Here is an 86003-nt window from a genome sequence, read left to right as displayed (position 1 = left end):
ACATCCTCATTCCGCGCTCAAGATGGCTTCCCCTCGGCAGTTCATCAGGGCTAAATCAAACTAGCCGATCTGTCCGGTGAAACGGGGGCACTCCAGAGGGGCAGTAAAAATCATTCTTTGTAATCCAGCTATCGCCGCCACCCTCAGAGAAATCTACACCGGCAGATGAACACCTGAATGCTGACCGTTCAATGTTAGAGACGCCATAGCCAATGTTTCTTACACCTCTCGCCGTACCTATGACGCCAATACGGCGGATTTCAACATTCATGCACCATTCAAGAAGTATAGCGGTATCAACAAGATCGCTTCCATCAAGAACAATACCGCTCACTTGTGACCACATTGGAGCTTGCGTACTAATGGTATCGTTATATGTAAATCTTAGAAGTTCACCACCAACAAACCCCGGTGCCGCCTTTATCTTGTGTCTGGCAGAACCGAAAATATCGATAGCTCTATAATCCTTAAAGTGAACATCTGAAGATAAAATATCTTCGGGTACTGTCTTCGTTGGCTTGATGATAATAGGTTCGGTTATGTAAAGTGTTTCTGTTGATACTGGTATACTTCCACCATTCTCAACAGCGTAGTTAACCGCCCTTTGTAGAGCAAGAGTGCTGTCACTTGGCGTCGTAATAACGTTGAATTTCTTAACATCAGACTGCCAACCTGTTAATTCCCACCAAGCGCCATCCGCCGACTGTACTTTACCGGCATGCGACGGCTCAGACGCAACGCGCTTATAAAGAGCGCCGCCGCCGTCCCCCGCTGCATAATATCCAGCAGTGCGAATATAATTAACCGGTGCCGGAATATTCGAGGCTTCTACGGAGGCAACTGAGTCAAAGTTAGAGAGAAGGCCGCCCGCAGCAGACTCGGCCAACGCCGCCGCATCTTCTGCGCGGCTCGCTGCCGCTTCAGCAGCATCCTGTATCGCCTCGGCATCACCATAAGAAAGCATCCTGAGTTCGCTGCCAGTATCCACACACAGAACGGCCATGCCGGGCTTGAGATAACCCGCAGGCACTGGCTCATTCGTGTTGGTTACGAGCTTCCGATTGATCGCACCGGAAATGGTGACAGGTCCCGTGTTTTCCTGCGTCACGTTCAGGATATAAAGCACCTGATAGACGGCGGTCGGAATCTCTACCGAAGCCGAAACCACAATATTGTTTTCGGTGCCCTCATTGGCATTATTGAGCTTGATAACGCGATTATCCGGGAATGGACCTGCGACGAGCGCATTGAGACTGTCACGGATATCTTTCTTTTCCGGATGATGTGGCCCCGAGGCTGGAAGCCCATTGATAACAAAGTCGCGGAAAATCTCGTCAAACGGACGAACGGCCATGTGTATACTCCATAGCAAAACGCCCCGCCAAGGCAGGGTGTGAATGGTCAAATTGTTTGGTTGGTTAAGGCGAGGTCACGACCGTACTTGGCGAGTAGTCTCCTAAACGGCCCTTTTCGGTACGGTATGCCAATTGGAATTCATATTCGGTTTCAGCTAAAAGCACCGGCGTGGAAAAGCTTTCAGCGTCATTTGCAAGCGGACCTGCAACCGTCCATTCTGTTTCCGCTGTTCGCCTCCAGCGCACCATATAGCTGAGCAAAAGATTGCCAGTCGGCGGAAAGCTCAACTCTGCCGTTGCACCACTGAACAATACGGTTGGCGCGTCTGGCACCGGAAGGTCATCATCAACGTCCGTATGATCAGAAACCGGTGCTGTGCCTTCTTGCGAAGGATCCCACTGATAGGCGTCTTGCGGCATGGACTGAACTTGGATAGTCGCGCCCTGCAATATGCCGCCCTCACCGAGGATGAACTTGAAGTCCAGCACTTCAAACACACTGTTGATGCCGAACAGCGGATATTGAATGCGGATCAACCGCTCGCCAAAAGCCGCCAGCCCCATCAGGTTGGTATTGAAAGTCCCGACCCAGCTTGGATTAGCGCGAAACCATTCAAGCTTCATCAAGCGCCGTGCCTGAGAGTGGGATGGAGCCATATTGAACTGAACGTCTTTAGCTTCCTCACCACGTTCAGACACGGCATCTTCATCGGCCCAAGGGTCAGCATCGGTTGATTGATAATCCTGACTGGGGTCAAGGAAGGTTGCCCGTATCGTGTTGGCCGAAGTCATGACATCGCGACCGCGCCCAACTTCCGAAAAGCCTGTAATTGCTTCGCCGGTTAGAACAACACTTGGTTCAGACCACGCACCTATATCAAGCGTGAGTCCGCCATCAGGCGTTGGCACCAAGCGCCCATCACAGCAAGCTAACATGCGCCCTAATACGTCTGCCGGGCGCTCATTCAATTGATACGAGCCCCAGAGGCGATAGCGCGGTTCTGCGCCACCAGCTGCGAGTGCTACAGCTTCATTGGAGCGATTGTAAGCTTCCACCCAACCGGCATGCGCCAAAGGCGTGGTGAACAGGCTCTCAGGAAGGCGCATACCATCAGCATGCGTCATGTAATCCCGAATGACGGCCGCCGCCCGATCATTCCATTCAATTGCACCGGTAACAGGGTTTTTAACCCGCGATGTTCTGGCAACAACACGGTAGTTGGTGTTGATACCGTTGGGAAACAGACTCAGGTAATATTCCTGCCCGACTGCATATTGACAGGCAAGCAGAGACGCCACGCCATCGCCTCGATGCTCAGCAGTCCATTGCGGGAATGCGCTGACAATTTCGTCATAAGCAACTTCCGTGGGATTGCCGACACGCGTTTCCACACGCAACAACGACTTACCCGTTGTCCCCTGCCTAAACTTGCTCGGCGGCACCGGTTTACCATCGGGCAAAAGATCAAGCCTAATATCATCAATCCAGATTTCCTCGATTGCATCAAACGGCCCCTGCCCTAGTGCGAGGATTTTATAAAAGTTTCCACTCTTAGTTTCGGCAAAAGCCCATGTGCCGGATGTTTTGACACGGCCATAATGGCGCACGCGCGGTGCAGTGGGTTGGCGAACTTGCTGTTGCACATCTTCCGGCTTTGGCTGAGAGGGCCGGAACAAAGACGAAGCCAGATAAGAAAGCCCTAGTGATAGCGCCAAACCGCCCAAAGTCGTTGAAGCAAACATGGTGATGGCAGCAAGTCCGGTCTGAAGCGCGGCACCCACAGCGCCAGCACCGGCAATGGAAGCAATCAACCCTGATAACGCTACTGGCATTCAATTCTCCATGCTTTCCAGACAGCGTTCAGCGGTGCACCAATCAAGCCAGTCTCATCATGGGCAAACCAAACAGCACCGGCGTGAATTGCCATGCAGAGCTGATTGCGATGCAAGATCAGGCCAACATCACCGGTGCGGGGTTTGTCGGTTTTTTCAATACCGACCGCACGCATGGCGCGATTAACCAGCACGGCAAGGCCACCTCGATCGGACAAGATCGATTGCGCTTCATCTTGGCTTCGATAAGAGCGCTCAACCCAAGCCAGCGGCGACACACCCGTCACATGCCTGATCCAGCGATCCGCTGTGGAGACGCAATCAGTCTCACCCCACGCAAAAGGCTTTTGAGCCTCGGTGGCGATAAATCTTTCTAGCGTCATATTGACTCTTTTGCTGATTGAAATTCACATCGCTAAAAAAGGGAGAACGGACGAATGTCGGATAACGGATGGGACCACCCGCAAACAATTACATTCGGCGCGAATGCGATGTTTAATTATCGGCTTTGTGTTGGACTGATCGAAAGTGGCGCTCTTACACAGCAACAAGCTGCGACCATTATGCTTGCAGCCGCAAACGACGTGCGAAGCGGTACAGAAGACGGAGTGAGCGCTGACTTTGGTGAAAAAATAGCATCAAGATACGAAGTTTTCGCTGGCTGGCTTCTGGGAAAGCAAACAAATTTCTGATTTCTTCTTCTGTCGGGCGATATGGTGCGGAATTCTTCATGTCTTTTTCCCATTCAATAGTCTGGGTACTTGAAGCTTTTGAACAGCAGCGAGCCGACGAACTGAAAGAACTTATCGCCGTTTGATCTCGCTTGTTGGTCACGGTCGGTATAACGGCCATAGGCAGGACGAGACCGGTTGAAGAAAGCATTTTCCGCCGTCATCGTTATGGATTGGATCCCGCCTTCCGTGCCTTGCATTTCGGTGCGACTGATGCGCGGTGGCTGCATAAAGCCCCACCAGATCGGTGCCGGATTACCAAGCGGCTGCCATTCATCATCAAACAGTTGAAGAGAAATCACCACAATCCGCTGATCGACCTCATTATTGGCATCGAGCGCCATGGCGAGAAAGTTCAGCGTTGCATCGGGCAATCCGCTCATTTGAAAGGTGACGTTTTGAGCTGCCGTGGTTGAACTCATGCCAATGCCATCAATCGAACCATAGCCATACATCGGCTCGTAGCGATTGCCGCCGGTCTCTAAAGCGGTATTACCGTTCCAGACCCGCATCGTCTCGCTGGCAAAGCGAAACTCCACCAGCATATCGACACGCACCCGACGTTTAGAAAACTCTGCAAGCTGTGCGGGATTAAAAAATGCCATCTGATTGACTCTCAAAATACAAGTCGCCACAATTCTAAATAGGCTAAGGGGGGGCGATATGGGCGAGCTATTAAACCGAAGATTTCAATACGAATTGCTCAGAAAACTCGCTGCTGGATACCCGCAGAAAGTGTCTTTGAAGGAAATTTCAAAGCTTCCTCTAAATCACATTGCTGTAAATTTGGCATACTTGGAGCAGCATGATCTTATTAGAGTTGTCTGGTCCAATACCATGTCAAACGGCAAACATCCGGTCGCGGCTGAAATCAACGCCCGCGGATTGGATTTCTTAGCGGATGATGGTGGACTTTCAGCCATACTAGGAGTTGTTACCGTAAAGCTCCACGACGACACTATTCGCGAACTACTTATTAGGCGGGTTAACGATGCAGACGGCGACCAATCTTTGAAGCGCTCTCTGATCGCCAAGATTAAGGATTTACCCTCAGAAGCGTTAGGGAAATTAGCGATGGAAGGGCTAGAGCAATCACTCGCTAAGTTCCCAGATCTTCTAATATTCCTCCAAAATTCACTGCTTTAACATTGCGATCGTTTCTTCCACTTCAGACGCCGTTATGGGCGATGCGGAACGAAAAGATCTGATGTGCTCAACAATTTCTCGGAATGTCATATGAAGCGGCAGAACCAGATACCAACTCCCGTCTGAAGCTTGGATTGGACCTCCCGGTGCCTGTCCTTTCGGAATTGCGATATAATCAAACTTGTTTTCAAAGGTCATGTCCGGCACCTCAGTATAAGCAGTAAATAGGCAACGGATGCGTCTCATCTGCTAGTTCAACGCTACACATCCTCGATAAAGTTGACGGTCGGGAAGCTCCAGCGGCCATAATCGAGCGGCAGATCCATCTCACTATCTGATGCCAGACGCATACGGCACACCGGTTGATCAAATTCAAGTTCCGCTCCTGCCACTACAGCTTCGCGTGCTGGTGGACGAAATGTAATCGTTGCGGTGTTCTCACCTGTCATCTGCAATGTGCGAATACGGTAAAGACGGCCACCGATAGAAAAGTGTTGTCCGGGCTGAATGTCGTGGGCGGTGATAATGGCAATGTTTGCGGTTGTGCCGCGCAAAGGAATATTGCTGAGAAGAGCAACGTTAATCACACGGCTACGATATTCACCCCTATCGGAAAACGGGCTTTGATCACTGTGCGGCACGGTTTTATAAGCCGCTTCCCATTCAGGCGCGTAAGGCTGATAAAAATTAGTGATCGGGAGCAGAAACGGGTTTAATCTTCCTTCTGCCCATTCACTCAGGCTGCGCCAAGTAAGAACCCTCTGCCTGTCTGTGACTGGAATTCCAGCATAAGTCGCTTTCCATATCCCTGCATCTGAGGACACTACTTGCCCGACACCGGACACACTTGTTGGTCCTGCTAAGGATCGTGGTGCAAGATTTATCGCAAACTCACGCGGAGACAGCACATTGATCGGCCATAAAGGGATATCTGCCATCGATTACATATCCCTCGCCTGAGCATTCGCAATCATATTGGGCAAGCCCTGGTTGACCTGATTGACAGCAATGCGGGCACCGGTCTGAGCCGCTTGTGCACCCATAGAGGTAATCTCCCCTTTGATCACGCCGTTATCGTCAATGAACGAGCCTGCAATCGTTAGTTCGACCTTCTGAACAGTATCGCCGATCTGGCTCATAGGAATAACCTGTGAAGGACCCTTGATGATCTCAGGACCAGCTTCACCTGCAATGCCCCATTTTCCAGCCCCAAGATGCCCTCCATTTGCAAAGAAGCCTCCGAAGCTGCCGAACAGGGAACCGAGGAAGCCACCTCCACCTGACAATCCGCCCGTTAGAGCTTTGAAAGCGTTATTCGCCATCAGGGAAGCCAGTTCTTTCAGGACTTCGCTGATAGCCTGTTTCACGCTTTTAGAGCCATCGATCACACCCTTAAACGCGCTGCCAATGGCGGACCCAACGGATTGACCCGTATCACCCAAGGACTCCATCGAAGATGAAACGCCGTTCACCGCTTGTTGAGCTGGCTGCACCATGTTTGTCTCAAGAAGGCCCATCCATTCGCCAATCTCGACAACCATGTCGGGAATGTAGGAATTCCCCACAACAGCGTCATAAAGATTGTAGAAGGAATTTTTGACCTTATCGACCCGCGCCGTGACACCATCCCAAACAGCGTTGAGCTTTCCACTCACCCATTCCGTGACACCGCTAACCATCGCCTGCACGGCCCGGATTGCCATATCTTTCATCTCTACGACTTTGTTGATGAAAGCATCGATCTTAGCGTGAGCTTGTTCACCGAGAGAGATCAAAAACCTATCTACTGCCTCGATTGAATTCTTTATCGCTGGCCAGAATGCGATAAGCCCAGCGGTCAGTGCGGCAATGGCAGCTACCACAAGTAGGACCGGTGAAGAGATTGCTGCCACCGCAGTCACCAACAGTCCCAGAGAGATCACAACTGGCCCCATTGCTGCAGCAAGACCCGCAATAATTGTTCCCCATTTCAACAATTCCGGGCTCGACTTGGAAACCTCCTGCACCCATTTAGTGATGGCGTTAACTGCCTGAGTGGCCCACTCGATTAGTCCGCTATCGGCAATAGCAAGCTGCAAGCCTTCAAATGCAGAGGTTAGTTCGCGCATAGCGCCGTTGAAGCCTTGCATCTGAACTGCTGCGATCTCACTGGCTTTACCGGCACTGTTGTCCAATTCGCCGGTCAATGTTCTTACCGCATCAGATCCTTGCGTAACCAATGCTGCCATAGCAGGCCCCGCACGCTGGCCAAACAATTCCATGAACAATCCTGCATTCTGTGCATGTGGCTCAAGTTGCTGAATTATATCGGCAAGAGGCAAAAGTTTGCCGGACGTATCAGTGAACGACAATCCGGCTTCTTCCATGGCTGTGCTCATGGCCTTTGTGGGAGCCAACACCCGGGATATGGCCCCACGCAGCGATGTACCAGCCATTGAGCCTTGAATACCAGCATTACCCATAAGGGATAAAGCTGCCGCAGCTTCGTTAAATTCCACACCGGCTGCACTTGCTACCGGTCCGGCATACTTCATCGCCTCTGCTAAGCCACGCAGATCGGTATTGGCGCTTGTAAATGCCTTTACGAGAACATCAGTCGTTTCGGACAATTGTTCGACAGGGCGATTATAGCCGGCAAGAATATTGGTAACGATATCTGCAGCACTCGCCATATCCAGCTGCGCTGCGGCTGCAAGTTGCAGTGTTTCCGGCATGGCTGCCAGTATTTCATTTGTTTTCATCCCCGCCATGGCTAGGAAGCTCATTGCGTCTGCGGCTTCCGAAGATGAAAACTGAGTTGCTGCGCCGAGCTCTTTCGCAAGGTCACGTAAGGCTACAAATTCATCGCCAGTTGCGCCAGAAACAGCCGCAACTTGGTTCATCGCTTTTTCAAAGTCACCGGCGACCTTGAGCGTGAGCACCCCAAAACCAGCAAGCGGTGCAGTGACGTAGGTTGACATTTGCCGGCCTACCGACTGCATCTGCTTTCCCGCGCTCTTAAGACTACCCTGCAGATTGCGCAATCCGTCCGTGAACTGAGCACTATCAATACCCAGATTAACACGAAGTGCGCCAATGACAGCAGATGCCATTATTCTCTCCTGCCTTTACGCCTGGACAGCCAAGACCGGGTGACGGCCTCGATTTGTTCAGGCGTCATCCGTTTGCCAGTGGGCCTTTTATCTTCTTGAAGAAGTTCACGAAGTTTTGGCATTTTCTTGGCGCGAGATAGCGCTGCAATATGCCATGTGGCCCACGCCCTGCTATTATGCTCGCGCATTAATTTTAACGCTGCCCCATCAAGAATGATGTTTATCTCTCGATAGGTTAGCTTCCAGAACAGCGAAGGCTCTTGTCCAGCTGCAACCCATGCTTTAAGCACGTCGAGCGGGTTTAAGCCTTCGCCTTCCGAGGGCGTGCGGTGCCTTTGGCTTCCTCCTGCGGAAACGCTAAGCGAAAGGCTTGTCCGATTGCTTCCATGCACGCAGGGATGCCTGCCGTGCTGGCAATATCGCCGGCTCCTTTAAGATCAATTTCCGAGTGATGATCCCGCAAAGCGCCCCAGACTAGTGCCCGTACAGTAGATATTCGAACATCTTCTGCGTCGTTCATAGTCGCAGCGATTTTCGCGACGGGAAGATTGAGAAGATCCTCCAATTCACAGAGGGCATTAACCGAGAATGAAAGCGTATAAGCCTGATCGCCAACTTGTAAGGCGACTGATCCGCGATAGTGATTAGCCATTATGGTTCAGTCCCCCAAACCTCTGCGCCAGAGACAGCAACGGTGATGGTCGCGGTCATGCGGTCATCGATAGGTATTGCTTTAGAAAAACCGAGCAATGAGGCGTCAAAGGTAACGGTCACATCATTTGGGAAAATGATCATGTGACTGCGAGTTTCGCCGCTCTCAAATAGGTCGCGAAGGAATTCATCAGTTTCGTCACCAGGAACCCAGTTGATTTCAAATGACGCTTCGCCATTATCAATCAAGCCAGAAATGTACTCCCGACGCCGATTGGGTGAGAGCATATGCGTAGCATCAATTCGATCTGCGGTAGCTTCACCGGGTGTCACATTGATGACTTCGCCCACCTCGAACCAGTCAGCCGGTTCAGCGCTCGTGTCCATGATACGATAACGAGTACCATATCCGATCATTGCATCCGTCATTGTAATGCTCCTATTCGGGCGTGTGATTAATCATGATGTCGATAGAGATGCGGTAGAGATTGTTGACGGGCCGATCCGCGCTTTGGCCTGCATCGCCTGACGCTAAATCGCGAACGCTTTCAACGAATATACCTTGGAAACGAATTCCGTTGATCTCGCCGCGATACCCAGAAAGGATGGTGCCAACCTGCTGGGATGCCGCAAAAACATCCGGCCATTTATCGCCATAGATATCGATTTGTACCCGGCTTTGTACAAACCCATCCACTCCACTCATTACGTAAGAAGGTTGAACCGACACGCGGTTGAGAATGAGATAAGGAAGAGTTTCTCCCTGTGGCGCTGTCACAAAGTAGCGTCGCCCCCCTGCGACGGGCGCAAGCAGGCTGAGCAAAGCGGTTTCCATTGGGATTAACCTTTCGCTGCTTGCCGAGCGGCTTTACGAGCCAGCCGTTTTGCAGCTTTATCAATTTCCATCCAGAGTGAATTCGCAATGCGGTCCAAAGTGGGTCGCTTTTCTGCATCCCAAGCCGGACGCATGAAGGGGTGTGGTGGATGCCCGTCGCTTCCAAACTCTCGGAGGTGGCCTTGCGGGTGCGTCCCTGGACCAACAAACATCTCCACCGATGCTCGGTCGGAGTTGAACATCCGCCGATGTATGCCAGCTTGTCTTCTGCTTAGCCTTGTTGAGACATCAATGCTTTCGCGTAGATGGCCTTCATCCCACGGTGCTTTTGCTCGGGCGGCTCGAGCCATAGGTTCCGCGGCCTCGCGAATGACCCGTCGTAGAACATTTTTGCCGGTCGCTCTAGGAAGCTCGCCAAGGGCCTGATCCAGTTCTTTTAACCCTTCGATCTTAATCGTGACCTTAGCCATCAGCGATCCTGTCCGTGTCCATGCTGGTTGTAATCTCAAGAAAGCGGCGGCGACCGCCTTTGGTTTCTTTGATGCCAAGAATGTTGTGATTGCGGCCTTCGTGAAGCAATTCATCACTGGGCAGGATGCCAGCCGTTTGCTTAGAGTAGCGGACGATAAAGCGTGTCATGCGATAGCCGCCGACACTTCCAGCTGCCATGCGCTCACCGTCCGAAACATCCTCGCGGCTCGCCCAGACTGTAAATTCAATATCTGGCCCGACAATCGGCAGGTTCCATTCATCGCGGCCAATTTCAACGCCTTTGCGCCGGATGGTGATGCGACGGTCTAAGCTCTGCGCAACAGTCATTAAACGTCCATCCGCCTATATTTTTGAAGCAGCGCATTTTCGGCACGCTCTAGATGCTGAAGGTTTGCTTGTGCGGCTTCGTCCATCATCATTTGAACGCGCAGTTTGATTGCCGATTTAATATCTTCTGGAACAGGATCATAACCAGCCCAATAGGTTACCGAGACAGCACCGCTTTCGTGCAGGTCTGTAGGCAGTTGATAACCTGCATCAAAACGGATGGTCGCCCGTCCCGCACTATCAACACGCAAAGCATAAGAACTGGGTGGAACCGTGGAAACTTGCCCTGCTGGATTGCGCCAAGTAACCGAAATTGCTTTCGAGAGGACGGGTCCTACAGGCAAACATAACTCCCGTTCAAAACGATCATAATCCTGTCGCCATTCCTGCTCCAAAATGGAAATACCAAGAATACCGCCCCAGCCTTCATAATAGGCTACCGCCGCCTTGATCTGGCTTTCGATTTCCGTCTCAAGCTCAACCTCTTCAATGCGCAGCGCAAGCATCACCTCTTCGATTGACACAGGCAGTTTGGTTGATGGCGCAACGAGGATAGGACGGTGCATCAAGGCTGCTCGCTCTTGTTCTTTGGTGCTGACTTTTTCGCCTTGTTCTTCGGCTGGCCTTCGGATTTTTCTTCCAACACAGCATTTGCCACCAAATGAGCAACATCAGCCGGTGTGGCTTCTCTCTCGTCACCGGGAAGGTATAATTTATCACCAAAATGCTGGCGCAGAACGTTATAGGTTTTCATGGAAGGCTCCTTCGGTTCATAAGAAGGGCGAGCCAAGCCCGCCCCTCGTGATAAGCCGAAGTTTAATCACCACCACCCGGTGCTGCCGGATTAATGGAACCGGTTACAAAGGCCTCAGGGCGATAGACAGCGAGGGCAAGGCGTTCTTCCGCGAGAATGGTCACAAGGTTGCGGATAAAGTCATCGTTGACATATCCAACTTCTACGCGTGCATCCCAACGATCGAAGATCTGCGCACCAAGCTTAAAGGCACCGGTGAGGAACGAACCTGCCGTCATCGCTTGCGTCGACACTACTGGGAGACCCCACATGGTAGGCTGGGCTGTCCCCTGCGGATTACCGATAATATAACGGCCTTCGCTATCTTTCGTCAGCTCAATGCCTGCCCAATCAATCGGATTGAGAACATGCCCTGTCGCTGGATACTCTGCGAGTGCTGCCTGAAGCATGGCGATGCGCAAGGTATCGATCGCTGTCATTGGCGTTGGCGTTACCGTGCCAGCTGGTACAGCAAACGCAGTCGCCTGAGGGAGAATACCGTGCAGGTTTTGACCAGTGCCATCGCCATTCAGCAATTGATTTTCTTCGTAATAAGCAAGGCCATAAATCAAACGCTGATCGATGATCGAGCGCAATTGACCAAAGTCATCAAGAATCTGGCGCGAAGCCTTCATCCAATGGGCAATGACCTTGGCAGAAGTCTGCACCAAGTCGAATTTAATATCCGATGAAGGCTTGAGCCCACCTTCAGCAACCCCGGCTGCATTGTTTGTAAAGCCAGTTTCGCGGACATATTCCAGCGAGTTGCCGTCCATACGACCCTGCGTAAGAAGATCGCGCACTGTAAGACGGCGTTGCGGCAGTTCAAGTACGCCCGGAAGGCGTGTAACTGGAACCCCAGCACCTGCGGAGCCGTCAGCATTTGTGGTCGCTGAAGTGATGGTTGCCTTAAAGCGCACATCGGCCTTACCTTTGGAAGGGCTATTCTCAAGCCACGCCTTTACGCCTTCATCCTCGATGAACTGCTGGCCAAATGATTTCTGCTCTTCAGGATCAGAGCCAGATGCACGAGCAAGCTTCTGCTCCATCTCTGCAACCTGCTCGGTAAGGCCATTCATTTTGATAAGAGCTTCATCAGTCTGCTCTTTCACAGACTTCGATAAATCCTCACCAGCCTTGGCCTTGCCGAGTGCATCCTCCGCAATAGCCTTAACGGCATCGACAGCCTTCTGATGTTCGGATTTAATTTCAGCAGCGAGCTCAGCCACTGACTTGTTTTCAGTGCTCATAATGTTTCTCCATGAGGGATAAAATAGGTTGAGATTAGCCGCGTAGTGCTTGAAGAAATGCGGCTGTGTCGTTCGCCTTTTCGCCCTCAGAATCACTCCGAATGGCCTTCGCATAACCTTGCGAGGCGATCGCAATGGCCATGCTTTTCGGGACCCCTGACTCTCTCAAGATGTCCTCAAATTCTTTGATTGGCATGGGATCGCCATCGCGCAGGCGGCGGGCGAATTCATCCATGCGTTCTGATTTCACGCTCTCAATGCGTGCCCGGCGATTTGCCGGGAATGTCACCGGGGAAATTTCATAGAGGTCGAGCTTCTTGAGGAGGCGGATGTTGCCATCCGGCTCGGCTTCCATCTCACGATAACCAATCGAAAGACCACCAATTGCCTTATTTTTAGCCAGCGCATGGACTTCGCGCGCACGCTGGATTTCTAATAGGAAACGTCCCTTACCCCATAGACCTTTGGCATCCTCGGCAAGATCTTCCCAAACCCCGATAGGTTCGCGGCTGTCATGGTTCCAAAGCATAAGCACGTTGGTACCTTCACGCTTATGGCGCGCTAAGCTTTCCACAAAAGCACCCGGCATAACTTTCTCGCCGTAGCTATCAACATTTCCAAACACAGAACCGTAGCCCTCAAAGGTGCCGTCTTCCGACACGTCTTTAACGTGCAGGGCAAAATCTTTGGTTTTCATGGTGCCTATTCCTCGGCTGTTGGTGCCCGTAGCGCTTCTTGCCCCGCATCAGAAATGGGGACATTCTGCATCTGCATTCTTGGTAGATCGCCACCATCAACTGGCGGCAGGTTCTCAAGCGCGCGAACCTCGTTGATAGTCATGGCACCAATGGCAGTCATTTGCTGATAGAAACGCGCCCTGCCCGCGCTATCTGCCCTGAGGAGCCCCTCAAGGTTGAACTCAATGGTGACACCGCCCGCTCTGTCTTCCGCTGTCAGCAGCTGCTTCTCACAAGCTTGCTCAATGCGCTTGAGCCGACGACGCAGGGTAAACTTCTGGAACCCTAGCGTCTGCTGCTCCAAGCCAGTGCCCCAGCTGGTCGTTTTCTCTGTATGACCAATCATAAACGGTGGAACGCCGAAGAAGCGACAAATCTCTTCAACCGAAAAGCCGCGAGACTCGAGCATCTGTGCGTCTTCCGGATTGATGGATAGCGTCTCCAGCTTCGCGCCACCCTCGGAGATGTATGGGCGACCCGAATTCATCGCGCCAGCATACTTCTCCATAAGAACAGTTTCAGCGAGTTTCCGCTGCTCAGGAGTGAGCCACTTCTCAAAAACAAGCTGGAACGATGGACGTAGGCCGTTCCTGAATGTGCCGCCGGCCGAGCGGTCAATGGCGCGAGCCAGGCTGAATGTGTTCCGACCGAAATGCAGCGTGGACATGCCCCCGAGGGGATTGCCGCCAAAGCCCCGAATATGAAGCATTGTCCGGTCGGTCTCGACATAGGACTTGCCATCCTCGGACCATCGATATTCAAGAGTTCCGTTGGATAAACGTCGAACCGACACAAGCGCTGGATTAACCGGATGAAGGCCGCGAACCTGTCCCGCACTGCGCTCTACGCGAGCATAGGCATTGCCCCATAACTCAATGGCAGCGCAGGCATATTCCCAGAAGTCTACGGACGTTTGATCGTAGTTCGGGCTGTCGTGCAGGACACGGTAGAGCGGATGATCTTTCGCAACCACGCGCTCGCCATCCCGGTCTCGCTGATAAACCATGAGCGGTAAACTGGCGATAGTGCCGGAAAGGAGGTTCACACACGCCCATACAGCCGAAAGGCCGAGCACTGACTCACTCGTTACGATCTCACCAGCATCGCCGCGCATTTCGTCCGTGTGCCAGCCATCCGGCTCGCGAACAGTCAGGTTCCGCAAAACCGTAGTCGCGGCTTTATAGGCCATGCGTTGCAATAGGTTCACTATACACCTGCCAGGCTCTTGAAGTAATCATCCATCCCGGCATCCTCGTTTTCCTGATAAGTGCCAGCAACCGCACGCGCCATGGCTAGAGCGACCATACCATCAATGCGACCCGTGGCTTTTGCTTTATCCAGTTTTCGATTACCTGCGGGATCAGCGGTCACCACAGCGTTAGCCGCACACATTGTCAGAACCGGATGGTTTCCATGCGCAATGCGGCCATCCAGCAAATCGCTTTCCAAATCTCTGAGGGCTGGGGACATGGACTGGTAGCCCTGCCCCATCTGCTCAAAGATGGCGTTATCGCCTTCAAGCTGGTCTTCCGTAAAACCTGCTTTGAGTAACCATGGTTTTAAATGTCGCCAGTTCCATCGGTCGAAGGCAATCTTACGAACATCCATATGCTGGCAGTCTTCAAAAAGCGTTGCCGCTACAAACTCGTAATCAACAGTGCGCCCGGGCGTGGTTCGTAAAAAACCATCCTTGTGCCAAATATCATAAGGGACACGGTCATTGCGCGACTTCTCAACCAGCCCCTCTCCGGGCAACCAAAACGTTGGCTTGACGTGCCAGAGGCCGTCAACCCACGAGACATAAACCTTCGCCGTCAGATCATTGACGCTCGATAGGTCAAGCCCGCCATAGACAGGACCATCGAAGCGCTTGGCTACGGGATCGCCGCAAGCTGCCCATATCGAGCGAGATACAAAGGGCGAGTGCATCTCAACGCGACGGTTGAGAACAAGGTTTTCAAACTCAGGCTGACGAGACGGCATCCGTCTTGCATCCTCAGCCATTGCCAGCACTTCCGTCTGGTTCATGAATATATCAAAAGCGGGGTTAGCCGCCCTGATAGCTTCAACTGAGAACGGGTCCAAGTCTTCCGGTGCCGTCTGCATCCGCAACACTGTGCGCTTGTCTGCGCCAGTCTTGGCGTCATCTATAAGCACCGACAGCAAGTCGCTTTCCTTCGGCGCTTGTGTCGAAATAATAACTGACAGTGGATCGTCTTGCGCCGCCGTTGCAGTCTCAAGAGCCTCGTACAATTCTGAACGTGGACCGCGCACCTGGCCCAGTTCGTCATGCGCAACGAAACGGGGGGATAAGCCGAACGCGGTTGATGCTTCCGCCGACAACGCCCGATAGAGCGTCCCTAGTTCGGCACAATAAAGCTGCTTGGCAGTGTCACGGACAGTAACGACTGACGACAGGTCCGGCGACAGGCGCACCATCTTCGCAGCCAGAGCGAATAGAACGCCCGCCTGCTCTCGAGACTGCGCGGCACTGAATAGCTGCGAGTTAGGCTTGGCTTCCGGTCCGCATAAAAACAGCAACATGAGCATTGCTGTTTCAACGGTCTTGGCATTCTTGCGGCCTCTCGTGATGATCGCCCGACGCGTACCGTGCGGGTTATCGAAGATAGCGCGGAAGTCATCCTTCATGAACTCGGCCATCTTTAGCGGCTGGCCGACGAACCGTCCTTCGGGTATGCGGATAAAGCGCTCACACCAAGCGATATTCCGCTCAGCACGGGTTAGCTTTCCCAAGGTTTCCTCATGCCTTTCGTACCCTTATTGGCCCGGTGTGTGGAAGTAGCTTGCTGCGATATGCGCATCCGGGTAGCGAGCGACGAAATTGCCCGGCTCTCACGCTCAGCCATTTTGTAAAGCTTATCGAGAGTGCCAACATCGATCTCAGGCGCGTTTTCCGCATCATTCACCAATTGCGATATGCGACGCGACTTCACTACATGCCTGCAATAGTCTGCGAGCATTGCATGCGTCTCACGAGGAAACCAATCAGCGGGAAGCCGATTAACCACCGCCCACCATTCTTCCGCTTGCTCATCCGTTAAATCATAAGGTGCGTCGGGGCGCTCGATAGTCTCAATAGAGCCAGGAGCGTGCGCGATTTCTAGCGCCGCTGCAGACTTCCTGCCGCGCTTTGCCATTATCCACCAATCCTGAATGAAAAAAGTTTTCTGTTACGGTTTATAGTTTTTGTTGACCGCCATCGGTCTAGAAGCGGAGGGGTCTAGCCTTCTTGGCCGCCCCCCGTCATGCTTCACCCAAACAGCAGAGTTTGCCCTAGAGGCTTGCCCGCTTTGGCGATGTTGCACTGCCGACATGCGCACTGAACATTGGTGTATGAGTGTTCGCCGCCTTGAGATATTGGCAGTATGTGATCCACTTCGGGTGCGTTCGGCTCATACGTACCTCTAAGGCGACGTGGTGTTTTAATTCCACATAGTTGGCATCGCCACTTGTCGCGCTCTAGTACCGTGAGCGGGTTCACCAGATCGACTGTCACGCCGCGAAGACGCAGCTTCCTAGCCTTCCTATAGGCTCGAAGCATGCCACTCGCTTTCATCTTCTCTCGGTTGCGCCGCCTTGTTTCAGCAGACGCTACCTGCTTGCAGGAGTCACACCGCTGCTTGCCCTTCCCGATTGGTACTTCATTGCATGTTCGGCATAGCCTGACCGGAGTGGGCTTCTCAGCAGGACGCCGCACACGCACCCTGTAGACTGCGCGCTTCGTTACCCGCGCTACGGCGGCTCTCCACTCTACTGAGCACTCGACGCAGCAGAAGGTCGTGCGGCCTGCTCGTTTAGGCTGGAACTCGACTTCACACCAACGGCACACATGGGTCTTATGACAGGCAGGGATGCCGTCAGGCCACCGGGGCTCAATGCCAGATCGCTGCCGGTAGTGCTTATCCCTGCACGATACCGAACAGAACCGACCGTTCTTCCACCCTTTTGAAACTTTGATTTGCGCAGCACATTGCCGGCATGTTATTTGCCTGATAGCCATTCGACGCTCCAATCGTCGTTTCTGGTCAGGGCTGCCGAGGTGCTTCCAACACCAGAGCGGCCCGTTTATTTTCTATCACACCTCAACCTAAAAGTGAATCGCTAGGCAGGCCACCCGTCGACGCCGATGTCGGGTCGAGGTGTTCCGCCCTTCTCGATGGCCTGCTTGTCCCGGTCATGGCATGGCTTGCACAATGGCTGCCAATTGCTGCGAGACCAGAACAGCTTCATATCACCCTTATGCGGAATGATATGGTCTACTACGGTGGCGACTGTGGTGATGCCTCTGTCTGTGCACATGACGCAAAGCACGTTGTCAGGATGGCTGAGGAAGTCTTCCCGCGCCTTCTGCCACTTATAGCCATATCCACGCTGAGTGCTGGACTTACGGCTATCCTTCATTGATCACCATCAATGTTGAACAGGCTTTCCGCCTTCTCAGCAATACTCTTCGCTTTGGACACCGCATAAGGCTCGTGCCTGTCAGTAAGCTCACCACCGAGTGTCACAATGTCTGCTGCGAGAGCTACCGGCATGGTCGCGGTGTCAACAGCGATATGAGCCACCTTACATAATCCACGGAACACCTGCCCTCTCCAATAAAAATAAGAAATTACGCCAAAAGAAAATGCTTCTTGCTTTAACACGAGAAGCTGTTCTATTCCGATCGTGAATTCATACTGAACTAATCAAGCTGAAACGATAAGAGCCGCAGACCTCACCTTTAAGCCCTTGAGTTTATGAATTGCCGTCATGATTAACTATCAACGAATTGCAATAAAAACGTTTGCTACTACTATTTTAGCGATAGCTTTATCACTTCTAATATCAAGTATTCTAGTTCCGCCTCTAGGAGGAAAGCTCGCCGGAGCCGGGTTGATCATGACAATTGTCTGTCCGTTGGCTGTTGCTGCTCCGGTGTCTGCTCTCCATCATTTGAGTTCAGAACGATTACGTATCGCTAAGCAGGAATTAATTTCCGCACATGAAGAATTAAAAAAAACTCATAGTGAGCTACTAAAGAACTTGCGCCGAGACTACTTAACCGAGACGCTAAATAGGCAGGCCTTCTTCGAGCGGCTTTCTGAAGCCAGCGACAGCGGCGAAGCCGGTGGGCTGCTGTTTATCGATCTCGACCATTTCAAAGCAATTAATGACACACATGGACATGCAACCGGCGACTATGCTTTGCGTAAAGTTGGTCTCTTACTGTCAAACTTAACCAAGAACACCGGCTTTGTCGGCAGATTAGGCGGAGAGGAATTTAGCGTATTTATTTCTACGCCCGATCCAAAACAGATCGCCCAGTTTGCAGAAACTGTCAGGCAAAAAATCAACTCGTTAAGGGTCATCGCGCCAAATAATCTGAAAATACACATTTCTGCGAGTATCGGCATCAGTATCTGTCAGCCTGGCTTCAACCTAAATGACGCATTACTGGAAGCAGATGAGAAAATGTACATCGCTAAAGACAAAGGCCGAAACTTAATTGTTTCATAAGTCCTCGAAGCTAACAATCCGCAAGCCTGTTCGCCTGTCGCGATGTTATCCCTCATGGCTCGCGCTACCCTTATAGGTGGGGCGGTACTGCATGAGGGAGGATATGTGCGCTAGTCGGACCCTTTTGGGCGAGGCTCTCACAACGTCTTTACGCCACCATTAACCGACTACGGCTATCTTCGCTGGCCGTCAGCTACTTGCGAGTAACGGCCACGAACGAACCGCAACCTTCACGGCTTTCACCGCCTCGCATTCCGTTGAAGTGTTGCCTCAAAGAAAAAGCCGCCCTGCGAACAAGGCGGCTCTGGATTAAATCAGTCTCTATTTAGAATTTGTAAGCGACACCAAGACGAATATCGTGGGTCTTGAACTTGTTGCGGGCCTCGAAGCTGAAATCTTCATTCCCAACTCTGAAATCTTTGTGACCGTAATCGGTGTAACGGTATTCCAAGCGCACGATGACATTATCCGTTGCAGCGTAATCCACACCCGCGCCAGCAGTCCAACCGGTGAGTGTCTTGCTCTGAGAAACACCAATGCTTTCCACACCGTCAGAGATCGACGCTGAATTCTTCACGCTACCGAACGCAACACCACCCGCGATGTATGGCATCCAGCGGTCCATTGCGACACCCATGCGTGCACGCACAGCACCTGACCAACGAAGCTTACTGTTTACATTTGCAGTAATGTCAAAATCTGGATCGGTTTCACTGTAACCTGCCTCAAGGTCATTATAGGTGACATCACCGTCCACACCGAGAACAAAGTTGTTACCCATGTCAAAGTTATAGCCGGCATAAAGGCCACCGAGGAAGCCGTCTGGCTTTACCCGAAGGGTATCTACTTCATCGCTAAATGTGGAACGCCCCCAGCCGTATCCCACTTGTCCGCCGATGTACGCACCGGTCCATGAGAACACTGGAGCGGCCTCGACGATTGGAGCAGGTTCTTGATAAACGATTGCGTCGGCAGCATTTGCACCTGCGACGCCAACAAAGAAGGCTGTAGAAGCGAGAAGAAGAGCTTTAGTATTCATTGTGTTCTCCAGACTAATGAAATAATTGAACACACATTATTAAATCTGAAAGAAATGTCTGTAGTTATTCAGCAACACCTATCCGAATAGCGTCAATTTTGAAATCTACCGCAAGCAATAGTTAATCAATAATAAAAATGCGGCCCGTAAGCCGCTAAGCCGCCTTCTGCCTCTCAGCACACCTTTGTCGGCGTCTTTCATTCCGTGCCTGAGCCCAATCGAAGTTCCGATCTTCCTCACTGCTAGATTTTCCCGCCTGCTGCACGATACAGTTCTTTTTCTCTTTCAGTCTTTGGCTCAAACTTTTGAATCGGTCGCGCTGGAACTGAACTCGCCCTTGCGTCATCGGCTATCGCCATCGGAATTAAGACAGGGGAGGCAAGGACTAATCCTGTGGCCAATCCAGCATTACAGTGTGCTGACTGTCGGCCCCCCAACATGTTGCAGTTACCGCAACCCGTAAGAATAAATCCAACAACGAATAGGAAGAAAGCCCGTAACAACATGCTTCTGATGCTTTCAGTGTCGGAGCATCCTGTCAACAATGAAAAAGCGGCCCGTAAGCCGCTGCAATCTGGGCGCAACTCTGCACCTTAAACGAATCATGCCAATCCCATGCACACATGTCAAGGATTTATTAAAAAAGCGCCCCGTAGGGCGCTCTGTTAAACGGTAGTAATCAGGATCATTCCGGCATCGTGCTTGATATCGACTCTGGCGCTGCCGCCGTGGACCTCTTTCATTAGTTCAGCAAGTCGATCAGCTACCACTTTGATTTCCGCTACCTTGATTTGTGCATCAAGTATTGCTTTGTTGAATGGAGGGGCTTTTAACATTATGCGCCCTCCTTTTTCACTAAGCTGCGGAGAACGTTGAGGATTTTCATTTTATCCTCAGCGCTCAGCGATGCAAAAAGTTGGGCGGGTGTCATTGGGTCGCCTCCTTCTGATCGAGTTTGGCGATGAAGGCCCACTTTTCGGTTTCGGTAAGAGTCCGCCACTTGGCGAGGAACTTGGCTATATCGAGGGGCATTATGCGGCCCTCGCCGCTTGAGGGAATGCCTTCGCAAGAACGGTTAACCCTCTCGGAGTGACGCGAACCTGCGTTCCGATCCACTCTGTTCCGTCCGGCTTAGGCCCAGTACTCACTTTATGCTCCAGATAACCAGCATTGATTTTGGACTGATACGCCAAATCTTCTTTTGATCCCGGTCGACGGTAGGTCCAGCCGTTGGTTCTCATCCAACGGCAAAGCATATGAGGGGCAATGCCGAGATGCTTTGCTGCTTCCGTCCGGTTCATGCTGCCGTGCGCTTCCGCGATTTGTTCAAGAGCGTCAACCGCTGGCTGCATTTCCTCAACACGACTTTCAAGCGCGATTACTTTTTCAACATTCTCCAGAAGAAGATGACGAAGTGTATTCGGATCATTGAGCGCCTGTGTCGGATTTGTCGCGATACCTTCCAGCTCACGAAGGCGAGCAAGTACCTTCCGCCTGAGCTGCGCGCTATATCCGAGCAGCAAAACTTCGGTCAATTCGCGGTCAAGGCGATACTCGGATTGCTTCCGGTTCATGCTGTCGAGATAGATGTGCTCAAATTTGAGCGCATCTTCCCCAAGGTCAACCAGCATCTTTTCAATATCGCGCTTTACGTTCCGATGCTGCTTGTCGGTCAATTCCGCAATCTCGCGGCTGGACATTGTCACGGACGTGTTATTTGTGATATTTGTTATCTCGGTCATCTTGGTACCTCAAATACCGAGTTGATGATTACGCGGACGCGCAAACGTCTGCGTGGTTTCCACATCGGCGGGGTTGAGCTTCCTACGGCATTGAACCCCGCCGATGTTTTGGCCTTAGCTGTTCGCATGAGATACAGCCTCCAGCCCTTTTCTTATGAGAACCCTGATCGCTTCGGCGCGGCTCCGCATTCCCGCAGGCACGCCCCATTCGTCAAGAGCCTTCAATTCATCTGACGACATTAGAAACACAATCCGTTCGTTAGACTGTTTTTGTCGCCTTGCTTCTTTGTACGCTGATGGCAAATCACCCTCCGTTAACATTGCAATGTCAATTTGAATGACAATTGTTTTGTTGTCAAGACCATGTCAACCATAATGACAAAGCAATTGGTGATATCTATGTCTAAAGATAAAGAAGCAACACTTCGGCGCGTTTACGTACTGCCCCAGGAACTTGTGGATCGCATTGTTCAGTTTCAGAAGGAGAAGGGTTATCCATCAGAAGTTGAAGCCGTTCGTAAACTGCTTGACGAGGCTCTTCTGTATCGGGACAGTCCAGATACCATTATAAAAAGGTTCACGTCCCGGTTAACCACATTAAAGATGCCTTCCGAGGTCTCGAAGGATGTTTTGGTCGGCCATCCATTGGTGACTAAAATTTCATTCCTATCAAATGCGGTTCAATTTAAAGTATCTAGCGGAGAGGAGTACCGCATATATGACACTGGTAAAGTGCAATATTATAATTCATTTGCAGAAACATGGACGGATTACGACGACTTTCCATTTTAAGAGGGAAATTTAAGCCAAATGACCCTGATCCACAACGAGCGAATTAAACTGCTGGCGACATACCTAAACGGCATCGGTATTGCCGTATTTGCTGTCGGCGGATTAGCCCCTATTTTTTCGGCATTATATAATAGCTCCGGGCCGTCACTGTTTCTCATCCTGATGAGTTCGATTTGCGTTCTGGCATCCGGTGGCTTACATTATATGGCAAGCACGATCCTCAAGAGGATGAAACCATGACCACGTTAGAAATGATTTCCCTACTTATCATGCCAGTCGGCGGCTTGCTGATCGGCGCTTGGGCGCTTTATTTCGCAAAGCATATGGAATAACCCATGACCACCGCTGAATTTTGGTGGTTTATCGGTGGCCCGTTAACTGTCCTAGCATACGCCGGCATTCTTTATTTCCTCCATATCTGGCTTGATAAGCACGGCTGGTAAACACTCTGCTTCGGCGGGGTGCTCTATGCCGTCCACCCCCTGAGCTTGGCATTTGAATACCCCCAATGCACAGCTAATACCTCCAAGCACCCCCGGAGGCTGTCTGCGGCATGGTCACGGCGGCGGCGCTCCTTCCCTGCAACGTCTTCCAGAGACATACCCATGCCTGCAATCTTGCAAACGAGCTCATACCCAAGGACGCCGAGTAGCGATGAGCATTTCTTGAGTTCTTGCCCTGCCCGCATCTGCTTATCAGTCATCGCCTCTGGGTTTTTACCTCCGTCTACAGGCTCTCTGGAATAATCAATAGCGCGCGCGCCTGAGCCGCCTAGCGCCTCCCAGAGCGAACAGAATGTCTTCGCTGCCCGAACCTGCGCAACTGACAGATGACCGCGCGCCGCCATGCTTGTGATGGCGCTTTCTTTTACATTGTGTGATGCCTTGATAAATCTAGGGTTCGTCCTGCTGACGTTATGCGCACGGCTGTAAAATGGATTTTCAACGTCAATGAAAACAACGTCTTCCTTGGGCTGCCAGGTCTTCGCCTTCTTCTCGTTCCGCCGCTCGGTTTTGGATTTCGCCGCCATGTGTTCCTCGTCGCCTAATTACGATGCCGTTTGCGAATTGCTCTAAAAGGCTCCAAGCCCTGCGCAACTCTAATCTCGTCCGCCAAAGTGATAAGCTTTGCCATACCCATTCGCTTTGGTCTGCCGCGGCCTTGACGAACATTCACCATCCCCATTGGGGAGCCTGACACTGTGTAGCCGTACTCAGCGAGGAAGGTAGACACGCGGTGAAAGCTGGAAGAATCCCCTTGCTCAAACCGACGCACGCCATGCAGGGAAATAAACTCTTGGATCATTTGTTGTTCCTGCATTACGCAATCCTCCGCGATTGATCGTCCCAGCGGAAACCGTGTTTATCCTTGCCGTCTGTGGTTTGCAGTAAGCTGGATGGAACACTGCACCCCGCGTCTCCCGGCATTGGTCCCCATACAGCGGAAAACCAACTACGGTTCCGGCGAGCGTAGCTCAGCCGCTTTTGCCATTCTGCTTCGAGCGTTTCAGGGGCCATGTCCTCGTCAGGGGTGACTACTCGCACCGGCTTGGCCAGCCCCTCTCCTGCCTGAATTCGGCGATTGTAGGCGTCCTTGATGGCGTCGGCGAAATAAGCCCAACCACGTGCTGGACGCTGCATGGTCGCTACTCTGGCCCTGATGGTTGGAAGAATATCGGTTTCCAAATCCACGCCGTTCGAGATCAAGCCAATAATCGCACTGAGATCAAAAACACCGTGAGGGTGGATCTTATCTCCAGCTGCTTCGACAAGTTTGCTTTGAAGGATCGACAGGTCGTCGGCTGGCTTGCCTGCCCCCGCGCGCGGCTGCTGATGGTTATCTAATGGTTCTACTAATAGGTTACTCGGAGTTTCCTGCCGGTGAGATTGGAAGGAACTGCCGGTGAGATTGTTGTTATTCTCCGGGGAAATTGCTGCCGGTGAGCTTTCGAGGTCCAAAACGATCAAGTCAGACGTGCGATATCCATCTTCGCGACGACGCTCTTCCCGCTTCACAATGCCCATTTTCTCAAACTTATCGAGCCATTCCCGCACCGTCCGAGGCGAGCATTCACACTCAGCTGCAAGCTTCTCCTGTCCCGGAAAACACTTACCTTCATCGTCTGCATAATTTGCGAGCATCAACAGTATGGCCTTGCCTGTGGCATTGCCGACTTTCTGCTTTACAGCCCACGTCATTGCTTGGAAGCTCATTAGTAGTACCTTTCCATGTTGCGGACAGCCGAGCAGGCAACATCAACAAACAGGTCAATTGAAGTGACTGGCCCGTTGCGCTGTTTGGCTATGGCGAACTCAAGTTTATTCTCGCAGTCGAGAAGCTTAGCGGCGATGTCAGCCTGCTTTGACGGGTCGTCCGTCTTTTCACGCAGGAGGTAATAGGCCTCTCGGTAAAGAAAGATGATCGTGTCAGCGTCCTGCTCAATTGCGCCACTATCACGAAGCGATGACAGCTGAGGGCGCTTGTCTGCCTGGCTTTCCAAGCCACGGTTAAGCTGAGATAAGAGAACAACAGCAATTCCATACTCTCGGGCCATGGATTTAAGCCCTGCTGTCATCTCGGCAATTTCATTGGTACGGTTGCCCGAATAGCGGTTAGATGCTCTGATCAGCCCCAGATGATCAATCATAAGCATTTCCAAAGGGGTGCCAGCTTCTTCCATCTTCAACATCATGCTTTCGAGCTTGATGCGAATATCGGTCATTGAGAGGCCGGACTGCTCTTCAATCAGCAGGGGCAGATCATCGAGCCTGCTTGACGCAGCTTGCAGACTGTCGAGATCAGACAATGACGCATTGCCAGTGATCAAATCTTGATACGGAACTTTGACGTCCCAATCATAGGCATAATCAGTGGCAGCGCGTGCCGCCAGCTTGTCAGCATCCATTTCAAGGGAGATGAAGCCCACGCCGTGCCCCGCCTGTGCGACTTTAAGACAGGTGGAAAGACCAACAGTCGTTTTTCCCATAGAAGGACGGCCACCGATCAAGGTAAGGTCGCGCTTGTGAATTCCGCCCGTTGCGCGATTAACGTCAACAAGGCCCCATGTGAGGCCGGTAAGCCCAGAGCCGCGTTCCTGAGCTTCTCTGGCGGCAGCGAATGCATTCTGTGTGGCGTCCTTAATAGAAAGCTGCGACTTCCGCCGAGGACCGCGCCGAACATCGGCGAGGATATCATCGAATGCCAGCCCGCAAGATTTAACCAGTTCGATAGGGCTTGATGCTGGATCATTCGCTGCTTCCAAAAGTATGGCAGCCTCTTTGGCGATTTGTGCCTTTGCCCACTGATCAACTATGCGTTTTGCGGTATTCTCTAATGACGGGGGACCGAATACAGCGTTGGTTGCCATATTCGCCATGTAGGACATGAGCGTGGAGCCAGTTTTAGTCTTAAAGTCTTCCTGAAAATCCTCGCCAATCAGCTTGATCACTACATTGGCTTTGGTGGAATTCATACGCTCAAAAGCAGTCTTAATGGCAGCGAAAATCTCTGCGTGAGAAGGTTCAAGAAAGTGATAAGGTTCGAGAATTGACTGCACACGGCGAAAATCCGTCCCCATCAACAGCGTGCCGAGAACTTCCTGCTCAATCTCAATGACGAACTCAGTTTTAGTGGGAATAGCATTCATCGTGGCGCCCTCAGCTTCTTAATGATTGCGTTCACGGGGTCTGCGATATGCTGCCATTCTCCAAGATCATCATTGGCAGCAACAGATTGCGCCCAAGCGATAGCGTCGTCGGAGCTACGAAGGATATAAACTGGCCCACCATTCCATTGAGCGGCAAAGGTCTGCTGATTTGGGTTTAAGGATTTGGCGTAACCCTTCGATCCGCTTTTGACTTCGACCAGATAGGAAACGCCACGAAAGCCAGCGAGAAGATCAACAGGCGTATCCATTCGGATGACCGAAAAGCCGCAACGTTGAAGTGCCATGACAATTTCCGGCTCTACGGCATCTCGTTTGGCTGCGTATCTCATGCCGCCTCGCTTTCTGCCTGTCTGGCAATTGCACGGCGATAATCGACAGCAATTTCCTCAAGCACATTCACGTCTTGCTGGCGGTTGTCGATCTCATGATCAGGGCGCTTGTTGCGACCCGACGAGAATTGACTAATCCACAACTGCTTTTCGCGGATGATCTTCTCGACCCGATCTAGCTTTTGCTGGTAGGTGATCATCACATCACACTCCATGCAAAATAGAGGCTGATCAGCGAGATAAGAGATGCGGCGACAAGAACGGCACCGGCTGCGATTATGAAGGTCTCTAACCAGTTCATTCGTCATCTCCTGACCTTGGCTCGATGAAGAGACGCCGATGCTTCCTTCTCTTGACGAACCTTCGCCAAAAGCTGCGAAGCCTCGCCGACCAAATCCTCCATATCAGCATCACTGCTCACCGCTCTTTCGAGTTCTAATTCGTGTTGAAGTTGCGCAATCTGGCGCTCGCAGAAATCCAGATAAGCTGAACGGACGCGACTAAAGACTGACGCTTCCACAGTCTTTGAGCGGCCAATGCGCAGATTGTTTAAAGTCCAATAAGACAAGCCATATCGACGGCTAAGGCGCTTGAGAGCACGGCTATGATCGCCCCACCCTCTTGCTTCTTTCTCCGTCATGTCTCGGACATACTGTCCGGCTCTATCCACTAGTTCGCAGCTACTCATAACTTTGCGCTCCGAAGCCAATTGATGTTCCATTGACTGAAATTCTTTGCACCCCATGCCAAAAATCCTTCGCTAGGTTTCAGGTCGTAGGGAACGATCTGAAACGAAACGAACGCAGGAGATTGGGATTGGAGCATGTAGGGAACGCGGTCTGGAGAGTTCTGCAAAACGCTCGCAAAGCCGCGAAAGCCCGAGAGAATAAAACGGATGACGGCAAGCAGAGACCTGCCGTGTTCAAGGTTGCAGACGGGAAAGCCCCAGCCCTGCCACCGGCATCCGTTACCAGTGCGAACCGCACCAGATTGAAGATTTGAGAATTGGACAGCGACAAAGTTCCTCATCGCCGCATGTCCTGTCCAAAGGAGGAAGCCGAGACGTTGGGAGGGGTTGCGTCTCGGCTTTCTTCATCTGCCGCTTGGGAGGAGGCTAACGGGGCAGATGAAGGGGAAAGGGATTTCTGCATCATGCGCTCCAGAGGAGACAAAGGCAGACTATTACCGCGCTTCATAGCAAGCGGCTCTAAACCGTGCTTTTCGAGGTAGTTGCGAGCATGCTTTGCCCAAACCTTTCGACCCCAACTGGTGACACGAAACTCGTATGGACGTGCTTGCCTCAACGCCCTCTTGCGAGTTTTGAGATCGGCGTCGGACGGGAGGCTCTTGTGAACCTCGGCAATCACAGAAGATGCAACGTATTGCCAGTTCATGCCGCCCTCGCATTCTTGCGCTGGCGCTTAGAGATGCGCTTTGATCTCTCCACTCGCATGAACGCACGAATTTCTGCTTGCGTTTCAGGCCAAACTCTTCGCCCCATACGCAGTCTTTCGACGAGGCGCCCGTTCCGAACGGCTTCAAACCCGAACGTGTACGCACTCATGCCCGTTTCAGACAGAAATTCTTCGATGTCGTTTAAAAGTTTCGTGCTCATAAATGCACAATGCCACGCTAAAGCGTGTCAGTCAAGACACGCTATAACGTCCAACACGCAAAAGCGTACACATGCTATATAAAACACATGGATAACAAGTGGTTCGAAAGATTCGTTGAGCTTATCGAGGCAGATGGACGTGGCATGAAGGCCATCAGCCTAGCGGCCAAGTGCGGCGAGAATTATGTTCAGCAGATGGTCAAGAACGGCAAGCGCCCGACCGTGGATAAATTTATGGCCATTCTTGAGGTTCTTGGAAGCGCCAGTGCTGTATACGTACTGACGGGTTTCAAGTTATCCGGTGCCGACCTTGAAATCATGAAACATCTTTCCTCGGCGAGCGCGGAGCGGCGTAAGGCACTCTCTGTTCTACTTGAAGATCACAATCGTCAAGAAGACGAATGAATTTCCACTTCTCTTCCTCTGTTAAGACCCGCCATTTTGATAAGAATTGTGCCATTTCTCTCATCACTTCCTCCGCTCCACACTTATGCTGCATTGATTCACAGAACAAATCAAGAACTAGGATAACGGATGGTTAAGAGGCGGGGATAAGTTTATTGTCGCCGCTACATCTTGCGTTGAGCGCGAAAATAGACGCAAATTCTGGTTGTGGATTATTGGGGGCAACCTTGCACAGACGCACACACTTCATTCTTAAGGCAATGCTTTACGCATGCCGCTCCTTGTTGGACAGCGGCGTCTATCAGGTGAGCTTATTGGTATTCGTTCGCGGAAGGGTTGGGCATAGTGCTGCTTGTGGCGGTGCTGGCGGTGTATTTGTTGCCGAAAAAGTAAAACTTATTTAGCTTGCCTTGCAAAACTAAAGCCGCTGGCTCCTTTTTTACTTACTAACTGTAGGCGCTTTCCGTGTCACATAGCTATGTAGCATTCATAGATGAATCCGGCGACGATGGGTTTAGAAATTTCCGGACCGTAGGCAGCAGGGGTGGGTCGTCGCACTGGCTTGTCATTTCCGCCCTACTCTTTCGTAAATCGAATTATCTAGAAGCTGTAAAATGGCGAGATGAGATCCTTGCTAAAATGCCGGACAAAAAAAGCCGTGAGATCCATTTCGCTCATTTGAATCATGGGCAAAAACTGGTAGCGGCTCAGACCCTTGCTGAGAAACCTGTGCGCGCTGTCAGCATTTTATCTTGCAAAAGGAAAAATTCCGGAAGGGATATATTCTAAGAAAAACCAACTCTATTTTTATCTTTGTCGCTACTTAATCGAGCGCGTGTCGTGGTTATGTAGAGATATGCGCCCTCAAGTCCCAGAGGGCAATGGCCAAGTGGCTATAATGTTCTCTCGCCGTGGAGGGATGAATTACAATGATTTTAGAGATTATTTGACGCGGCTCAAAAACAAAGGGCGTGAAGGTAGCAGCATTCATTGGCCTGTTATCGATATTTCGGCGGTAGATGCGCAAGATCATAGCCGTAATGCTTCATTGCAACTCGCCGATATAGTAGCGTCCTCAATATCATCAGGGTTAGAGCTAGATATGTACGGCAATTGTGAACAACGCTACGCGGAGATATTGCGCCCCATCATTTACCGTCGCGATAACAACTATTTAAGCTATGGAATAAAAATTCTTCCTAATCACGAAGAATGCGAACTTATCCCAGAGCAATTGAGGATGGTCGAATTATGGAAATAAAAAAGCAGCCCCCCGGCCCATAATTGCGATTACTCGCCTGCAATCTTTCGAATGCTTTGGGTTGTCCGGCGCTTGACTGCTAAAACATATATAGCACGTTCATCTGACGATTGCCATAGAAATGGTGTATTTTATTACCACCATTTAGCACAGTTCGCTGTTATGCGAGCGTGTAGAACCAGATAACCGGGGCAACGATCAGAACAGCAAGCACGATCCAAGCCGTTCGCCATCCAACGCTTTTCGTCCCCAAAAATGCGGTCACGACTAACGTCCCCGCCACCATTACGGTAATCGGCCAGTAGATCGACATGACGATAATTATGGCCGCCCACCAAGGAAATGTAATCATAAAATAACCTTATGACGAATGTCCGTGTTTCAGCAACTGGCGAGACGGAAGGTGTTTTTGGGTTAACGTATCAAGCTCAATTCTGTATGCTTATGTCTTGGAGGGCGCACCATGGCAAAAGAGGATCATTCGCAGGAGCGCGACATATCCATATCCGGCGACCAGTCCAGCGGTGGAGACTCACAAGGCAGCACACTGAGACCGATGTTAATCTCCGGCCTGATCTTTGTGATATTGGGCGGCGTCGTGATCATGATGTTTGTCTGACGCGTGATGATGGAACATACAATCCGAGGCACGCCCCCCCGGATCGTTAGGATATGTGCGGCATTCCTTACACTTGAGTTGCATCCATGATGTAGAGCCGATGTAGTCGGCCTTCTCTACGTACTTTTTTCGCTTGAACGCGAAGGCTTCCCTTCACGTTTGCTGCTTCTGAATAAATGTTTGGCGCGTTATCCATCACAGGGTCACGAACATCGGCATTGATAAACCTGCCAGGCTCTTCTGGATTTTCTACCTGAATTTGCTTTTTATGGTGGCTAATGCCATCAACCTTTACGATCAATTCAATGAGATCTTCCACTTCATCACCTTTTCTCGCCCGGATCGCATCTGCTGTTGGCTCATCAATTTCTGCAATAGCACTCCCATCGTCTGAAGAAATGACAAGTCTACGCGCGGTTCCGCCAACTGGAGTCACAGCGTCACGCGCGGCGGGTGCGAATTTATCGACGAAAGCCAACAAGGTCTGGTGCCATCTTTCATCAGAACTATCTCGCGAGGCGTTCAATTCACGCGTTAAGGACATCAATTCCTGAAAATGCACATCCGCCTCTTTCTTTCTTCCGCCTAAGTGCATGAGAACCCAACTGATAAACTGCTTAAGAAGCTCTACGCCGTGATTGGCAATCAATTCATTCACAAGCGGAAGAACCCAGGGGGCCTGTTCGAGCGCTGACGCAATAGATACGGATGATTTCTTAGGTTCCGATGCGACAACCAATAAAACAGATCGCTCACCTCTCTTGGGCAACCTTCCTTCTGCAAAGAGGATCAGCCCGGCATTTGAAATTTTATCAATTCCGGTGAGTGACCGTCCGAGCTCCCCCATACTGATAACGTGCTGTGCACTTTTCCCGCCGTCAAACTTTAGAACGAGTTGCTTTCCCATTTACTCCCCCTCCACTCCCCATCGCAGTGAAGCAAATCGGAGAAAGATTGGGAAGCCATCGCACCTCATTCTTTGCAACTGATTCTACACGGTTCGCGGGGGGTGGGCAATACAATTAAAACGCTATAGCGTGTTTTTACAGTTGACTGCCACGCCATAGCGTGTCACATTGCTCTCAACAACCGAGTTGGGAGCAGAAAATGCAAACGACATACCAAGTCACCGGAAACGACCTTGCGAAAGCGCTGACAGGCCTAATGAAGCCGGTCGACAAAACCCGCGACACCAGCCTGCAATCAGAGGTCATGATCCGCGCCCATAGCCGCTATCGCATGTACCGGCTGAGCAACACGAAAACCAAGCGCGTTAATGGTCGCTGGCAAAATGTACCAGCCGATTACAACGCTAGGGACTTCGCAATCTGCCTTGAGAAAGCTTGGGGTGACGTGAAATTCATGCGGTCAAAAGCAGCTTGGGAGAATGGCACTGGTCCTCGCGTAGCCATTGATGCTGCCACGTTTGAAGCTTGCCGCTCTGATAGCGCCTTCACTGACCGTCGTGGGGTGTGATCATGCCTTACCTCACTCGCCTTGAAGCAATCACCCTTCCGATTTTCGCATTAGTCGCGCCGTTTCTGGTGCTGGCGGTGGGGTGCTGAGATGACTGATCACCTCACCATAGAAGGCGTGAAGCTGTTTCAAACGGCCACAAGCCCCAACACAACCAATGATGAGAAGCTGGAGGCAATCGAGCAGCTTTTAAAGCGCGCTCTGCCCCGCGAACTCCGCGATCAGCTTCGCATCATTTTCAACGAAATCTGCCCCCTTGAGGCAATCGAATATCGAAAGGAAGCAGCATGACCTATTCGAAGCTCCTATTCACGGCAGCGCAGAAACAGCGCCGTACCGCACTATCCTATCGCTCCGATGCCAGAGGGTACATGGAACTCGGAATGGATGACCATGCCGAGCGCTATTTCCGGAGCTTCGATGAAAACTGGCAAAAGGCTAAACGCTTACTGATGCGCGCACGCCAAGAACGCCGTGTGGAGCGTGAAAGGATGGCAGGATGACTGACCGTTATCTCAAGGCCGATCTGTCCAGCATCCAAGCACAAATAGCAGAGCTTGTCTCTGGCAATCCGGAGCTTGCTGACGACGAGGAATTGCGCGTCGATATGATAGACGGTGAAACCAGTGCGATTGAGTTTTTGCACCGTGTATATCGTCGCATTCGGAAAGCGGAAGCGCTCGCCGCCGGTGCTAAATCGGAAAAGGACGATGCGGCTGACCGTCAACGACGCTTTGAAAAGCAAGCAGACGGCTACCGAGCGCTGTCGCTGGCAATCCTGAACGCAGCCAACGTCGAAAAGCTCGTTACACCCTTCGCGACCTACAGCGTGATATCGCCCCGCGTCAAAGCGGAAGTTTCGGACCTCGATGCAATACCGCAGGGCTTTTACCGCATTGAGAAGAAGCCAGACATGAAAGCCATCAAGGAGGCGCTTGAGGCGGGTAACGAATTGCCCGGCGCGCATCTCTCCATTGGCGTTCACTCTTTGATGATCAGGAGCAAGTAATGAGCAACCTCGATCTATGGGAAGCCCACGCGGATATTGATCCGCAATACACGAAGGCGATTAGCGGCAAAGCATACAAAGGCACGTCCCCTAATCCGCAATATATCATCAAATGCCTTACAGACATGTTTGGCCCCGTCGGTCAGGGGTTCGGATGGGAGGTGCTGACAGAGGGTTTCACGCCGCTAGGTGATGAAATTCTACATTGGTGCCGGGTCCGCTTCTGGCACACCAAGCGTGAGCATTATTACGAAGCCTACGGTCAAACCAAGGCTTTGATGAAAACACGCAACGGTCTCATGTCGGATGAAGATGCTCCGAAGAAAAGCCTCACAGATGCGATCATTAAAGCCGCATCTCAGCTTGGTATAGCGGCCAACATTTTTCTCGGACGATGGGATGACCAAAAGTACGTAGCCGAAGTCGAAAAAGAATATCGGCGAGACGAGCAGGCAAACAAGCCGGCACCCAAGAATGTCGAAGCCCGTGCCACTTATTCTGCCCTCGAAAAGGAAATGCGCCTCAATACAACGCGCGACGATCTTCGCCGATGGTGGCGAGACGAAGAATGCAAGGAACTTCGCCGCAAGTTACCTGCGGATTGGCAAGAGAATTTGAGGCAGGAATTCACCGATTACGGCAACTCACTCCCAGAAGAACAGAAGGCGGCTTGATCATGAAAAACATCACAATCACAGGCCGCATAGGCAAGGACGCAATCCTGCGTCGCACACAAAATGGTGATGCTGTTCTTGGCTTCACAGTCGCCGTTGATGATGGATACGGCCAGAACAAAAGCACTATCTGGTTTGACGCGTCGATCTGGGGGAAGCGCGGCGAAAGCTTAGAGCAATATCTGCGCAAAGGAACACGCGTTACTGCAAATGGCGATTTTGGCATGCGCGAGCACAACGGCAAGTCATATCCAACCATCCGCATCAATGAGATCGATTTTGACACTCCCAAGCGGGAAGAGCGCGGCGAAGCATCACCGTCACACCACGCAGGCAAACCAGCCAACTTCTCGAACGAACTCGACGATGAAATCCCGTTTTTCATGGAGTGGAGGTGATGTCTAAAAAAGAAAAACCCAACATCGTGGTTCGGAAAACGCCAAGAGGATTACAGCCAGTATCTGGGTTCGATGCTGAAATGCTGTTGGCTGCCCCCATCGGAACGGAATTCAACTTGGTGTCACTGACAAGACGATCAAGGCCACAGCTCCGGACCTATTGGAAGGCTCTTAATGAAGTCGTCAAGGCCACGGGTAAATGGCCTACTTCCGAAAAGCTCCACGACGCTCTTAAGCGTGCCTGCGGCTACGTCGAGATTAGATACAACCTTGATGGCTCATCTTACATCGCGACTGACAGTATCTCGTTCGAAGCCATGAACCATGAGGAATTCTGCACCTACATGGATCAAGCAATGGCGAAGCTCGCCGAAGCTGTCGGCTACGATCCTCTAGCATTTTTGGAGGCAGCATGACCGCCATTCCCTTACGCGCTCCATCGTATGCACACCGTACGAAAGCTAACGCCGCAAGATATGTGGAAACGCACACTCAGCTTGCACGTGAAGTGCGCCAGCTGACCGATCTTGAGTTTGCGCAGCACCTAGACATTGTTCTGTCCGCAACTGACTTCTCGGAGGATGTGTGATGGCTAGACGTGAATTCAGTAAGAAAGTTTACGCCGAAATAGTTAAGCGCGCCATGCTCCCAAACGGCGAAATCGCCTGTGAGGGGTGCGGTCTAATATTGGGCAAGAAGCCTTATCACGTCGATCACATCAAACCCGATGCACTTGAGATTGATAAGAGCCAGCGCCTTACCGCAAAGGACGGCCAGCTTCTCGGAGTAGAATGCTGCCATAAGCCGAAAACCAAACAGGACATTGCCGTCATTGCAGAAGCAAAAAGGCGAGAAGAAAAACACCTTGGAATGAAACGACCAACTTCAAAACTCGCCACCAAGGATAAATCACCCAAACGCCTCAACAAACAACTCCCACCACGGAAGCGCGACGTATTCGGTCACCCTGTTAGCGAAGGTATCCCATCGTGAAACTGACCCCGATGATTGACTACGAAGACCTGATTTTTCAAGCAAAGTGCCAGCTTGATAACGTGTCCGATTATTTCGATGAAGATGCATCACTGCACCGCTGCGAAGGCAATACGCTGTTTATGATCCTCGATGATGGGACAGAGGCAACCATCAACCTTAAGCCGATTATTGATTTCGTTGCTGCGATGAAGGAGTTGCGGTGATGGCGGACGCACAAGCCATGACCATACCAGAGCAGGCCGTACAGGCGGCGCTTGATCATTACAGCGAAGACGGATGCATGGGCCTTGATACGCATGAGCGACGAGAAGTGACAGAGGCCATCCCCGCAGCCAGCCCATTAGGGGAGAAGAAGGGATGACTAGGCCAGCCACGATCCGCAAAAATGATCTCAAGCGGTATGCCGAAGTTGCCAATGAAAACGGCTGCAAGATCATCATTCGCACCGGCGATACCACAATCACAGTCGTACCGGATAAACCCAATAGTGAATCAAGCGGTATTGACTATAGCCGCCCCGTACTATGACAGTTATCGAATGAAGAGAAAGCTTCCTCTCTATGTACACCGACAGAAGACCCGCCATGGCAAGTGGGTCTATTATTTTCGCATGGGGAAAGGAAAACGCACCCGTCTACCAAGCCCAAATGATCCAGCCTTCAAGGAAGCTTATCGCGCCGTATTAGCTGGCGAACCCGTTGCAGTTAAACACGTTCCAACCGGAACTCTACAATGGCTCTGGGATAAGTACACGAACGAAAGTGCTAAATGGGCCAATTACTCTGACGCTACACGCAAGCAGCAGCGCCTTATTATGGATAAAGTTCTACAAGGAAATGGCAATAAGGCACTCGCCTCTTTCACCCAAGACGTTATTCAGGAAGCTGTCGACAGGCGGCACGAAACGCCAGCTATGGCCGCAAATTTCTTAAAGGTGATGCGAGGATTGTTCGGATGGGCCAAGAAAATGCGCTACGTGCAGGTTGATCCGTCGCTAGACATTGACCTGCCTGAATATAAAACGTCCGGTTTCCCCCCCTGGACCATCGAGGACGTTATCGCTTACCGAACCACCCATTCGATTGGGACATCCCAGCGCTTAGCTATGGAACTGATGTTATTAATCGGCCTACGCAGATCGGACGTTGTTCGGGTCGGTATACAGCACATCAATGGCCGCGTATTGGCTATGGATACTGCCAAGACTGGTGCCAGAATAGCAGTAGAACTGTCTGACGAGTTGCTGGATATGATCAAGGCCACGCCGCGACAGGGTCTCAATTTAATCGAAAGCAGCCAAGGCAAACCATTTGTAGAAGGTAGTTTTGGGAATTGGTTCCATGAAGCTTGCGCCGAGGCTGGCGTAAAGAAATCAGCCCATGGGCTTAGAAAGCTTAGCGCGACACTAGCGGCAGAGGGCGGCGCCGCTACACATCAGCTACTTGCTCAGTATGGATGGACGAATATTTCTACCGCAGAAATCTATACACGAGGCATTGATCGCAAGCGTCTTGGGATAGAGGCCAGTCGCATCGTTGCAGACCAGATAGAGAACAGAATTGCCCCTCACCCAAATACAGGTGAGGGAATTATCGCAAAAAAGCCAATAAAATCAAAGGGCAAAAACTGAAATGGTGGCCCTGTCACGCCCACCATTCGAACTCCTTGTAATAATTGGCGAATTAACCGAACCCTACAGTGGTCCAACTATCCAGCATACAAATTTTGGGCACTCATTGGGTTTCGCGGACGCTATTCAAAATAGTTAAAAACTGACGATGAACGATATTAAGGTGCAAAGCTCTTTACCCTTCGCACCAAATATATTGCTGGCACGCCGTTGATGAGCCGGTGCCAAAACTTCCTTAAAAGCGCCAGAAGGCAGACAAAGGCATAAAAGACTGTGGCCGACATATGCGTCTACACATCTTCCATGACCATTTCTGGATCCGTAAGGCACCATCGGGATCGGATCTGTGCTAAATCAGCGTTCGTGAAACCATGAGATCGGACATATTCTTCTGCTCCACCAAAGTTGCTATCAAGCCAGTCCAATGTCTTTGACATTGTTATTGGATTACTTTCCAGCATCGGCATAAAGTCTGCTTTATTAAGATTAAATGCCCCGACAGTCTTCTCAAGCTCCATCAAGAGCGGCCCTAAGCGATCGGCGGTCATTGCATAGTCATTAATAATATCAGCTCGTGCCACCCCGGATAAGGACAGCAACAAGGCTGCAATTAACCCGGTGCGATCTTTTCCTGCAGTGCAGTGAAAGAGAACCGCGTCACGGCACTCACCGATTTTCCGTAATACTTCTATAAATGACATTCCATGCGTTTTAAGTGCATCCAAATAAAGATCTAGTAATGCATTGCCACCTGGAAGTTGATTTGGATTAAGATCATCAAAGAGTGGGATCGAAATTAATTCAATATTGTCACCAGCCCTAATGGGGTCCGGCTCAGCATCTCTTTCTTTCTGGCTTCTCAAGTCAATGATACGTGTGACGCCTAGCTGTTTTAAAGCGAGGATCCCAGTCTGATCTACCTTGCACATATTGCCTGATCGGAACGTCTTTCTCCACGCCAATTTCCCGTGCTTAGTGCGATATCCACCTAAGTCGCGCGTGTTGAAACTTCCCGAAACTATGACGTCGCGATCAGTCATAAAAATTCCCCCAATTGAATGGCTGGTAATGGAAAACAAAGTGCAAGTCGCCGCACATTATCGTTGCCAATTAAGAAAGTCGAGACAATCGCCCAGCCCAATTTTGAGAAGATCGCGACTGATTGCAACGCGCTCAGCAAACAGAGCAGCGGAACCAATTATGTCAAATTCACATTGTGGTACGAACAAGATGAGCGAAAGCAACGGAAAGCAAAGTTCGTTTTGAGATTACGAAATTGATCTTTCCATTGTCGTGGAGGCTATGCCGTGGAAGAGCCAGTAGTCGCCTTCGAAGCCACCCGCATGTGGATAGGCGATGCACCTTTGCTGTTTTTCGGCGAGATCATATTCCGAAGCATAATCTCTTATGTTTATTGTTTTGCTTTACTGCGACTATTAAGCGGCCGTGCAGTCGCCCAAATGTCTTTGGTCGATTTTGTCCTCATCATAGCGCTCGGCTCGGCCGTTGGGGACGTTGCATTTTATGCAGATGTCCCAATACTCCATGCTCTAGCCGCGATAACCGTAATCATCATAGTTACGAAATTTATTGATCGATGGATACATAATTGGGCACCCTTAAAATCCGTATTTGATAATTCTCCCACGACACTGGTTCGCGATGGTGTGATCGACCAAGTTGGGGCATCGCGTCGAGATATGAACGAATTGGAAGTGATGGAACGGCTTCGGCTGCATGGTGTCCGTAATTTGGGGGAAGTAGAATGGGCCTTTATGGAGGCAGATGGGGATGTAAGCGTGTTTCGCTATCAAAAAGCGAAACCAGGACTCCCAATCGTGCCGCCCCATGATCTCGTGCCTCAATCTCCTGACCTTCCCGAGCCCGAACCAGGCGAAGCGCGCTGCTGTCGACATTGCGGAATAGTAGAACCAGCACACGCCGCAAACGGGCTTCATTGTCCGCATTGCCATCATGACGATTGGACCCGTCCGGAATGATTTGAACATCCGCTTTGCTTTAGGAACAAACCTCAATCTGAGCTGTTAAATGAGTTCAGAAAAGGAGGAAGCTTATGACAGATGCAAGAGAATGGTTGGTGCAATGGTTGCGCGATGCCCATGCAATGGAAGAGCAGGCGGAAACCATGCTAAATGGATTGGTCGGACGTCTGGAAAACTATCCGGAACTCTCTGCCCGAATTGAAATGCATATTCGGGAAACCAAATCTCAGGCCGCACGTCTGGAGCAATGCCTTGATCGATTAGGCGAATCCCATTCCGGCGTCAAAGATGCGGGCGCCAAGATCATGGCTATGGGCCAAGCGATGAGCGGCATGTTTGCCGGCGACGAAGTGATGAAGGGGTCTTTGGCGAGCTTTTCCTTCGAAGCTATGGAAATCGCGTCTTATACTATGCTTATTGCCGCAGCACGCACGGTAAATGAAGAAGAAATCGCACAACTCTGCGAGCAAAACCTTCAGGAAGAAATCGAGATGGCTCAATGGCTAAAAGAGAATCTCGGCGCAACAACCCAGAAATTTCTCGCCCTCACTTTTGACGATAGCAACACGGCCAAAAGATAGACCTTATAATAAGTTCGAGGTGAGCCTGAACCGTAGCCAACCGAGCAAAGGCAGGCTCACCTTACAACATTTGCTTAGAGCCTTTGTAATGGCTGCGGCGGTATCTTTAATCATCCGCGCATAATCGGCATGTCTGCTATCATCATATCGGTAAACTGGGATGCTGATGCTCACGCCTGCGATGAGGCCCCACCTGATGAAATCCGCTATGTCGGCCCTACAAGAATCACCGCCATGGGCTTGCAACACCGCCATAAATTTCTAGAAAACACCATTTTCGGATGAGGCCATTATGTCCCTTTCAATAAGCGCGCCGTCATTCATCGTGTAATCGCAGTTGTTTTTAGTCTGATCTGGAGGGTCGCAATGACGGTAGCCAGAACCATTACCGTAAATTTATGCGGACTTATCCGATCAATAGACGTATTATGTACTCTTTTCGCGCGTGTGCGGCTTCCGACCCGGGTCAGAGCCATTCGAGTTTCGGAATCTGCCAATGGAAAAAAACAAACTTCCTTTCGGAAGCTTATTGACAATTTTTGCCACCTTGGTAACCATCGAATGGGCATTCTGCCCACATTATGGATACAGGTTGGTAGTTTTTGCTAAGGGAGGCAGCCACAACACAGCTAGAAAGAGCAATATGGAGTTCAGAAAATCCGTTTGCTCCTGAGATTTTGCTCAGCATTTTGAGCAATTCTATAACGGCTGTCTCTTTCGTGGATATTGATTGAATGAACTGACGCCCTGAGGGGAATAACACAATAATTTAGGGAGATGAGATGCATATTATAAATTACCTGACAACCATTCACTTTGGTGCAGGTTCGGTTGCTTCTCTTGAACAAACCTTAAGCGACATATCTATTAAGAAACCACTGATTATAAGCGATCATGGTGTGAAAGCAGCCGGTCTTTTAGACCGCAAAGGGCTGGAGATCATTGCTACCGCGCCCCGCTTTCTTGATGTCCCGACAAATCCAACCGAAACCGGTGTGAAAGAAGCGCTGGAGGTCTACAGATCGCAGGGCTGTGACGGGGTGATTGCCATCGGCGGCGGCTCGCCAATTGATCTGGCAAAGGGCGTTGCACTTCTTGCGACACATGAAGGCGAGCTCGAACAATATGCCGCGATCTTGGGCGGAATTCCAAAAATCAGCAGCGCTGTAGCGCCTCTTATTGCAATTCCAACCACCGCGGGCACAGGCTCGGAAGTTGGGCGCGCCGCACTTATCACTCTTGATGATGGCCGCAAGCTTGGCTTTATTAGTCCCTATCTCATTCCCCGCCGCGCTATTTGTGATCCAGAACTAACGCTGGGGCTTCCCCCAGCCCTCACAGCGGCGACAGGCCTTGATGCATTATCACATTGTATCGAAACCTATCTTTCGCCTCGATATAACCCACCCGCAGAAGCTATCGCCGTTGACGGCTTTGAACGAGTCTGGAATGCGCTGCCAATCGCATTTGCCGATGGGTCAAACATCGAAGCACGCACAGACCTGATGATGGGGGCCTTGCAGGGTGGCCTTACTTTCCAAAAAGGGCTTGGCGCGGTTCATGCGCTCAGCCATGCGCTGGGAGGCCTTAAGGAACTCAAACTGCATCACGGCACGCTAAACGCTATTTTGATGCCTCCGGTCCTGCGAGCCAACGCTGTCATTGCTGAAGCTGCAAATAAAATTGCTCACCTTGAAAAAGTCGCCGGCCTTTCGGGCACTACGCTTGCCGATGCGTTAGATGAGCTGAATCGGAAATTGGGCATACCCGCCAAACTGTCTGACCTTGGCGTGACGCGCGACGTGTTCGATTGGACATGCGAGCGTGCACTTGCCGATCACAGCCATCAATCAAACCCGCGAGACCTCAGCGCGCAGGAATATAAAGATATTTTGGAAAGCGTGATGTAATGGCGGAAACGGTAGTGTCTTACGGCAGAAAGCCTGAAAGGCCTATTGTCCTTGTGACCGGAGCCAGTCACGGCATTGGCGCCGCAACTGCAAGGCTTTTTGCTGCAGAGGGATATGATGTCTGCGTCAACTATTTAAGTGACACCGACGCAGCAGAGCAGGTTGTCAGGGATTGCCAGACAGCGGGTGCACGCGCTGTGGCTGTTCAGGCCAATATCGGTGACCGCAAAGAGGTCGAACAGCTCTTTCTTGCATGTGACAAAGCGCTCGGTCGCCTCAGCTCTTTGATCAATAATGCTGGTATCATCGGCAAAGCCTGTCGGATGGAGGAGCTTCAACAAGAGGAGCTGGAACGCACTTTCGCCGTCAACACTTTTGGCGTAGTCTATTGCACTCAGGAGGCGTCACGCAGAATGTCCACCCGCAAAGGCGGTAATGGTGGTTCGATTATCAATATGTCATCACTTGCAGCCGCCCTGGGCAGCCCTAATGAATATATTCATTATGCGGCTTCAAAGGGCGCTGTTGAAACCATCACCATCGGAAGCGGTAAAGAACTTGCACCCGAAGGAATTCGGGTCAACGGAATTCGCGTTGGCACCACAAATACGAGAATCCACACACAAGGTGGTAATCCTGAAAGACCTGCAAAAATTGCAGCTCTGACGCCAATGGGACGAATTGCTGAACCGGACGATATTGCGAAAGCAGCGCTTTGGCTGGCATCGCCCGGTTCGGGCTTTGTGACTGGCACGCTAATTACTGTGACTGGAGGCCTATAACGATCTGCGCGATAACTATCTGAACGATCAGAGGAGGATCGGACGGATCGTCAGCAAACAACACTGGACTAACTTAGTACTTGGGAGGAATGATATGAAATTCGCAAAAACTCTTTTAGCAGCCATTCTGCTTTCGTCCACTGCCGGCGCCGCGCTGGCAGACTATCCTGATCGTCCGATTACACTCTTGGTGGCTTGGGGCGCAGGCGGCGGAACCGATGCGGTGGCGCGCGTTATTGCCGTTGGCCTCGAAAAGGAACTGGGCCAATCCGTCAATGTTGTAAACCGCACGGGCGGTTCGGGCGTGGTTGGACACTCTGCCATGGCAGATGCGGCCCCAGATGGCTACACGCTCGGTCTGGCAACCACTGAAGTCAACCTCATGCATTGGCTGGGACTGACAGATCTCACCTATGAGGTCTTTACCCCGCTGGCGCTTATGAACCAGGACCCGGCTGGTGTGCAGGTTGCAGCGGATTCAAAATATAAAACGGTCGGAGAACTTCTGGAGGCTATCAAAACTTCAGAACCCGGCACTTTCCGCGCAACAGGTAGCGGCCAAGGCTCCAGCTGGCATGTTGCCATTGCGGGTCTGCTTAATTCCGAAGGTATTGAGGCATCCAAAGTAACATGGGTTCCAAGTGATGGCGCGGCAAGCGGACTTCAGGAACTGTTATCCGGCGGCACCGATATCGTGCCTTCTTCGCTGGTTGAAGCGCGTGCATTGATCGAGGCAGGACGAGTTAAATCTCTGGCCTATATGAACAAAGAGCGCTCCAAGCTATTTCCCGATGTTCCTACCTTAAAGGAAGAAACAGGTTCCGACTGGGAGTTTGGTGCTTGGCGCGGGATTGTTGCTCCGAAAAACTTGCCCGATGATGTGAAAGAACGGCTCGTCACCGCGCTCGATAATGTTTTTAAAAGCGACGAGTATAATGAATTCATGACTGCGCAAGGCTTTGGCGCCAGTTTCCTGCCCGGCGAGGAATTTGGCGAATTCATGGCCACCAATGACGTGAATTTTGGCGAGACGATGAAAGCCATCGGACTGGCCAAGTAATACCCGAGTAACGGGCAGGCGATAAAAAGCCTGCCCGTGAAACTGAACATTCAGGTGTATGTTATGCGATTCAGTGACACTACGCTCGGGGCATTCTTTCTGCTCTATGGCGTTCTTCTTACCGGTTATGCGTGGCAATTGCCCGATATTCCCGGGCAACAATACGGCGCTGCGACATTTCCGCTGCTTATATCCATCGGTTTCATCGCATGTTCCCTGCGCCTGCTATACGAAGGTATCAGGCAGGGAAAGCAACCATGGGTAAACCTCGCTGCTGAGGTTAAAAGCCCTCGAGCGCTTGCAGGTGTTGCCACAACGCTATTGCTCGTCATCTTTTATATCTTTTTTGCCCAATCAGTTGGCTTCATACCCACCGCCATTCTGATGACTTTTATCATGTTTCTGATCCTGAAAGTTCATCCAGTCAAAGCGGCAATCCTAGCAATCATCGCTGCATTCGCTTGCGATTTTATTTTCCGGACGATGCTGCTTGTGCCTCTGCCATTTGGCCTCATGCCGCGGCTACCCTGGTAAGGAGACAGAAATGGACGTCATCCTTCAAGCATTCTGGCTCGTTGCTACAAGCAACGTAATTTTGACAGTTATTCTGGCCTCTTCGTTCGGCCTCTTTGTCGGCTCAGTGCCCGGTTTAACCGCGACAATGGCAACCGCACTGCTTGTTCCGCTCACTTTCTTCATGGAGCCTGTTGCGGCGGTGGGCGCTATTGTAGCCTGCTCAGCCATGGCAATTTTTGCGGGTGATGTTCCGGGAGCACTTTTGCGTATTCCCGGCACCCCATCTTCGGCTGCCTATGTGGAAGATACATATCGTTTAACCCAAAAAGGTAAGGCTGAAACCGGGCTTGGCGCCTGCGTGTTATTCTCCGCGCTCGGCGGTTTATTTGGCACGATAGTCCTTATTTTTGCTGCACCTTCACTGGCAGAAATAGCCATTAAATTTTCGTCCCAAGAATATTTCTGGATCGCCCTTCTGGGTTTGACCTGTGCTGTATTCATGGGAAATTCTAGCCCTGCCAAAGGCTTGCTCAGCCTGTTTATTGGGCTGACAATTGCTTCTGTCGGGCTCAACAACCCCGCCGGTGTTCCGCGCCTTACATTTGGCTCGACCGAAATGCTTGCAGGCATTGATTTCATCCCTGTGATGATCGGCCTATTTGCCATATCTGAAGTTCTGCGGACAGTATTAAGCGGTGGTAAAGGCGAACAACAAGCCTCCAAGGCCGTGGGCAATATCTTCAAAGATTGGGGATATATGCTTAAATCCTATTGGAAACAGGCGCTAAGAGGAAATGTGACTGGCACATCCGTCGGCATTCTGCCCGGCGCAGGTTCTGATGTCGCAGCCTATGTAAGTTATGCCATCAGTCGCCGATTTTCAAAAACACCGCAAAAATATGGCACAGGCCACGTCGAAGGAGTTGTCGAAGCGTCGTCAGCAAACAATGCCTCACTTTCAAGTGCGTGGGTACCTGCTCTGGTGTTCGGCATACCGGGCGATACGATTACCGCCATTGTCATCGGCGTTCTTTACGTCAAGGGAATGAACCCTGGACCGACGCTATTTATGTTTAATCCTCAGACGATTTACGCGGTTTTTCTGATCTTCATCCTGGCCAATCTCATCATGATTCCGCTTGGCTGGGGGCTGATAAAACTCTCGAAAAACATTCTGCGCATCTCAAAAAGCGTGTTGATGCCGCTCATCCTCATCTTCTGTATCGTTGGTGCATTTGCATCCAACAATGCAGTCTATGGCGTGACCATCATGCTCATCTTCGGAGTTGTTGGATATTTGATGGAAGAGAATGATATGCCGATTGCACCTTGTGTTTTGGGCATCGTCATCGGGCCAATTCTTGAGAAAAATATGATCACTACATTGATCAAATCTCAGGGGAATTTGCTGGCCTTTATCAACCGTCCGATTGCTTTCGCCATTTTCGTGATCTTCTGCCTGATCTGGCTTTCAATCATTTATTCCTGGATCAGACCGCAGCGAAAAACCGAAAACCTTACCGCGACGGAAATTGAATAGAGGTCGTTCCGAATGTGTTTGTCTACACCTCATAGGAAGGAAGAGCTTCTATGTATAAATATATGAAAGGCTCAACACACGAGCTTGCTTCACTCGAAATTGCAATCAAGGCAATGCCCGATGATCCACGAGTTTGGGTACCGCAAGCACCAAATGTTTTTTTCCGTCCGATGTTTCTAAATACTATGGCCGGGCAATGGTGCAATCTGCTCAAAGTAACCAGATCGGGTGTGCTTTCAAAACATGTGCATCCCGCCCCGGTATTCGGCCTCGTCTTGAAAGGTAAATGGCATTATTTCGAGCATGATTGGATGGCTGAAGAAGGCTCATTTGTGTTTGAGCCTCCGGGCGAAATCCATACGCTGAACGTCCCTGACGATTGTGATGAGATGATCACTTTCTTCAATATATCCGGCTGCATGGTTTATCTCGATGAGGATAACAAGCAAATCGGCTATGAAGACGTGTTCACCAAGATCGACATGTGCCGTGCTCACTATGAAAAAGTGGGGCTGGGGGCAGATTATGTTGACCAGTTTATCCGATAAATCAGCGGAATGGGCGCGCGGCTGGCTGGAAGGCCGCCGCGTTCTTGTTACCGGCGGGACTGGCGGTATTGGTAGAGCAATTGCTGCAGCATTTCATGATGCTGGGGCAATTGTCCATGCGACAGGCGCAACCGAACTTGAATGCAGCACCTGTCAATCAAGCCAATCTTCGGAAGATATTTCCTACCATGTGCTTGATGTGCGCTCCAATCTTGCGGTGAAAGAATTTATTGCCGGGTTCAGTGATCTGCATGTTGTGGTCAATTGCGCTGGGATTATACAGCGCGGGGCAGAACGGGACCCGGATATATTTGATAGAGTGGTGGATATTAATCTCAATGGCACCATGCGGGTTTGCGAAGCGTCGCTAGACCAACTTTCCGCAAGTGGCGGGTGCATTATTAATATCGCTTCGATGCTTAGTTACTTCGGCGGTGGTTTGGTGCCCGGCTATTCGGCTTCCAAAGGCGGCATTGCCCAGCTTACAAAATCGCTTGCTATTGCCTATGCTCCGCAGGGAGTTCGGGTTAATGCAATCGCCCCCGGATGGATCGCGACACCCCTAACCAAGCCGCTGCAAGATGATCCGCAACGCTCCGGACCAATAATTGCGCGCACTCCTTTGGCCCGCTGGGGAAAACCGGAAGATCTGCAAGGCATGATCCTTTTTCTCGCCAGTCCACATGCAGCTTTTATGACCGGAACTATCATTCCGGTCGATGGCGGATATTCAATTACCTGAATAATAATGGCAGCAGAATAAGGGCTGGGCTTTAGCGGCGGCCTAAAGCGAATTATCCCGGAAGTTGTTTCCGGGATAATAAGTTATACATATGGATTACGAAGCTTATAATTTGATCGTAGTTTTTTTCGCCAACAGACCTTGCGGAGCCATCAACAGAACACCGATCACTATCAAGATTGCAAACGCATCACGATAACCCAGCAGGCTCTCGGGCAAATAGGCTTGCAGGAAAACTTCGATAAAGCCGAGCAGAAAGCCACCTGCGACAGCACCCGAAAGACTACCCAGACCGCCAATAATAGCTGCGATAAAGGCTTTGAGCACGGGCAGGAAACCCATCAGAGGATCGACGCTTCCCCGTTGCGCAACCCAGAGAATTCCGGCAATACCCGCCAATATTCCCGATATGGCAAAAGCAGTGGCAACCACTGTATTTGCCTTGATCCCCATTAAGCGCACGATGGCAAAATCTTCAGATGCGGCGCGCATGGCCCGGCCCATGACGGTGGATTTCAGAAAAATGCTTAGAGCAATCAGGACAAGGACAGTCACGCTGATTGAGGTGAGTTGGATTACCCCAATATGCAAACCGCCAATTTCAATTATACCGGAGAAGCTCGTCGGCATCGGCACAGCTTGCGGACGGGCTGAGACGAAATTTTGAAACAAAACCCGCAAAATCGCACTGACCGCAAAGCTGGTTAGTAGAAGTGTGGTAGCATTTGCGCCCCGTACCGGGCGGAATGCTGCCCTTTCCATCAGCAAAACCAGTGCCACAGCGACCACAATTCCGAAAATAACTGAAGCACCAAAAGGAAGGCCCGCGATCAGCGCAAAGCAAAGCCCATAACCGGCTGCGGTCATTAATTCGCCATGGGCGAAATTGATCAAGCCCATGATGGAAAAGACAACAGCAAGGCCCAATGCCAGCAATGCATAGGTTCCGCCCAGGCTTAAAGCATTTACAAGATGCTGTAGAAAAATATCCATATCCGGCCTCTCAAAACCGTATTGCGGGTTCAGGCACCCAGATAAGCACCTTGAATTTCTTCTGAATTTCGCAACTCGTCCGCGGTGCCCGATATAACCACAGACCCATTGGCCAGAACATAAGCTGCGTCAGCAATTTCAAGTGAAAGCAAAACATTCTGCTCAACCAGCAGGATCGTGAGCCCTCGATCGCGCAAACCTGCAATCATCTCGAAAATCTGATCAACAATCTGTGGTGCCAGCCCCAAAGAAGGCTCATCAAGCAAAAGCAAGTCTGGCGATGACATTAAAGAACGTGCGATGGCCAACATCTGCTGCTCGCCACCCGAAAGTGAGCCTGCTCTTTGATGAAGCCGTTCCTTCAATATGGGAAAATGCTCAAGCATTTCTTCACGCACGGATGAAGGTGCGCCCCGCTGGCTGTGGACCGCACCGCCAAGCTGAAGATTTTCATCAACCGTTAGGCTTGGAAATATACGCCGCCCTTCTGGCGTCAGGGTCATACCACGACGAACAATCTGCTCCGTTGGTACAGAGGTGACATTCTGCGCGTTGAAAATAACCGTGCCCGCCTTCTTTGGTGCCAAACCAACCAAAGCGTTCAAAGTCGAACTTTTCCCAGCCCCATTGGCGCCAAGCAGCGTAACGATCTGCCCTCTTCCCACGCGCAGATCAATGCCGCGCACGGCCTCTACCGGCCCGTAGGAAACCTTTAGACCCTGAACATCTAGCAAAGGTGTTTCAGTCATATTGGTAAACTGGTTCATCAGCTTGGCCCTTAACGCCAAAGGTGGGAATATTCCCTTCCGCTGGCGCAGAAGGGAATTTAGTCGCGATTAAGGTGCCGGAATATCTGCTACCGCGGGTACACCCTGCGAAACCAGTGAAAGATTTCCGTCATCGATTTTCACCAGTGAAACTGAGCGCAAAGGCATTCCTTGGGTTCCCGCATAGGTGATCGGTCCGGTCACCCCTTCCACACCCTCTAGCGAGGCAATCGCGTCGCGGATGGCGGTTGAATCTATGCTGTCGGCCTTGGTCACAGCAGCTTCAATTACCTTGCCAAGATCATAACCATTGGCGATGTAAACCGTATCGGGCTCATTACCGGTTTTTTCTTTATATTTGGCATTGAATGCTTCAAGCGAACTGCCAGGCGTTGCAAAACCGGCGGTGGTGAAAACCACGCCATTTACCAATTCACCCATGCCAAATGTGGTCGGTGAATCGATCGCATCACTGCCAAGAATTGGAATATTTACACCAGCGCCACGCAACTGACGAATGAAGGCGGGAAAATCCGGCTCATAGGCAGAGGTCATTATGACATCCGGCGCGGGATCAAGCGCCCTGATCTTGGTAACTTCAGCGCCAAAATCCTGCTGGCCCATACTATAGGTGCCCTCGCCCAGAACTTCGCCGCCTTTGGCTTTGAAACTTTCAGCGAAATATTCAGGCAGTTTCAGCGTATAGGCTGAATCTGGTGATTTGAGAATATAGACGCTCTGAAAGCCCCGCTCCCGCGCATGATTGGCAAGAACAGCAGCCTGAACATTATCGGCCGGATAATTGCCAAACATATAATCGCCGACTGCAAGCGGCATGGTTGGAGTGGTGGCGCAGAAAGAGAAAGTCGGAATCTGGGCAGATTGCGTGATCTGACCGGCAGCAATTGACGGATCAGCATCACAAGGGGCAATCATAATTTTCACACCCTCATCAACCAGTTCTTGCGCTACGAGCGCCGTTTGCGCAGCATCGGAACGCGTATCTTTGGCCAGTAGCTTAATGGGGAATTTTCCAGCAATACCACCATTGGCATTGATCTCATCCACCGCAATTTGAAAACCGCTGAGCGATGGCTGGTCATAAGGTGCAAGCCCACCCGTCTGTGCTGTCGCAAGTCCGATCAGCAATTCTTCAGCTTTCGCCGGAATGACCGCCGCGCTGGCAAGCAGAGTTGTGATCAATGTAACTTTAAGTGCTTTTTGCATTATTTTCCCCTTTGCTAATCATGTTGCCGGATTTGGATCAGCCCGATTTGGATCGACCGGTTTTGGATCAAATTGCAGGATCGATTTTGTCTGATCCATCTCTGTTGTGTGTTCACCGATAGTTTTGGCGCGCTTACGACCAATATAGGCCTCAATCACCATGGGATTGGATTGAATTTCCGCGGGCGTACCCAGTGCGATTTGCTGCCCTTTATTTAGAACAACAACCTTATCGCAAAGACGCATGATCAGCTTGAGGTCGTGTTCTACCACAAGCAGGCCCAGACCATATTTGTGGCGAACGCGGTCAAGAACGACCATTAATTCTTCTGTTTCGACCGGATTCATCCCTGCCGCTGGTTCGTCGAGCAAAAGATAACGAGGCTGCAAAGCCAGAGCACGAGCAATTTCAAGCCTTCTTTGCGCGCCATAGGACAGCCCGCCAGCGATCAGATCACAGTCTCCTGCCAATCCCACCTCTTGCAGATAACCCATTGCAAGTGGTCCTGGGTCACTCTTAAGTCCTGGGACCGCACTGACTGCGACAGAAACATTTTCAAGAACGGTCAGATTTTTAAATAGGCGTATATTCTGAAACGTACGTCCAAGACCAATTAGCGGGACCTTATAGGCTGGAACCGATGTTACATCGACGCCGTCAATCATAACGCGCCCAGAAGTCGCGGGAACTACGCCTGAAATGCAGTTGATAAGCGTGGATTTACCCGCACCATTGGGTCCAATCAAGCCTGTGACAAGTCCTGGCCGGATCTCAAAATCAGCCTTTTCAAGCGCCACCAATCCAGAAAAACGTCTTCCGACATTTTCCACTCGCAAGACCGAGTTCGTGTCCGCCTGCTTTACGGGCGGCGTTAATATCTCGGGCTTGCCACTGAGTTTGCGAAGAAATGGCAATTTCTCGTCAAGTTCGCGCATACCCATAATGCCATTTTGCAAACGATACATCACAAGCAAAATAGCCAGACCTACACCGACATCGGTCAGGCCAAATATCGTCGGCAGCTCAATAGGACCAAGGGCCAATCCGCCTTCAAATTTGCGCAATAGTTCAACAATGAACATGATGGTTGCAGTGCCAAGCACTGCGCCGGAAACCGTTGCCACCCCACCCAGAATGAGCATAGCCAGCATCGTAAATGTCAGATTAAAGTAGAAATCTTTCGGCGAAAACGCACCAAGAAAATGCCCAAAAAGCGCTCCCGCACAACTCGCAAGCATTGCGCCCAGCACCCATGAGATAAAACGATGCCATCGGACATTTACCCCAACAGCAAGCGAGGCTATTTCATCTTCTCTGGAAGCTCGCAACTTTAGCCCGGCATTGGAATCGCGATAAATGCGCGCCACCATGATGGCCAACACGGCAAAGGGCAGCGCCATCCAGATATTAATCACACGCGGGACACCAAAAAATGTCTGGCTGCCACGGGTAATATCGCCAGAAGCCACTAAAACCACGTGCACAATAACTAAAAAGCCCAGCGTACAAATTGATGCGGCCGAGCCTGCAAGCCGCGCCAGTGGAATGCCGATTGCAATCGCAACCAAAGCACCCACGACAACCGCCACCAAAAGAGCCGGCACAAAAGACATGCCCCAGCCTGCAAGCCAATCAGGCAAATTTGGCAAAGCGGTCTTTTGCACGATCGGATTCATGGTTAGCAGCCCGGAAACATAGGCCCCGACAGCCATGAAACCCACATGCCCAAACGACATGATGCCGGAATTGCCGCTATACACACCAAAGCCAATTACGGCGATTAAATTGATCAGAAAAAGGGTAACGAGACGCTGGCTGCTACCGTGTAAATAAAATGCAGCAAATAAAGCAACAAGAACAACCGGGAGCGCGACAGTCAAAATTCCCACGACGGTTGATCGCTTGATGCGTACCATCAATCTACTCCCATTGAGTTGGCTTGGTTCAATCAGCCAGTTCCTTGCTTTTGAAACATACCGACTGAATTTGAAATGTCAAACTTGTTTCATTTTTTATTCTCTGCTAGCCATAATGTAACAAAATGAAAAATTCGGCAAAAGTCGAAAGGGGATGGAAATGGGTGTCAGGGATCGTCTGACGGACGGGAGCATCGAGTTTACCAGGTCCGAGCTGAAAATCGTTCGGCAGTTGCTCTCCAATTATCCGGCAGCAGGGCTGAACACTGTGGCGCATCTCGCTAATTCTGCGGGTGTGAGCAATCCAACCGTGGTGCGACTGATCAATAAGCTGGGTTTTGAGGGTTATCCTGAGTTTCAGACCGCCCTGCTCAGTGAGGTCCAAGAGCGCATGAGTTCCCCTCTCACCATGCTAGATCAGCGTAAGCCCGAAATTGGTCAGGATAATTTTTATCAGCAATTTCTCGCGGCAAGTATCCACGCCCTCGACACCGCACAAACCATGCTTCCGCCGCATGATTTTCAAATGGCGGTGGATGCCGCAGCCGATCTCAATGCCCGCATCCACTGCCTCGGCGGTCGTTTCAGCGGCTTTCTGGCGGGGTTGCTTTGGACCCACATGAAGCAGTTGCGCCCGGATACTTTCTGGATCAATGGCCCACAGGCTGATCAGGTGGATCAGCTGGTCGATTTCGGCAAAAAAGATACGCTTTTTGTGTATGATTACCGGCGTTATCAGGTTGGCACCATCCGTTTTGCCCGTCAGGCGGCTGAACAGGGAACGCGAATCGTTCTTTTCACGGATCGCTGGCTTTCGCCAATATCAGAATTTGCTTCCATCACCCTGACCTGCCCTGTTGATACGATATCACCTTACGACACGATGGTTCCAGCAATGGCCCAAACCGAGGCTTTAATTGCGGCTTTGACAGCGCAATTGGCGAATCAGTCTCGCGCCCGCATTGAAAATATCGAAGCGATACGTCGGGCCTACACGATCACAGAAGACGCTTTAACGGCTCCACATACCCAAACAGATTCTCAGTTCTCCGGATCAAAAGGATAGGATAATGGCATCTATCGAAGTGCAATATGGAAAAGACCTCCTCCGGCGCGATAGCGCCTACGAAACCGGCATGACTTCTATGCTTTTCGTAGACATGCAGCGCATTTGGTGTGAGCCAAATTTGGACCCTACCCATCCACAGGATGCCGACAGCTATTATCATCGTCGCTTGCGTGATCTGGTTATCCCCAATCAGATAAAGCTTCTGAAAGCTGCGCGCGCCGCCAATTGTAATGTGTTGCACACCATCATCCAGAGCCTGACCAATGATGGACGTGACCGCTCGCTAGATCACAAGCTCTCCAACATGCATGTGCCCAAAGATGCCCCAGAAGGCGCAGTGATCCCGGAACTAGAGCCGATCGAAAACGAAATTATCCTTCCCAAGACTTCTTCTGGTGTCTTCAACTCCACCAATATTGATTATGTCCTGCGTAATCTGAACACGCGTTTTCTCATCATCGCAGGTGTCGTGACAGACCAATGTGTGGATATGGCGGTTCGCGATGCATCGGACCGTGGATATTTAGTCACCCTCATTGATGATGCCTGCGCCACCTACAGCCAAGAACGCCACGATGCAGCGCTTCGTGCCTATTCTGGATATTGCTGGATCACCAATACCCAAACCGTTTTGGAACGCCTCGCAGCGTTGAAAGCCTGAAATAAGCTCAGTTAAACTCTCGGGGTAAACATGCAGAAACCTGATAAAAACAACGCCAATGGACTGATGGAACTTGCAAGTTTCGTGACCACGGATATTGCGGGCATAACCCGCGGTCGCAGCTTTTCCGCAGCAGAGGTAGAAGACTATATGCGCAAGGGTGTTGGTTGGGTTCCTGCTAACCTAGCGCTTACACCTTTTGACATAATTGCAGATCCCAATCCCTGGGGTTCAGCCGGTGATCTCCGCCTCATGCCTGACCCCGAGAGCAAAGTACGCGTGACCTGCCTGCCCGGTGAAGAGCCTCTTCATTTCTATCACAGTGATATTACTGATCTGAAAGGCGAACCGTGGGATTGCTGCGTGCGCAGTTTTCTTAAAGACACGATTTCCGCCTATGAAAAGGAAGTGGGACTCAAAGTCATAAGCGCAGTCGAACAGGAGTTTCAGATTATTGGTGCGGACTGGCCGCAGGCTCCATCTTTTAGTCTTCGCGCCCAGCGGCGCTCCGGCGCTTTCGGTTCATTACTAATGAGCGCATTGCAAGAAGCTGGTGCCGAGCCTGAAATGTTCTTGCCAGAATATGGCAAGGATCAATTTGAGGTAACCTGTCGTCCGGCACCGGCACTTGTCGCGGCTGATCGGGCGGCAACAATTCGTTCTGTGACGCGCGAAGTTGCGGCGAATTTCGGCTGGCAAGCAAGCTTTGCCCCCAAAATTGAACCAGATGGTGTCGGCAATGGTGTTCATGTCCATGTGAGTTTTACGGATCTCGATGGCAATCCGGTTACGTTTGATCCGTCCCGTCCCGGCCGCCTTTCCAAAATTGCTGGCTCATTTGCAGCAGGTGTTATCCGTCATCTGCCTGCTTTGGTTGCATTCACTGCGCCATCAATTATTTCTTATATGCGTCTGGTGCCGCACCATTGGAGCTCTGCTTTCACATGCCTTGGCGAAAAAAATCGCGAGGCGAGCTTGCGTATCTGCCCAACCCTTGATCTGCCCGGCAGCAATCCTGCCAAGCAATTCAATATGGAATATCGCGCTGCTGACGCTTGCGCCAGTCCACATCTCTCAATGGCAGTTATATTGCGCGCTGGGCTTGAAGGCATTCGCGAAGAATTAGAACAACCAGCACTTGTGAATGAAGACCCTTCCGAATTTTCCGCTGAAAAGATGCAGTCATTGGGCATCCGCAGACTGCCATCCAGCCTGGAAGAAGCTTTGGAAGTTCTTGAAGCTGACGAAGTGGTAACGAGCTGGTTCTCGAAAGATTTCCTCGACTGCTATTTCGGCATGAAAAAGCTTGAAATCGAACTGGTCCAAGGCATGTCCCCGGAAGCGGTCTGTGAACGCTATCGTGCGGTTTATTAAGAGTATTGTGATGCAACTGATAAATTCCGCGACCGAAGAAACCACCGCAAAGCAGCACGATCCTGCTTTGCCGCTTCTGGCAATAGATGAACCTGCTCCCTATGCCGTGATCAATCCAGATGGTGACGCACCGATCTTGCTTTTATGTGAACATGCGTCCAATCGCATACCGCGTGCATTGGGGGACCTTGGCGTTTCAAAAGCAGATCGCCAGCGTCATATTGCTTGGGATATTGGTGTCAGCGCATTGTCACAATATCTCAGCCGGGCGTTGGACGCTCCGCTTTTCATGACCAATTATTCGCGACTTGTGATCGATTGTAACCGGCCGCTTCATGTCCCTTCCCTCATTCCTGAGCGAAGCGAAACCACGGATATATTGGGGAACATCGGACTATCAGAGGCTGCGCGTAAACAGCGTATTGAAACGCTCTTTACGCCTTATGCAAATGCTGTTTCCCGCCGTATCGACCTGCTGCAAGCGCAAGGAAAACGTCCCTTTATCGTTGGTGTACATAGTTTTACACCAATTTATTTTGGCGAACAGAGACCATGGCATGCGGGCATTCTTTATGGAGAGGCCACTAAATTTGGCCAGCGCATGATCGAGATCCTTAGCCGTGATGAGACACTGACGATAGGCGATAATGAGCCTTATACTATTCATCCCGATGAGGATTATACAGTGCCAGTGCACGCAGATCAGCGTGGGCTTCCCGGTATTCTGATTGAAGTGCGACACGACTTGATTGATAGTCTGGAAAAGGTCGAAGCATGGGGCGAGCGACTGGCTGATTGCCTTAAAGAGGCGACCAGCGAATAGTCACGCAATAAACACAAACGGGCCGTTCATTGAGCGGCCCTTTGTAAGTGCTCTGCACTAACTAAGCACAATACCGCCATCGACATTGAGGCTCTGGCCAGTGACAAAGGCCGCGTCCGCGACCGTGATCCACAGCAGCATTAATAGCACTGAGCTAGTTTTATGACCTCTAGCAATAGCATTCTGCAATATATGCTTGTATCTACTTTCATATGGTAAATTGTGCTCTAACACCTAAGTATAATCTGTCAGCCCAAAGGGATGGGAGATTTATGAAAAGGCTTTTTGTGCTCGGATTATTCGCTATGACTTTTCTGGTTTCTCCGGCCAATTCAGCGCCGGATTCAGAAATCGTAACGGAAATGGCAAAACAGTGCTGGAAAATGCCTGAAGGCGCCAGTTATGAGCGAGCCTCGGCTAGTTTTGAACTTACATATAATTCTCAAGGCGAATTGGAACGCATTGCTGCGATTGATTATCAGCCGGTTCGAAAAGCCGGTGAAGAATTTGCACTTTCTGCTCAGCAAGCCCTATTGGAATGCGCTACTAAAACACCGGTCCGCAATCGTACCATCCGCGTTATTATGCGATATTCTGCACCTGCGAGCGATGGTGGGCTTCTTCTGAAACGATCCTTGCGGTAATTTGCTATCGCTGTGCTCTACGGGCCGCCAATATGCCTGCCAGCACAATCGACCCGCCAATACATTGCCAGATTGTCAACGCCTCGCCCAATATCGCCCAAGCGAGGAGCGAAGCAATTACCGGCTGCATGAGAAGGGTGAGCGACGAAAACGTAACCGGCAGCCATGCAAGCGCAAAAGTGATCAAGCTTTGCCCCGCCGCTTGGCTCAGCCAAGAAAGCCCAAAAAGCACTGCCCAACCCATCATTGTAGCCGGAATTAATGTCGATTCTGCCACCCATGCAAAGGGCAATACTGTTATGGCTGCGGCACTCGTACTCCAAAGCATGATTAGCGATGTTGAGAACCGCTCACGTACTTTGCCCAGCAATATTATGTAAGCCGCATATAGAATGGCCGCGACAATGGCCACGGCATCGCCCTTAATGTCGCCACTGCCAAGGGTTTGAGGACCGCCTTTAAGAATGACCACACCGCTGATTGTAACCGCCAATGCGAGTAAAAAAAGCTTTCGTGGCGTTTGTTTTAAAAATACCCAGCAATAAAGCGTGACAAATATCGGAGCCATATTCACAAGCAGCGTTGAATTGGCAACGGATGTCATATGCAATGAAATATGCCAGGCCGCCAGCTCTATCCCCAGCACAATTCCAGGCAGTGCCAGCGTCCAGAAATCACGCAAGCCTTTCGGCTTTTGATTTGCTTCTGGCTTGGACCGTGCCACCATCAACAACAGCGGAACAAGCGCCAGAGCAAGCCGCCAGAACGCAGTCGATACGGCATCCAGCTCCGATAGCCGCACGAAAATTGGCGAAAAGCCAATCACCAACCCGCCATTAAAAAGAGAGATAAGTGCGAACTTGATCTGTCGGCGTCGGTTATCCGTTGTGGCTTCGGGTGCAATTGTCATGAAAGATCCAATAAGTTGCGTGCAGCGGTCGCTGCGTTGGTCGCTTCTATCATGTTACTCGCATGATGCGAAGTGATCCGACATCATCTATCAAGCACTGAAAACAAGATGAGCATCATCCCGCTGGCTTCAGCAATAATTGGGAATGCGAGCCATATTGAAACGAGTAACGCGTACTCACTCTTTCCTTTGTTGCATTAACTCGCGATAGTTTGGATTGTACTTTGACCAGTTATACGGAGCGATGGTGATACGGTTTTTTCAGCTCAGTTTCGCGTGTTTTATTCTCGCCAATCCGGCCAGTGCTCAAGCCAGTTGGAAGGCAGAGGAAATTTATAAACATTACGACATTTCCGGCACCACAGCGCCCGCACTTTATGAATCGATAGGTGCACGCGGTCCAAAAATCGGCAAGACGCGCGTCATTGCACAAACAAATTATGTGCTAACCTGGGAGCGGAAATTCGACCGCAGCAATAATGCCTGTACCGTCCTATCCGCCACGCCAAAACTTAAAATTACATATACGCTGCCAAAGCCATCGCAAAAACTCTCACCCGATCTCCACGAGAGCTGGCAGCGCTTTTATCAAGGTATAAAAGCGCATGAGCTAGTGCACGGTGATCATGCCAAAGAAATTACGCGTGAAATCGTTCGAAAATCGGTGGGACTATCGGTCCCCAATGATCCAAAATGTCAAAAAATCAGAAAAGTGCTGGCAAAAGAGATCAGTGAAATGGTCAAAGTTCAGCAAGCATGGGGACGGGAATTTGATCAAAAAGAGATGAGCCATGGCGGGAATGTTCATCAGCTCATTCTGACTTTTGTGAATGGAAGCTGATTGAAGCAAAACCGTCTCAAAACAAGCAATTAAGGACTATTTGGCCCCTTGATGTCGTGTTTTGACCTGCCTTACGCGAAATTGGCGATTTAATAGCCCCGATCAAGAACCAGAATCGATCACTAAGTCGCTAAGATGCATTTTGTTTACGAGTAGAATGGCCTATTTGAGCCGGGAGCAGGCAATGAATACAAAATCCCTCATCGAAGCATATTACGCCGCGTTCAATGCTGGCAAAACCGAAGATATGCTGGCCCTTATGCATGATGATGTAGAGCATTATGTGAATGAAGGTGAGGTAAGACGGGGCAAAGAACTTTTTGCGCAGTTCAACCTGCATATGTCCCATTGCTATAAAGAAAAGCTCACCGATATGGTCATTTTCGCTAATGAAAACGGTGATAGGGCGGCGGCTGAATTCATTGTCAATGGCACTTATCTTAATACAGATGAAGGCCTGCCTGATGCAAATGGCCAGACCTATCGGTTACCGGGCGGAACGTTTTTTGAAATCCGTGACGGTAAAATCAGCCGTGTAACGACATATTATAACCTCAACGAGTGGACCCGACAGGTCTTGGGATGATCTCGATCAAGACACTCACAGGAGATGCGGTTATGGCTGCGCTGGATGATCTGGCGCAGCTCCGCATCAAAATCTTTCGGGACTGGCCCTATCTTTATGAAGGCGATCTCGACTATGAGCGAGAATATCTGACCAATTACCATTCAGAAGGCGCAATCGTGGTTGTGGCCTATGATGGTGCCAAAATAGTCGGCGCGGCCACGGGCACCCCTATGGAAGATCATGCGGATGATTTCAGCCTAGCTTTCGCGCACCGGGCTGAGCCGCTTAACGAGATTTTCTATTGCGCAGAATCTATTCTCCTGCCCCAATATCGAGGACAGGGAATAGGTCATGCTTTTTTCGACGAACGCGAGGCCCATGGCCGCAAACTTGGTAGAAAATACTCTGCTTTTTGCAGTGTGGTTCGCCCTCAAGATCATCCATTACGGCCTGCCGATTATCGACCGCTTGATGCTTTTTGGGTTAAACGTGGATACCGGCTTTTGCCGGGAGTTGTCACCGAGTTTCCGTGGAAAGATATTGGGGCTGAAAGCTCCAGCAATAAACCCATGCAATTTTGGATGAGAGAATTATGAGCCGCGTTAAAATTGCCTCCGCCTCCTATCCGTTGGATTGGTTTGAGGATTTCACCCAATATGAGAAAAAGCTCACAAAATGGGTAGAAGATGCCGCTGATTGTGACCTTCTGGTTTTTCCAGAATATGGATCGATGGAATTGGCATCTTTGGGCGGACGTCAAGTTGCGCAAGATCTTGAAGCCTCGCTACATGAAGTGGCGCGACATGAGCAGGCTCGGGAAAAGCTGCATTGTGAGCTGGCAAAGCGTTTTAATCTGCATATTCTCATGGCATCGGGCCCGGTATTCGAGGGAGCGCGCCCCACAAACCGCGCTGTTCTGATCGGGCCACAAGGCCCAATCGGCTATCAGGATAAGCAGATCATGACGCGCTTTGAGCGCGAAGAATGGAATGTCATCGGCGCACCAGGGCTGAAAGTTTTTGATACGAAAATCGGGCGTATCGGAATTCTTATTTGCTACGATAGCGAATTTCCTTTGCTGGGGCGCACTCTCGCCGAGGCTGGAGCTCAGATTATCCTGGTCCCGTCCTGCACGGATACGATTTCCGGCTATAATCGGGTCAAGATCGGTTCCATGGCGCGGGCCCTGGAATCGCAATCTATTGTTGTGCAATCGCCAATAGTTGGAAATGTGGATTGGTGCCCGGCAGTAGACGAAAATTGCGGCGCTGCTGGCATTTATTGTCCGCCGGACGGATTATGGCCCGAAACAGGGATCCTCGCTTCGGGCGAATTGAACAGCCCGGGCTGGGTAAAAGCCGAATTTGAATTGAAAAAAGTCGAAGAAAGCCGGACAAATGGGCGGGTTTTAACCTTCGCACATTGGCCTGAAAGCCAAGCGTGCCAATTGGTTGAATGAATATGACACCTACGCTGGTTCTCCAGCGTAGGTGTCATCCCCCGCTTAGCTAAAAACGGTTTGAAGAGCCTTTTGCGTAGCAGCAACAATCTGGTCCGCCTCTTGCGGGCTAAGGCAAAGTGGCGGCGCAAAGCCCAAAATATCGCCTTCCGGCATCGCACGGCCAATCACGCCATTCGCCAATAAAGCAGCGGCGACTTGCGGGCCGATCTTTTGCGCGGGATCGAAGAATTTGCGATCATCGCGATCTTCGATAAATTCAATTGCGGCCATCAATCCTTCACCGCGAACTTCGCCGACATTCGGATGATCCCCAACCGCGTCTTGCAGCGCTTTGCGGAAATATGCACCTGTGGTGCCAGCATTTGTGACCAAATCAAGCTCATCAATAAGCTCAAGATTGGCCACGCCCGCGGCCGCGCAAATTGGATGCGCGGAATAGGTCCAGCCGTGACCAATCGGTCCCATTTTATCCGAGCCCTGCACAAGAACTTCCCACATGCGCTCAGACACAATCGAGCCTGAAAGCGGCGCATACGCGGAGGTTAAGCCTTTGGCAATTGTGATTAAATCCGGCTTCATGCCATAGTGATCGGAACCGAACATGCTGCCCAATCGCCCAAAGCCAGTCACGACCTCATCGGCGATAAGCATAATGTCGTAACGATCAAGCACGGCTTGTATTTTTTGCCAGTAATCCGCGGGTGGCGGCACGATACCACCCGTTCCCAGCACCGGCTCGCCAATAAAGGCCGCGACTGTATCAGGCCCTTCTGCCAGAATCATTTCTTCAAGCTTATCCGCGCAATATTGCGCAAATTGCTCTTCACTCATCGAACGGTCAGCACGACGGAAATAATAGGGGGCTTCTGTGTGCAATATGGGCGATAATGGCAAATCAAAAGCATTGTGGAAGCCTGGCAGACCCGTGAGGCTGCCCGTCATCAGGCCCGAACCGTGATAGCCGCGCCAGCGAGAGATGATCTTTTTCTTCTCTGGTCGACCACGGATATTATTGTAATACCAAATTAGCTTGATATTGGTTTCATTGGCGTCCGACCCCGAAAGCCCAAAATAGACGCGGCTCATATGATCAGGTGCCCGATCAATAATCATCTTTGCAAGCGTAATGGAAGCTTGCGTTCCGTGCCCGACATAGGCGTGGTAATAAGCAAGTTCATGCGCCTGTTTTGCAATAGCGTCGGCAATTTCCGTACGTCCATAACCTACATTGACACAATAAAGCCCCGCAAATGCATCAAGGCTTTTGCGTCCATCCACATCGGTAATGAACACGCCTTCCCCGCCAGCCAGCACCCGGGTTGGGGTATCTCCACGCGCATGCGAACCCATATGAGTGGATGGATGGAAGAAATGATCGCGATCCCAAGCGGTAAGTTCATTGCTTCTGTCGAGCATGGTAAGTTCCTTTCTCTGCCGACGCGATCAGGCGGCGGTATCAATGCAAAGATATTTAAGTTCGGTGAATGCTTCTATGCCGTGATGCGATCCCTCACGCCCAAGGCCGGACTGTTTCCAGCCTCCAAACGGAACGGGCGCGCCAGTGATTTTGGCGCGATTAATGGCAATCATGCCATATTCCAGCGCGCGCCCCATCCGCAGCTGCCTGGCGCCATTGGCGGTTACAACATAGGCCACAAGCCCATATTGGGTGGAATTTGCCCGTGCAATCACCTCCTCTTCACTGTCAAACCGCGTGAGAGCCGCAACGGGCCCAAAGGTTTCTTCATGCATGAGAGCCGCATCATCGGGCATATCGACCAGCAAAGTAGGCTCGAAAAACAATGCATGATCAGAAATCCGCTTTCCTCCGACCAGCAGTTTCGCACCGCGCTGGCAGGCATCACGCACATGTTCTTCCACCTTAGCAAGAGCACGAGCGTGCATGAGCGGGCCAATATCTGTTTCAGCCGTAAGCCCGTTACCGGTCTTTAATTCGGCTATCTGCGCGGCAAAGGCCTGCGCAAAGCGATCATAAATGCCACTTTGTACGAAAATCCGGTTAGCTGCGAGGCAATCCTGCCCAGAAGTCGCAAATTTAGCCGCAATCGCAATTTTCACGGCGCGGTCAATGTCGGCATCATCAAAAATGATCAACGGCGCATGCCCACCAAGTTCCATGACCAAACGCTTGACTGTCGACGCGCATTTCTCAGCAATCAGCTTTCCGATCTCGGTCGAACCGGTAAAGCTCAGCCCCCGCACGCGTTCATCGCGACAAAGAACATCAACAATCGGCGCTGCTTTGCCGGTCACGACATTGAAAATGCCAGCGGGAAAGCCCGCGCGTTCCGCAAGCTCGGCCAAGGCAAGTGCTGAGAGCGGTGTTTCCGATGAAGGATGAACCACGACCGTACAACCTGCGGCAATGGCTGCCGCGGCCTTGCGGGTTATCATGGCATTGGGAAAATTCCACGGTGTCACAAGCCCAACAACGCCGAGCGCTTCGCGTCGCACCAACATTTCTGCGTCAGGCAAATGACTGATGATCGTCTCGCCGTTTAACCGCTTTGCTTCCTCGGCAAACCATTCGATGAAAGACGCGCCGTAAGCAATTTCGCCACGCGATTCTTCAAGCGGCTTGCCCTGCTCAAGCGTCATCAACAGTGCGAGATCCTCGCAATGCGTGCATATGAGCTCATACCAGCGGCGCAAGATCGCAGCGCGTTGTTGCGGTAAACGATTGCGCCAGGCGGGAAACGCTTTTTCAGCCGCTTCAATTGCAACGGAAGTTTCGCTTTCGCCAAGGCTGGCTACGCGGGCAAGCCGGGTGAGCGTGGCCGGGTCAGTAACCGCAAATGTTAGCCCGCCTTCGCCAGCCATCCATTTTCCGTCAATATAGGCAAGCTCCCGAAAAAGATGCTTGTCTTTCAACCTGCCCAACCCATCATGTTGAACGGGATGATCTAAAACAGCGTTCATCATGCTCTCCCTTATTGTGAAAAGCATGACATGATTGACATGAGTAATTGGACTAAATATCGGGTCCGGACAGATGGGTTAGACTATATTCTATACGGCCAACGGACCATATGGTCTAAACTTGGGCTAGTCGCCATCATCAAGCAGAAGCGCAAAGGGCGTATCTGTCTTTTCCTGTTTGACCAATTTGGTCACCACATAGGTAAAATAGCGATCAATGCCAATATTTTGGTCCAGCAGCCGATCAATCAATCGTTGGTAGCTATCAATATCGCGCGAGACAATCATCAAGAAATAATCGATCCCACCACCAACAGACCAGCAGGAAACAATTTCGGGAATAAGCGCAATAGCGCGTTCAAAACGCTCAAAATCGCTTTGACGATGATTTGCCAGCGTAACTTGCACCATAACATGGGCAATTGGCACAATTTTACGCAGTTCGATATGGGCGTGATAGCCCGTAACAATTCCTGCTTCTTCAAGTTTGCGCAGACGAAGCCAGCACGGCGTGGGCGATAGACCCACCTTTTCCGCTAATGCCATTTTCGTGATCCGACCATTCTCTTGAACAGCTTTCAAGATCCGCAGGTCAATATTATCGAGTTTCATGGCAAGCTTCATTGAGATGTTCCGATGCCAAAAGAATGGTTTACATCCGTTATACCCACTCGACCTTGCGAGAAACAAGAGCGCATATCAGCAAAGTGTCGCGGCACTAAAATTGTAATGATCCAATATAATGATTGACATGATCTATAACCTCTTCCACACATAGAGATAAAGACAAAACTATATTGGGGAATATCAAAATGCGAATGTGTGATCTCACACTGCACGAGTTTTGGCGTCTATTATCGCCCTCATTATCAAGGCATTTGCCTGATCTCCGAGCCGTTCCGGTGGGCGCCAAACCCGCCCATCATAATGGTGGAGGTCTGCGAGCGTGAGCGAAATGGTGGCCATTGGTGAAATTGAATCCGCACGCGAACGGATTAAAAACCATATCGCTACCACCACGCTCGCCCATTCCGAAAGTCTGAGCGGGCAAATAGGCGCGCCAGTGTTTCTTAAACTGGAAAATCAGCAAATAACGGGCAGCTTCAAGCTACGCGGGGCGACCAATGCGATTTTGAGCCTGAGCGAGAATGAGCGCCGCCATGGGGTGGCAACCGCTTCCACCGGAAATCACGGACGAGCTGTCGCCCATGCGGCGCGAGCGCAAAATTTGCCCGCCACAATTTGTTTATCTTCGCTTGTGCCACGCAATAAAATCGAAGCCATCCGCCAATTGGGTGCAAAGATTTGCATTATTGGAAGCTCGCAAGATGAAGCGATGGCGGAAGTCGCACGACTTGAACGCGATGAGGGCGTGAACGTCATTCCGCCCTTTGACGATGAGCGCGTGATTGCTGGCCAAGGCACGATAGGGTTGGAAATTTTAGAACAGCAGCCAGAAATCGACACCATATTGGTTCCACTTTCGGGCGGTGGCCTTGCCGCCGGCATTGCGGCGGCAGTCAAAGCAAAGCGCATGCAAGCCGGAAGCCAAGTCAAGGTCATTGGAATTTCTATGCAAAGAGGTGCGGCAATGCATGCCAGCCTTGCAGCCGGAAAGCCTGTGGCAGTGGAAGAATTGGAAACCTTGGCTGACTCACTTGGCGGTGGCATCGGGCTTGAGAACCGCTGGACTTTTAACATGTGCAGCGCCTTGCTCGACGATGTGGTTCTTCTTGATGAAGAGGAAATTGCAGCCGGGATTCGCCATGCGGCGCGCGAAGAAGGTGTAATCATCGAAGGTGCAGCGGCAGTGGGGATTGGTGCGCTGTTGGCCGGGAAAATCCGCCCCAGAGGCCCGACCGCAATCATCGTTTCCGGCGGCAATATCGACCCGGAACAGCATCAGGCAATCATAAAGAACTATCCCAGACGAACGGTGCCAACCCGTTAACCGTCTGAATATTGCTTCCGGGAGGAAATTAATTGGCCGGAATAACTATCTTAACTGAAGCGGATTTGCGCAAATTGGTGCGGCTTGACGAGGAAGCTATCGCCTGTGTTGAAGATGCTTTCCGTGCACTTGCTAAGGGCAGCGTGAGCATGCCCCCCATTCTTCGGCTTGATATTCCAGCCGAACGCGGAGAGGTGGACGTTAAAACTGCTTATATTTCTGGATTAGATAGTTTCGCCATCAAAATCAGCCCGGGCTTTTTCAACAATCCGTCAATCGGCCTACCTTCGACAAACGGCTTGATGATCCAGTTTTCCGCGAAAACCGGCCTTATTGAAGCGCTATTGCTCGACAATGGTTATTTAACGGATGTGCGCACCGCCGCAGCCGGAGCGGTTGCTGCAAAATATCTTGCCCGCGGGGACGCAACAACAGCGACAGTGTTTGGCGCGGGCATGCAAGCGGGCTTGCAGCTTGAGGCGCTCGCACTGGTTCGCCCGATAAAGCAAGCGCGCATCTGGGCACGTGATTTTTCAAAGGCGCAAAAAGTGGCAGCCACCCTTTCGGAAAAGCTTGGTTTTTCCATCCAAGCCATCAGCGATGCGCGCGAAGCTTGTAGCGGCAGCGATATAATCATCACAACGACGCCCTCCGAAACACCGCTGGTAAAATCCGACTGGCTGGAACCGGGCCAACATCTGACCGCTATGGGTTCAGATGCTGAGCATAAAAATGAAATTGATCCAGCAATCTTCGGTCGACCAATTTTCTATGTAGCCGACAGCCTCAATCAGACGCGAAGACTGGGCGAATTGCATCATGCAATTTCTGCGAAAATCGTCGCAGCGGATGCGAGCTATCCTGAATTGGGAGAAATCATTCTCGAACCTCAAAAATTTCAGCGCAGGCCTGACATGATTACCATTTGCGACCTCACCGGCACGGGTGTTCAGGACACGGCCATAGCTCGCCTTGCCAGCCAGCGCGCTCTTTCTCAGCAAGCTGGAATCCATATCAATTCACGCAATCTTGCAGGAGCTTCCCAATGAGTGTGGAACTCAATTTCACGCGCACAGAATATGACGAACGCGTCGCCAAAACCCGCAAAGCTATGGAAAAAGCAGGGTTTGACCTGCTCATCGTGACTGATCCGTCCAATATGCATTGGCTGACGGGCTATGATGGCTGGTCATTCTATGTACACCAATGCGTCTTGCTGGCGATGGATGGTGAACCGATCTGGTATGGACGGGGGCAAGACGGCAACGGGGCAAAGCGCACAGCATGGCTAAGCCATGACAATATTATCGGATATCCTGATCATTATGTGCAATCGACCGAACGCCATCCCATGAATTTGCTCGCTTCCATCATAGAACAGCGCGGATGGGACAAGGCAAGAATTGCGGTGGAATTCGACAATTATTGGTACAGCGCTGCCGCGCATAATGCCCTGCAAAAACATCTTCCCAACGCCCAGTTTAAAGATGCGCAAGGTCTGGTCAATTGGCAACGAGCCATCAAAAGCCCGACCGAACTTGATTATATGCGCAAGGCGGGCCAGATCGTTGAAATTATGCATCAGCGCATCGTCGACAAAATCGAACCCGGTATGCGCAAGAGCGATCTGGTGGCAGAAATCTACGATGCTGGCATTCGCGGAACGGCCGACTTTGGTGGCGATTATCCGGCGATCGTGCCGCTACTTCCTTCGGGAGCTGATGCTTCCGCCCCGCATTTGACCTGGAACGACCAGCCGATGAAAAGCGGCGAAGGCACATTTTTCGAGATCGCCGGCTGCTATAAACGTTATCATTGCCCGCTATCGCGCACCGTGTTTCTCGGCAAGCCGACGCAAGCATTTCTGGATGCTGAAAAGGCCACACTCGAAGGCATGGAGGCCGGACTAGAAGCGGCGCGACCGGGAAATAGTTGCGAAGATATTGCCAATGCATTTTTCGCTGTTTTGAAAAAACACGGCATCGTCAAAGATAACCGCACTGGCTATCCAATCGGCCTATCTTATCCGCCAGATTGGGGTGAACGCACGATGAGCCTGAGACCGGGTGATCGTACGGAATTGCGCCCTGGCATGACATTCCACTTCATGACCGGAATTTGGCTGGAAACAATGGGGCTGGAAATTACAGAAAGCATTGTCATCACCGAAACTGGCGTGGAATGTCTTGCGAATGTTCCGCGTAAACTCGTGGTCAAGGATTAGCCTATGTTGCACGCAGTAACTCAAGCGCGCCCATCCCCCATCACGCCCACGGTGGATTTTAACCGGGACGGTGTGCAGCATGGACATTTGAGATTGCCCTGGTCGCGCGATGACTCGGCCTGGGGATCGCTGATGCTCCCAATCTGCGTCATTCGCAATGGTGATGGGCCTACCGCGCTTTTGACAGGCGGAAACCATGGTGACGAATATGAAGGGCCGGTAGCTCTTTATGATTTGGCGGCAAATCTAAAGCCAGAGCAGATCAAAGGACGCGTCATCATCGTGCCTGCGATGAATTATCCGGCTTTTATGGCGGGCACACGCACATCGCCCATCGACAAAGGAAATCTCAATCGCAGCTTTCCCGGTCGCCCAGATGGGACCGTGACGGAGAAAATCGCTGACTATTTCACCCGCTATCTGCTGCCCTTTGCCGATCTGGTTATGGATTTTCATTCTGGCGGACGCACGCTTGATTTTCTTCCCTATGCGGCGGCTCATGAACTGCCAGACAAAGAGCAAGAACAGCGCTGCTTTGCTGCTGTTAAAGCGTTTTCTGCGCCATTTTCCATGCGGATGATCGAAATCGACGCAGTGGGAATGTATGATACAATCGCAGAAGAAGCCGGCAAACTATTTGTCACAACAGAATTATCGGGCGGGGGTACGATCTCGGCCCGCAGTGCCTCGATTGCAAAACGCGGCATTCGTAACGTGCTGCGGCATATCGGAATTCTGGAAGGGGAAATTGAAGCTAGTCCAACGACATGGCTCGACATGCCTTCTCAGGAATGTTTCGGCTTCTCAGAAAGTGACGGTCTTCTGGAGCCATTGGTAGATCTAGGAAGTACCGTGCGCAAAGGGGAATTGGTCGCACGGGTGCATTCGGTAACCCGCACAGGCACCGCGCCTCAGGAATATCGCGCGGCGCTGGATGGAATTTTGGCCGCACGTCACTTTCCGGGTTTGATCAAAATGGGCGACTGCTTATCCGTCATTGCAACGATCGGTGAAGAACCATTTTAGGGGCTCCCATATTTTTAAGAAAAACGGCAACAAAACCGACATAAACCAGAGGAGAGAACGCAATGAGTATCAAAAAGATTACCATTTCCGCATTATTTTCGACAGCAATTATCATCGGCCTTAGTGCTCCATCCGTTGCTGTGACGATTGATGATCTCAAAAGCGCTGGCTTTGTTCGTGGCGCCACTGCCAATGAGGTGCCCTACGGCTATATGGATCAAAGCGGCGAAGCCCAAGGGATTGGCCCAGACGTTGCCGGAATCATCTTCAAAAAACTCGGTATTGAAGAAATTGATTGGACGGTCACGCCTTTCGGATCGCTCATACCCGGTTTGAAAGCCAAGCGCTTTGATTTTGTTGCAGCCGAACAGAATATTCTTCCAGAACGCTGCAAACAGGTGCAGTTCTCGGTGGCCAATTCGAGCTATGGCGAAGGCCTGCTTGTTCCAAAAGGCAATCCGAAAAACATCCATTCCTATGACGACATTAAAAACGATCCTTCGCTGAAGGTTGCTATCGTTTCCGGCGCGGATCAGATCGATTTTCTCCATGCCATGGGCATCGGTGAAGAACAAATTGTAATGATCCAGGGCAATGCAGATGCTCCGTCAACCGTCCAAACCGGACGAGCGGACGCCTATGCTGCAACGGAACTCACCGTGGTGAAACTGGTAGAAAACTCTCCAGAACTTGAACAAGCTCATCCTTTCAAGGATCCCGTTGTGAACGGTAAGCCTGTTCGCAGCTTCGGGGCTTTTAGCTTCCGCCCCGAAGACAAAGAGTTTTTTGATGCTTTCAATAAGGAACTCACCGAGTTCAAAAAGACCGACGAATATAAAAATATTCTCATTTCTCATGGGCTGAGTGAGGAAAGCGTCGAGGCGGCTCGCGCTGCCGATACCGCAAAGCTTTGCGCTGGCGAATAAACGACATAGCACCCGCCGTAACGCTTTGGTGCGGCGGGCTTTCTCATTACCATCGGGAGAGGCCCAATGCATTGGACCGAATATCTTCCCGCCCTTTTCAAAGGCGCGCAAATAACAGCACTTTTGGCGCTGTGTTCATTAACTCTGGGCACGATTATGGCCTTTACTGCTGGCATAGCCCGTTTTGCGGGTGGGCCGATCCTGTCCAAAATTGCTGTTGTCTATATTGAGATTTTTCGCGGCACATCGCTGCTGGTGCAGCTATTTTGGCTTTATTATGCCCTGCCCCTGATGGGTGTTTCCTTTGATCCAATCACCACTGGGATTGTTGGATTAGGGCTAAATATCGGCGCTTATGGCGCGGAAGTGGTTCGCGGAGCGCTCCAATCGGTACCCGAAGCACAGCATGAAGCTGCGCGCGCGCTAAATTTCAGCAGAGGTCATACGCTCTTTCATGTCATTCTGCCTCAAGCGGTGGTGGAAATGATGCCAGCTTTTGGCAATCTTGCCATTCATAATCTCAAAGACACAGCGCTGGCATCGCTTATTGCAATTAGTGACCTGACATTTCAGGCGCAGCGATTGCGTAATCTAACGCTTGATAGTGTTACGATTTATTCGCTCACATTGCTTGGTTATTTCGCAATGGCGCTTGTTCTGGCTGCAGCAATCCGCTGGCTGGAGCGCTATTTGAAACGCCGTATGATGGTGGGAGGTTTCGCATGATTTACGGTTATGCGTGGGATACCACCACCCCATTCACTTTTGCTATCTCTATCCTGCCCATTCTCGCAATCGGCCTGACGGTAACGCTTAAAGCAGCGGCTGCGGGCTTTGGCATCGCGTTGGTGTTGGGCCTAATCTTTGCGCTTATGCGGCGGAGCCGTTTTGTCTTTATCTCTTGGCCAACGGCAGTGATCGTCGAATTTCTGCGCGACACACCTTTGCTCGTGCAGCTTTTCTTTCTCTATTACGTCTTGCCGGTTTATGGGATTATTCTGCCGGCCTTTTTGACAGGCGCGATTGCCTTGGGCCTGCAATATTCCGCCTACACATCAGAAGTTTATCGCGGCGGAATTGAAGCTATTGCACGCGGTCAATGGGAGGCGGCACGGGCGCTTAATCTAACCCCATGGCGGACCTATCGGGATATTGTCATTCCGCAAGCCGTCCCCCGCATCATTCCAACCATGGGTAACTATCTGGTCTCAATGCTCAAAGAGACCCCGGTGCTCTCGGTGGTCAGTATTGTCGATATGCTCAATCTCGCCAATATGATCGGCGACCGCACTTTTGAATATCTGGTGCCGCTTTCCATGGTCGGGATGATTTTCCTCATCCTCACCCTGATCTGCTCTGCCGGCATCCGGTGGCTTGAACGAACTCTTCCAAAGAACGGGATTGCATTAAAATGACCGAAGAAATTATCCGCTTTGCGGACGTAACCAAGCGCTTCGGCGCATTGACCGTGCTGGATCGCTTTAATTTTTCGGTTAAAACCGGTGAAAAAGTTACGCTGATCGGGCCTTCCGGTTCTGGAAAATCCACTGTTCTACGCATTCTCATGACGCTTGAACCTTTCCAGGAAGGCACGCTGGAACTTGCCGGCATGTCCTATCATGAACCCAATGGAAGAGGCCGGTTTCTGGCGAGCGAAGCGCATTTGCGCAAGATTAGAAACCATGTGGGGATGGTGTTCCAAAGCTTCAATCTTTTTCCGCATATGTCGGTTTTACGTAATATTGTGGAGGCACCAATCCACGTGCTTAAAATGAAACGCGATGAAGCGGAAGCACGCGCGCTTGAATTGCTATCTCTGGTCGGTTTGACCGATAAAAAAGATCATTTTCCCTCCCAGCTTTCCGGCGGTCAACAGCAACGCGTAGCCATTGCTCGCGCGCTTGCAATGCGGCCGCGCGTCCTTCTTTTCGATGAGCCGACTTCAGCGCTTGATCCGCAATTGGTTGGCGAAGTGCTGGCAGTCATCCGCAGCCTGGCGCAGGAACATGATTTGACAATGCTACTGGTCACACACGAAATGCGCTTTGCTCGCGAAGTTTCAGACCGGGTTTGCTTTTTCGATAAAGGGAAAATTTGCGAACAGGGAACGCCGGATGAAATTTTTCAAGCACCAACCCAAGAACGTACGAAAGAATTTCTACAATCCGTCATCTAACGGATGGTTGCTTGTTTTAAGCAATAGCGCTGACATCATAGATAGGCGGCAATTGCGCGAAGGTTTCGCGGATTGTTTCCAAAGCATTTTGGAGAGATGATCGGGATAAGCGACCGCCAAGACATATGCGCAATCCACCTTTATCGCGGTCACTGCCTACGACAAAAGGCTCTGACGGTGTCGCTGCCACACCTTTGCTCGCTAACGCCCTGACCAATCCGTCTTCAGTCCAATTGGCCGGAATACGCAACCAAGCACAAAGCGAAAGCGGATTGCTGCCATCCAAATGTTCGCCAAGAATATCTTGAACGAGCGTCTGGCGTGATCGTAATTCTTCGCGTTGGATTTCCAAAAGTTTTTCGGTTGTCCCGTCTTCAATCCATCGGCTGGCCATTTCTGCAACCAGATTTACCCCGCTCCAGCTGGTAACCCGCAAAATAGACGTCACCCTGATAGAATAATGGGCAGGAACCACAAGATAGCCCGTACGCAAACCGGTCATAACCGTCTTGGTAAAACTAGTAACAAAAAAACCGTGCTCGGGCAGCAGCTCCGTCATTGATGGTAATTTCTCTTCAATGATCGGTTTATAAACTTCATCCTCGATAACAAAAACGCCAAAACGCCGGGCAATTTCAGCGATAGCAATTCTTCGTTCAGCGCCCATGAGATGGCTGGTTGGATTGCCAAGCGTCGGGATCATCACCAGCGCTTTAACATCGCCCGCAGCACACGCAACTTCAAACGCATCCGGCAAAATACCCTGGTCATCCGTGGGAAGACCACGCAGTGTAAAACCTAGCACATTCGCAAGCCCGATAATGCCATGATCGGTAAGGCTTTCTGTCAATACAACTTCGCCCGGCTGCACCACCGCTGCTATTGCAAGAAACAAACCATGGGCCGCGCCATTGGTGATGATGATGCGCCCCGGATCAACGTCCACTGACAGCTTGCGAAGCCAGTCACGTCCGATCATGCGATGCCGATCAAGCCCGGCGATGGGCCTGCAAGGCCGCATGAAACTGGCATTTTCAATCTGGCTTAATTTTTCGAATAATTGCTGAGATGCACTCTCATGTGCTTCTGTATAAACCGCACGGACAATTGATAAATCTACCGCCTCACCCGGGGCCCGATCAAGCATGAAACGACCAGCGCGTTCTGTTATACGATTACAAACAAAAGTCCCGCGTCCCACCTCACCGCGCAAATAGCCGCGACGTTCTGCTTCCTTATAGCTGATACTGACCGTTTGGACTGAAAGTCCTGTTCGATGCGCCAGCTCGCGATGGGTGGGCATGCGCGTTGCAGGCTGGAGGATGCCGCGTTCAATATCTTCAACGATTTTCTCGGTTAAAAGCCGATGTTTGGTCATGCCCTTGCGCTTTTCGAGCACCGGCAGCCACAGCGCGCCGCCCACATTGTCATGACCAGCCATCAATTAACCCTATCATTTCTAGAACAATCATGACAATTTAGCCTGACGCCGCAGATTTCAGAAGCAGTTTCTGATCCATTTTCACGCAAATCACAGAATTTGCAGGCTCCCCCCCGAACTCGCGCGACCGTATATTCAAAATATACGGAAATTTATTCAGCGCGAATACTTCAATGGAACTTTAGCGCTCTCAAAACGTCTCTTTTGGCACCATTGCTCTGATTATGTGTCGGGCGTGCCGGGGGGGCGGAATTGTCATTTTCGCAAGAAACCAACGATGTGTGTTTTCAGAGCGCTAAATTCTACCTTTTAAGGAGTATGGAATGTCACTTCGCTCAAGGCTTTTAGCAACCGTCGCTTTGCCAGTATTCTCAGTCGCGCTTTGGTCTCAAGCGACTGAAGCCGAGGAAATCACCACTCCGATAATTCTGGCACAAGAGGACGCTGCGCCGGCAAATAGAGAACCATTACCTCCCGAGCAACCACCTGTTCAATCGGACGCCAATGAAATTCAACGCCAAGCAGATGAACAGATGAAGGCGGCAGAAGAAGAGAGAAAACGGCAAGAGCGCGAGCTTGAGGAAGAGGCGCAGAAGGCCCGTGAGCAAGCACAGGCCGAGCAAAAGGCAGCCGAGGAAGAAGCCGCACGACAGGCGGAAGCCCAGCGCAAAGCCACTGAAAAAGAGGCGGAACGCCAAGCTCAAGAGCTTGAGGCCGAAGCGAAAAAAGCAAAACAGCAAACAGAACAAGATCAAAAAGCTGTCGAAGAGGAAGCCCAGCGACAGGCGGAGGAGCAAAAAAAGGCCGCAGAGCAAGAAAACCAGCGTCAACTGGAAGAGCAAAAGGCTATTGAAGACCAGGCTAAGAAAGAAGCCGAACGCAGCCAGCGAGAGATTGAAAAATCCGCCGAGCCAGAACGAGTTCCCGCTTCACCAGCAGATGAAGTGCCGCCCGAACCCGCTAAACCAGATGCGCGGGAGCAGGTCGCGCCACCATCTGATGCAACCAACCAGCCCCAAAATTCTGCTCCGGCTCTTAAAGAGCAACCCGCTGGGAAACAGCAGCCTAGAGACCCGATACAACCCGAACAGGAACCAAAACCCAATGCCATTGAGGCGCCCGCTGAAACCGATGAAGATGTGGTTTTGCCGGTCGATAATGGTGCGGCAATTCTCGATAGCAATAAGGATGCGGAAAATATGGGCGCTGAGCAGTCAGACGCTCCGCGCCGCAAAGAGCATGTAGAACAAAGCGATACTGAGGAAAATTCCGTCCTCCCGAAAGACGATGCCGCTGCCCAATCATCAGTAAGGCAAGAAATCCCCGAAGATCTTCCTAGCGCGATAAAAGCTAATCTCAGCCAAGAAGGCAGACGGATCGAAGAAGCGCCAGCTTTTGCTGTGCCGGAAACGACTAATATCATCAACAACACTGTCGTGAACAATAAGACCGTCAATAATACCGATAATCGACATGAAAATATCCGCGTGGTCGAGCGCCTCGACCATCGTGTGGTGCTTGATGTCGGCAATCGAAGTGTTGTGCGCAATGATGCTCGTCCGCGCCTGCGCCGAAACGCCCAAGACAGCTTTTACGAAGAATTGCCTCACGGACGTCTGCGTGAAACCATTATACGCCCCGGCGGATATCGGGTTGTAACCCTCTATGATCGCTATGGCGACGTTCTTCAACGCTCGCGCATAGATCGCGATGGCGATGAATATCTCCTACTATACGCACCAGAATATGAACATAACCCGCGCGGATCATTCATTGATGTGGGTTATGATCTTCCGCCAATGCGGCTTTCTATTCCGGCATCTGAATATATGATTGATGTTTCGGACGAACCTGATGCCGATCTTTATGAGTTTTTTACACAGCCTCCCGTTGAGCCTGTCGAACGTCTTTACACACTTGAGGAAGTCAGACATTCGGCCCGATTGCGCGATAAGATGCGGCGGGTTGATCTGGATACAATAGAATTTGCGACAGGTAGCGCTGAAGTCTCGCTGTCGCAGGCAAAAACCCTGCGTAAAGTGGCGGATGCTATCCAAAAAGCGCTTGAAAAAGATCCTGGCGAGACTTTCCTTATCGAAGGTCATACCGATGCTGTCGGCTCGGATCGCTCCAACTTGGTTTTGTCCGATCAGAGAGCGGAATCTGTCGCGATTTTACTCAGCGACGTTTACGATGTGCCAGCGGAAAATCTTGTCACTCAAGGATATGGCGAGCGCTACCTAAAAATCAAAACGCAAGCGGCCGAACAGGAAAACCGTCGTGTCACGATCCGGCGAATTACGCCTTTGGTCCGTCCAGTTGCACAACGTTGATGCATCACTAAGAAATTCGGCGTCAAATGGCGCCGAATTGCTAACTAATCAAGCTGGCACGTTTATAGCGCCTATTTGACTTTCTGCACGGCACGTATAGGAGAAAACACTTTTGATTGCCCCCGTATGAAAGGTTTTGGCTCAGCATCTGATAGACATTCCACCACCGCATCCGACATCGTTCGAACGACGAAATCTGCCTGTGTCTCTTCCTGTATCGGTTTCAGATCAAATTCTTTGTCCGCTCCCCAAAGAGCAAGCCCTATGCGGGCACTCTTATGTAATCGTTTAAGACGGCGAACCGAAAACCGGGCTTTGCGTGCGGATTCAACATTGAGAAAATTCACGACAATCGCGGTTGTATTATCCAGTTGTAAAGCAGCGAGACTTGCCGGCTGTAACGCAGAATGAGCAAGAGCCATGGTTTCTGCACCCTGAACATCAAGCACCTGCGCCAACATCGCGGCAGCAACATCGTCAAGCACTCCCCGACCGCCAAAACACAGCACATATTTACCTCCGCCATTGGGGAGTTCCAGCGCGGCCTCCCCTTTCTCTGCATCTGGCGCTTCGACAGAAACCTGCTCGTCGCTATCCTCTTCCTCATTAGCAATCTGCTCTAAATTGGCCACCAATAGCCGTGCGCTATCTGCCACTTGCTTTAATTGCGGGTCGGACAGTGCGCCCCGGATGCGATCTTGCTCGCCCAACAATAATGCCGGAATTGCAACCGAGCCGTAATATTCTGCCAGATATTTTTCTTCTAAAATTTCCTCCGCATTATCGGTGGCCTCGTCGGGATCGCCTGATAAGAGCCTCTGATATAGACGTTCTTTTGGATCAAGTACCGGTTCGGAACCAAAGAGAATTTCCAGAAATTCAAACTGAGGCACGTGCCGTCCCAGTACAACCAGGCAAACGGTTAGCGGTGTCGACAAAACCAGCCCGACCGGTCCCCATAACCACGTCCAGAAAATTGCTGATACAATAATTGCTAAGGGCGAAAGCCCGGTGCGGGTCCCATAAAGCCAAGGTTCAATCACATTATTGCTAATAAGTTCGATGATCAAAATCAGCGCGATCGTCCAGAGCAGCAGTTCCCACCCAGGAGCCACGGCAAAGGCCAAAAATATCGGAAAGATTGCTGCTATGACTGGTCCAATATAGGGCACAAAGCGCAAAACCACCGCGAGCATTCCCCATAAAACTGCATTGGGTATGCCTAAAAACCAAAGCCCTAATCCGAGCGGTACCCCGTAGGTGACATTGACCAGCAACTGCGTGAGTAAATATCGTGCAACCCGGCTTCCTGCCTCTTGGAGCGCTTCTGTGGTGCGGTGTAAATCACCATAGCCGACAAGTCGGATAAAGCGATCGCGAAGCTCCTCCCGTTCCAAAAGCATGAACACCACCACAACGACCACCAGTCCCATAGTCGCAAGTGGGCCAATCAACTGCCCAACAATATTTTCCAATGTTTCAATGGAATCTCGCGGCGAAAATATCTCAACCAGAACAGGTTCGGGTTTGGGCTCCTCAGTGGGGGCTGCCAGCGGTTCGATTTCCTGTCGGTTAAGCTCGGTTCCCACCCGTTCAGCAAATTGGTTTATGCGTTCCAGCAGAGTGTTTTCTGATCCTGCTACTTTCAAAGTTCTGATTTTCTCAATGATATTATATTGATAAATCGTAATATTCTGCGCCACCTCCGACACTTGATAGGCGACGATCATACTGAACACCCCAATCAGTACGAACCCTCCAGCAACGCTGGTGATCACCGCAAGCACCCGGGGAAAGCCAGCCCTCCGCAACATTGAGACGATGGGTGCAAGCGTGAATGTTAGCAGCACCGCAATTGCCAAGGGCAAAAGCACTTCTTTCGCAAAATAGAGGATGGCCACCACAACGACCACACCTGCAAGCGTTGGCAAACGCAGCGACGCCAGTGCCATTGGCGGAGGAGTGGCAGAAGCACGCTCTTTCAAGCGATCCATGAAGCCTCGCTTTCCGCAAGTTTACGCCGGTTCTTCTAAAGAACTTGGCGACCCTATAATTTCCTAGCAATTTAATAGATAGGCGCAGCGGAGCGTTTAACGAGAGCGAAATGATTGCAATCGAAAATAACTTCAATCAAAGCCTTGAGAGGATGCGACTTTGAATTAGCCGATAGAGGCAGATCTCCGCTTAAGCCATTTACGCCAAATGTGAATTTCGCTTTTTCGACGCAAACGGCGGACGCGATGAGAATCATGAGACAAAATGATCAGACCGACCGGGATCATCCAGAATCCGAGCACGGGAAGAAACCCCAACGAACCTCCGGCAACAAATGCACCGCCCAGAGCCCTACGCATGATGACTGACTGTGGCAAAGGGATTCGTTTCCCGAGAATCACTATGGCGCGCTTTTTAGGATAATGAGCAGATTCGTCGTTCACTTGAGCGTTCTTTCGCACTTTGGCATCGTTTTCACGGTGAAATATAACAAATAATATGGGGTTTCTCGACCATAATGCAAAAAGGTTTGAAAAAAACCATTTAGGGCTTTGCAAAAGTGAAACCCTTTTGCTATACGCCATCTCGCTGACGCATTGAGCAACTGTTCCCCGGTAGCTCAGCGGTAGAGCAACCGGCTGTTAACCGGTTGGTCGCTGGTTCGAATCCGGCCCGGGGAGCCACTATACTTGCTTTAATTATTGATTCTATTTCGTTTTCTTCGAGTAGAGTTTTTCTTCCCTCTCTTCTTCCCTACTTTCAGAACAGTACATCCGGATTCGGAAATCTAATTTCCCGCTGCCTCAGCAAGCAGGGCATCTGTTTTATCCTCGTGTTTTGGTCCACCGCGTGTCCACCGCGTGCAGCGCAGCCCTCAGGATCAGGGCCAGAGCCCGACGCATCGGATGTATAAAACAGGCAAGCCGTGGCAATCCCGTCCCGGAATATTTGATAGAAGATGACAAGCCCATCAAAACAAGCTATTGATAGATAAAGCGATTTCTATCGTTCGCCTGTTCATATCGTTCCTCGCCGTCGGACAAAATGTGCATGAATGAAAAACGGAACCCGCCGGTTTCCAAGCCGCAAAATCCAGCCAAACCGTTCCTCGAAAACGAACGACCCACGCTGAAGACAATCGCATTCATGACTGGCCTGGGCGTAACCACCGTTTCCCGCGCCTTAAAGGATGCCCCTGAAATTGGCCTCGAAACCCGCAAACGCGTGCAATTGATCGCGAGGCAGATCGGGTATCGCCCCAATCGTGCAGGTGTACGCCTTCGTACCGGTAAAACAAACGTCATTGCGCTAGTCCTTGATACGCAAGATGAGATCATGGGGTTTACCAGCCAGGTCATTCATGGTGTTGCAGATATACTGGCCGAAACGCAGTACCACCTCATTCTAACGCCCTATTTTCATCCACGGGCACCGATCGAGCCGATCCGCTATATCGTCGAGACAGGTTCAGCCGACGGAATAATATTCTCACGCACAGAACCGGACGATCAACGTGTCCATTATCTGACCGAACATGATTTTCCGTTCGCCACCCACGGGCGCACCGATACGGGCATCGAACATCCTTATCATGACTTTGATAATTTCACTTTTGCCCTGGAGATGGTCGGCAAACTATCGACGCTCGGGCGAAAGCGGCTTGCCCTGCTAACCCCGCCAGCGCACCTCACCTATTACCGGCATATGGTGGGCGGATTTTATGAGGGGCTGCGTATCTTTCATTGCAGTGGATCACCACTTGAAGGGGTGGATCTCGATACGTCCCTTGAGGACTTGCGGCTACATGTTGCTGAACTGATGAGAAGAGCAGATCGGCCGGATGGCATCATCTGTTCCGGCAGTGCCGCTGCATTAGCAATCGTTGCAGGTATCGAAGATGCGGGAATGAACATTGGCAATGAAGTTGACGTAGCAGCCAAACAGTCCACTAAGATTTTGCACTGGTTTCGTCCGGGCCTGATTGTTGTCGAGGAAAGTTTCAAGCTCGCCGGCCAACAACTTGGTAAAGCCATTCTGGGCCGGATCAACGGTAAAGACATTAAGTCCCTGCAGACAATAGGCTAAATGAGAGGAGGCCACCCCAACCCCACAGGATCGGGATAGCCTCCAATCGCTTGGGAAGAGCGATGCAAAATCAGTTTGCCGCCCGTTTCCTTCTGTTTTCTTCCGGCTGAAGCAAGGCTTCTGCGGCAGTGATATCGAGCGCTTGCGGACGCGTGCACCGGGTTTCAATGTCGATGAAACGCTTTTCTTCACCTGATCTCAGAATAGCCAGCATGACCTCGACCCCATGCAAAGCGCGTTCCAGCGAGCAACGCATGTCGCGACCATCTAGGATGGCCGCTGCCATATCGGCCAGTCCTGCCGCTCTATAGTTAGCCATCATGCCTTGCGAATGCTGTTCATTGGCAATTGCAAAGGGATGCTCCCAGTTCTCGACAGGCTCGGCTGAGCAACCCGGCTTCGCTATCTGGACTTCTCCGCCAAAAAAATTCGGGTCCGGCAGATAGAGCGATCCATCGGTGCCATAGAGTTCCATATTCGCATGACGGTGCGCCCACACATCCCAACTCGCTGAAAGCGTTATTGTCGCGCCTTGCTCGAATTCCAGCAGAGCGTGGATGGTCGTTGGCGTCTCGACGACGATGGTTTCGCCTCGGCGCGGCTCCGAACTGATCGTCCGCGTCGGTGTCGCCATAGAAGTCAAAGCCGCGACGCGCTTCACAGGTCCGATAAGATTGATGAGATTTGCAATGTAATAAGGCCCCAGATCAAGTATGGGACCGCCACCATGCTTGAAGAAAAAGTCCGGATTCGGATGCCAATGCTCCATACCATGGCTCATGACGTGGCATGTGCCAGAAGTGATGCGGCCGACATTCCCACTATCGATTTCGCGCCGCGCCAACTGGTGCGCGCCGCCCAGAAATGTGTCGGGAGCGCACCCCACTTTGAGACCCCGTCCATCGGCAAGTGCTTTCAGTTCCAGCCCCTGCTCCACTGAAAGAACCAGCGGCTTTTCCGAATAAGCATGTTTGCCTGCTGCGAGGATCTGCTTGGTTACGGCATAATGGGCATCTGGAATCGTCAGATTGACGACGATGTCGATATCGCCATTCTGAAGCAATTCCTCAATCGTCTGTGCCTTTACGCCGAACTCTTCTGCGCGCGCTTTTGCTGCCGCCAAATTGATATCTGCGCAGGCCCTCATTTCGATGTTTCGAAACATGGGCGACAGCCGCAAATATGCAGCCGATATATTACCGCAGCCGATAATTCCGACACCAAGTGTCTTGGTCATTTCTTTCTCCAGCTTAGAAAGTTCTTACGGTTTCGATGGAACGGCTCGCAAACCGGGTATCATCCGACGGGTTATCGTGTTCCATGACGAAATAGCGGACAGGCGTCTTGCGCAAAGCCGTAAATAAGGCAGCCCAGTCGACGGTCCCGTGACCAACATCTTCCCAACCGTCTTCATCGGCTTTTTCACCGTTCGCCGCGATGTCTTTGACATGAACTGCCAGTATCCGGTCGCCATAACGCTCAATCCATTTAAGCGGGTCGGCTCCGCCTTTGATGATCCAAGCAATATCAGCCTCCCAGGCCAGATCAGGCGAGGCATTGAGGATGTGTTCTTGCGGCACGGAACCGTCAGCCAAAGGCACGAACTCAAAATCATGGTTGTGCCAGCCAAACGCATAGCCTTCCTTGCGATAAGGCTCACCAGCTGCGACCAGGCGTTTACCGAATTCCTGCCAGCCAGCGACACTATCCGGACGGCGATCCGCATCAAGATAAGGACAGAAGATCGCCTTCATATCGGCAACCTTAGCAATCTCCAGAACGCGGCTCACTTCATTTTCCAGCATATCCAGTCCAAAGTGGCCTGTAGGCATGGAAAGCCCCAAAGCGTCGAGAGCTTTCTTTAATCGAACGGGATCACCATAAATCCCCCCGTAACCTTCGACGCGACGGTAGCCCAGGTCGCGCAACATTGTGAGTGTGCGCTCCAACGGCTGAAAATTGCGGGAGCTGTAAAGCTGATAGGAATATCCGTTCATGTCCTCATCCTTTGAACTCGTTCCAAATTGCGTTGGTTTTCTGAGCAAAATGCGTCCGTGCGGATCGACGCGGCGTCCGATCCGTCAACAAAATCCAATGGTCGCCTCTTGCTGAAGGTGGTTAAGGGGAGCGCTGCTCTTTGTTCATTTAGAGCCTCTCCTCCGTTTGAGCATCGAAAAGTGACAGGGTATCGGGCTTGAAACCGATCTTGACCTTTTCTCCTGCCCGATAATGTTTTCCGGCTTCCACGCGCGCGGAAAGCGGATCCCCGTTGAGCCGAAGCCAGACCAGACTATCGGCGCCCATCGGTTCGACCAGATCGACTGTCGCTTCGAAACCATCCTCGACCTCGAGCCTGACATGCTCCGGGCGAACGCCGAGCGTTGCCTTCTGACCCGGCTGTAGCGCGCCGTCATACCCGTCCAACCCGACAGCAGCCTGTCCGATGTGGAATACAGACCTTCCTTCTGCGACAGCAATTTCACCGGAGAAGAAATTCATCGATGGCGAGCCAAGGAAGCCCGCGACAAACCGGTTTTTCGGGCGGTTGTAGATTGTCAGCGGATCGGCCAGTTGTTGAACCACGCCGCCTTTCATCACGGCAATGCGATCCGCCAGCGTCAGCGCTTCAATCTGGTCGTGGGTAACGTAGATCATCGTGTTACCGAGTTTCTGATGAAGGCGTTTGATCTCAACGCGCAGCTCGGAGCGCAATTTTGCATCGAGATTGGAAAGCGGTTCATCGAACAGAAACACATCGACGTCGCGCACCAATGCACGACCAATCGCAACACGCTGACGCTGACCACCAGACAATGCCGAGGGTTTGCGTTGCAGCAAGGGTTCGATCTGAAGAATTTCGGCAGCGCGCTTGATGCGTTTGTCGATCTCCCCCTTCGGCAGACCGGCTACGCGCAATCCGAAAGAAAGGTTTTTTTCAACCGTCATTTGCGGGTAAAGCGCATAGGATTGAAACACCATGCCAATGCCTCGGTCCTTTGGCTCATCCCAAGTGACATTTCGGCCTTTGATGAAGATGCTGCCTTCGGAAATATCGAGAAGACCAGCCACGCAATTGAGCAGCGTGGACTTTCCGCAGCCAGACGGCCCAAGAAGCACGAGAAACTCGCCTTCCTGGATTTCCAAATTGAGATTTTGCAGCACACTGACCGAACCGAAGCCGAGCGACAGGTCCTGGACGGAAACGCTTGAATTCATGAAACTCATCCTTTCACTGCGCCAGCGGCAATACCGCGAACGAAATAACGGCCAGAGAGGAAGTAAACGAGCAGCGGCACGGCACCGGTCAGGATCGTGGCTGCCATATTGACGTTGTATTCCTTCACGCCCTGCATGGAATTGACGATATTGTTTAACTGCACAGTCATCGGAAAATTCTGCGTTCCGGCGAACACCACACCGAACAGAAAGTCGTTCCAGATGGCGGTTACCTGCAAAATTATCGCAACAACGAAAATCGGCAGTGACATGGGCAGCATGATCTGAAAGAAAATTCGCCAGAAGCCTGCCCCGTCCACATGCGCAGCCTTGAACAATTCCGGCGGCAGACCAGCGAAATAATTCCGAAACAGCAGCGTCAGGATCGGCATCCCAAAAATTGTATGGATAAAGACAACACCGCCCAGCGTGCCGAAAATTCCCAGCTCGCGTGTGATAATAACAAGCGGATAGAGCATAACCTGATACGGAATGAACGCGCCGAACAGCAGCGCCGCGAAGAAGATTTCCGACCCCTTGAACTTCCAGTTTGCCAGCGCATAGCCATTCACCGATGCGATCGCGATGGAAACGATCACGCTTGGCACGGTGATCTTGATGGAATTCCAGAAACCTGCGCTGATCCCTTCACAATAAAGGCCGGTGCAAGCCTGGCTCCATGCCTTGACCCACGGTTCGAACGTGATTTCGACCGGCGGTGCAAAGATGTTACCGAGCCGGATTTCAGGCATGCCTTTCAAAGATGTGACAACCATCACATAAAGTGGCAGCAGGTAATAGACGGCAGAAACAAACAGCACGCTGTAGAGCATGATGGTTGCTGGCGCAAAGCGCCGTTTCGGCTTGCGCCCCCAGGGCTGGGAAACCGCCTGCGCTGCAGGACGCGTCTGGTCAGTTACAGCTCCGGTTCCGGCTGGTGTCCTTGCCTTCAGAACAGCTTCCGTCATCGCGTTTTTCTCCGGCTATGCTCAAGCATCATCCACGGAACGAGGATGATCAGAACTGTGGTCAACATGACCGTAGATGCGGCAAGCCCCTGTCCCAGATTGGCCCAACCGAACATAAAGTCGTAGACGTATTTTGCGGGCACATCCGATGCGATCCCGGGTCCGCCATTGGTCATGGCGACAACCAGATCGTAGAGTTTGACAATGCCCGTCGCGATCAAAACGATGGTCGTCACCAGCACGGGACGCATCATCGGCAGGATGATAAACAAATAGGTTTTCCATTTTGGAATGCCGTCAACTCGCGCGGCCTTCCAAATTTCCTCATCGATACTGCGCAGACCCGCCAGCATCAGCACCATGACGAGCCCCGTCATCTGCCAAAGCCCGGCAATAACAATCGCATAAATGACGTAGGTCCGGCTCGCCAGGATCGCCATATGGAAATTTTCAAAGCCTATATCGCGAACTACTTTCTCCAGCCCGAGTTGGGGATTGAATATCCACTGCCAGACAAGGCCCGTCACGATAAATGACAGGGCATAAGGATAGAGAAAGATTGTGCGGAACGTATTTTCGAAGCGAATCTTCTGATCCATCAATGCCGCAAGAATAAAGCCCGTCACGAGCGAAAATGTCATGCACAAGACACCATAGATCGCCAGATTACGGACCGACACATGCCAGCGGGTAGCAGTGAACAGGCGCGTATATTGATCGAAGCCGACAAAGTTCAACATCGGTAGCGATTTGGAAGACGTGAAAGAATAAAGGACTGTCCAAAGCGTGCAGCCAATGAAGACCACAAGAACCGTCGCTATCATAGGAAGGGCTGCAACCTTCGCATTTAAATTGCGAAATATTCCCGGCGGTTTTCGATAATTGCCCTCTTCGATGACGGCCATGATATTCCTCCCTACCTCGGTTTTCGGGGTCCTGTACCACCATCCTCATCGACAGCACAGGACCAGACCGAGATTATTCTGCCTGCTCGATAATCTCCGCAAAGCGCTCCTGAATGTCATCAACGCTCATATCGGGATTGGAGAAAAACTCAGCCGTTAGATTTTCGATCTGTCCTTGCGTGTCCGGTGCGCGCAATTGATCCACAGATGGAACGATGTTATCCGGATTCTTCAAAATCTCGACGCCCGCACGCATGCAGCTTGAGGCTGCATCAAGGTCGATATCGCCACGGATCGGCAGAGAACCCTTAGCAAGATTGAACGCGACCTGCGTATCCTTGGAAACAAGCATGCTGGCCAGCTTTAGCTGCGCTTTCGTAACTTCCGGGTCCTTGTTCTTGGGGAAGTAGATCGCGTCGCCGCCAGTATCCAGATATGGATGGCCACCGAGTCCCGGCAAGCAATCATAATCCTTGCCTGCAACCTTTCCGGCTGTACCAAACTCGCCCTGCGCCCAGTCTCCCATGATCTGTGCTCCTGCGCGCCCGGTCATCACCATATTAGTTGCCTCGTTCCATGAGCGGCCAACATAACCATTATCGGCTAATGCGCGTGCTTGCGCCAGCGCTTCAAATACCTTCTTCATTTCAGGACCCCGAGCCAAATCGGCATCCTTGTCCCCGTTGACCTTCAAATAAAGGTCCTTGCCGCCAATCGCGATCGTGAGGACGGTCAGTACGCCGGTCACCTGCCAACCATCACCGGTTGCGAGAGGAACGATATTCTTTTCCCTCAGCTTGGGAGCCGCAGCGACAAGATCATTCCAGTTCTTGGGCGGTTCTGTTCCGGCATCACGAAATGCTTGGGGATTAACCCACATCCATTCCCAGGAATGAATATTCAGCGGAACACAATAAAGGCGTCCTTCATAGGTGCAGGATTCCAGGAGGCTCTTAGGGCGAATGAAATCGGCCCAACCCTCCTTTTCAGCGAGCTCGGTTAGGTCCATCATCAGGCCGCCCTGCACCAGCTCTTCAGCCTGCCGCCCATGATTAAGCTGCGTCGCCCCCATCGGATTGCCGCCCAGAATTCGGCTGATAATGATCGGGCGTGCGGTAGAGCCGCTGCCGGCAATCGCTCCATCGACCCATTTGTCGTCACCAGCTGCATCGAATTTTTCAGCAAGAACCTTGACCGCCGCAGCTTCACCGCCGGATGTCCACCAATGGGTGACTTCAAGATCGACCGCCGAGGCCGAACTTGCCATTGTCAACGCCGTCATAGCCAGACAAACGGATGCGGTGAGCGACTTTGCTCTTTGAAGCAACATTCCATCCCCTCCCAAATTCTGAAACGTTACAGGTATCATATTCAAAAAGGCCTCACTTGCAACCCTTCTTATCAATATCTTCAGGGACTCCACATTTGCAAGAAATTAAGTTATTGTTTTAGCTATATTTTTCTGCGAAATTTTTTTCTATAGAAAAGCATTCTAATATATGCAGTTTGGGAGAAAACGGCTCTAAAAGCGGTAAAAACCAGAGAATCTGTAACGTTACAGTTGCGAAAAATTCCAGCAGAAAAAGGCGCCCATTTGGACGCCTTCCTTTACTTTTCCAAACAGAATTGGATCACGCAGCCATGCCCGTCAAGCGGTTCGGATCGAGAATAAAATTTTTGGCAACGCCCTGATCAAAGCTTTCCTAGCCCTTTGCCGCATCTTCAAGCGATATCGCCTGAGCACTGGCAATATCGCCACGTTGAAACGCCACGAAAACTAGCCTGCATCAGCTGGCTGATTATACTTCAACACGGACGTCTGACCGTATGGAACGACCGCGCTCTGGCCCAACCCAGCCGAAGGCAGGGACAGGCTGCCTTGCTTTGCGGCATTATCAATGGGACCGGAACTTCAGTGATATAGAGCCCCTGGAATAGCGATAGCTCCAGCTGGGCGAGTGATCTCAATCATCTGGTTAGCACAATTGCGAATTGCTCACCCCCGCTGCGGACCCGCGCTTCGAAACCAACGGCGTCGATAGCACTATCGACTTCGTTACTGCCTGTGACCTCTGCAATCGCCTCCGCCGTTGTCGCGCCTCAACCAGTCTTACGGAATGTAGGGGCTAATACCCATTTCGCGTCTCTTCCCGCCGATTGTGTAATTGAGAATCCAATACCGCTTGGCACTTTTTGTGGCGGGTCAAAGGCGCCGCTCTCACGCAATTCTTCCGTCTTACTTGACTCGATCCTTTTCACGGTGAGGACGTTTGTGGTGTGAATCCCGGATTAACTTTCCCCGCTTTTCCCCGCTACTGGCTTCTTACTATAAAAGAGCCTAAAAGACACTAGGCCGTGTGGACGAATTGACTCAGGTATTGGCCTGAGGATTCCACGAAGGAATCCAGTGTGATTCATGGATTGCCGACTGATTCTGGAGGTCGGCATGTCCACGAAGATGACGG

The 86003-nt window shown here is 51.2% G+C and carries 102 protein-coding genes, 1 tRNA gene and 1 pseudogene; 50 read left to right on the top strand and 54 right to left on the bottom strand.

What is annotated here, in order from left to right; translation table 11 throughout:
* Positions 1–55 precede the first annotated feature (55 nt).
* The 3 genes from C7374_RS16530 to C7374_RS12250 all read right to left on the bottom strand — a co-directional run bounded on the left by C7374_RS16530 (position 56) and on the right by C7374_RS12250 (position 3571).
* Entirely contained in the window at positions 56–1354 is a 1299-nt protein-coding gene (locus C7374_RS16530; protein ID WP_342634723.1) for a hypothetical protein, read from the bottom strand.
* Positions 1355–1418: 64 nt separating this feature from the next.
* Positions 1419–3188, bottom strand: a complete 1770-nt coding sequence (locus C7374_RS16525) for a fibronectin type III domain-containing protein (RefSeq protein WP_342634722.1) — start codon at positions 3186–3188, stop codon at positions 1419–1421.
* Entirely contained in the window at positions 3179–3571 is a 393-nt protein-coding gene (locus C7374_RS12250) for a DUF6950 family protein (protein ID WP_111575913.1), read from the bottom strand. Before C7374_RS12250 ends, C7374_RS16525 begins: the two co-directional genes overlap by 10 nt.
* A gap of 54 nt (positions 3572–3625) precedes the next feature.
* On the opposite strand from C7374_RS12250, the gene C7374_RS12245 reads away from it, so the two are divergent.
* Positions 3626–3880 carry a hypothetical protein gene (locus C7374_RS12245; protein WP_111575912.1) on the top strand — a complete coding sequence of 85 codons (255 nt, stop codon included), beginning with the start codon at positions 3626–3628 and terminating at the stop codon, positions 3878–3880.
* A gap of 53 nt (positions 3881–3933) precedes the next feature.
* Here the strand turns inward: C7374_RS12245 and C7374_RS12240 are convergent, their stop codons facing one another.
* Positions 3934–4524: a hypothetical protein gene (locus tag C7374_RS12240; RefSeq protein ID WP_111575911.1), complete on the bottom strand. Its 591-nt coding sequence runs from the start codon at positions 4522–4524 to the stop codon at positions 3934–3936.
* 58 nt (positions 4525–4582) lie between these two features.
* Here C7374_RS12240 and C7374_RS12235 point away from each other — a divergent pair, with 58 nt between their 5' ends.
* Positions 4583–5065: a hypothetical protein gene (locus C7374_RS12235; RefSeq protein WP_111575910.1), complete on the top strand. Its 483-nt coding sequence runs from the start codon at positions 4583–4585 to the stop codon at positions 5063–5065.
* On the opposite strand, the gene C7374_RS12230 is transcribed toward C7374_RS12235, so the two are convergent.
* The 18 genes from C7374_RS12230 to C7374_RS15995 all read right to left on the bottom strand — a co-directional run bounded on the left by C7374_RS12230 (position 5054) and on the right by C7374_RS15995 (position 17828).
* Positions 5054–5263 carry a hypothetical protein gene (locus tag C7374_RS12230; RefSeq protein ID WP_111575909.1) on the bottom strand — a complete coding sequence of 70 codons (210 nt, stop codon included), beginning with the start codon at positions 5261–5263 and terminating at the stop codon, positions 5054–5056. The two genes, C7374_RS12235 and C7374_RS12230, sit on opposite strands and share 12 nt — an antisense overlap.
* 62 nt (positions 5264–5325) lie before the next feature.
* On the bottom strand, positions 5326–6003 hold the full coding sequence (locus C7374_RS12225; RefSeq protein WP_111575908.1) for a hypothetical protein: 678 nt from the start codon (positions 6001–6003) through the stop codon (positions 5326–5328).
* Between the two features lie 3 nt (positions 6004–6006).
* Positions 6007–8157, bottom strand: coding sequence for a phage tail tape measure protein (locus C7374_RS12220; RefSeq protein WP_111575907.1), 2151 nt, complete (start codon positions 8155–8157; stop codon positions 6007–6009).
* Between the two features lie 301 nt (positions 8158–8458).
* Positions 8459–8809 carry a GTA-gp10 family protein gene (locus C7374_RS12210; RefSeq protein ID WP_111575905.1) on the bottom strand — a complete coding sequence of 117 codons (351 nt, stop codon included), beginning with the start codon at positions 8807–8809 and terminating at the stop codon, positions 8459–8461.
* Positions 8809–9237 (bottom strand): phage tail tube protein, encoded by a 429-nt coding sequence (locus tag C7374_RS12205; RefSeq protein WP_111575904.1) that lies wholly within the window; start codon positions 9235–9237, stop codon positions 8809–8811. Before C7374_RS12205 ends, C7374_RS12210 begins: the two co-directional genes overlap by 1 nt.
* A 10-nt stretch (positions 9238–9247) precedes the next feature.
* Entirely contained in the window at positions 9248–9643 is a 396-nt protein-coding gene (gene gp17 / locus C7374_RS12200) for a tail completion protein gp17 (RefSeq protein ID WP_111575903.1), read from the bottom strand.
* Between the two features lie 5 nt (positions 9644–9648).
* Positions 9649–10113, bottom strand: coding sequence for an HK97-gp10 family putative phage morphogenesis protein (locus C7374_RS12195; RefSeq protein WP_111575902.1), 465 nt, complete (start codon positions 10111–10113; stop codon positions 9649–9651).
* A complete protein-coding gene (locus C7374_RS12190) occupies positions 10106–10462 on the bottom strand; it encodes a phage head closure protein (protein ID WP_111575901.1) in 357 nt (118 codons plus the stop codon). Before C7374_RS12190 ends, C7374_RS12195 begins: the two co-directional genes overlap by 8 nt.
* Positions 10462–11028 carry a head-tail connector protein gene (locus tag C7374_RS12185; protein ID WP_111575900.1) on the bottom strand — a complete coding sequence of 189 codons (567 nt, stop codon included), beginning with the start codon at positions 11026–11028 and terminating at the stop codon, positions 10462–10464. Before C7374_RS12185 ends, C7374_RS12190 begins: the two co-directional genes overlap by 1 nt.
* Positions 11028–11216, bottom strand: a complete 189-nt coding sequence (locus tag C7374_RS12180) for a hypothetical protein (RefSeq protein WP_111575899.1) — start codon at positions 11214–11216, stop codon at positions 11028–11030. Before C7374_RS12180 ends, C7374_RS12185 begins: the two co-directional genes overlap by 1 nt.
* Before the next feature lie 62 nt (positions 11217–11278).
* The gene (locus C7374_RS12175; RefSeq protein ID WP_111575898.1) at positions 11279–12505 is read right to left on the bottom strand and encodes a phage major capsid protein; all 1227 of its coding nucleotides are present in this window, start codon (positions 12503–12505) and stop codon (positions 11279–11281) included.
* Between the two features lie 34 nt (positions 12506–12539).
* A complete protein-coding gene (locus C7374_RS12170) occupies positions 12540–13202 on the bottom strand; it encodes an HK97 family phage prohead protease (RefSeq protein ID WP_111575897.1) in 663 nt (220 codons plus the stop codon).
* A gap of 5 nt (positions 13203–13207) precedes the next feature.
* Positions 13208–14449 carry a phage portal protein gene (locus C7374_RS12165; RefSeq protein WP_111575896.1) on the bottom strand — a complete coding sequence of 414 codons (1242 nt, stop codon included), beginning with the start codon at positions 14447–14449 and terminating at the stop codon, positions 13208–13210.
* Positions 14449–15996: a terminase large subunit gene (locus tag C7374_RS12160; RefSeq protein ID WP_210205124.1), complete on the bottom strand. Its 1548-nt coding sequence runs from the start codon at positions 15994–15996 to the stop codon at positions 14449–14451. Before C7374_RS12160 ends, C7374_RS12165 begins: the two co-directional genes overlap by 1 nt.
* Positions 15984–16400, bottom strand: a complete 417-nt coding sequence (locus C7374_RS12155) for a hypothetical protein (protein ID WP_111575895.1) — start codon at positions 16398–16400, stop codon at positions 15984–15986. The genes C7374_RS12160 and C7374_RS12155 overlap by 13 nt, the downstream gene beginning before the upstream one ends.
* 113 nt (positions 16401–16513) lie before the next feature.
* Positions 16514–16804, bottom strand: coding sequence for an HNH endonuclease (locus C7374_RS16585; protein WP_425358003.1), 291 nt, complete (start codon positions 16802–16804; stop codon positions 16514–16516).
* Between the two features lie 560 nt (positions 16805–17364).
* Positions 17365–17664, bottom strand: coding sequence for an HNH endonuclease (locus C7374_RS12145; protein ID WP_111575893.1), 300 nt, complete (start codon positions 17662–17664; stop codon positions 17365–17367).
* Positions 17661–17828, bottom strand: a complete 168-nt coding sequence (locus C7374_RS15995; protein WP_210205122.1) for a hypothetical protein — start codon at positions 17826–17828, stop codon at positions 17661–17663. The genes C7374_RS12145 and C7374_RS15995 overlap by 4 nt, the downstream gene beginning before the upstream one ends.
* 187 nt (positions 17829–18015) lie before the next feature.
* On the opposite strand from C7374_RS15995, the gene C7374_RS12135 reads away from it, so the two are divergent.
* A complete protein-coding gene (locus C7374_RS12135) occupies positions 18016–18762 on the top strand; it encodes a GGDEF domain-containing protein (protein WP_111575891.1) in 747 nt (248 codons plus the stop codon).
* 325 nt (positions 18763–19087) lie between these two features.
* On the opposite strand, the gene C7374_RS12130 is transcribed toward C7374_RS12135, so the two are convergent.
* Both C7374_RS12130 and C7374_RS15990 read right to left on the bottom strand, forming a co-directional pair.
* A complete protein-coding gene (locus C7374_RS12130; RefSeq protein ID WP_111575890.1) occupies positions 19088–19801 on the bottom strand; it encodes an outer membrane protein in 714 nt (237 codons plus the stop codon).
* Positions 19802–20466: 665 nt separating this feature from the next.
* On the bottom strand, positions 20467–20637 hold the full coding sequence (locus C7374_RS15990) for a hypothetical protein (protein WP_158527834.1): 171 nt from the start codon (positions 20635–20637) through the stop codon (positions 20467–20469).
* 94 nt (positions 20638–20731) lie between these two features.
* On the opposite strand from C7374_RS15990, the gene C7374_RS16490 reads away from it, so the two are divergent.
* Positions 20732–20854 (top strand): hypothetical protein, encoded by a 123-nt coding sequence (locus C7374_RS16490; protein ID WP_280969986.1) that lies wholly within the window; start codon positions 20732–20734, stop codon positions 20852–20854.
* Here C7374_RS16490 and C7374_RS12120 read toward each other — a convergent pair.
* Positions 20833–21543 carry a phage antirepressor KilAC domain-containing protein gene (locus C7374_RS12120; RefSeq protein ID WP_111575888.1) on the bottom strand — a complete coding sequence of 237 codons (711 nt, stop codon included), beginning with the start codon at positions 21541–21543 and terminating at the stop codon, positions 20833–20835. The genes C7374_RS16490 and C7374_RS12120 overlap by 22 nt on opposite strands.
* A gap of 399 nt (positions 21544–21942) precedes the next feature.
* Here C7374_RS12120 and C7374_RS12110 point away from each other — a divergent pair, with 399 nt between their 5' ends.
* Positions 21943–22335, top strand: coding sequence for a hypothetical protein (locus C7374_RS12110; RefSeq protein ID WP_146612734.1), 393 nt, complete (start codon positions 21943–21945; stop codon positions 22333–22335).
* A gap of 466 nt (positions 22336–22801) precedes the next feature.
* On the opposite strand, the gene C7374_RS12100 is transcribed toward C7374_RS12110, so the two are convergent.
* The 9 genes from C7374_RS12100 to C7374_RS12055 form a co-directional block, all read right to left on the bottom strand.
* Positions 22802–23365 carry a hypothetical protein gene (locus C7374_RS12100; RefSeq protein WP_245412655.1) on the bottom strand — a complete coding sequence of 188 codons (564 nt, stop codon included), beginning with the start codon at positions 23363–23365 and terminating at the stop codon, positions 22802–22804.
* Positions 23366–23379: 14 nt separating this feature from the next.
* Positions 23380–23640, bottom strand: coding sequence for a hypothetical protein (locus C7374_RS12095; protein ID WP_245412654.1), 261 nt, complete (start codon positions 23638–23640; stop codon positions 23380–23382).
* Positions 23641–23654: 14 nt separating this feature from the next.
* Positions 23655–24533, bottom strand: a complete 879-nt coding sequence (locus C7374_RS12090) for a helix-turn-helix domain-containing protein (protein WP_245412653.1) — start codon at positions 24531–24533, stop codon at positions 23655–23657.
* 14 nt (positions 24534–24547) lie between these two features.
* Positions 24548–25981 (bottom strand): replicative DNA helicase, encoded by a 1434-nt coding sequence (locus C7374_RS12085; protein ID WP_111575882.1) that lies wholly within the window; start codon positions 25979–25981, stop codon positions 24548–24550.
* Entirely contained in the window at positions 25978–26331 is a 354-nt protein-coding gene (locus C7374_RS12080; RefSeq protein WP_210205121.1) for a PDDEXK family nuclease, read from the bottom strand. The genes C7374_RS12085 and C7374_RS12080 overlap by 4 nt, the downstream gene beginning before the upstream one ends.
* Positions 26328–26534 (bottom strand): hypothetical protein, encoded by a 207-nt coding sequence (locus C7374_RS12075; protein ID WP_146612733.1) that lies wholly within the window; start codon positions 26532–26534, stop codon positions 26328–26330. The genes C7374_RS12080 and C7374_RS12075 overlap by 4 nt, the downstream gene beginning before the upstream one ends.
* Positions 26535–26635: 101 nt before the next feature.
* On the bottom strand, positions 26636–27019 hold the full coding sequence (locus C7374_RS12070) for a hypothetical protein (RefSeq protein WP_245412652.1): 384 nt from the start codon (positions 27017–27019) through the stop codon (positions 26636–26638).
* A 337-nt stretch (positions 27020–27356) separates the two neighbouring features.
* The gene (locus tag C7374_RS12060; RefSeq protein WP_245412651.1) at positions 27357–27725 is read right to left on the bottom strand and encodes a hypothetical protein; all 369 of its coding nucleotides are present in this window, start codon (positions 27723–27725) and stop codon (positions 27357–27359) included.
* Positions 27722–27946, bottom strand: coding sequence for a hypothetical protein (locus tag C7374_RS12055; RefSeq protein ID WP_111575878.1), 225 nt, complete (start codon positions 27944–27946; stop codon positions 27722–27724). Before C7374_RS12055 ends, C7374_RS12060 begins: the two co-directional genes overlap by 4 nt.
* Before the next feature lie 87 nt (positions 27947–28033).
* On the opposite strand from C7374_RS12055, the gene C7374_RS12050 reads away from it, so the two are divergent.
* The 3 genes from C7374_RS12050 to C7374_RS12040 all read left to right on the top strand — a co-directional run bounded on the left by C7374_RS12050 (position 28034) and on the right by C7374_RS12040 (position 29612).
* On the top strand, positions 28034–28351 hold the full coding sequence (locus tag C7374_RS12050) for a transcriptional regulator (protein ID WP_111575877.1): 318 nt from the start codon (positions 28034–28036) through the stop codon (positions 28349–28351).
* Between the two features lie 465 nt (positions 28352–28816).
* Complete coding sequence (locus C7374_RS16580) at positions 28817–29140, top strand: DUF3800 domain-containing protein (RefSeq protein WP_111575876.1); 324 nt, start codon at positions 28817–28819, stop codon at positions 29138–29140.
* Positions 29067–29612 (top strand): DUF3800 domain-containing protein, encoded by a 546-nt coding sequence (locus tag C7374_RS12040; protein ID WP_111575875.1) that lies wholly within the window; start codon positions 29067–29069, stop codon positions 29610–29612. The genes C7374_RS16580 and C7374_RS12040 overlap by 74 nt, the downstream gene beginning before the upstream one ends.
* A 160-nt stretch (positions 29613–29772) precedes the next feature.
* Here the strand turns inward: C7374_RS12040 and C7374_RS12035 are convergent, their stop codons facing one another.
* The gene (locus C7374_RS12035) at positions 29773–29964 is read right to left on the bottom strand and encodes a hypothetical protein (protein ID WP_111575874.1); all 192 of its coding nucleotides are present in this window, start codon (positions 29962–29964) and stop codon (positions 29773–29775) included.
* A gap of 111 nt (positions 29965–30075) precedes the next feature.
* Here C7374_RS12035 and C7374_RS16190 point away from each other — a divergent pair, with 111 nt between their 5' ends.
* Positions 30076–30231 (top strand): hypothetical protein, encoded by a 156-nt coding sequence (locus C7374_RS16190; protein ID WP_170130248.1) that lies wholly within the window; start codon positions 30076–30078, stop codon positions 30229–30231.
* 67 nt (positions 30232–30298) lie between these two features.
* On the opposite strand, the gene C7374_RS12030 is transcribed toward C7374_RS16190, so the two are convergent.
* Positions 30299–31138 (bottom strand): DUF7946 domain-containing protein, encoded by an 840-nt coding sequence (locus C7374_RS12030; protein ID WP_111575873.1) that lies wholly within the window; start codon positions 31136–31138, stop codon positions 30299–30301.
* Between the two features lie 200 nt (positions 31139–31338).
* Here C7374_RS12030 and C7374_RS12025 point away from each other — a divergent pair, with 200 nt between their 5' ends.
* The 12 genes from C7374_RS12025 to C7374_RS11980 all read left to right on the top strand — a co-directional run bounded on the left by C7374_RS12025 (position 31339) and on the right by C7374_RS11980 (position 36414).
* Positions 31339–31707 (top strand): hypothetical protein, encoded by a 369-nt coding sequence (locus C7374_RS12025; RefSeq protein WP_111575872.1) that lies wholly within the window; start codon positions 31339–31341, stop codon positions 31705–31707.
* Positions 31708–31797: 90 nt separating this feature from the next.
* Positions 31798–31998 (top strand): hypothetical protein, encoded by a 201-nt coding sequence (locus tag C7374_RS12020; protein WP_111575871.1) that lies wholly within the window; start codon positions 31798–31800, stop codon positions 31996–31998.
* A complete protein-coding gene (locus tag C7374_RS12015) occupies positions 31995–32210 on the top strand; it encodes a hypothetical protein (protein WP_111575870.1) in 216 nt (71 codons plus the stop codon). Before C7374_RS12020 ends, C7374_RS12015 begins: the two co-directional genes overlap by 4 nt.
* Positions 32207–32716 carry a siphovirus Gp157 family protein gene (locus C7374_RS12010; protein ID WP_111575869.1) on the top strand — a complete coding sequence of 170 codons (510 nt, stop codon included), beginning with the start codon at positions 32207–32209 and terminating at the stop codon, positions 32714–32716. The genes C7374_RS12015 and C7374_RS12010 overlap by 4 nt, the downstream gene beginning before the upstream one ends.
* On the top strand, positions 32716–33390 hold the full coding sequence (locus C7374_RS12005) for an exodeoxyribonuclease VIII (RefSeq protein ID WP_210205120.1): 675 nt from the start codon (positions 32716–32718) through the stop codon (positions 33388–33390). Before C7374_RS12010 ends, C7374_RS12005 begins: the two co-directional genes overlap by 1 nt.
* Positions 33391–33392: 2 nt before the next feature.
* The gene (locus tag C7374_RS12000) at positions 33393–33788 is read left to right on the top strand and encodes a single-stranded DNA-binding protein (RefSeq protein WP_158527833.1); all 396 of its coding nucleotides are present in this window, start codon (positions 33393–33395) and stop codon (positions 33786–33788) included.
* Entirely contained in the window at positions 33788–34204 is a 417-nt protein-coding gene (locus tag C7374_RS11995) for a hypothetical protein (RefSeq protein ID WP_111575867.1), read from the top strand. Before C7374_RS12000 ends, C7374_RS11995 begins: the two co-directional genes overlap by 1 nt.
* Positions 34205–34376: 172 nt before the next feature.
* A complete protein-coding gene (locus C7374_RS11990; protein ID WP_111575866.1) occupies positions 34377–34781 on the top strand; it encodes a hypothetical protein in 405 nt (134 codons plus the stop codon).
* Positions 34778–34987 (top strand): hypothetical protein, encoded by a 210-nt coding sequence (locus tag C7374_RS11985; protein ID WP_146612732.1) that lies wholly within the window; start codon positions 34778–34780, stop codon positions 34985–34987. The genes C7374_RS11990 and C7374_RS11985 overlap by 4 nt, the downstream gene beginning before the upstream one ends.
* A complete protein-coding gene (locus tag C7374_RS15985; RefSeq protein ID WP_158527832.1) occupies positions 34987–35145 on the top strand; it encodes a hypothetical protein in 159 nt (52 codons plus the stop codon). Before C7374_RS11985 ends, C7374_RS15985 begins: the two co-directional genes overlap by 1 nt.
* Positions 35142–35312, top strand: a complete 171-nt coding sequence (locus tag C7374_RS15980) for a hypothetical protein (RefSeq protein WP_158527821.1) — start codon at positions 35142–35144, stop codon at positions 35310–35312. Before C7374_RS15985 ends, C7374_RS15980 begins: the two co-directional genes overlap by 4 nt.
* A 10-nt stretch (positions 35313–35322) precedes the next feature.
* On the top strand, positions 35323–36414 hold the full coding sequence (locus C7374_RS11980; protein ID WP_158527831.1) for a tyrosine-type recombinase/integrase: 1092 nt from the start codon (positions 35323–35325) through the stop codon (positions 36412–36414).
* A 290-nt stretch (positions 36415–36704) separates the two neighbouring features.
* Here C7374_RS11980 and C7374_RS11975 read toward each other — a convergent pair whose 3' ends face one another.
* Positions 36705–37454: a tyrosine-protein phosphatase gene (locus C7374_RS11975; protein ID WP_111575863.1), complete on the bottom strand. Its 750-nt coding sequence runs from the start codon at positions 37452–37454 to the stop codon at positions 36705–36707.
* A gap of 267 nt (positions 37455–37721) precedes the next feature.
* On the opposite strand from C7374_RS11975, the gene C7374_RS11970 reads away from it, so the two are divergent.
* From C7374_RS11970 to C7374_RS11930, 9 genes are all read left to right on the top strand, one after another.
* Entirely contained in the window at positions 37722–38414 is a 693-nt protein-coding gene (locus tag C7374_RS11970; protein WP_146612731.1) for a DUF421 domain-containing protein, read from the top strand.
* A 74-nt stretch (positions 38415–38488) separates the two neighbouring features.
* Positions 38489–38998 (top strand): ferritin-like domain-containing protein, encoded by a 510-nt coding sequence (locus C7374_RS11965; protein ID WP_111575861.1) that lies wholly within the window; start codon positions 38489–38491, stop codon positions 38996–38998.
* 782 nt (positions 38999–39780) lie between these two features.
* Positions 39781–40908: an iron-containing alcohol dehydrogenase gene (locus C7374_RS11960; RefSeq protein WP_111575860.1), complete on the top strand. Its 1128-nt coding sequence runs from the start codon at positions 39781–39783 to the stop codon at positions 40906–40908.
* Complete coding sequence (locus C7374_RS11955) at positions 40908–41690, top strand: SDR family oxidoreductase (protein ID WP_111575859.1); 783 nt, start codon at positions 40908–40910, stop codon at positions 41688–41690. Before C7374_RS11960 ends, C7374_RS11955 begins: the two co-directional genes overlap by 1 nt.
* Positions 41691–41784: 94 nt before the next feature.
* A complete protein-coding gene (locus tag C7374_RS11950; RefSeq protein ID WP_111575858.1) occupies positions 41785–42750 on the top strand; it encodes a tripartite tricarboxylate transporter substrate binding protein in 966 nt (321 codons plus the stop codon).
* A 63-nt stretch (positions 42751–42813) separates the two neighbouring features.
* Entirely contained in the window at positions 42814–43284 is a 471-nt protein-coding gene (locus tag C7374_RS11945; protein WP_146612730.1) for a tripartite tricarboxylate transporter TctB family protein, read from the top strand.
* Positions 43285–43294: 10 nt separating this feature from the next.
* Complete coding sequence (locus C7374_RS11940; protein ID WP_111575856.1) at positions 43295–44806, top strand: tripartite tricarboxylate transporter permease; 1512 nt, start codon at positions 43295–43297, stop codon at positions 44804–44806.
* A gap of 50 nt (positions 44807–44856) precedes the next feature.
* A complete protein-coding gene (locus C7374_RS11935; RefSeq protein WP_245412650.1) occupies positions 44857–45354 on the top strand; it encodes a 2,4'-dihydroxyacetophenone dioxygenase family protein in 498 nt (165 codons plus the stop codon).
* On the top strand, positions 45332–46096 hold the full coding sequence (locus tag C7374_RS11930) for an SDR family NAD(P)-dependent oxidoreductase (protein ID WP_111575855.1): 765 nt from the start codon (positions 45332–45334) through the stop codon (positions 46094–46096). The genes C7374_RS11935 and C7374_RS11930 overlap by 23 nt, the downstream gene beginning before the upstream one ends.
* Positions 46097–46201: 105 nt before the next feature.
* On the opposite strand, the gene C7374_RS11925 is transcribed toward C7374_RS11930, so the two are convergent.
* The 4 genes from C7374_RS11925 to C7374_RS11910 all read right to left on the bottom strand — a co-directional run bounded on the left by C7374_RS11925 (position 46202) and on the right by C7374_RS11910 (position 51000).
* The gene (locus C7374_RS11925; protein WP_210205119.1) at positions 46202–47089 is read right to left on the bottom strand and encodes a branched-chain amino acid ABC transporter permease; all 888 of its coding nucleotides are present in this window, start codon (positions 47087–47089) and stop codon (positions 46202–46204) included.
* Positions 47090–47118: 29 nt separating this feature from the next.
* Positions 47119–47856: an ABC transporter ATP-binding protein gene (locus tag C7374_RS11920; RefSeq protein ID WP_245412649.1), complete on the bottom strand. Its 738-nt coding sequence runs from the start codon at positions 47854–47856 to the stop codon at positions 47119–47121.
* 69 nt (positions 47857–47925) lie between these two features.
* Entirely contained in the window at positions 47926–49083 is a 1158-nt protein-coding gene (locus tag C7374_RS11915; protein WP_111575854.1) for an ABC transporter substrate-binding protein, read from the bottom strand.
* Between the two features lie 18 nt (positions 49084–49101).
* The gene (locus C7374_RS11910) at positions 49102–51000 is read right to left on the bottom strand and encodes a branched-chain amino acid ABC transporter ATP-binding protein/permease (protein ID WP_111575853.1); all 1899 of its coding nucleotides are present in this window, start codon (positions 50998–51000) and stop codon (positions 49102–49104) included.
* Between the two features lie 160 nt (positions 51001–51160).
* On the opposite strand from C7374_RS11910, the gene C7374_RS11905 reads away from it, so the two are divergent.
* The 5 genes from C7374_RS11905 to C7374_RS11885 all read left to right on the top strand — a co-directional run bounded on the left by C7374_RS11905 (position 51161) and on the right by C7374_RS11885 (position 55571).
* Positions 51161–52066, top strand: coding sequence for a MurR/RpiR family transcriptional regulator (locus C7374_RS11905; protein ID WP_111575919.1), 906 nt, complete (start codon positions 51161–51163; stop codon positions 52064–52066).
* Between the two features lie 4 nt (positions 52067–52070).
* The gene (locus C7374_RS11900; RefSeq protein ID WP_111575852.1) at positions 52071–52730 is read left to right on the top strand and encodes a cysteine hydrolase family protein; all 660 of its coding nucleotides are present in this window, start codon (positions 52071–52073) and stop codon (positions 52728–52730) included.
* A gap of 30 nt (positions 52731–52760) precedes the next feature.
* Positions 52761–54104, top strand: coding sequence for a glutamine synthetase family protein (locus C7374_RS11895; protein WP_111575851.1), 1344 nt, complete (start codon positions 52761–52763; stop codon positions 54102–54104).
* Between the two features lie 10 nt (positions 54105–54114).
* Positions 54115–54927 carry an N-formylglutamate amidohydrolase gene (locus C7374_RS11890; protein ID WP_111575918.1) on the top strand — a complete coding sequence of 271 codons (813 nt, stop codon included), beginning with the start codon at positions 54115–54117 and terminating at the stop codon, positions 54925–54927.
* 272 nt (positions 54928–55199) lie between these two features.
* Positions 55200–55571: a hypothetical protein gene (locus C7374_RS11885; protein WP_111575850.1), complete on the top strand. Its 372-nt coding sequence runs from the start codon at positions 55200–55202 to the stop codon at positions 55569–55571.
* Positions 55572–55575: 4 nt separating this feature from the next.
* On the opposite strand, the gene C7374_RS11880 is transcribed toward C7374_RS11885, so the two are convergent.
* Entirely contained in the window at positions 55576–56481 is a 906-nt protein-coding gene (locus tag C7374_RS11880) for a DMT family transporter (protein ID WP_111575849.1), read from the bottom strand.
* A gap of 283 nt (positions 56482–56764) precedes the next feature.
* Between C7374_RS11880 and C7374_RS11875 the strand changes: the two genes are divergently transcribed.
* From C7374_RS11875 to C7374_RS11860, 4 genes are all read left to right on the top strand, one after another.
* Positions 56765–57322 carry a DUF922 domain-containing Zn-dependent protease gene (locus tag C7374_RS11875; protein WP_245412657.1) on the top strand — a complete coding sequence of 186 codons (558 nt, stop codon included), beginning with the start codon at positions 56765–56767 and terminating at the stop codon, positions 57320–57322.
* Between the two features lie 184 nt (positions 57323–57506).
* Entirely contained in the window at positions 57507–57908 is a 402-nt protein-coding gene (locus C7374_RS11870; protein ID WP_111575847.1) for a ketosteroid isomerase-related protein, read from the top strand.
* 32 nt (positions 57909–57940) lie between these two features.
* The gene (locus tag C7374_RS11865; RefSeq protein WP_245412648.1) at positions 57941–58486 is read left to right on the top strand and encodes a GNAT family N-acetyltransferase; all 546 of its coding nucleotides are present in this window, start codon (positions 57941–57943) and stop codon (positions 58484–58486) included.
* Positions 58483–59349, top strand: a complete 867-nt coding sequence (locus C7374_RS11860; RefSeq protein ID WP_111575845.1) for a carbon-nitrogen hydrolase family protein — start codon at positions 58483–58485, stop codon at positions 59347–59349. The genes C7374_RS11865 and C7374_RS11860 overlap by 4 nt, the downstream gene beginning before the upstream one ends.
* Positions 59350–59394: 45 nt before the next feature.
* Here the strand turns inward: C7374_RS11860 and C7374_RS11855 are convergent, their stop codons facing one another.
* The 3 genes from C7374_RS11855 to C7374_RS11845 form a co-directional block, all read right to left on the bottom strand.
* Positions 59395–60768, bottom strand: a complete 1374-nt coding sequence (locus tag C7374_RS11855; RefSeq protein ID WP_111575844.1) for an aspartate aminotransferase family protein — start codon at positions 60766–60768, stop codon at positions 59395–59397.
* A 27-nt stretch (positions 60769–60795) separates the two neighbouring features.
* Positions 60796–62292, bottom strand: a complete 1497-nt coding sequence (locus C7374_RS11850; RefSeq protein ID WP_111575843.1) for an NAD-dependent succinate-semialdehyde dehydrogenase — start codon at positions 62290–62292, stop codon at positions 60796–60798.
* A gap of 126 nt (positions 62293–62418) precedes the next feature.
* Positions 62419–62904 (bottom strand): Lrp/AsnC family transcriptional regulator, encoded by a 486-nt coding sequence (locus tag C7374_RS11845; protein WP_210205125.1) that lies wholly within the window; start codon positions 62902–62904, stop codon positions 62419–62421.
* A 343-nt stretch (positions 62905–63247) separates the two neighbouring features.
* On the opposite strand from C7374_RS11845, the gene eutB reads away from it, so the two are divergent.
* From eutB to ehuA, 8 genes are all read left to right on the top strand, one after another.
* Positions 63248–64243, top strand: a complete 996-nt coding sequence (gene eutB, locus C7374_RS11840) for a hydroxyectoine utilization dehydratase EutB (protein ID WP_111575841.1) — start codon at positions 63248–63250, stop codon at positions 64241–64243.
* A 32-nt stretch (positions 64244–64275) separates the two neighbouring features.
* The gene (locus tag C7374_RS11835; protein WP_111575840.1) at positions 64276–65292 is read left to right on the top strand and encodes a cyclodeaminase; all 1017 of its coding nucleotides are present in this window, start codon (positions 64276–64278) and stop codon (positions 65290–65292) included.
* A complete protein-coding gene (gene doeA, locus C7374_RS11830) occupies positions 65289–66467 on the top strand; it encodes an ectoine hydrolase DoeA (RefSeq protein ID WP_111575839.1) in 1179 nt (392 codons plus the stop codon). Before C7374_RS11835 ends, doeA begins: the two co-directional genes overlap by 4 nt.
* 3 nt (positions 66468–66470) lie before the next feature.
* Positions 66471–67493 (top strand): N(2)-acetyl-L-2,4-diaminobutanoate deacetylase DoeB, encoded by a 1023-nt coding sequence (gene doeB / locus C7374_RS11825; RefSeq protein WP_111575838.1) that lies wholly within the window; start codon positions 66471–66473, stop codon positions 67491–67493.
* 62 nt (positions 67494–67555) lie between these two features.
* The gene (gene ehuB, locus C7374_RS11820; protein WP_111575837.1) at positions 67556–68419 is read left to right on the top strand and encodes an ectoine/hydroxyectoine ABC transporter substrate-binding protein EhuB; all 864 of its coding nucleotides are present in this window, start codon (positions 67556–67558) and stop codon (positions 68417–68419) included.
* Positions 68420–68485: 66 nt separating this feature from the next.
* On the top strand, positions 68486–69145 hold the full coding sequence (ehuC, locus tag C7374_RS11815) for an ectoine/hydroxyectoine ABC transporter permease subunit EhuC (RefSeq protein WP_111575836.1): 660 nt from the start codon (positions 68486–68488) through the stop codon (positions 69143–69145).
* Positions 69142–69834, top strand: a complete 693-nt coding sequence (gene ehuD, locus C7374_RS11810) for an ectoine/hydroxyectoine ABC transporter permease subunit EhuD (protein ID WP_111575835.1) — start codon at positions 69142–69144, stop codon at positions 69832–69834. Before ehuC ends, ehuD begins: the two co-directional genes overlap by 4 nt.
* A complete protein-coding gene (gene ehuA / locus C7374_RS11805; protein ID WP_111575834.1) occupies positions 69831–70595 on the top strand; it encodes an ectoine/hydroxyectoine ABC transporter ATP-binding protein EhuA in 765 nt (254 codons plus the stop codon). The genes ehuD and ehuA overlap by 4 nt, the downstream gene beginning before the upstream one ends.
* A gap of 16 nt (positions 70596–70611) precedes the next feature.
* Here the strand turns inward: ehuA and ehuR are convergent, their stop codons facing one another.
* Positions 70612–72036 carry a MocR-like ectoine utilization transcription factor EhuR gene (gene ehuR / locus C7374_RS11800; RefSeq protein WP_170130247.1) on the bottom strand — a complete coding sequence of 475 codons (1425 nt, stop codon included), beginning with the start codon at positions 72034–72036 and terminating at the stop codon, positions 70612–70614.
* Positions 72037–72359: 323 nt separating this feature from the next.
* On the opposite strand from ehuR, the gene C7374_RS11795 reads away from it, so the two are divergent.
* The gene (locus C7374_RS11795) at positions 72360–74369 is read left to right on the top strand and encodes an OmpA family protein (protein WP_111575833.1); all 2010 of its coding nucleotides are present in this window, start codon (positions 72360–72362) and stop codon (positions 74367–74369) included.
* Positions 74370–74440: 71 nt separating this feature from the next.
* Here C7374_RS11795 and C7374_RS11790 read toward each other — a convergent pair whose 3' ends face one another.
* The gene (locus C7374_RS11790; RefSeq protein WP_111575832.1) at positions 74441–76363 is read right to left on the bottom strand and encodes an AI-2E family transporter; all 1923 of its coding nucleotides are present in this window, start codon (positions 76361–76363) and stop codon (positions 74441–74443) included.
* 609 nt (positions 76364–76972) lie between these two features.
* On the opposite strand from C7374_RS11790, the gene C7374_RS11780 reads away from it, so the two are divergent.
* Positions 76973–77047 (top strand) — tRNA-Asn (locus tag C7374_RS11780).
* Between the two features lie 367 nt (positions 77048–77414).
* A complete protein-coding gene (locus C7374_RS11775) occupies positions 77415–78449 on the top strand; it encodes a LacI family transcriptional regulator (protein ID WP_210205118.1) in 1035 nt (344 codons plus the stop codon).
* A 70-nt stretch (positions 78450–78519) separates the two neighbouring features.
* Here the strand turns inward: C7374_RS11775 and C7374_RS11770 are convergent, their stop codons facing one another.
* The 7 genes and pseudogenes from C7374_RS11770 to C7374_RS16380 form a co-directional block, all read right to left on the bottom strand.
* Complete coding sequence (locus C7374_RS11770) at positions 78520–79686, bottom strand: Gfo/Idh/MocA family protein (RefSeq protein ID WP_111575830.1); 1167 nt, start codon at positions 79684–79686, stop codon at positions 78520–78522.
* 13 nt (positions 79687–79699) lie between these two features.
* Positions 79700–80446, bottom strand: a complete 747-nt coding sequence (locus C7374_RS11765) for a sugar phosphate isomerase/epimerase family protein (RefSeq protein WP_111575829.1) — start codon at positions 80444–80446, stop codon at positions 79700–79702.
* A 148-nt stretch (positions 80447–80594) separates the two neighbouring features.
* Positions 80595–81665 carry an ABC transporter ATP-binding protein gene (locus C7374_RS11760; RefSeq protein WP_111575915.1) on the bottom strand — a complete coding sequence of 357 codons (1071 nt, stop codon included), beginning with the start codon at positions 81663–81665 and terminating at the stop codon, positions 80595–80597.
* Between the two features lie 5 nt (positions 81666–81670).
* Entirely contained in the window at positions 81671–82633 is a 963-nt protein-coding gene (locus tag C7374_RS11755; protein WP_245412647.1) for a carbohydrate ABC transporter permease, read from the bottom strand.
* Positions 82630–83538: a carbohydrate ABC transporter permease gene (locus C7374_RS11750; protein ID WP_111575828.1), complete on the bottom strand. Its 909-nt coding sequence runs from the start codon at positions 83536–83538 to the stop codon at positions 82630–82632. The genes C7374_RS11755 and C7374_RS11750 overlap by 4 nt, the downstream gene beginning before the upstream one ends.
* Before the next feature lie 73 nt (positions 83539–83611).
* On the bottom strand, positions 83612–84868 hold the full coding sequence (locus C7374_RS11745) for an ABC transporter substrate-binding protein (RefSeq protein WP_111575827.1): 1257 nt from the start codon (positions 84866–84868) through the stop codon (positions 83612–83614).
* Positions 84869–85169: 301 nt separating this feature from the next.
* A pseudogene (locus C7374_RS16380) lies at positions 85170–85623 on the bottom strand (MDR/zinc-dependent alcohol dehydrogenase-like family protein); the annotation flags it as partial.
* Positions 85624–86003: the final 380 nt, after the last annotated feature.

Source organism: Falsochrobactrum ovis (assembly GCF_003259955.1).
GTDB lineage: Bacteria > Pseudomonadota > Alphaproteobacteria > Rhizobiales > Rhizobiaceae > Brucella > Brucella ovis_A.
This window is presented reverse-complemented; position numbering and strand designations above follow the sequence as displayed.

Coding starts and splice junctions, on each gene's coding strand:
- C7374_RS15990 (WP_158527834.1), bottom strand. CDS start 20,637: ATGTTAAAAGCCCCTCCATTCAACAAAGCAATACTTGATGCACAAATC.
- C7374_RS12240 (WP_111575911.1), bottom strand. CDS start 4,524: ATGGCATTTTTTAATCCCGCACAGCTTGCAGAGTTTTCTAAACGTCGG.
- C7374_RS11850 (WP_111575843.1), bottom strand. CDS start 62,292: ATGAACGCTGTTTTAGATCATCCCGTTCAACATGATGGGTTGGGCAGG.
- C7374_RS12130 (WP_111575890.1), bottom strand. CDS start 19,801: ATGAATACTAAAGCTCTTCTTCTCGCTTCTACAGCCTTCTTTGTTGGC.
- C7374_RS16530 (WP_342634723.1), bottom strand. CDS start 1,354: ATGGCCGTTCGTCCGTTTGACGAGATTTTCCGCGACTTTGTTATCAAT.
- C7374_RS12190 (WP_111575901.1), bottom strand. CDS start 10,462: ATGACTGTTGCGCAGAGCTTAGACCGTCGCATCACCATCCGGCGCAAA.
- C7374_RS11995 (WP_111575867.1), top strand. CDS start 33,788: ATGTCTAAAAAAGAAAAACCCAACATCGTGGTTCGGAAAACGCCAAGA.
- C7374_RS12080 (WP_210205121.1), bottom strand. CDS start 26,331: ATGAGATACGCAGCCAAACGAGATGCCGTAGAGCCGGAAATTGTCATG.
- C7374_RS12060 (WP_245412651.1), bottom strand. CDS start 27,725: ATGAACTGGCAATACGTTGCATCTTCTGTGATTGCCGAGGTTCACAAG.
- C7374_RS12010 (WP_111575869.1), top strand. CDS start 32,207: ATGACTGACCGTTATCTCAAGGCCGATCTGTCCAGCATCCAAGCACAA.
- C7374_RS11905 (WP_111575919.1), top strand. CDS start 51,161: ATGGGTGTCAGGGATCGTCTGACGGACGGGAGCATCGAGTTTACCAGG.
- C7374_RS11940 (WP_111575856.1), top strand. CDS start 43,295: ATGGACGTCATCCTTCAAGCATTCTGGCTCGTTGCTACAAGCAACGTA.
- C7374_RS11760 (WP_111575915.1), bottom strand. CDS start 81,665: ATGAATTCAAGCGTTTCCGTCCAGGACCTGTCGCTCGGCTTCGGTTCG.
- C7374_RS11915 (WP_111575854.1), bottom strand. CDS start 49,083: ATGCAAAAAGCACTTAAAGTTACATTGATCACAACTCTGCTTGCCAGC.
- C7374_RS12005 (WP_210205120.1), top strand. CDS start 32,716: ATGAGCAACCTCGATCTATGGGAAGCCCACGCGGATATTGATCCGCAA.
- C7374_RS16585 (WP_425358003.1), bottom strand. CDS start 16,804: ATGCTTCGAGCCTATAGGAAGGCTAGGAAGCTGCGTCTTCGCGGCGTG.
- C7374_RS12050 (WP_111575877.1), top strand. CDS start 28,034: ATGGATAACAAGTGGTTCGAAAGATTCGTTGAGCTTATCGAGGCAGAT.
- C7374_RS12015 (WP_111575870.1), top strand. CDS start 31,995: ATGACCTATTCGAAGCTCCTATTCACGGCAGCGCAGAAACAGCGCCGT.
- C7374_RS12180 (WP_111575899.1), bottom strand. CDS start 11,216: ATGAAAACCTATAACGTTCTGCGCCAGCATTTTGGTGATAAATTATAC.
- C7374_RS12145 (WP_111575893.1), bottom strand. CDS start 17,664: ATGAAGGATAGCCGTAAGTCCAGCACTCAGCGTGGATATGGCTATAAG.
- C7374_RS12120 (WP_111575888.1), bottom strand. CDS start 21,543: ATGACCGAGATAACAAATATCACAAATAACACGTCCGTGACAATGTCC.
- C7374_RS11845 (WP_210205125.1), bottom strand. CDS start 62,904: ATGAAACTCGATAATATTGACCTGCGGATCTTGAAAGCTGTTCAAGAG.
- C7374_RS11900 (WP_111575852.1), top strand. CDS start 52,071: ATGGCATCTATCGAAGTGCAATATGGAAAAGACCTCCTCCGGCGCGAT.
- ehuR (WP_170130247.1), bottom strand. CDS start 72,036: ATGGCTGGTCATGACAATGTGGGCGGCGCGCTGTGGCTGCCGGTGCTC.
- C7374_RS11910 (WP_111575853.1), bottom strand. CDS start 51,000: ATGGTACGCATCAAGCGATCAACCGTCGTGGGAATTTTGACTGTCGCG.
- C7374_RS12250 (WP_111575913.1), bottom strand. CDS start 3,571: ATGACGCTAGAAAGATTTATCGCCACCGAGGCTCAAAAGCCTTTTGCG.
- C7374_RS11965 (WP_111575861.1), top strand. CDS start 38,489: ATGACAGATGCAAGAGAATGGTTGGTGCAATGGTTGCGCGATGCCCAT.
- C7374_RS11980 (WP_158527831.1), top strand. CDS start 35,323: ATGAAGAGAAAGCTTCCTCTCTATGTACACCGACAGAAGACCCGCCAT.
- C7374_RS12035 (WP_111575874.1), bottom strand. CDS start 29,964: ATGATTACATTTCCTTGGTGGGCGGCCATAATTATCGTCATGTCGATC.
- C7374_RS12205 (WP_111575904.1), bottom strand. CDS start 9,237: ATGACGGATGCAATGATCGGATATGGTACTCGTTATCGTATCATGGAC.
- C7374_RS11775 (WP_210205118.1), top strand. CDS start 77,415: ATGAATGAAAAACGGAACCCGCCGGTTTCCAAGCCGCAAAATCCAGCC.
- C7374_RS12185 (WP_111575900.1), bottom strand. CDS start 11,028: ATGCACCGTCCTATCCTCGTTGCGCCATCAACCAAACTGCCTGTGTCA.
- doeB (WP_111575838.1), top strand. CDS start 66,471: ATGTTGCACGCAGTAACTCAAGCGCGCCCATCCCCCATCACGCCCACG.
- C7374_RS12210 (WP_111575905.1), bottom strand. CDS start 8,809: ATGGCTAATCACTATCGCGGATCAGTCGCCTTACAAGTTGGCGATCAG.
- C7374_RS11950 (WP_111575858.1), top strand. CDS start 41,785: ATGAAATTCGCAAAAACTCTTTTAGCAGCCATTCTGCTTTCGTCCACT.
- C7374_RS15980 (WP_158527821.1), top strand. CDS start 35,142: ATGACTAGGCCAGCCACGATCCGCAAAAATGATCTCAAGCGGTATGCC.
- C7374_RS11745 (WP_111575827.1), bottom strand. CDS start 84,868: ATGTTGCTTCAAAGAGCAAAGTCGCTCACCGCATCCGTTTGTCTGGCT.
- C7374_RS11750 (WP_111575828.1), bottom strand. CDS start 83,538: ATGGCCGTCATCGAAGAGGGCAATTATCGAAAACCGCCGGGAATATTT.
- C7374_RS11935 (WP_245412650.1), top strand. CDS start 44,857: ATGTATAAATATATGAAAGGCTCAACACACGAGCTTGCTTCACTCGAA.
- C7374_RS12030 (WP_111575873.1), bottom strand. CDS start 31,138: ATGGGAAAGCAACTCGTTCTAAAGTTTGACGGCGGGAAAAGTGCACAG.
- C7374_RS15985 (WP_158527832.1), top strand. CDS start 34,987: ATGGCGGACGCACAAGCCATGACCATACCAGAGCAGGCCGTACAGGCG.
- C7374_RS12085 (WP_111575882.1), bottom strand. CDS start 25,981: ATGAATGCTATTCCCACTAAAACTGAGTTCGTCATTGAGATTGAGCAG.
- C7374_RS12230 (WP_111575909.1), bottom strand. CDS start 5,263: ATGACCTTTGAAAACAAGTTTGATTATATCGCAATTCCGAAAGGACAG.
- C7374_RS12195 (WP_111575902.1), bottom strand. CDS start 10,113: ATGGCTAAGGTCACGATTAAGATCGAAGGGTTAAAAGAACTGGATCAG.
- eutB (WP_111575841.1), top strand. CDS start 63,248: ATGGTGGCCATTGGTGAAATTGAATCCGCACGCGAACGGATTAAAAAC.
- ehuA (WP_111575834.1), top strand. CDS start 69,831: ATGACCGAAGAAATTATCCGCTTTGCGGACGTAACCAAGCGCTTCGGC.
- C7374_RS12245 (WP_111575912.1), top strand. CDS start 3,626: ATGTCGGATAACGGATGGGACCACCCGCAAACAATTACATTCGGCGCG.
- C7374_RS11930 (WP_111575855.1), top strand. CDS start 45,332: ATGTTGACCAGTTTATCCGATAAATCAGCGGAATGGGCGCGCGGCTGG.
- C7374_RS12110 (WP_146612734.1), top strand. CDS start 21,943: ATGTCTAAAGATAAAGAAGCAACACTTCGGCGCGTTTACGTACTGCCC.
- C7374_RS11955 (WP_111575859.1), top strand. CDS start 40,908: ATGGCGGAAACGGTAGTGTCTTACGGCAGAAAGCCTGAAAGGCCTATT.
- C7374_RS11870 (WP_111575847.1), top strand. CDS start 57,507: ATGAATACAAAATCCCTCATCGAAGCATATTACGCCGCGTTCAATGCT.
- C7374_RS11975 (WP_111575863.1), bottom strand. CDS start 37,454: ATGACTGATCGCGACGTCATAGTTTCGGGAAGTTTCAACACGCGCGAC.
- C7374_RS12170 (WP_111575897.1), bottom strand. CDS start 13,202: ATGAAAACCAAAGATTTTGCCCTGCACGTTAAAGACGTGTCGGAAGAC.
- C7374_RS12225 (WP_111575908.1), bottom strand. CDS start 6,003: ATGGCAGATATCCCTTTATGGCCGATCAATGTGCTGTCTCCGCGTGAG.
- C7374_RS12220 (WP_111575907.1), bottom strand. CDS start 8,157: ATGGCATCTGCTGTCATTGGCGCACTTCGTGTTAATCTGGGTATTGAT.
- C7374_RS11895 (WP_111575851.1), top strand. CDS start 52,761: ATGCAGAAACCTGATAAAAACAACGCCAATGGACTGATGGAACTTGCA.
- C7374_RS12020 (WP_111575871.1), top strand. CDS start 31,798: ATGACTGATCACCTCACCATAGAAGGCGTGAAGCTGTTTCAAACGGCC.
- C7374_RS12055 (WP_111575878.1), bottom strand. CDS start 27,946: ATGAGCACGAAACTTTTAAACGACATCGAAGAATTTCTGTCTGAAACG.
- C7374_RS11920 (WP_245412649.1), bottom strand. CDS start 47,856: ATGAACCAGTTTACCAATATGACTGAAACACCTTTGCTAGATGTTCAG.
- C7374_RS11790 (WP_111575832.1), bottom strand. CDS start 76,363: ATGGATCGCTTGAAAGAGCGTGCTTCTGCCACTCCTCCGCCAATGGCA.
- C7374_RS12100 (WP_245412655.1), bottom strand. CDS start 23,365: ATGGCGGCGAAATCCAAAACCGAGCGGCGGAACGAGAAGAAGGCGAAG.
- C7374_RS11885 (WP_111575850.1), top strand. CDS start 55,200: ATGAAAAGGCTTTTTGTGCTCGGATTATTCGCTATGACTTTTCTGGTT.
- C7374_RS12070 (WP_245412652.1), bottom strand. CDS start 27,019: ATGAGTAGCTGCGAACTAGTGGATAGAGCCGGACAGTATGTCCGAGAC.
- C7374_RS11960 (WP_111575860.1), top strand. CDS start 39,781: ATGCATATTATAAATTACCTGACAACCATTCACTTTGGTGCAGGTTCG.
- C7374_RS11990 (WP_111575866.1), top strand. CDS start 34,377: ATGGCTAGACGTGAATTCAGTAAGAAAGTTTACGCCGAAATAGTTAAG.
- C7374_RS11865 (WP_245412648.1), top strand. CDS start 57,941: ATGGCTGCGCTGGATGATCTGGCGCAGCTCCGCATCAAAATCTTTCGG.
- C7374_RS12000 (WP_158527833.1), top strand. CDS start 33,393: ATGAAAAACATCACAATCACAGGCCGCATAGGCAAGGACGCAATCCTG.
- C7374_RS11770 (WP_111575830.1), bottom strand. CDS start 79,686: ATGACCAAGACACTTGGTGTCGGAATTATCGGCTGCGGTAATATATCG.
- C7374_RS12025 (WP_111575872.1), top strand. CDS start 31,339: ATGCAAACGACATACCAAGTCACCGGAAACGACCTTGCGAAAGCGCTG.
- C7374_RS12090 (WP_245412653.1), bottom strand. CDS start 24,533: ATGACGTGGGCTGTAAAGCAGAAAGTCGGCAATGCCACAGGCAAGGCC.
- C7374_RS11860 (WP_111575845.1), top strand. CDS start 58,483: ATGAGCCGCGTTAAAATTGCCTCCGCCTCCTATCCGTTGGATTGGTTT.
- C7374_RS11765 (WP_111575829.1), bottom strand. CDS start 80,446: ATGAACGGATATTCCTATCAGCTTTACAGCTCCCGCAATTTTCAGCCG.
- C7374_RS11795 (WP_111575833.1), top strand. CDS start 72,360: ATGTCACTTCGCTCAAGGCTTTTAGCAACCGTCGCTTTGCCAGTATTC.
- ehuD (WP_111575835.1), top strand. CDS start 69,142: ATGATTTACGGTTATGCGTGGGATACCACCACCCCATTCACTTTTGCT.
- gp17 (WP_111575903.1), bottom strand. CDS start 9,643: ATGGAAACCGCTTTGCTCAGCCTGCTTGCGCCCGTCGCAGGGGGGCGA.
- C7374_RS11945 (WP_146612730.1), top strand. CDS start 42,814: ATGCGATTCAGTGACACTACGCTCGGGGCATTCTTTCTGCTCTATGGC.
- C7374_RS12175 (WP_111575898.1), bottom strand. CDS start 12,505: ATGAGCACTGAAAACAAGTCAGTGGCTGAGCTCGCTGCTGAAATTAAA.
- C7374_RS12095 (WP_245412654.1), bottom strand. CDS start 23,640: ATGATCCAAGAGTTTATTTCCCTGCATGGCGTGCGTCGGTTTGAGCAA.
- ehuC (WP_111575836.1), top strand. CDS start 68,486: ATGCATTGGACCGAATATCTTCCCGCCCTTTTCAAAGGCGCGCAAATA.
- C7374_RS16525 (WP_342634722.1), bottom strand. CDS start 3,188: ATGCCAGTAGCGTTATCAGGGTTGATTGCTTCCATTGCCGGTGCTGGC.
- C7374_RS11880 (WP_111575849.1), bottom strand. CDS start 56,481: ATGACAATTGCACCCGAAGCCACAACGGATAACCGACGCCGACAGATC.
- ehuB (WP_111575837.1), top strand. CDS start 67,556: ATGAGTATCAAAAAGATTACCATTTCCGCATTATTTTCGACAGCAATT.
- C7374_RS12135 (WP_111575891.1), top strand. CDS start 18,016: ATGATTAACTATCAACGAATTGCAATAAAAACGTTTGCTACTACTATT.
- C7374_RS12155 (WP_111575895.1), bottom strand. CDS start 16,400: ATGGCAAAGCGCGGCAGGAAGTCTGCAGCGGCGCTAGAAATCGCGCAC.
- C7374_RS11925 (WP_210205119.1), bottom strand. CDS start 47,089: ATGGATATTTTTCTACAGCATCTTGTAAATGCTTTAAGCCTGGGCGGA.
- C7374_RS11855 (WP_111575844.1), bottom strand. CDS start 60,768: ATGCTCGACAGAAGCAATGAACTTACCGCTTGGGATCGCGATCATTTC.
- C7374_RS11890 (WP_111575918.1), top strand. CDS start 54,115: ATGCAACTGATAAATTCCGCGACCGAAGAAACCACCGCAAAGCAGCAC.
- doeA (WP_111575839.1), top strand. CDS start 65,289: ATGAGTGTGGAACTCAATTTCACGCGCACAGAATATGACGAACGCGTC.
- C7374_RS11755 (WP_245412647.1), bottom strand. CDS start 82,633: ATGACGGAAGCTGTTCTGAAGGCAAGGACACCAGCCGGAACCGGAGCT.
- C7374_RS16190 (WP_170130248.1), top strand. CDS start 30,076: ATGGCAAAAGAGGATCATTCGCAGGAGCGCGACATATCCATATCCGGC.
- C7374_RS12235 (WP_111575910.1), top strand. CDS start 4,583: ATGGGCGAGCTATTAAACCGAAGATTTCAATACGAATTGCTCAGAAAA.